90 protein-coding genes, 2 tRNA genes, 1 pseudogene and 1 riboswitch (1 of these 94 running past the window's edge) are annotated in these 103,753 nt (G+C 34.3%); of the genes and pseudogenes, 53 read left to right on the plus strand and 40 right to left on the minus strand.

Annotation, left to right across the window (positions count from 1 at the left end):
* The 13 genes from EG814_RS12045 to bglX form a co-directional block, all read left to right on the plus strand.
* A protein-coding gene (locus tag EG814_RS12045; protein WP_125722193.1) for a SusC/RagA family TonB-linked outer membrane protein crosses the window boundary here: on the plus strand, positions 1-1,232 show its 3' end. Its footprint begins 1,996 nt before the window's first position; only the last 1,232 of its 3,228 coding nucleotides appear in the window; the start codon falls outside the window, past its left edge; it ends in the stop codon at positions 1,230-1,232.
* A gap of 16 nt (positions 1,233-1,248) precedes the next feature.
* On the plus strand, positions 1,249-2,961 hold the full coding sequence (locus EG814_RS12050; protein ID WP_125722194.1) for a RagB/SusD family nutrient uptake outer membrane protein: 1,713 nt from the start codon (positions 1,249-1,251) through the stop codon (positions 2,959-2,961).
* A gap of 27 nt (positions 2,962-2,988) precedes the next feature.
* Complete coding sequence (locus EG814_RS12055) at positions 2,989-3,780, plus strand: hypothetical protein (protein ID WP_125722195.1); 792 nt, start codon at positions 2,989-2,991, stop codon at positions 3,778-3,780.
* A 1,004-nt stretch (positions 3,781-4,784) separates the two neighbouring features.
* The gene (locus EG814_RS12060) at positions 4,785-7,907 is read left to right on the plus strand and encodes a SusC/RagA family TonB-linked outer membrane protein (protein WP_125722196.1); all 3,123 of its coding nucleotides are present in this window, start codon (positions 4,785-4,787) and stop codon (positions 7,905-7,907) included.
* Between the two features lie 12 nt (positions 7,908-7,919).
* Positions 7,920-9,428, plus strand: a complete 1,509-nt coding sequence (locus EG814_RS12065) for a RagB/SusD family nutrient uptake outer membrane protein (RefSeq protein WP_125722197.1) — start codon at positions 7,920-7,922, stop codon at positions 9,426-9,428.
* A 19-nt stretch (positions 9,429-9,447) separates the two neighbouring features.
* Complete coding sequence (locus tag EG814_RS12070) at positions 9,448-10,332, plus strand: hypothetical protein (protein WP_125722198.1); 885 nt, start codon at positions 9,448-9,450, stop codon at positions 10,330-10,332.
* 148 nt (positions 10,333-10,480) lie between these two features.
* Entirely contained in the window at positions 10,481-11,935 is a 1,455-nt protein-coding gene (locus EG814_RS12075) for a glycoside hydrolase family 30 protein (protein WP_125722199.1), read from the plus strand.
* Positions 11,936-12,026: 91 nt separating this feature from the next.
* Entirely contained in the window at positions 12,027-13,454 is a 1,428-nt protein-coding gene (locus tag EG814_RS12080; protein WP_125722200.1) for a glycoside hydrolase family 30 protein, read from the plus strand.
* 27 nt (positions 13,455-13,481) lie between these two features.
* Positions 13,482-14,954, plus strand: coding sequence for a glycoside hydrolase family 30 protein (locus tag EG814_RS12085; protein WP_125722201.1), 1,473 nt, complete (start codon positions 13,482-13,484; stop codon positions 14,952-14,954).
* A gap of 119 nt (positions 14,955-15,073) precedes the next feature.
* Positions 15,074-16,147, plus strand: a complete 1,074-nt coding sequence (locus EG814_RS12090) for a glycoside hydrolase family 16 protein (RefSeq protein WP_125722202.1) — start codon at positions 15,074-15,076, stop codon at positions 16,145-16,147.
* 162 nt (positions 16,148-16,309) lie between these two features.
* Positions 16,310-17,149, plus strand: coding sequence for an endonuclease/exonuclease/phosphatase family protein (locus EG814_RS12095; RefSeq protein WP_125722203.1), 840 nt, complete (start codon positions 16,310-16,312; stop codon positions 17,147-17,149).
* Entirely contained in the window at positions 17,149-18,573 is a 1,425-nt protein-coding gene (locus EG814_RS12100; protein WP_125722204.1) for a glycoside hydrolase family 30 protein, read from the plus strand. The genes EG814_RS12095 and EG814_RS12100 overlap by 1 nt, the downstream gene beginning before the upstream one ends.
* A 12-nt stretch (positions 18,574-18,585) precedes the next feature.
* Positions 18,586-20,814, plus strand: a complete 2,229-nt coding sequence (gene bglX, locus EG814_RS12105; RefSeq protein WP_125722205.1) for a beta-glucosidase BglX — start codon at positions 18,586-18,588, stop codon at positions 20,812-20,814.
* 98 nt (positions 20,815-20,912) lie between these two features.
* Here the strand turns inward: bglX and EG814_RS12110 are convergent, their stop codons facing one another.
* The gene (locus EG814_RS12110; RefSeq protein ID WP_125722206.1) at positions 20,913-21,170 is read right to left on the minus strand and encodes a hypothetical protein; all 258 of its coding nucleotides are present in this window, start codon (positions 21,168-21,170) and stop codon (positions 20,913-20,915) included.
* 283 nt (positions 21,171-21,453) lie between these two features.
* Between EG814_RS12110 and EG814_RS12115 the strand changes: the two genes are divergently transcribed.
* Positions 21,454-22,209, plus strand: coding sequence for an NUDIX hydrolase (locus EG814_RS12115; protein ID WP_125722207.1), 756 nt, complete (start codon positions 21,454-21,456; stop codon positions 22,207-22,209).
* Between the two features lie 32 nt (positions 22,210-22,241).
* Entirely contained in the window at positions 22,242-22,559 is a 318-nt protein-coding gene (locus EG814_RS12120) for an MmcQ/YjbR family DNA-binding protein (protein WP_125722208.1), read from the plus strand.
* A gap of 121 nt (positions 22,560-22,680) precedes the next feature.
* On the opposite strand, the gene EG814_RS12125 is transcribed toward EG814_RS12120, so the two are convergent.
* From EG814_RS12125 to ahcY, 10 genes are all read right to left on the minus strand, one after another.
* Positions 22,681-23,289, minus strand: coding sequence for an alpha-ketoglutarate-dependent dioxygenase AlkB family protein (locus tag EG814_RS12125; protein ID WP_125722209.1), 609 nt, complete (start codon positions 23,287-23,289; stop codon positions 22,681-22,683).
* Positions 23,276-23,521: an Ada metal-binding domain-containing protein gene (locus tag EG814_RS12130; RefSeq protein WP_125722210.1), complete on the minus strand. Its 246-nt coding sequence runs from the start codon at positions 23,519-23,521 to the stop codon at positions 23,276-23,278. Before EG814_RS12130 ends, EG814_RS12125 begins: the two co-directional genes overlap by 14 nt.
* 205 nt (positions 23,522-23,726) lie before the next feature.
* Complete coding sequence (locus tag EG814_RS12135) at positions 23,727-24,440, minus strand: 2OG-Fe(II) oxygenase (protein ID WP_125722211.1); 714 nt, start codon at positions 24,438-24,440, stop codon at positions 23,727-23,729.
* A gap of 171 nt (positions 24,441-24,611) precedes the next feature.
* A complete protein-coding gene (locus tag EG814_RS12140; protein ID WP_125722212.1) occupies positions 24,612-25,454 on the minus strand; it encodes a bifunctional helix-turn-helix domain-containing protein/methylated-DNA--[protein]-cysteine S-methyltransferase in 843 nt (280 codons plus the stop codon).
* A gap of 167 nt (positions 25,455-25,621) precedes the next feature.
* On the minus strand, positions 25,622-26,083 hold the full coding sequence (locus EG814_RS12145; RefSeq protein ID WP_125722213.1) for a GNAT family N-acetyltransferase: 462 nt from the start codon (positions 26,081-26,083) through the stop codon (positions 25,622-25,624).
* A gap of 73 nt (positions 26,084-26,156) precedes the next feature.
* Positions 26,157-26,489 carry a DMT family transporter gene (locus tag EG814_RS12150; RefSeq protein WP_125722214.1) on the minus strand — a complete coding sequence of 111 codons (333 nt, stop codon included), beginning with the start codon at positions 26,487-26,489 and terminating at the stop codon, positions 26,157-26,159.
* Positions 26,490-26,528: 39 nt separating this feature from the next.
* Complete coding sequence (locus EG814_RS12155; protein WP_125722215.1) at positions 26,529-27,608, minus strand: WG repeat-containing protein; 1,080 nt, start codon at positions 27,606-27,608, stop codon at positions 26,529-26,531.
* 11 nt (positions 27,609-27,619) lie between these two features.
* On the minus strand, positions 27,620-27,904 hold the full coding sequence (locus tag EG814_RS12160; protein WP_125722216.1) for a hypothetical protein: 285 nt from the start codon (positions 27,902-27,904) through the stop codon (positions 27,620-27,622).
* 299 nt (positions 27,905-28,203) lie between these two features.
* Positions 28,204-30,522: a patatin-like phospholipase family protein gene (locus tag EG814_RS12165; RefSeq protein WP_125722217.1), complete on the minus strand. Its 2,319-nt coding sequence runs from the start codon at positions 30,520-30,522 to the stop codon at positions 28,204-28,206.
* Positions 30,523-30,725: 203 nt separating this feature from the next.
* Positions 30,726-32,042 carry an adenosylhomocysteinase gene (gene ahcY, locus EG814_RS12170; RefSeq protein ID WP_125722218.1) on the minus strand — a complete coding sequence of 439 codons (1,317 nt, stop codon included), beginning with the start codon at positions 32,040-32,042 and terminating at the stop codon, positions 30,726-30,728.
* A gap of 341 nt (positions 32,043-32,383) precedes the next feature.
* Between ahcY and EG814_RS12175 the strand changes: the two genes are divergently transcribed.
* Entirely contained in the window at positions 32,384-33,016 is a 633-nt protein-coding gene (locus EG814_RS12175; RefSeq protein ID WP_125722219.1) for a 4'-phosphopantetheinyl transferase family protein, read from the plus strand.
* 104 nt (positions 33,017-33,120) lie between these two features.
* Here EG814_RS12175 and EG814_RS12180 read toward each other — a convergent pair whose 3' ends face one another.
* The 3 genes from EG814_RS12180 to EG814_RS12190 all read right to left on the minus strand — a co-directional run bounded on the left by EG814_RS12180 (position 33,121) and on the right by EG814_RS12190 (position 34,481).
* Positions 33,121-33,519 (minus strand): group III truncated hemoglobin, encoded by a 399-nt coding sequence (locus tag EG814_RS12180; RefSeq protein ID WP_125722220.1) that lies wholly within the window; start codon positions 33,517-33,519, stop codon positions 33,121-33,123.
* The gene (locus EG814_RS12185) at positions 33,516-33,803 is read right to left on the minus strand and encodes a hypothetical protein (protein WP_125722221.1); all 288 of its coding nucleotides are present in this window, start codon (positions 33,801-33,803) and stop codon (positions 33,516-33,518) included. Before EG814_RS12185 ends, EG814_RS12180 begins: the two co-directional genes overlap by 4 nt.
* Positions 33,804-33,884: 81 nt before the next feature.
* A complete protein-coding gene (locus EG814_RS12190) occupies positions 33,885-34,481 on the minus strand; it encodes a Crp/Fnr family transcriptional regulator (RefSeq protein ID WP_125722222.1) in 597 nt (198 codons plus the stop codon).
* Positions 34,482-34,575: 94 nt separating this feature from the next.
* Here EG814_RS12190 and EG814_RS12195 point away from each other — a divergent pair, with 94 nt between their 5' ends.
* From EG814_RS12195 to EG814_RS21030, 5 genes are all read left to right on the plus strand, one after another.
* Entirely contained in the window at positions 34,576-35,304 is a 729-nt protein-coding gene (locus EG814_RS12195) for a geranylgeranylglyceryl/heptaprenylglyceryl phosphate synthase (protein ID WP_125722223.1), read from the plus strand.
* A gap of 20 nt (positions 35,305-35,324) precedes the next feature.
* Positions 35,325-35,948: a nicotinamide riboside transporter PnuC gene (pnuC, locus tag EG814_RS12200; protein WP_125722224.1), complete on the plus strand. Its 624-nt coding sequence runs from the start codon at positions 35,325-35,327 to the stop codon at positions 35,946-35,948.
* Entirely contained in the window at positions 35,909-38,023 is a 2,115-nt protein-coding gene (locus EG814_RS12205) for a DUF4301 family protein (RefSeq protein WP_125722225.1), read from the plus strand. Before pnuC ends, EG814_RS12205 begins: the two co-directional genes overlap by 40 nt.
* A 1-nt stretch (position 38,024) precedes the next feature.
* A complete protein-coding gene (gene arfB / locus EG814_RS12210; protein ID WP_125722226.1) occupies positions 38,025-38,429 on the plus strand; it encodes an alternative ribosome rescue aminoacyl-tRNA hydrolase ArfB in 405 nt (134 codons plus the stop codon).
* A 330-nt stretch (positions 38,430-38,759) separates the two neighbouring features.
* Entirely contained in the window at positions 38,760-41,450 is a 2,691-nt protein-coding gene (locus EG814_RS21030; RefSeq protein WP_164515320.1) for a TonB-dependent receptor, read from the plus strand.
* Between the two features lie 55 nt (positions 41,451-41,505).
* On the opposite strand, the gene EG814_RS12220 is transcribed toward EG814_RS21030, so the two are convergent.
* A complete protein-coding gene (locus tag EG814_RS12220; protein WP_125722227.1) occupies positions 41,506-41,922 on the minus strand; it encodes a Rieske (2Fe-2S) protein in 417 nt (138 codons plus the stop codon).
* Positions 41,923-42,079: 157 nt separating this feature from the next.
* On the opposite strand from EG814_RS12220, the gene greA reads away from it, so the two are divergent.
* Complete coding sequence (gene greA, locus EG814_RS12225; protein ID WP_111288069.1) at positions 42,080-42,556, plus strand: transcription elongation factor GreA; 477 nt, start codon at positions 42,080-42,082, stop codon at positions 42,554-42,556.
* 68 nt (positions 42,557-42,624) lie between these two features.
* Positions 42,625-43,014 (plus strand): HIT family protein, encoded by a 390-nt coding sequence (locus EG814_RS12230; RefSeq protein WP_125722228.1) that lies wholly within the window; start codon positions 42,625-42,627, stop codon positions 43,012-43,014.
* Between the two features lie 66 nt (positions 43,015-43,080).
* Here EG814_RS12230 and EG814_RS12235 read toward each other — a convergent pair whose 3' ends face one another.
* Positions 43,081-44,232: a sensor histidine kinase gene (locus tag EG814_RS12235; RefSeq protein WP_125722229.1), complete on the minus strand. Its 1,152-nt coding sequence runs from the start codon at positions 44,230-44,232 to the stop codon at positions 43,081-43,083.
* A gap of 159 nt (positions 44,233-44,391) precedes the next feature.
* On the opposite strand from EG814_RS12235, the gene EG814_RS12240 reads away from it, so the two are divergent.
* The 4 genes from EG814_RS12240 to EG814_RS12255 all read left to right on the plus strand — a co-directional run bounded on the left by EG814_RS12240 (position 44,392) and on the right by EG814_RS12255 (position 47,252).
* Entirely contained in the window at positions 44,392-45,267 is an 876-nt protein-coding gene (locus EG814_RS12240) for a flavin reductase family protein (RefSeq protein ID WP_125722230.1), read from the plus strand.
* A 33-nt stretch (positions 45,268-45,300) separates the two neighbouring features.
* Positions 45,301-45,672: a DUF3127 domain-containing protein gene (locus tag EG814_RS12245; RefSeq protein ID WP_125722231.1), complete on the plus strand. Its 372-nt coding sequence runs from the start codon at positions 45,301-45,303 to the stop codon at positions 45,670-45,672.
* A gap of 144 nt (positions 45,673-45,816) precedes the next feature.
* A complete protein-coding gene (aat, locus tag EG814_RS12250) occupies positions 45,817-46,455 on the plus strand; it encodes a leucyl/phenylalanyl-tRNA--protein transferase (RefSeq protein ID WP_125722232.1) in 639 nt (212 codons plus the stop codon).
* A 2-nt stretch (positions 46,456-46,457) separates the two neighbouring features.
* A complete protein-coding gene (locus tag EG814_RS12255) occupies positions 46,458-47,252 on the plus strand; it encodes an MOSC domain-containing protein (protein ID WP_125722233.1) in 795 nt (264 codons plus the stop codon).
* On the opposite strand, the gene EG814_RS12260 is transcribed toward EG814_RS12255, so the two are convergent.
* The 12 genes from EG814_RS12260 to EG814_RS12315 all read right to left on the minus strand — a co-directional run bounded on the left by EG814_RS12260 (position 47,249) and on the right by EG814_RS12315 (position 56,897).
* Positions 47,249-47,959 (minus strand): HesA/MoeB/ThiF family protein, encoded by a 711-nt coding sequence (locus EG814_RS12260; RefSeq protein ID WP_125722234.1) that lies wholly within the window; start codon positions 47,957-47,959, stop codon positions 47,249-47,251. The two genes, EG814_RS12255 and EG814_RS12260, sit on opposite strands and share 4 nt — an antisense overlap.
* Positions 47,960-48,043: 84 nt before the next feature.
* Positions 48,044-49,171: a 2-iminoacetate synthase ThiH gene (thiH, locus tag EG814_RS12265; RefSeq protein ID WP_125722235.1), complete on the minus strand. Its 1,128-nt coding sequence runs from the start codon at positions 49,169-49,171 to the stop codon at positions 48,044-48,046.
* Between the two features lie 42 nt (positions 49,172-49,213).
* Complete coding sequence (locus EG814_RS12270; RefSeq protein ID WP_125722236.1) at positions 49,214-49,591, minus strand: GxxExxY protein; 378 nt, start codon at positions 49,589-49,591, stop codon at positions 49,214-49,216.
* Positions 49,592-49,694: 103 nt separating this feature from the next.
* The gene (locus EG814_RS12275; RefSeq protein ID WP_125722237.1) at positions 49,695-50,471 is read right to left on the minus strand and encodes a thiazole synthase; all 777 of its coding nucleotides are present in this window, start codon (positions 50,469-50,471) and stop codon (positions 49,695-49,697) included.
* Positions 50,452-51,090 carry a thiamine phosphate synthase gene (locus tag EG814_RS12280; protein WP_125722238.1) on the minus strand — a complete coding sequence of 213 codons (639 nt, stop codon included), beginning with the start codon at positions 51,088-51,090 and terminating at the stop codon, positions 50,452-50,454. Before EG814_RS12280 ends, EG814_RS12275 begins: the two co-directional genes overlap by 20 nt.
* Positions 51,083-51,823, minus strand: a complete 741-nt coding sequence (locus tag EG814_RS12285; protein WP_125722239.1) for a hydroxymethylpyrimidine/phosphomethylpyrimidine kinase — start codon at positions 51,821-51,823, stop codon at positions 51,083-51,085. The genes EG814_RS12280 and EG814_RS12285 overlap by 8 nt, the downstream gene beginning before the upstream one ends.
* Positions 51,781-52,401 carry a thiamine phosphate synthase gene (locus EG814_RS12290; protein WP_125722240.1) on the minus strand — a complete coding sequence of 207 codons (621 nt, stop codon included), beginning with the start codon at positions 52,399-52,401 and terminating at the stop codon, positions 51,781-51,783. Before EG814_RS12290 ends, EG814_RS12285 begins: the two co-directional genes overlap by 43 nt.
* Positions 52,402-52,479: 78 nt before the next feature.
* On the minus strand, positions 52,480-54,300 hold the full coding sequence (gene thiC, locus EG814_RS12295) for a phosphomethylpyrimidine synthase ThiC (protein WP_125722241.1): 1,821 nt from the start codon (positions 54,298-54,300) through the stop codon (positions 52,480-52,482).
* A 168-nt stretch (positions 54,301-54,468) separates the two neighbouring features.
* On the minus strand, positions 54,469-54,675 hold the full coding sequence (gene thiS / locus EG814_RS12300; RefSeq protein ID WP_125722242.1) for a sulfur carrier protein ThiS: 207 nt from the start codon (positions 54,673-54,675) through the stop codon (positions 54,469-54,471).
* Positions 54,676-54,741: 66 nt separating this feature from the next.
* Positions 54,742-54,838, minus strand: a riboswitch (TPP riboswitch).
* Between the two features lie 183 nt (positions 54,839-55,021).
* Complete coding sequence (locus EG814_RS12305; protein WP_125722243.1) at positions 55,022-55,591, minus strand: DNA-3-methyladenine glycosylase I; 570 nt, start codon at positions 55,589-55,591, stop codon at positions 55,022-55,024.
* A complete protein-coding gene (locus tag EG814_RS12310) occupies positions 55,591-56,223 on the minus strand; it encodes a hypothetical protein (RefSeq protein WP_125722244.1) in 633 nt (210 codons plus the stop codon). Before EG814_RS12310 ends, EG814_RS12305 begins: the two co-directional genes overlap by 1 nt.
* Positions 56,224-56,234: 11 nt before the next feature.
* A complete protein-coding gene (locus EG814_RS12315; protein WP_125722245.1) occupies positions 56,235-56,897 on the minus strand; it encodes a queuosine precursor transporter in 663 nt (220 codons plus the stop codon).
* A gap of 171 nt (positions 56,898-57,068) precedes the next feature.
* On the opposite strand from EG814_RS12315, the gene EG814_RS12320 reads away from it, so the two are divergent.
* Complete coding sequence (locus tag EG814_RS12320; RefSeq protein ID WP_125722246.1) at positions 57,069-59,129, plus strand: M3 family metallopeptidase; 2,061 nt, start codon at positions 57,069-57,071, stop codon at positions 59,127-59,129.
* A gap of 64 nt (positions 59,130-59,193) precedes the next feature.
* On the opposite strand, the gene tsf is transcribed toward EG814_RS12320, so the two are convergent.
* The 6 genes from tsf to EG814_RS12350 all read right to left on the minus strand — a co-directional run bounded on the left by tsf (position 59,194) and on the right by EG814_RS12350 (position 63,855).
* Positions 59,194-60,156 (minus strand): translation elongation factor Ts, encoded by a 963-nt coding sequence (gene tsf / locus EG814_RS12325; RefSeq protein ID WP_125722247.1) that lies wholly within the window; start codon positions 60,154-60,156, stop codon positions 59,194-59,196.
* Between the two features lie 138 nt (positions 60,157-60,294).
* Positions 60,295-61,059 (minus strand): 30S ribosomal protein S2, encoded by a 765-nt coding sequence (gene rpsB, locus EG814_RS12330; protein WP_095927954.1) that lies wholly within the window; start codon positions 61,057-61,059, stop codon positions 60,295-60,297.
* Between the two features lie 176 nt (positions 61,060-61,235).
* Complete coding sequence (gene rpsI / locus EG814_RS12335) at positions 61,236-61,622, minus strand: 30S ribosomal protein S9 (RefSeq protein ID WP_008466792.1); 387 nt, start codon at positions 61,620-61,622, stop codon at positions 61,236-61,238.
* Entirely contained in the window at positions 61,622-62,077 is a 456-nt protein-coding gene (gene rplM, locus EG814_RS12340) for a 50S ribosomal protein L13 (protein WP_125722248.1), read from the minus strand. The genes rpsI and rplM overlap by 1 nt, the downstream gene beginning before the upstream one ends.
* A gap of 193 nt (positions 62,078-62,270) precedes the next feature.
* The gene (locus tag EG814_RS12345; protein WP_125722249.1) at positions 62,271-63,083 is read right to left on the minus strand and encodes a ferritin-like domain-containing protein; all 813 of its coding nucleotides are present in this window, start codon (positions 63,081-63,083) and stop codon (positions 62,271-62,273) included.
* Between the two features lie 25 nt (positions 63,084-63,108).
* A complete protein-coding gene (locus EG814_RS12350; protein WP_125722250.1) occupies positions 63,109-63,855 on the minus strand; it encodes a ferritin-like domain-containing protein in 747 nt (248 codons plus the stop codon).
* Between the two features lie 200 nt (positions 63,856-64,055).
* Here EG814_RS12350 and EG814_RS12355 point away from each other — a divergent pair, with 200 nt between their 5' ends.
* Positions 64,056-65,081 carry a LacI family DNA-binding transcriptional regulator gene (locus tag EG814_RS12355; RefSeq protein ID WP_125722251.1) on the plus strand — a complete coding sequence of 342 codons (1,026 nt, stop codon included), beginning with the start codon at positions 64,056-64,058 and terminating at the stop codon, positions 65,079-65,081.
* A gap of 40 nt (positions 65,082-65,121) precedes the next feature.
* Here the strand turns inward: EG814_RS12355 and EG814_RS12360 are convergent, their stop codons facing one another.
* Together EG814_RS12360 and polA are read right to left on the minus strand one after the other, a co-directional pair.
* Positions 65,122-65,496 (minus strand): hypothetical protein, encoded by a 375-nt coding sequence (locus tag EG814_RS12360; protein ID WP_125722252.1) that lies wholly within the window; start codon positions 65,494-65,496, stop codon positions 65,122-65,124.
* A gap of 76 nt (positions 65,497-65,572) precedes the next feature.
* The gene (gene polA, locus EG814_RS12365) at positions 65,573-68,422 is read right to left on the minus strand and encodes a DNA polymerase I (protein WP_125722253.1); all 2,850 of its coding nucleotides are present in this window, start codon (positions 68,420-68,422) and stop codon (positions 65,573-65,575) included.
* A 701-nt stretch (positions 68,423-69,123) separates the two neighbouring features.
* On the opposite strand from polA, the gene EG814_RS12370 reads away from it, so the two are divergent.
* The 6 genes from EG814_RS12370 to EG814_RS12395 all read left to right on the plus strand — a co-directional run bounded on the left by EG814_RS12370 (position 69,124) and on the right by EG814_RS12395 (position 73,597).
* The gene (locus tag EG814_RS12370) at positions 69,124-69,336 is read left to right on the plus strand and encodes a hypothetical protein (RefSeq protein ID WP_125722254.1); all 213 of its coding nucleotides are present in this window, start codon (positions 69,124-69,126) and stop codon (positions 69,334-69,336) included.
* 187 nt (positions 69,337-69,523) lie between these two features.
* Positions 69,524-70,198: a response regulator transcription factor gene (locus tag EG814_RS12375; protein WP_125722255.1), complete on the plus strand. Its 675-nt coding sequence runs from the start codon at positions 69,524-69,526 to the stop codon at positions 70,196-70,198.
* 10 nt (positions 70,199-70,208) lie between these two features.
* On the plus strand, positions 70,209-71,537 hold the full coding sequence (locus EG814_RS12380; protein WP_235830969.1) for a sensor histidine kinase: 1,329 nt from the start codon (positions 70,209-70,211) through the stop codon (positions 71,535-71,537).
* Between the two features lie 104 nt (positions 71,538-71,641).
* Positions 71,642-71,830 (plus strand): hypothetical protein, encoded by a 189-nt coding sequence (locus tag EG814_RS12385; protein WP_125722256.1) that lies wholly within the window; start codon positions 71,642-71,644, stop codon positions 71,828-71,830.
* A gap of 155 nt (positions 71,831-71,985) precedes the next feature.
* On the plus strand, positions 71,986-73,221 hold the full coding sequence (locus tag EG814_RS12390) for a metallophosphoesterase (RefSeq protein ID WP_125722257.1): 1,236 nt from the start codon (positions 71,986-71,988) through the stop codon (positions 73,219-73,221).
* Between the two features lie 73 nt (positions 73,222-73,294).
* The gene (locus EG814_RS12395; RefSeq protein ID WP_059117840.1) at positions 73,295-73,597 is read left to right on the plus strand and encodes a thioredoxin family protein; all 303 of its coding nucleotides are present in this window, start codon (positions 73,295-73,297) and stop codon (positions 73,595-73,597) included.
* A 24-nt stretch (positions 73,598-73,621) separates the two neighbouring features.
* On the opposite strand, the gene EG814_RS12400 is transcribed toward EG814_RS12395, so the two are convergent.
* Both EG814_RS12400 and EG814_RS12405 read right to left on the minus strand, forming a co-directional pair.
* Positions 73,622-74,263, minus strand: a complete 642-nt coding sequence (locus EG814_RS12400) for a polysaccharide deacetylase family protein (protein WP_125722258.1) — start codon at positions 74,261-74,263, stop codon at positions 73,622-73,624.
* 100 nt (positions 74,264-74,363) lie between these two features.
* On the minus strand, positions 74,364-77,645 hold the full coding sequence (locus tag EG814_RS12405; protein ID WP_125722259.1) for a glycosyltransferase family 117 protein: 3,282 nt from the start codon (positions 77,643-77,645) through the stop codon (positions 74,364-74,366).
* Between the two features lie 246 nt (positions 77,646-77,891).
* Here EG814_RS12405 and EG814_RS12410 point away from each other — a divergent pair.
* Positions 77,892-77,962: transfer RNA gene (locus EG814_RS12410), tRNA-Gln, on the plus strand.
* 109 nt (positions 77,963-78,071) lie between these two features.
* Positions 78,072-78,142 (plus strand) — tRNA-Gln (locus EG814_RS12415).
* 125 nt (positions 78,143-78,267) lie between these two features.
* Here the strand turns inward: EG814_RS12415 and EG814_RS12420 are convergent.
* Complete coding sequence (locus EG814_RS12420) at positions 78,268-79,092, minus strand: universal stress protein (RefSeq protein WP_125722260.1); 825 nt, start codon at positions 79,090-79,092, stop codon at positions 78,268-78,270.
* A gap of 174 nt (positions 79,093-79,266) precedes the next feature.
* Between EG814_RS12420 and rimP the strand changes: the two genes are divergently transcribed.
* From rimP to EG814_RS12440, 4 genes are all read left to right on the plus strand, one after another.
* Positions 79,267-79,731: a ribosome assembly cofactor RimP gene (gene rimP, locus EG814_RS12425; RefSeq protein ID WP_164515321.1), complete on the plus strand. Its 465-nt coding sequence runs from the start codon at positions 79,267-79,269 to the stop codon at positions 79,729-79,731.
* 19 nt (positions 79,732-79,750) lie between these two features.
* Positions 79,751-81,004: a transcription termination factor NusA gene (nusA, locus tag EG814_RS12430; protein WP_125722262.1), complete on the plus strand. Its 1,254-nt coding sequence runs from the start codon at positions 79,751-79,753 to the stop codon at positions 81,002-81,004.
* A gap of 59 nt (positions 81,005-81,063) precedes the next feature.
* Positions 81,064-83,940 carry a translation initiation factor IF-2 gene (gene infB, locus EG814_RS12435; protein ID WP_125722263.1) on the plus strand — a complete coding sequence of 959 codons (2,877 nt, stop codon included), beginning with the start codon at positions 81,064-81,066 and terminating at the stop codon, positions 83,938-83,940.
* Between the two features lie 145 nt (positions 83,941-84,085).
* On the plus strand, positions 84,086-84,595 hold the full coding sequence (locus EG814_RS12440) for a DUF4920 domain-containing protein (protein WP_125722264.1): 510 nt from the start codon (positions 84,086-84,088) through the stop codon (positions 84,593-84,595).
* Between the two features lie 112 nt (positions 84,596-84,707).
* Here the strand turns inward: EG814_RS12440 and EG814_RS12445 are convergent, their stop codons facing one another.
* Entirely contained in the window at positions 84,708-85,097 is a 390-nt protein-coding gene (locus EG814_RS12445) for an SPOR domain-containing protein (RefSeq protein ID WP_125722265.1), read from the minus strand.
* A 221-nt stretch (positions 85,098-85,318) separates the two neighbouring features.
* Between EG814_RS12445 and EG814_RS12450 the strand changes: the two genes are divergently transcribed.
* The 12 genes and pseudogenes from EG814_RS12450 to EG814_RS12505 form a co-directional block, all read left to right on the plus strand.
* Positions 85,319-86,650: a c-type cytochrome gene (locus EG814_RS12450; protein WP_125722278.1), complete on the plus strand. Its 1,332-nt coding sequence runs from the start codon at positions 85,319-85,321 to the stop codon at positions 86,648-86,650.
* A 32-nt stretch (positions 86,651-86,682) separates the two neighbouring features.
* Positions 86,683-89,739: a TAT-variant-translocated molybdopterin oxidoreductase gene (locus tag EG814_RS12455; protein WP_125722266.1), complete on the plus strand. Its 3,057-nt coding sequence runs from the start codon at positions 86,683-86,685 to the stop codon at positions 89,737-89,739.
* 32 nt (positions 89,740-89,771) lie between these two features.
* Positions 89,772-91,175, plus strand: coding sequence for an NrfD/PsrC family molybdoenzyme membrane anchor subunit (gene nrfD / locus EG814_RS12460; protein WP_008466839.1), 1,404 nt, complete (start codon positions 89,772-89,774; stop codon positions 91,173-91,175).
* On the plus strand, positions 91,168-91,692 hold the full coding sequence (locus EG814_RS12465; RefSeq protein WP_008466841.1) for a DUF3341 domain-containing protein: 525 nt from the start codon (positions 91,168-91,170) through the stop codon (positions 91,690-91,692). The genes nrfD and EG814_RS12465 overlap by 8 nt, the downstream gene beginning before the upstream one ends.
* A gap of 8 nt (positions 91,693-91,700) precedes the next feature.
* The gene (locus EG814_RS12470; protein ID WP_125722267.1) at positions 91,701-92,246 is read left to right on the plus strand and encodes a c-type cytochrome; all 546 of its coding nucleotides are present in this window, start codon (positions 91,701-91,703) and stop codon (positions 92,244-92,246) included.
* A gap of 27 nt (positions 92,247-92,273) precedes the next feature.
* A complete protein-coding gene (locus tag EG814_RS12475) occupies positions 92,274-93,668 on the plus strand; it encodes a quinol:cytochrome C oxidoreductase (protein ID WP_125722268.1) in 1,395 nt (464 codons plus the stop codon).
* A 19-nt stretch (positions 93,669-93,687) separates the two neighbouring features.
* Positions 93,688-94,878: a cytochrome c oxidase subunit II gene (locus EG814_RS12480; RefSeq protein ID WP_125722269.1), complete on the plus strand. Its 1,191-nt coding sequence runs from the start codon at positions 93,688-93,690 to the stop codon at positions 94,876-94,878.
* Between the two features lie 29 nt (positions 94,879-94,907).
* Complete coding sequence (locus EG814_RS12485; RefSeq protein ID WP_125722270.1) at positions 94,908-96,710, plus strand: cytochrome c oxidase subunit I; 1,803 nt, start codon at positions 94,908-94,910, stop codon at positions 96,708-96,710.
* A gap of 164 nt (positions 96,711-96,874) precedes the next feature.
* A complete protein-coding gene (gene ruvB / locus EG814_RS12490) occupies positions 96,875-97,900 on the plus strand; it encodes a Holliday junction branch migration DNA helicase RuvB (protein WP_125722271.1) in 1,026 nt (341 codons plus the stop codon).
* Positions 97,901-97,909: 9 nt separating this feature from the next.
* Entirely contained in the window at positions 97,910-99,256 is a 1,347-nt protein-coding gene (locus tag EG814_RS12495; RefSeq protein ID WP_125722272.1) for a cytochrome P450, read from the plus strand.
* A complete protein-coding gene (queG, locus tag EG814_RS12500) occupies positions 99,256-100,179 on the plus strand; it encodes a tRNA epoxyqueuosine(34) reductase QueG (protein WP_125722273.1) in 924 nt (307 codons plus the stop codon). The genes EG814_RS12495 and queG overlap by 1 nt, the downstream gene beginning before the upstream one ends.
* 485 nt (positions 100,180-100,664) lie before the next feature.
* Positions 100,665-103,753: pseudogene (locus EG814_RS12505) on the plus strand (DUF11 domain-containing protein); the annotation flags it as partial.

Genomic DNA, 103,753 nt, shown 5'->3' on the forward strand with positions numbered 1-103,753 from the left:
GTGTACTTAATTTCTTAAAACTAAGAGGAAGCTGGGGACAAAATGGAAACCAAGCTATTAATCCATTTTATTATTCTTCTACAATTGCATACGCATTTCCTGGATACTTTTTTGGAGATACAAAACCAGTTTCTGGACCAACGTCATATCCTGCGAGAGTACCAAATCCGTCTGTTAGCTGGGAGACATCAGAACAGTTAGATTTAGGATTTGATGCAAGTTTATTTAATTCAAGATTAGGTATTACATTCGACTGGTATAACAAAACCACAAGAGATTGGTTAGTAGAAGCTAAACCTCCAGGAACTTCTGGTGCAGCACCTCCTTTCATCAATGGTGGAGATATTGAAAATAAAGGTTTTGAAATCTCTGTAAGCTGGAAAGATAAAATAGGTGATTTTAAATACGGACTTACTCTGAGCGGTGCAGCAAATAAAAACAAAGTTACAAGAGTTGCAAATGCTGATGGTATAATTCACGGTCCAAGCCACGTATTATCGCAAGGAACTTCTGAAATTTCTAGAGCACAAATTGGTTATCCAATTGGATATTTTTATGGATTTAAAACTGCTGGGATTTTGCAGAATCAGCAAGAAGTTGATGCTTATGTAGGTCCAGGCGGACAGCCATATTTTGCAGATCAGCGCCCTGGAGACGTTCGTTTTGTAGATTTAAACAATGATGGTAAAATTGATGAAAATGACAAAACAATGTTAGGAGATCCAAATCCAGATTTTCAGTTAGGTATTCAATTAAATTTTGAGTATAAAAATGTTTATTTGAACACTACAATGGCTGGAAAATATGGAATGCAGATCATGCAGTCTTATAGATCATTTTCTGATATGCCAAAACAAAACTATACATCAGATGTCTTTGATCGTTGGCATGGTGAAGGCACTTCAAACAAAATGCCACGTTTAAGTGCAGTATCAAATAGAAACACAAACGAAATATCTGATATCTACATGCAAAATGCCGATTATTTGAGAATTAATAATTTGACTATAGGGTATAATTTTAATGAAATATTGAAAGATGTTAAGTTTATGAGTAATCTAAAATTTTATGTTGCAGTAAATAACTTATACACATTTACTAAATATGATGGTATGGATCCAGATGTTCGTTGGGGAGGAGATAGCAATAACTTTCAATGGGCTTCAGGAATTGACTTAGGTTTATATCCACAATCGAGAACAGTAATGTTTGGATTTAGTGCAGATTTTTAATATTAATACAATCGAAATGAAAAAACTTAAATATATTATAGCGGTCTCAGTAATTTTTATCGCATCGAGTTGTGATGATTATCTGGATCAGGATAATCTTGGAGAAAAAGATGTTAAGTCTTACTATAAGACTCCAACAGACATTGAAGAAGCAATGTCAGGTGTTTACAATGCTCTTTATACCGTAGGAATTCATAGTGAGGAGCAAGTTGCTGCAAACTTGATGGATAATATGATGCTGGGCGGTGGAGGTCCTGATGATAAAACTGCAAAATGGGTTGATAATTTTGAAGACCCGGTTGAAGACACTTATCACGACATGTGGAAACAATCGTATAATGGTATTTCAAGAGCAAATGCTATTATAGAAGCAGTTCCGGGAACAGATTTTTCTGCCTATTTTAAAACTGCTATCGAAGCAGAAAATTTTAAAAAGCAGGCATTAGGAGAAGCTTTATTTATGAGAGCGTTCTTCTACTTCAGACTGGCTAAGTTTTTTGGTGGAGTACCACTTATTATGACATACGATGCAGATAGATATGTAGCAAGATCAACCTATTCTGAAACTTTTGCTGTTATAGCTTCTGACTTAAAAGCTGCAATAGAGACAATGCCAGCTACACCTTTTACTAGTATTCCGACATCTAGATACGGACATGCTAACAAATGGGTTGCTGAAGCATATCTAGGGCGTGTGTACTTGTTTTATACAGGTTATATGACCAATATTGAAAAACAAGCAACTACAGATTTACCTCTAGTAGACGGAGGCAGTATAACTGCAACGCAAGTAGCTACTTATTTGGATGACTGTATTAATAATAGTGGACATAAATTAGCATCTGATTTTAGAAATCTTTGGCCTTATTCTTATGTAAATAAAAGTGCAGGGACAAATGTATTGCCTTGGGCAGCTACAGAAGGACTGGCATGGGTTGGACAAGACGGTGCTGCCCCAACCTTTGGGACAGGAAATTTAGAAACAATGTTTGTGCAAAGATTTTCTTTTGGAGATTGGAATTGGAGTAATGGTACTGGTAATATCTACACAAATAGACTTGCTTTGTTTAACTCTTTACGTGGAAATTCTTTAGTACCGTTTGGAGAAGGATGGGGTTGGTGTACCGTGAATCCCAAATTATACGCTGGATGGTCAGACCTTGATCCTAGAAAGAAAGGATCAATACTAGAAGTTGGAAGACCAGAACAGGGAACAGGAGGTTATGCGAAAGACAAAGGAGATCACGAAACAGGTTATTTTAATAAAAAATATACTTCGTTACAGCATAATGATGGTACGGGAACTAATAAGGGTATGTTTGTTCAGATGTACGCTTGGAATAATGCAGATATGCAGTTAATGCATGCTCAGGATTTTATATATATGCGTTTCGCCGATGTTTTATTAATGCATTCTGAAATTACTAAAACAGCAGACGGGATGAATTTAGTGCGTGCAAGGGCAAAATTAGGTCCAGTTGGATATTCGCTTGAAGCAATAAAAGAAGAGCGTTTGCATGAACTTGCTTTTGAGGCGTTACACTGGTTTGATTTAATTAGATGGGGTGATGTCGACGCAGCATTTAATGATGTAATACAAGTTAGAAATTCTGGTGTTGACGCTAATTACAGTGTAAAATACAGACCTGAAACTAAAGGTTTGGTTCCAATTCCGGAAACAGAAATGAGAATATTAAACGGAGTTTATACGCAAAATCCAGGTTGGTAATAGTAATAACCATTAATAATTATAAAGATGAAAATTCATAATATAAAATATTTACTAATTGCTGTGTTTGCGCTTGTCTTTTCAGCGTGCGACCCGATAGTAGATGAGCAGCATTTGACGAATTCTACAGACGTTGCTGGTGTTGATTTGAAAGTTACTCACAGTACACCTGGAGGTAATAAAATTACTTTGACTATGGATACGCCAGGAGTTGTAGGATATTGGAACTATAACTTAGGAAAAGCCCTAACCAATGAAACAACAATTGTATATCCAATACCAGGTAAGTCTACGTTTACATTTGTAGGATCTTTGGGAGGTGAATTTTTCACCAAAACTCTAGATGTGCAGATTGATCAATTGGATACTCGTTTAGAACAAGATTGGTACGATTTGGTAAGTGAGAATACTGCAGAAGGCAAAACTTGGGTTTTTGACGGTGCAGCTGGAACAGGTGCATTTTACTGGTTTATGTCGCCTCCTGACAACCCTGATTCTGCTATGAGTGCGTGGTGGAATGCTGGAGATTGCTGTCCACCGTTAGATGTTGCAGGAAAAATGCACTTCGATTTAAATGGAGCAGCAAATTATAATCATTATCAAACAGCTACGGCAGCAGCTGAAAAAGGAAGCTTTGTTTTGGATATTGCTAATAAAAAGCTATTCATTCAGAATTCAAAGATTTTAGGATATGAAGCAGGAAATACTGCTAATGAGTATAATGTTATTACACTTACAGAAGACAAGTTGGTATTATATGTGCCAAGAAGTTTAAAAGATCCAGGAACAGGTTGGACATTTGTGTACAAACCACAATAATAATATTTTGTGTTAGTTATTTCGAAAAAGGAAGACTAAAAAATTCCTTTTTCGAATTTCAAACAATTGTGCTTGACTTGTAGAAACAAGCATATAAGGTTTAAACTATGGTTAGTTTAAGTTAAGTTTATTGCCTGGGTAGCCCATAATTTTAATTATGGGCTATTTTTTTTGTCTTCATTTTTCCATTATTCAATTTTGCTAAAGAGTATCATTTACAAGGCATAAATAGCTTTGTAATGGCTTATAATGCCTTCCATGATTCATTTCTGAGCTGTATTCCGATAGGATGCCTTTTTATTTATATTTAAGAGCAGTATAAAGCAAATAAAAGAACACAAATAGATTGTTTTTACTTCCCTTTAGCCCTTTTATCTGGTTTCCTTTAGTATTATATAATCTTCAAAATTATCCTTGTAAGCAAAGAAAAACTATTAGCTTAGAATCTGCTCTAAAATTACACTTCCTTACTCTTCTGCATTAAAAAATGACATTTTTTCGACTTTTTCAAGGGCCAACTCTCAATAAAAGCACGTTATATTTTAGTTAAAAGTAAATAATTTCGTGTAAAATTTTATAAAATAAGTTTTTTCTTTCAATAAAAGATTTTATCAATAATGTAAAAAAAGTAGGGTAAAAATATCATATTCTCTGTTTTGTCATTTTTTCAAAATAAGATGATTTTATTGTTTTAATTACTTGATTAATAAGTGTTTAAATGTAGTTTAGAAGTACTACCACGTTGTAGTATAGATGATTTTAATACATTATTTATTAAAAATTGAAGTGTAGTGTTATTTTATAAAATTAACTTTTCTTTAGTACTATTATTGTTTTTTGTAAATATTTTAAAATCAAATATTTATGTTTTTTTTGATGTGTTTTTATAATATTATTTTTTTGTTTTTGATGTGTTTTTGTAATGACTTATGGATATGAAAAGTAAAAATTTAGTTTTAGTATTGCATCAAATTACTAATTAATTAACCAAAATTTTTAGAAAAATGAAATTAACAAAACTACTTGTTTTTTGTATTTCATCTTTGTTATTCTCGGTTATCGCTGTGGCTCAGGATGTCACAGTAAATGGAATAATAAATGATGAAAGTGGAATGCCTGTTCCAGGCGCAACTGTTTTATTAAAAGGTACTACGAAATCTACAGCGTCAGATTTTGACGGAAAATTTCAAATGCAAGTCCCATCAAATGGAACATTAACAGTTACATTTATAGGTTATACTACAGTAAATGAGGCTATAAATGGAAGAACGAAAATCTCAATTCAATTAAAACCAGAATCACAATCTTTAAATGAGGTTGTAGTGGTTGGATACGGTACTCAAAAGAAATCTGTTGTAACTGGAGCAATTTCTAGTGTAAAAGCATCAGATTTAGAAGATTTGCCAATAACAAGGGTAGAACAATCTCTTCAAGGTAGAGTTTCTGGGGTTACTATTGCAGCAAATGCAGGACAGCCAGGATCTTCTTCTACAATACGAGTAAGGGGTATTACTTCTTTTGGAAACAACGAGCCTTTATGGGTTGTTGATGGTGTAATTGTGGATTCTGGCGGTATTGGTTATTTAAACCAATCTGATATTGCTTCTATGGAGGTTTTAAAAGATGCTGCATCTCAAGCTATTTATGGTGCTAGAGCAGCAGCCGGAGTTATCCTTGTGACAACAAAAAAGGGAAGATCGGGTAAAATGAGTGTAAATTATAATGGATACACTGGATTTTCTGCAGCATCGAGAAAACTTGATCTTTTAAATGCTACTGAGTATGCAACAATAATGAATGAAAGATATGCAAATGGCTATACAGATACTACAAAACCTTACGATCTTCCGTACAAAAATGTTGCTTCTTATGGAGAAGGTACTGATTGGCAAAAGCAAATTTTTAATGATAATGCTCAAAGAACTGGTCATGAGTTAAGCTTATCTGGAGGAAATGATGTTTCTACATTCTATGTTTCTTTTGGTTTATTAGATCAAGAAGGTATTGTAGCTACTCCAATTTCTAACTACAATAGAAAAAACATCCGTTTAAACTCTACTCATAAAATTGTAAAAGGATTAACTTTTGGTCAAACTTTAGGTTACTCTCACGAAAAAACAGTGGGTATCGGTAATACAAATAATGAATATGGAGGGCCATTAAGCTCTGCAATCAATTTGGACCCAATTACTCCAGCAATTGTTACAGATCCAACTGTTGCAGCTGGCTATCCGTACAATCAAAACTATATTTTAAGAGATCCAAACGGAAATCCATATGGAATTTCTCAAGTAGTAACTCAAGAAATGAGTAATCCATTAGCATATATTCAGACAAGATTAGGAAACTACAACTGGGCAGATAATTTTGTTGGAAATGCTTACTTAGAATTAGAAGCTATTAAAGGATTAAAGATTAGAAGTACTTTAGGAGGTAAATTAGCCTATTGGGGTTCAGAAGGTTTTACACCAGTATATTATTTTAATTCTTCTACTATTAATGCCAAAAATAATTTGAGCAGAAGTTCAAATAGAGGTTTTGGATGGAATATAGAAAATACAATTTCATATACAAAACAAATCGACGATCATAACTTTTCTATTTTAGCTGGACAAGGTGCATACGTTGATAATATCACATCTGGGTCTACAGTAACTTATTTTAACATTCCGTATACTAATTTTGATGATGCAACTTTCCCGAACGACCATCCACAGGACAATATTACCGCTTCTGCTTACAATGGTTATGAACATAAAGTTACTTCATTATTTGCAAGAGCAAATTATGATTACAAAGAAAAATATTTGTTTACTGGTATTGTACGTCGTGATGGTTCTTCTCGTTTTGGTCAAAACTACAAATATGGTACTTTCCCTTCATTCTCATTAGGATGGGTTCCAACAAAAGAAAATTTTTGGCCAGAAAATAAAGTCGTAACTCAGTTAAAGTTTAGAGGAGGATACGGAATTACAGGTAGTGATGCTATTGGAGATTTTAAATATTTAGCAACTATTGGGGCAGGACGAAATTATACTATCGGAAATCAAGGTTCAGTAGTTGTGGGTAACAGCCCTAACGCTCCTGCAAATCCAGATTTGAAATGGGAAGAAACTAGCCAGGCAAACGTTGCTTTTGATATTACGTTCTTCAATGACTTATCATTAACAACAGATTTTTACATTAAAAAATCGTATGGTATTTTACAAGATATTGACCTTCCTGGTCACGTTGGTAGTACGGGTAGACCTTCTGCAAACATTGCAGATATGGAGAACAAAGGGGTTGACTTAGAACTTTCTTATCGTAAAAAAATTGGTAAGGTTGGTTTCGGCATCAGCGGAAATATTTCTTATCTAGAAAATGAAGTAACAAACTTAGGAAAAGATATCCAGTTTATTTCTGGAGATGCGTCGTTCCAAAACATGGGTGCAGTAACAAGAACACAAGTAGGACAAGCTTACAACTCTTTTTACGGCTATAGAACGCAAGGAATTTTTCAAAACCAAGCAGAAATTAATGCCTACACAAACGCTTCAGGTGGTTTAATTCAGCCAGGTGCAAGACCAGGAGATTTCAGATGGCAGGATCTTAATGGAGACGGACAAATTTCAGATGATGATAAAACTTTCCTAGGAAGTCCGCTTCCAAAATATACTTATGGTTTCACAATTAATTTGGACTATAAAAACTTTGATTTATTAATTTTTACTCAGGGAGCAATTGGAAACAAAATTTTCCAAGGACTTCGTCGTCTGGATATCACAGATGCAAATTACCAGACTTCTGCTTTAGGGCGTTGGACAGGTGAAGGATCAACTAATTCATATCCAATTTTATCTACAGTAGATAATAATAAAAACTTCTCAAACCCATCAGATTTTTATTTAGAAGATGGAGATTACTGGAGAATTAAAACAGTTCAAATTGGTTATAACCTTCCAAGTGATGTAGTTTCAAAAGCAGGTCTTTCTAAAACAAGACTTTATTTGACTGGAGAAAATTTATTGACATTTACAAAATACTCTGGATATGACCCAGAGATTGGAGGAGGAGTTTTTGGTATTGATAAAGGATATTATCCGCAAGCTAGAACTGTAATGCTAGGGGTTAATTTACAATTTTAAAAATTAAAGATTATGAAAATTAAAAATATAAGATATTCATTCATTGCCGCTGGATTGTTGCTTCTAGGCTCTTCTTGTGGTGAAGATTTTTTAACAGTTGAGCCAAAAGGGCTTCCGTTAGTAGACAATTATTATAGAGACGAATCAGAAGCATTTTCTGCACTAGTTTCTGTTTATGATATACTGGGTAAACAATCAAAAGGTTTTGAAAACATGATAACTATGCTAAATGCAGGTTCAGATGATTTTTATGCTGGAGGTGGAGGACCTGGTGATGGTGCTGGTATACATGCTTTTGATAATTATAAACTGGATAAAATAAATATTCCAAGAAGCTATTGGGGTGATTTTTTTCAGGGAATTGCTAGAGCCAATATTTTATTGGTAAAATTACCAGAGGTAGATATGCCTGAAGCTAAAAAAGTACGTTTTGCAGCAGAAGCGAAAGCATTGAGAGGATATTTCTATTTTGAATTGGTAAGAACATTTAAAAATTTACCATTAATTCTAACTCCAATTTCGCCAGCTGAAGGCTATAGTGTTACTCAAGTTAGTCCACAAGAAATTTATGCACAAATTGAAAAAGATTTAATAGAAGCAAAAGCTGTTCTTCCTAATAAAATTGATGTGCCAACAGAAGGTGGTCGTCTTTCAAAAGGAGCTGTGCAGGCATTATTAGGTAAAGTTTATTTGTATGAGGGTAAAAATTCATTAGCGGCTGCTGAATTTGAAACTGTAAATGGTACACCAGGAGGAACTAGCATTTATGGTTACAAATTATTAGATAAATTCTCTGATTTATGGGTAATTAGTAACAAATTTAACTCAGAAGCTATCATCGAAATTATGCATACAGATAAAAGTAATGCAGACTGGGGATTCTGGGGCGGCGGAGCTGACGAAGGAAACTCTGTTAATATCATGGTAGGACCAAGAGGATATGGTAGAGATGACCTAACGTTGCCAGATTATATTTCAGGATGGAGTTTTAATCCTGTAACGCAAAGTTTATATGATGCTTTAAAAGGAGATCCGCGTTTTAATTCTACAATTTTTGATTTGCGTGCCCTTAAAGCATCAGGAGCTGCAGATTATGCGCCTGGAGATCAAGATACAGGATATTTCTTAAAGAAATTTATGCCATTAAACTCAGATACTTCTACAGGCGGAGGAGCGACAGCTTTAAATTATAAACAAGATACTTATGCAATTCGTTTAGCAGATACTTACTTGATGGAAGCAGAAGCATTAGGCGGAACTGGTGCTAGAGCGCAAGCTTTATTAGATGCAGTAAGAGCTAGAGTTGGATTGACACCTGTACCAGTATCTTTAGATGCAATTGCCAACGAGAGAAGACTAGAGTTGGCTGGTGAAGGACACCGTTGGTTCGACTTAGTTAGAACTGGAAAAGCTGCAACTGTTCTTGCTTCTAGTGGATTTACTGCTGGTAAAAATGAAATTTGGCCTATTCCACAAAAAGATTTAGAAAATACTCAGCTAGTTCAAAATCCTAATTACTAATTAGTTAATACAATATCATATGAAAATAAATATAATAAAAAAACAAGCCTTTTTAGTATTGTTTTTTATGACAGCAGTATTAGGTTTAACTAGCTGTCAGCCAGAAGATTCTGTTGCTAATAATGGATTGACGAATGAGAATGTCGATGCTTCTTTTACCATTACACCTGTTGAAGGGAAAGTAAATACATATAAGTTAGCAGCGCAGCCAAATGGAGTTTTAAAGTCACTTTGGGATATAGGAGCAGGAACTTACTCTGGTAAAATGGAAGAAGAAATTTCTTTGCCAGATGCAGGAACTTATACAATTGTGCATACAGCAATTGGTGCTGGAGGAGCTACAGCTACTAAATCACAAGACGTGGTAGTTGCAACATCAGACCCTTTAAAAGGAAATTTAGTGCAAGGTGGTTCTTTTGCAACTGTAGAAGATCAAGCAAAATGGACTGTGTTAAATCTTAGCGCTACAGGTGCAGCATTTTGGTCATTTGCTAATAACAGTGCCACTATTCACTCTCCTGGAGGTTGGGCTCAAGAAGGAATCTATCAAGCTATTGATGTTGTAAAAGACAAAGAATATACAATAGATATGAAAGTTTCTTCTCCTAGTGGTTCCGATGAAACTTGGTTTGAAGTTTACGCAGGAAAATCAGCTCCACAATCTGGAGTAGAATACAAAGACAATAAAGTTATGGGATTAAGTACTTGGGATGGTTGTGCAAAATCTGGTTTCTCAGGAATGCTTTCTTTAGTAGGCTGTGTCAAAAACGAAAAAACAGGAACCGTTTCTAATGTAGTTAAATTTGCAGAAACAGGAAAAATCTATTTGCTTATACGTTCTGGCGGTAACACTTTTACAAAAGATGGAATCACAGTTACAAAAGTTGAGTTGAGAGGAAAATAAAAAGTTAAGTTAAGTTTAAGTTTAAGTTTGGTTGTAAATAGCCCATAATCATTATGAGTATGGGCTATTTTTTAAATCCTCAGAAGGGTAGAACTCGATTTTTGATTTCTTCTAAACTTCAATTTAAAATCATAATAATTGAAAGCGAATGAAAAAAAATAGCCTAAAAATTATATGCCTTTTGTTTTCTGCTGCAGCTTTTTCGCAACAGCCCAAAACAAAAAAAGAGTTTACAACCAACGGCAAAAAAATAACCGTTTACACAACAGCAGAAAACTCTAAGTTACGATTAACTACTACAGATAATCTGACTTTTTCTGCAGCAAAACAGCCTTTAGAAATTGAAAGTTCTATTTTTGTAGAACCAGCTAAAAGGTTCCAAACTTTTATGGGAATCGGAGGTGCGATTACAGATGCCAGCGCCGAAATATTTGCTACGCTTTCAAAAGAAAAACAAGCAGAATTTTTAAATGCTTACTACGATCAGCAAAAAGGTATTGGCTATTCTTTGCTAAGAACAACGATTCAAAGTTCTGATTTTAGCAGTGGAAGCTATTCTTATATCGAAGAAGGAGATAAGGATCTGAAGACTTTTTCTATTGATCACGACAGAAAATACCGTATTCCTTTAATCAAACAAGCCATTCAGAAAGCAGGCGGAAAACTAATGACTTATGTTGCGCCTTGGTCACCAAATGCTTTTATGAAAAGCAATAAAAATGTCTTAAAAGGAGGAACTCTTCTTCCTGAGTACTACCAGACTTGGGCTAATTTTTACGCAAAATTTATAAAAGCTTATGAGAAAGAAGGCATTCCGATTTGGGGAACTTCTACTCAAAATGAACCAATGGCGGTGCAAACTTGGGAATCTTGTATTTATACAGCTGAAGCCGAAAGGGATTTTATTAAAAATTATCTGGGGCCAACTTTGAAAAAGGAAAATCTTGGAGATAAAAAAATTGTGGTTTGGGATCATAACCGTGATTTGATGAATTATCGTGCCAACGTAATTTACTCCGACCCTGAAGCATCAAAATATGTTTGGGGAATGGGATTTCACTGGTACGAAACCTGGTCCGGAGGAGCACCGATGTTTGATAATGTCGGAAAAGTAAATGAAGCTTATCCAGATAAAAAATTAATGTTTACAGAAGGCTGTGTCGAAAAATTTGATGCTTCAAAATATCAATTTTGGGGTAATGCAGAACGTTACGGAATGAATATGATTCATGATTTTAATAACGGAACTGTGGCTTGGACAGACTGGAATATTCTCTTAGACCAAAACGGAGGTCCTAATCATGTTGGAAATTTCTGTTTTGCACCAATTCATGCAGATACAACAACAGGAGAATTAATTTATACTCCATCGTACTATTACATTGGGCACTTTTCAAAATTCATTCGCTTAAATGCTGTTCGAGTTAGTACAGCCGCAAGCAGAAGCGCTTTGCTAAGCACTTCTTTCTTAAATACCGACGGAACTATGGCAACTATTGTCATGAACCAATCGGCAAATGATCTTACGTACAATTTAATAATTGGTGATAAAAAGGCAGAAGTGAAAATTCCGCCGCATGCTATACAAACGCTTGTTTATTAATATTTTGTAGTAAAGCACAAGACGAAGACTAATTTGAATCATCCCTATTAGTCTTCTCTTTGCTTTTAATTCAAAAACTATTTTTTAAGAGATGAATGTTCAAATTAAAATATTTGTATCAGCCTTTATAATCTTCGTACAGCTGAGTTGTTTTTCTCAGCAAAAAACTAAAATAAAGGTATTTACTACTGCCGAAAACACCAATAAGAAATTATCATTATCCAATGATTTAATTTCAAACAACACTCAAAAAACAACAGTATCAATTACTGTAAATACTGAAAAAACAGATCAAACCTTTTTAGGAATTGGAGGTGCCATTACAGATGCCAGCGCAGAAGTTTTTGCAAAATTATCTCCTAAAAAACAGAAAGAATTCCTAAATGCTTATTACGATAAAAAAAGCGGAATCGGTTATTCTTTGGCTAGAACAAATATTCACAGTTGTGATTTTAGCAGTGACAGCTATACTTATATTGCTGAAGGAGACAAAGACCTGAATACTTTTAATATAGATCACGATCGAAAATATAGAATTCCTTTAATCAAAAAAGCAATTGAAACAGCCGGCGGGAAACTAACTTTATTTGTCAGCCCTTGGAGTCCCCCAGCTTTCATGAAAGACAATAATGATATTTTGCACGGCGGCGTTTTATTGCCTGAATTTGCTCCAGCTTGGGCATTGTATTATACTAAATTTATAAAAGAATACGAAAAAGAAGGAATTCCGATTTGGGGATTAACTATCCAGAACGAGCCAATGGCCAGACAAAGTTGGGAATCTTGTATTTATACTCCAGAAGCAGAAAGAGATTTTCTAAAAAATCATCTGGGACCAACTTTAGAAAAAGAAGGATTAGGTTCTAAAAATGTCATTATTTGGGATCACAATCGTGGAGATATGTTAGAAAAACGTGCAAATCTCGTTTTCTCAGATCCTGAAGTTTCAAAATATGCGTGGGGAATTGGATTTCACTGGTATGAAACTTGGAATGGTGGCCCGCCACAATTTGAATCTGTGGCAGAAGTTCACAAAGCATTTCCAAACAAAAATCTGATTTTTACAGAAGGTTGCATCGAAAAATTTGATGCCACAAAATATCAGTTTTGGGGAAATGCAGAACGTTACGGAATCAATATGATTAATGATTTTAACAACGGAACGGTAGCTTGGACAGATTGGAATATTCTTCTAGATCAAAAAGGCGGCCCTAATCATGTTGGGAATTTCTGTTTTGCACCCATTCATGCCGATACCTCAAAAGATGAATTAATCTATACGCCAATGTATTATTATATCGGACATTTCTCAAAATTCATTAGACCAAATGCAAAAAGAGTACTCGAAACAATAAGTGACAAATCTTTATTAAGTACTTCTTTTAAAAATACCGACGGACAATTGATTACTATCGTAATGAATCAATCTGAAAAAGAAATTGTTTATTCTTTAGAAAATCAAAAGCAAAAAACAACAATTACAATTCCAGCACATGCTATACAGACAATTGTTTACTAATTGTCAAGTTAACTAAAACCACAAAAAATGAAATTTAATTTGAAAAATACTATAAAAGCATTTTTTTTCATGGCAGCCGTTTTGGCTCAAGTAAAATGTTCTTCTTCAAGCGACCCAATAGAAAATCCACCTGTAGACCCACCAGTTGTAAATCCGCCGGTAGTAGTAACAAATGATGTAGATTTTTGGCTCACAAAAGGCGATCAAAGTGTGCTGCTGAAAAAACAGTCAGGAACATTAGGATTTGGTACAGCAGCAAATGCTTACTCTAATATTGAAGTTAACGCAGCTCAAAAATATCAGAATATTGATGGTTTTGGATATACCTTAACAGGAGGGAGTGTAGAGGTTATAAACCAGTTAAACCCAGCAAAAAGAACTGCTCTTTTGCAGGAATTGTTTGGTTCTGGCGAAAATTCAATTGGAGTAAGTTATATGAGAATCAGTATTGGAGCTTCAGATTTAAATGCTGCGCCTTTTACTTATAATGATCTTGCAGCCGGAGAAACAGATTTAAATTTAGATAAATTTAGTTTAGAAAAAGACAAAAATCTAATCGCGATGCTGAAAGAAATTCTGGCAATTAATCCGAAAATTTTAATCTTAGGAACTCCTTGGTCTGCACCTGTTTGGATGAAAGACAATGCAAGTTTTAAAGGAGGAAAACTGAAAACAGAATATTATGATGTTTATGCTAAATATTTTGTCAAATACATTCAGCAGATGAAAGCAGAAGGAATTACGATAGATGCTGTAACACCTCAAAACGAACCTTTGCATGACGGAAATAATCCAAGTATGTATATGTCTGCTGCAGATCAGGCAAACTTTATTAAAAAAAGTTTAGGGCCAGCATTTAAAGCTGCAAATCTGAGCGTGAAAATTATTGCTTACGATCACAATTGTGATAATCCAAATTATCCAAAGGCAATTTTGGCAGATGCAGAAGCATTTCCATTTGTGGACGGATCGGCTTTTCATTTATATGCAGGAGATATTAGTGCTCTGACAAATGTGTATAATTCGTATCCAAGTAAAAATGTGTATTTTACAGAGCAATGGACTTCTTCTGAAGGTCAATTTGCGGGCGATTTAAAATGGCATCTTCGAAATGTAATTATCGGATCAATGAGAAATTACAGTAAGAATGCATTAGAATGGAATGTCGCAAATAATGCAAATTTTGGACCCAATACAGATGGTGGCTGTACAATGTGCAAAGGCGCTATAACTATAAATTCAAGCGATAGTTTTCAGCGTAATGTAGCCTATTACATTATTGCTCACGCTTCAAAATTTGTTCCGATGGGATCTACCCGAATTGCAAGTAATTCTGGCGGAAGTTTGCAAAACGTTGCTTTCATTACACCTTCTGGCTCTAAAGTCTTGATTGTAGAAAATGATGGTGCTGCAACAGAAACTTTCAATATCAAGTTTAATGGCAAATGGGTAACCACTTCGCTTGAAGCAGGATCTGTTGGAACTTATACTTGGAAATAATAGTGAAATATTTTAATAGTATAATTTTTTTACTTTCTGATTAAAAAATAAAAAAGTAAAATAAAAAATATCTATATTGATACTCAATTTATTAACTAAACCACTTAAACAAATAAACCATGAAAATGATTAATATTATAAGTAAAGCAGGAATATTTACTTTAATCCTGCTGTTTGTATTTCAGTCTTGCAGCAGTAGCAACGATTCTAAGGATGATCCTGCGGTAGTTACACCCGATAAAATTTCTGTTCAAGTTGAGATAGTGGGTAAAACAGCCGAAATGCCAAACGGTGATGGAAGCGGAAAAATCAATTTAAAAATAGAAGCTGACAATGCAAAGTCATATAAAGTAGTGGTCAACAAAGAAACAAAAGAGATTACAACCAATACTTTTGCATATGAATTTACTGAGCCAGGAACCAAAACTTATACTATTGATGTTACAGCATTTAATGGCATAAAATACACTCATACTTCTACAACAGTAAATATTTTTGTTGCTAGAAAACTTATCTGGTCAGACGAATTTAATACAGACGGCGCTCCAGATGATGCAAAGTGGGGATACAATACCGGAACTGGCGGCGGCTGGGGAAACAACGAGTTGCAGTATTATACCAACAGAACTGAAAACGTTAGAATTGATAACGGAACTTTAAAAATCACGGCAATCAAAGAAGATTACATGGGAAGCAAGTATACTTCTACAAGAATGCTTACAAAAGGTAAATTTGCATTTAAATACGGAAGAGCAGAAGTTCGTGCAAAACTACCAGTAGGTGGCGGAACATGGCCTGCTTTCTGGCTTTTGGGGGATAATATTGATACTGTGCCTTGGCCTGGTTGTGGCGAAATAGATATTTTAGAATCGGTTGGAAATAATCCAGATGTAATCCATTCTTCTCTTCATTCTCCGGGACGTTCAGGAAACACTCCTGATACTAAAACTGTAAAAATTCCAAACACAGCAACAGAATTTCATGTTTATGCTGCAGAATGGAGCGTAGAAAGCATCAAATTTTTTGTAGACGATAATCTTTTTTACACTTACAAAAATTCGAGCACAACTCCTTTTAACGAAAAATTCTTCGTAATTCTGAATTTTGCAATGGGAGGAAACTTTGGAGGTGCAGTCGATCCAAACTTTAAAAGCGCAACATATGAAGTTGACTACGTAAGAGTTTATAATTAACACGTTGGGTGAAATTATTCCTAACACATAAAAACTATGTTTCTATGTGTTGAAATTTATATTTTGAATTTCACCAAAGGGGTATAATTAACATATTTTTTATGTTAAATGTTTTCTTCAAAGGCTTGGAAAACCTAGCTTTACGGGATTAAAATTTTTAACATGAAAAAGATAAACAAACTCGTTTTTGCAGTAATCCTGCTTTTAGCCGTGAACTCCTTTTATGGTCAGACTTTAAAAATTATGACCTATAATATTCGTCTCGATGTTGCATCAGATGGAGAAAATGCATGGCCAAACCGAAAGGATTATTTTAATGCTCAAATTGGCTTTTATAGTCCAGATATATTTGGAGTTCAGGAAGCAACGCCAAATCAGGTAATAGATATTGCAAATGCTCAAACCAATTATAACAAATTTGGAGTAGGAAGAGAAGAATGCGGTTTGGGAGAAGCCTGTACGATTTATTACAAAAAAGATCGTTTTAAGGTAGAGCAATCCAATACTTTTTGGCTTTCAGAAACTCCAAATGTAGTTTCAAGAGGTTGGGATGCTGCCTGTAACAGAGTTTGTACTTACGGACTTTTTAAAGATTTAAAAACTAAAAAAACATTTTGGGTTTTCAATCTTCATTTAGATCACATGGGAGAAGAAGCAAGAGTGAAAGGCGTGCAGCTAGTTCTTTCAAAAATTGCAGCGCTAAACACAAAAAAATATCCCGCTTTTTTAATGGGAGACTTTAACTCAGAACCAGAAACAAAACAGATTGCAGAAATCAAAAAAGTAATGGATGATACGAGAGATGTTTCAAAAGAAAAACCTTTCGGGCCTTCAGGAACTTTCAATGATTTTAAACACAATGAACCCGTAACATTATTATTAGACTACATTTTCATTTCAAAAAATAGTGGTTTTAAGATTCAAAAACATGCAGTGTTAAGTGATTCTAAAGATTTAAAATATCCGTCAGATCACTTGCCTGTTTTAATAGAAATAGATTAATGAAAAATTATACAAAAAAACTTCAAATCCTTGTTTTACTGCCCTTAATTGCCATGCAGATAAAATGCGGATCTTCAGCAAATACCGTAGCCAATTCAGGAAAGATAGAATCTTGGATTACTACAACAGATGAAACTTCAAAACTTAAAAAACAGCCAGATTTGGTTTTTGGTTCAGAGACAAATTCAAACCCAACTATCGAAGTAAATGCTGCAGAGAAATTTCAAACCATAGAAGGTTTCGGATTTTCGTTAACAGGCGGAAGCGCTCAAGCCATTAAAAAATTGGATAAACCAAAAAGAGAAGCTTTACTTCAGGAATTATTTTCTAGAAAAGACGACGCAATTGGTTTAAGTTATTTAAGATTAAGTATTGGAGCATCAGATTTGAATGAAAAAGTTTTTTCGTATGATGATATGCCAGCAGGGCAAACTGATTTAGAACTGAAACATTTCAATTTAGGGTCAGATTTAGACGATGTGATTCCGGTATTAAAAGAAATTTTAGCTATAAATCCTAAAATAAAAATAATGGGTTCTCCGTGGTCGCCTCCAGTTTGGATGAAAGATAACGGAAGCTCAAAAGGCGGAAGCTTACAGCCAAAATATTACGGTGTATATGCTCAGTATTTTGTGAAATACATTCAAGCAATGAAATCTCACGGAATTGTTATCGATGCCATTACGCCTCAAAACGAGCCATTGCATCCAGGAAATAATCCGAGTTTGCTAATGTTGGCAGAACAGCAAGCAGATTTTATCGGTAATCATTTGGGTCCTGCTTTCGCGAAAGCAAAAATCAAAACCAAAATTATAGTGTACGACCACAATTGCAATAAACCCGAATATCCTCTGACGATTTTAAAAGATCCAAAAGCAAATCCGTTTGTTACAGGATCAGCGTTTCACTTATACGAAGGAGATATTAGTGCTTTGACAACGGTGCACGATGCATTTCCGAATAAAGATTTGTATTTTACCGAACAATATACAGGATCTGGAAGCAATTTTGAAACCGACTTAAAATGGAATGTCAAAAATGTAGTAATTGGTTCGATGAGAAATTGGAGCAAAAATGCACTTTCATGGGGTTTGGCAAATGACGAATTCTACAAACCTTTTACGCCAGGCGGATGTTCAACCTGTAAAGGTGCTTTGATGATCGATCAGAATCAAAATATCAAGAGAGAAGTAGGATATTATATTATCGGACATGCTTCTAAATTTGTTCTGGAAGGTTCAGTACGAATTGGAAGTAATATTGTAGGAAATCTACACAATGTTTCTTTCAAAACTCCGTTAGGACAAACAGTTTTAATTGTAGAAAATGACGGAGCTTCAGCAGAAACTTTTAATATTAAATACAACCAAAAACAAACTTCAACCACACTAAACGCTGGGGCAGTAGCCACTTACGTTTGGTAAACAACTTAAAGAATGAAAAAAGTAACCACAATTACGCTGTTTATGCTCTCGCTTTTTGCGTCGGCACAACAGCAGTCGATAGATCAAAAAGTGAATGATCTATTGAAAAAAATGACGATCGAAGAGAAAATTGGTCAGTTAAATCAGTATACTGGCGACAATCAGGCAACTGGTCCAATTACAATCAACCCGAACAAACAAGCCGAAATAAAACAAGGTTTAATTGGTTCGATGCTGAATGTTATCGGAACAAAGTATACAAGAGGATATCAAGAATTGGCGATGCAGTCAAGACTTAAAATTCCGTTGTTGTTTGGTCAGGATGTAATTCACGGATACAAAACTACGTTTCCTCTTCCTTTAGCGGAAGCAGCAAGTTGGGACTTAGAAGCTATCGAATTGGGAGCAAGAGTCGCTGCGGTAGAAGCTGCAGCTAGTGGAATTCACTGGACATTTGCGCCAATGGTTGATATTGGGCGTGATCCGCGTTGGGGACGTGTAATGGAAGGTGCAGGAGAAGATACTTATTTAGGTTCTAAAATTGCTTATGCAAGAGTAAAAGGTTTTCAAGGAAATAAATTAGGAGATTTAAACTCTGTAATGGCTTGCGTAAAACACTTCGCTGCGTATGGAGCGGCAGTTGGTGGAAGAGATTACAACTCGGTCGATATGAGCGAAAGAATGCTTTTAGAAACGTATTTACCTCCATTTAAAGCAGCTTTGGACGCTGGTGCAGCAACATTCATGAATTCATTTAATGATATTAACGGAATTCCAGCAACTGGAAATGCACATTTACAAAGAGATATCTTAAAAGGAAAATGGAATTTTCAAGGATTCGTAGTTTCAGATTGGGGTTCAATCGGCGAAATGGTAGCGCATGGTTATTCTAAAGACCTTAAAGAAGCCGCTTATTCTGCCATTATAGCAGGAAGCGACATGGATATGGAAAGTAATGCTTACAGAGGAAACTTAGCGCAATTGGTAAAAGAAGGAAGAGTTTCTATTGATTTAGTTGATGATGCCGTTAGACGTATTCTTCGCAAGAAATTCGAAATGGGATTATTTGATGATCCATATAGATATTCTGATGCAAAACGCGAAGAGAAAGCGTTAAACAATCCAGAACATAGAAAAGCTGCACGTGAAATGGCAGAGAAAAGTATTGTTTTATTAAAGAATGAAAACCAGACTTTACCAATTTCTAAAAATGCCAAAACAATTGCTTTTATCGGACCGATGGTAAAAGAGTACAAAGAAAATATGGGATTCTGGGCAGTTGAACTTCCAGAAGTCGATTACAACAAATGGATTGTTTCGCAATGGGACGGTTTGCAAAATAAAGTAGGCAAAAACACAAAATTACTGTATGCAAAAGGATGCGAAATTGAAGGAACAAACAAAGATGGTTTTGCAGAAGCTGTTGAAACGGCAAAACAAGCAGATGTTGTCATTTTGAGTATTGGTGAAAGACGCGATATGAGCGGTGAGGCAAAAAGCCGAAGCGATCTGCATTTGCCAGGTGTTCAGGAAGATTTAGTAAAAGCAGTTATGGCAACAGGAAAACCAGTTGTAGTTTTAATAAATGCAGGAAGACCTTTGGTTTTTAACTGGACTGCAGATAATGTTCCTGCAATTTTATACACATGGTGGTTAGGTACTGAAGCTGGAAACGCAATTGCAAATGTATTATTTGGAGATTATAATCCGTCTGGAAAACTGCCTATGACTTTTCCTAGAGAAGTGGGGCAAGTGCCAATTTATTACAATCACTTTAGCACAGGAAGACCTGCTAAAGATGAAAATGCTACAAACTACGTATCAGCTTATATCGATTTGAAAAACTCTCCAAAATTTCCTTTTGGATATGGTCTAAGCTACACAACATTTGATTATTCTGGCTTGAAATTATCTTCAACCAAAATCAAAAGCAATGAAACTATCAAAGTTTCTTTCCAATTGAAAAACAGCGGAAAAATGGATGGAGAAGAAGTTGTTCAGTTATATTTAAAAGACAAATTTGGATCTGTAGTTCGTCCAGTTTTAGAATTAAAAGATTTCCAAAAAGTGAAATTAAACGCTGGAGAATCTAAAACAATCGAATTTACAATTGACAAAGAAAAGCTTTCTTTCTACAACAATAAATTAGAATGGGGGCCAGAACCAGGAGATTTTGAAGTGATGATCGGAGCTTCATCAGCAGATATTAAATTAAGATCTGATTTTGAGTTAGCAGATTAAAAAAAAGCGGGGTCTTTAAGAAGATCCCGCTTTTTTTTTAATAAAAAAACCTCACCGAAGTGAGGCGGCATTATAAATTATATAAATGTGTAAAGGACTTACTTTAAAACGGTATTTATAAAATCCATTGCGCCAATTCCCTTATAAGATGCGTACAAAGCTTTCTCATAAGCTTCTCTCTTCGCTTTCTTATCTTTTACATCAGTTTCAACAATCATTTCGTTGAAAATTCGTTCCTGTTCTTCACTATATTTCAGAGATGCTTCCAAAAGATAGGTTTTCGAAACAAAACCAAAAGACGACCATATCGAGGTCCTGATTTTTTTATTGATGTTTTTTAAAGAATTAGCAGTCATAGCTTCTGTATTTAAATTTCTACACTCACTTTGAGAAAAATGGAAACAGCTTGTATTATTTTTCTTTTATTTATTTGGATTTTAAAAACTAAAATCAATAATGTGTTATTATGACGCAATGTACTTATTTTTTTTATATTTGATTTTAAATTTTCGTTAAAATTGTAGTTCTAACACTTCTCTTTCGAATGAAAAATCATCCCTTTGTTTTGCAAAAAATATTTCAGTTTTATAAAAATGAAGTAAATTGCAGGGTTATTAAAAATAGGTTTAATAAAAGCTAATGTTAAAAGACATTGTAGATAATAACGAAAACTACCAGCCAGGACTTTCTATAGACTGTGTTATTTTTGGTTTTCATGATAACCAGTTAAAAGTTTTATTAATTAAAGTAGAACGTGCAAATAAATGGTCTTTACCCGGCGGATTTATTCCTGTTGATCAGGATATTGATACAGCCGCAATCACGGTTTTAAGCAGCAGAACAGGCGTTGACGGAGTATTTTTAAGGCAATTTGCAACGTTTGGGAAAGTAAATCGAAACCATCAGCATTTTGATAAAAAAATATTAGAATATCTGCAAATCGAAGAAGAAAAAGGAAAGTGGCTCCTACGTCGTTTTGTTACCATTGGATATTATGCGTTGGTCGATTTTTCTAAAATTCTCCCAAATCCAAGTGGTAGACATGAAATAGTAGAATGGATTGATCATAAAGAAGTTCCAGAATTAATCTTAGATCATAGAGAAATTTTGGATAAAGCTTTAGCCACTTTGCGAATAGAATTAAACTTAATGCCAATTGGTTACAATTTATTGCCAGAGAAATTTACGATTCCAGAACTGCAAAAGTTATATGAAACCATTTTGGATAAAAAACTGGATAGACGAAACTTTCTTAGAAAAATTACCAATATCGGAATCTTGACAAAACTCGACGAAAAGAAAAGCAACGTAGCCCATAAAGCTCCAAATTTATATTCTTTTGATAAAGAAAAATACGATGAGGTTCTTAAAAATGGACTGAATCAAGGCTGGTAAAAAGCAAATTTTTAATCTTAAAAATGCTGATTATGGTTTCAATAGAAGAATTTAGAAAATTAGCAATGTCATTTCCAGATGCAACCGAAGAACCTCATTTTGAGAAAACTTCTTTTCGAATCAAAAAGAAAATTTTTGCCACTTTTGACAAAAAAAACAATCACGCCGTTATAAAATTAAACGAAATAGATCAGTCGGTTTTTTGTGCGTCAAGCGAAAAGATTTTTTATGAAGTTCCAAACAAATGGGGAAAACAAGGCTGGACAATTGTCGAACTTTTAAGAGTTAGACCCGAAATGTTTGAAGATGCTTTGATACGTTCGTATGAAAATGTTGCCACAAAAAAATAAATAAGTATTGAATTAAGAATTAAGAATTAAGAATTAAGAATTAAGAATTAAGAATTAAGAATTATACTTTAGATTTCTTTTTAATTTTCTGAATCTCTTAACGGTGAAAATATTTTTTATTTTATCGAACAATAGTTCTAAAAGTCAAATTTACTCTAGGTTTTTGAGTGCTTTTTGTTGTTGGAAGTCTGTGTAGCCAATGCGTTTGCGTTTCATCTTTCATAACCAATAAACTTCCGTGTTCTAAGATTAAAGAAACCGTTTCTTTAGATTCTTTATGTTTGAAAGCAAATTTACGTTCGGCACCAAAACTTACTGAGCCGATTGCCCCGTTTTTCTTCAGATCTTTTTCGGCATCGCTGTGCCACGCCATTCCTTCTTCTCCGGAATGATATAAATTTAAAAGGCAGGAATTAAAAGTTTCTCCTGTTTTTTCTTCAATTGCTTTTTTTAAATCCAAAAGTTCCTTTGTCCAGGGGAGCGCTTTTTTTGTGGTATTCGAATATGTATATTCAAATTCTTGATCGCCATACCAAGCCACTTTTCTTTTGGTTAAAATTAATTTTCCAAAAATAACAGCTTCGTCATTTTTCCAATCAATTGTATTTAAAAGATTTTCACGATAAAAATCGGCTTCATTTCTAGAGAAAACTTTTCCGTAATAATTTACCGTTCCATCTTTTGGAAGCAAGTTTGTAGTTTCGTCTGTTTGGGGATTAAATAAGTCCATTTTTCCATTTTAAATATTCGGTTTTCATACAATGTCCGCAAGGCCTAAAACCGTTTTGTTTGGCTTCATTTTCAGATAAAAAGAAAACCCGATTTTCGCGTTTCATTCTTTTTCCCGAAGAACATTTCAGCGTTCCGTAAATTTTTAGCTTTTGATTGCCACCAAAGCAAATTTCGCCATTTTTAATTTTATTTCGTAGTTCAGAATCTGAAATTTTATTGTGATTAAACATAAAATATAAGTTTTGAATTGTAGAGACGCACTGCAGTGCGTCTAACGTTTGCAGTTTTTTCGCCACGAATTCACGAATTTCTTTTATATACGTTATCTAATATTATTCGAATTAATCCGAATAAATAATCGCAAAGATTTTAATGAAAATTCGTGAATTCGTGGCGAAAAAATCTATTTAATCTGTGAAATCTGTGGCAAAAAAACTAACTAAGGGCATCATGAAAAATAATCCCGAGCGTAAATCTTTCACCAGAATGAACTTCGCTTACGCCATGTTTCATATTTACTCTATAATAACCTTTTGTTCCTTTTACAGGTCTGAAATTAGTCGTAAAAACTAAAACATCACCTTTTTTAGGCTTCAAAACAATCGCTTTAGATTGCGCTCTGGGCGTCTGCTGTGTCAAAACAAATTCGCCGCCAGTAAAATCTTCGTCAGGTTCATTTAGAAATAAGACAATCTGAATTGGAAAATAAACATCTCCATACAAATCCTGATGCAAAGTATTAAATCCGCTTTTTCCATATTTTAGAATTAAAACGGTTGCTTTTAATTGATCATTTTCATGACATTGCTGTAATAATTCAGAATGAGTTTCTGGAAATAAAGTATTAATATTTAAGGCTTTCATCCACGCATTGGCAATTGGAGCCAATTTTGGATAAATCGAAGTTCGAATTTCCTGAATTAAATCAGGAAGCGGATAATTGAAATATTTGTATTCGCCCAAACCAAATCGATAGCGTTCCATTACGACTGTTTTACGATATAAATTTGGATTGTCATAATCAAATTTTAAATCTTCACATTGCTCGTTATCAAGAATATTTGGAATAATGGCAAAACCATTTTCGTGCATAGATTCGGTGATGTTTTCCCAGTTTTGGGATGCAATTTTGGATTGTATATTTTGCATAAGAAGTTTTTAGGTTGAGATTTTTTTTTCGCCACGAATTCACGAATTTTATTTTTAAATGCGTTACCTGATATTATTCGAATTAATTCGAAAAAATAATTTCAAAGATTTTAAAAATAATTCGTGAATTGCTTCGCCTGTTCGCTATCGCTCGAGTCGTGGCCAAAAAAATTAAAGATTTATCTGCGCGCCCTCCCAGCCAATAATGGCTGTTTTTCTGGTATTTCCCCACATGTAACCGCCAAATATTCCAGAAGACTGAATCACGCGATGACACGGAATCAAAAACGCAACAGGATTACTGCCAATCGCTGTTCCAACTGCTCTAGATGCATTTGGTTTCTGAATTTGATGTGCAATAGAACCGTAAGTAGAAAGCTGTCCCATTGGGATCTTTAACAAAGCTTCCCAAACTTTCAATTGAAAATCGGTTCCTTTTAAATGGAGTTTAATTTCGGATAATTTGCTCCAGTCGTTCTGGAAAATAAAAAGTGCATTTTGCTGTGCTAAATCCAGTTTTTTAGAAAATTGAGCATTCGGAAATTTATCTTTCAATGCAATAAATCCGATTGTTTCATTTTCGGCGAAAGCCATAAAACAAACGCCTTTTTGGGTAGAAGCCACAATGATATTTCCAAACGGACTTTCGGCAAAACTGTAATTGATGAAAAGGTTTTTTCCGCCGTTTTTGTATTCGGCTGGAGTCATTCCTTCGATATTTACAAACAAATCATGAAGACGGCTTGTTCCTGAAAGCCCAGTTTCGAAAGCAGTTTCAGAAATAGTTGCCTGATTTTCTTTCAGTAATTTTTTGGCGTGTTCGATACTGGTATATTGTAAAAATTTCTTCGGACTTGTTCCTGCCCATTCGCTAAAAAGCCTTTGAAAGTGAAACGGACTCAAATGTACTTTTTCGGCCACTTCATCAAGATTAGGCTGGTCTTTAAAATTTGCTTTGATATAATCTATAGCTTCGGCGATACGATTATAATTGATGGTTTCTTGTGTGTTCATCTTCATTCCATTTTATAATACAAATATCGATTGGATTTAGAAGGTATAAAATCCGAAACTTGCTGTTCTTTTGCCACAAAGGCGCGAAGGCACGAAGATTTAATTTTAATCTTTGTAATACCTAAAAAAACTTAGTGCCTTTGCGCCTTTGAGGCATTAAAAAAAAATCATAACTCCTTTTCCATTTTATAATTAATCAATTCAACGTTTTCGCGAATATTTTTTTGTTTAGCTTTGGCAACGAATCCTTTCTTTTCGAAGAATGGTTTTGCAGTGATGCTGATATCAGAAGTTAAAATTTTTGAGTTATGTTTTCTGGCTTCTAGTTCTAATTCGGCTAGGATTTTATCTGCAATTCCTTGTCGTTGAAAATCTTTGTGAATGTAGAAGAAATCTATATAATTTCCGTCTTTTAAAGTTCCGAAACCTGCAATTTGATTTTCTATTATTGCTAATAAAACAAATTGATTTTGAATTACATCAATCCAGCGCTCTTTATTATTTACGCTTGAACTCCAAACATTTCTTTGTTCTTCATTATAATCGTTTTTACAAACAGATTGAATGGTTTGGAGATACAATTGTTGCATTTCTTCAAGGTCTGAAATTGTAGCTTTTTTGAAAATCATTAAAATATTGATTTATAGTGTTATGTCGTTCGTGATAGTATCATTTGATAGTATCATACCGCAACGAAATGATCTAATGCGCCACAGTTTTAGAAAAAACATTAATTACAATCACGCCAATTACGATTAATGCTAAACCAATAATGGCGGGTAAATCTGGAATTTCTTTGAAGAAAACAGCTCCAATAATCGTTATTAAAACTATCCCAACACCAGACCAAATTGCATAAGCAAACCCAACAGGAATGGTTCTGATAGCAAAACTCAAACAATAAAAAGCACCGCAATATCCAATTATGGTAATAATACTCGGAAGCAGTTTGGTAAATTCTTCTGATTTTTTTAATGCAGAAGTTGCGATGATTTCGAATACTATCGCCAAGAATAAAAATAGAAAATTCTTCATAGTTTACTTTTTTACAAAGTTAAACTTTAATGTAGAATCTTATTTAAGAACTTCTTTTTTAAGCGAAACACTAATTAGTTTATAACCGTTTTCTGTTCGCAAAAATTCAAAGTGATCTTGCCCGAAATCGGTTTTGTTTTTTGAGTTAATTACAATATCCATAGTTGGATATTGCCAATCTTTTGATTCATTGCAATTGTTGAAATAAATATCGTATTCCTCAGATTCGTAAATGAATTGATTTAATCCATCAGAAGAAATAAAGTAATCTGTCTTTTTAGAATTTAACTGCTGCAATTTTAGTTTTAAAAGAGTATAATTCTGCTCAATAAATTTAGACTTAGATTTGCTAATCCAGCCGTCGGGCTCTTTCCAATACGTGATTTTATCGAAAGAATATTTTTCTAAACTGGCTTTGGATAAATCAGTAAGGAAAGTGTTTTTTAGCCAATTTTTAAATTCTTTATCATAATTAATAAATGAATAATAGAATCCGTCAATGCCTAGAAAATTGTCTCTTATTGCGTTTTTGCTTGGTTCTTTTGATTTTTCTAACGAATAAAAATTGAGATCGTTACTGTCTTTGAAGTTTTCAATCAAGATTTGATTATGGATATCTATAAGATATTCTTTTCCGCCTGTCCAGAAATAATGTTCTCCATCTTGTTTTTTTTCGGCATCTTTTAAAACTGCAATAATTCCATTATGAACTTTTGATACAACACTGTAATGAGCTGGAATTATAATTTTTCCTTCGCTGTTAAAAATTCCCATTTTATCTGTTTTGCGATCTGTGAATCTAATGAAACCTTCATTTTCACAATCAGGACCATTGTCAAAAACATACAAACTGTCACGGCCAATTATTTTTCCTTGTTTGGTTAGATAATAGCTTTTCCATTTTCCGTTTTCTTCTTCAGAAACCGCAATGATATTTTCGAATTTTCGAGCAATTGTAAAACCTGTAAATTTTGGTTCTATTTTTATTGTTCCATTTTTGTCTTTAAAACCAGTGAGGGTGGTGTCTTTGTTATAAAAAGAAGTCCAGATGTCATTGCTTTGAGCAAAGGCAGAAAAATTTAGAATAATAAGGATAGTAAGTATTACAGACTTTTTCATAAAATGGTGTTTTATCTGATATGGCTCTCTAATTCATTATTTTTTGCTTCATCAAAACAATCGGCGCAAAGCATTTTAAAATCGGCTAAGCGTTGAAATGCTTCGGTCCATTCTTCGCCATTATCTAAAAGATATTGTTCGCACGAACTGCACCAGGCAATTTGGGGAAGATCTTCTTCGGCTTCAGAATAGAAAAATCCAACTTGAGTTTTTGTATTTATTGCTGTTGCGATATGAATGCAGGAGAAAGACATTTCTTTTGAGCCGTGAATATCACATATAATTTCTTCAATCATTTTTTGAGTTTTAAAAAGCTTCTACTCCAAATTTAAAGTTATAAAGTAAAAAACCTGTAAATGTCTTGTTAAATTAAAGCGTTCTCGAAAATACGTATGCGTGAGGGATAGGAGGAAGCTACCGAAGTAGCCCGGATAGCCCGACCCCGATCTGATAAGTGGGCGAATAATCTTAAGGTATTTTGCCCACTTATCAGATTGGGGGCACGCCCTGATTAATTTTAGATTTTAGATTTTAGATTTTAGATTTTAGATTTTGGAATTTGGGTTTTGAAATTTTGGATTTTTAAAAATGATCTTTATGGATTAAACGATAATCCGACACTAAAAAACAATCTTACCTTTTCGATATTATTAATCCACGATGTATCAAAAATGATTGGGCCTAAGATGGATTGATAAGAGATTGAAGCTCCGCCTGATAATACAAGACTAGTGTCCATGTTTTCGTCCCATTTTCCTTTTGGATTAAAGGCATGATCCAGATATTCGTTAAAAGTGTCAAAGCCAACCGTTGCAATTTTAAAATGAGGTGTCAGATAAATTTTTCCTGTAATATTGATTTGAGACGCGAGTTTAACGCCCATGTATTGTGTGACATTGAGTTCGTCTTCGTGAAGGCCAGGAAATGAAAAACGATTACTGCCAGAGCTTGGTATAATGCCGCCTATGAAATATTTTGCAGCATAACCAAATCCTGAAAATGGAATATCATCTTCTTTGAGTTTATCCTGAAAAATAAAATAAGAATCAAACCCTACGATTCCTGTAATTTTCTTTTTTATAGGTAATCTCTTTTCAAAAGTAAAACCAAACTTGGTGTAACCGTTTGTTGAACCGGAAATGTTGGTTAAATCAGGATCAGAAAACGAGGTTTCGATATCGGTAAGGAATGATCGCGCTAGATTTGAATTTATAATGGTTCCTTCTGTAGCAAAGAAAACATTATCCATATCATTGTAGGAATAGTGCAAATTAAATTCGATATTGTTAAAACTGTAGTTGTTTATTGAAAGGGAGTTGGGATTATATTCTCGGTCATATTTTGGTTTTAGATTGGTGTAGCTGTAGTTTAACCCAAAACCGACATAGCTTTTCAGAGAGTTTAAATTCCTGTTTACTTCGTTATTGAATTCAAGAGTATTGTAAAGTATATTGTCTGATGCTTTACCATTGATGTAAATTTCTTGTTTTAGAAAAGCTCCGTAACCTTCTGTTGCCCACCACCATTCTCTGCGTCCTCCAAAGTTTTTCTGATAATTGATTCTCACTTTTGGCTGTTCTGCGATATCGGCAGTTATGAGAAGGCGTGAAGCATCTGCGAGAATGTTTCTTCCTGTATAATTAAAAATGATGCCGACTCCTCTGTAAGTGTCGTAATGTACAGAAGTACTAAGCTGGTTTTTGGCGCGTTCAAATCCAAATAAGTTGATTCCGAGTTTGTCTTTATCTTCTATGAAATAGCTGTACGTAATCTCTTCAAATAGATTAGTACCCATAGCACGGTTAATTCCTGCTATTAAATCTTTGGTGGTGTATTTTACATGTGTTTTAAGATTTGTTCTTCCTACAACCAAAGGCATGTTTTCTGGACTTATTTTTTTATAAATTATGGTGTCAAATACAAATTCTTTAGGCATTTGGGGTAATGCGTGAGTTCGTTGCGGAAATCCTTTTAGCTTTTCGGCTAAAGAGATTAAAGCCGGAAGATTTTGATTTGTGGCTATTTTACCGTCTTTGTAGATTTCATTGCTTTTTGCAAAATCAGCGGTTGAGAATCTTAAATTGGGGAAATGATCTACTAATATATTACAAAGATCGCGGTTTGCAGGATTTTTAATATTACTCGGAAACATACTGGTTTGCATTAACACTGTCATAATGTTATTCAGTTTGTCCAAAGGTTCCATTCCGCCTCCTACGTCACTTCCAATGATAATGTCGGCTCCCATTTGTTTGGCAACATCAGTCGGGAAATTATTTAACACTCCACCGTCTACCAATATTGATTTTCCGTAAGGCATTGGCTTGAAAATAGCAGGCAGTGACATACTGGCTCTCATTGCATAAGCTAAATTTCCTTTGCTTAAAATTACCTCTTTTCCCTCTACTAAGTCTGTGGCCATGGCTCTAAAAGGTATTGGAAGGCTGTCAAAATCTTTTACATTATAAACAGGGAAGGTTAATTCGGAAAGATATTCTCTTAGATTTTGATCATTTAAAAGGGAACCAATACTGTTCAGTTTTCCGTCTTTAACACCTATTCCGACTAAATATCTTTGAAATTCTCTTTTTTCTTCTACACTTACAGATCGTAAGGATTGACCTCCGCCCAAAAGTTTGTCCCAATAAATATTTTTGGTAATTTTCTCGATACTATCACCAGAATATCCCATTGCGTATAGACCGCCAATAATACTTCCCATACTATTTCCAACAATAAGATCGGGAACAATATGTAGTGAATCCAATTTTTGTAAAAGCGGAATGTGTGCAATTCCTTTTGCGCCGCCACCACTTAATACTAGTACGACTTTGGGCTTTTTTTCCTGAGAAAAAATTATATGCGGAAGACTTAGTAAAAAGAAGAAAACGAATAAATAAGATATTTTTTTCAAAGTATAGTGGTTATGTCGTTGAAAATTAGAGGCTTATTTTTTTGGGGTAATTAAAAGTATGGAGATATTTATAAACGTGCAATTTTTTGAAAGAAATCTTTATTAGATACCATTTGTATACAAAACAAAACCCGACAAGTTTTTAAAACTTGTCGGGTTTAAGATATATTTCTAAAAATCAGAAATCTACAATCTTAAATCTATTAATATCTGTAGTATTCTGGTTTGAATGGACCTTGAACTTCAACGCCAATATAAGCAGCTTGATCTTCACGTAAAGTTTCCAATTCAACGCCTAATTTTGCTAAGTGTAAAGCAGCAACTTTTTCATCTAAATGTTTTGGTAACATGTAAACTTCGTTTTTGTAAGCTGCGCTGTTATTCCATAATTCGATTTGAGCCAAAGTCTGGTTTGTAAATGAGTTACTCATTACGAAACTTGGGTGACCTGTAGCACAACCAAGGTTTACTAAACGACCTTCTGCCAAGATAATGATATCTTTTCCAGCGATAGTATATTTGTCAACTTGAGGTTTGATTTCGATTTTAGAAGCACCGTGGTTTTTGTTTAACCAAGCCATGTCGATTTCGTTATCAAAGTGTCCGATGTTACAAACAACAGTTTTGTCTTTCATTTTTTCGAAGTGGCTTCCCACAACGATATCTTTATTTCCTGTAGTTGTAATGATGATATCAGCATTAGCAATTACAGTATCTAATTTTTTAACTTCGTAACCGTCCATTGCAGCTTGTAAAGCACAGATTGGATCGATTTCAGTAACTGTTACGATAGAACCAGCACCTCTAAAAGAAGCGGCAGTTCCTTTTCCTACGTCACCGTATCCGCAAACAATAACTCTTTTTCCAGCTAACATTAAGTCAGTTGCACGACGAATTGCGTCTACAGCAGATTCTTTACATCCGTATTTGTTATCAAATTTAGATTTAGTAACAGAATCGTTAATGTTGATTGCAGGCATTGGAAGAGTTCCCGCTTTTACTCTTTCGTAAAGTCTGTGAACACCAGTTGTAGTTTCTTCAGAAAGACCTTTAATTCCAGGAACCAATTCTGGGAAACGATCGATAACCATGTTTGTTAAATCTCCACCGTCATCCAAAATCATGTTCAATGGTTTTCTGTCTTCACCAAAGAATAAAGTTTGCTCAATACACCAGTCAAATTCTTCTTCATTTAAACCTTTCCAAGCGTAAACTGAAATTCCAGCAGCAGCAATTGCAGCAGCAGCTTGATCCTGAGTAGAGAAAATGTTACAAGAAGACCAAGTAACCTCAGCACCAAGAGCAATTAAAGTTTCGATCAAAACAGCAGTTTGGATAGTCATGTGAAGACATCCAGCGATACGAGCTCCTTTAAGTGGCTGCTCATCTTTATATTCAGCGCGAAGTGCCATTAAACCTGGCATTTCAGCTTCAGCTAGTTCAATTTCTTTTCTTCCCCAAGCCGCTAGAGAAATATCTTTTACTTTGAAAGCCACATATGGCGTAGTTGTAGTACTCATTTATATTATATTTGTATATGTATAATTTTTTGCAAATTTACATAATACCTTTTTAATTTTGTAACTTTCCGTAAGATTTGTGAAATCTTTAATTTATTAATCTTTAGAATGTTAGTTTGAGAATCGTTTTTAACCATATAAGTGATATAAGTTCATTTAAAAAAGATTCTGGACTGTGTGTTTTAAACCATAAAGCGATATAAGTTCATTTAAAAAAAGATTCTTAACTATGCAGATTTATTAAGAATGCTTAAATTTACTTAACACATATTTTTAAACCCAAAGTAATATTTCCTTATATGACTTATATGGTTTAAAAAGACAATAATAAACAATTCAAAATGCCTTTATTTCAAACGATACAATTCAACGAAAACACTAAAATTTTAATTTGGAAGATTACAGAATCTTTTGACGAATTGTATAGTCAGGTAACTTTAAAAGAAAAGACCCAGCGAAGATTGGACGGAATGAAATCTGAAATGCATCAGCGTGCTTTTCTAAGTGTAAGAATGCTGATTCAGGAAATGGGTTTTACCGATAAAGATTTGCATTATGATGAATTCGGAAAACCGTATTTTGACTGTCATAATTATATTTCTATTACGCATTCATATAATTATGCTGCGATAATTATTAGTGAAGAAACGGTAGGAATTGACATGGAACTGCAGCGCGAAAAAATCATCAGAATTGCAGATAAATTTACCGATTACGAATGCAGTTATCTGCAACCTGATTTTACCGATGATTATATTAAGAAGTTAACCGTAATCTGGGGAGCGAAAGAGGCTATTTTTAAAATTAGAAACGAAAAAGGAATCAGTTTTAAAGATCACATTCGCGTTGAAGATTTTTCTCTAAACGAAAAACAGACTTCGGCGAGTCTGTATTTTGATGATTTAATTTTACATTTTGAAGTGCATTATCTCGAAATTGAGAATTTTACGTTGGTTTATGCGTTTCAGAAATAGTTTTAAATGATAAAATTTAATATAATATTTCAATTTAAAACTATTGCTAAAAATTATAAAGCCTTAGCACCTTAGAATCTCAGCATCTTAGAACCTTTAAAAAACTAAACCTCACTCTCTTTCTGACGATGCTTAAACATACTCATATATAAAAAAGTACTCATTTTTCTAGCACGTCTTTTTAGGGTATCGGCATTTTCGCCTTCAAAATATTCATCAATGGTTTGAAACCAATGATTGAGCCAAATTCCAAATTCGTTTGCTGTGATTTTTTCGTCAAAATGAGCGTCAACTTCATTGTGAACGGCATGCGGATTTCCTTTGTATTTGCGAACACCAAACAGATTGGTTTCCCAAAAATCTGTTAGTTTTTCGAGATGCGCTTCCCAATCAGAAATCATTTCATTAAAATAAAAGCCGATTTCTTCATCGGCTCTTATTTTATCATAGAAATGGTTAACTAGAAAATTTACGTCAGCTCTGTTTTCTATTTGTTTTTTCACAGAAAAATAGTGTTTAAAAGAATAAATAATACACTTAAAATTGAGCTTAGAATTAAAAGATTAAAAACCACTTTATGTTTCATTTGTGCTAAAATTGAAGTGTTTACAAAGATACAAGCTAAAACAATAATAGCCAGCTGAATCATTTGCAGAATAGAAGTTCCGTTTGATAAAACGTACATTGCAGCAGCGCCTCCTAAACAGCTTTGCCCAATAACTGCCATTGCAGCAGAACCCATATAATTTCTATTGAAAATGTCGAATGTTGTTTGGTATAGTGTCATGATATTCAGATTTTTATATGACAAATGTACGCCCACATTCGGTATGTGTTTTATGATTAAAATCATAAAACGAGAACTTTTTTATCTGTATACTTTTCGATTAATAATCTTTAATTCTCCTTTTTTTTCTAATGCTTTTATGGCTCTAATTACCGTTTCTACACGTAAACCGGTCAGATCTCCAATCTGTTGTCTGGTAAAATTAATGAGATAACCATTTTTGTCTTTTTGAAAATTGAAATAGACGATTCCGTGTTCTATTAATTTCAAAACACGATGTTCGGGTTCGTGTGTCGAAATTTCAGCCGCCATCACTGATTTATAATACAATCGCTGTGCAAGATTTTCGATTATTGTAATGCTCACTTTCGGATTTTCTTCCAAAAGCTTCATGAAGTTTTCTTTCGGAAGAATAAAAATTTCAGCATTTTCTACAGCAATCGCATTTGCAGGATATTTTTGGTTTAAAAATAAAGGAGGTTCTCCAAAAGATTGTCCATTATAGAATATTCCTTGTATAAACTCACGTCCGTCATCATTATAATTACTCATTTTCACTTCGCCAGATATAATCTGATAATAGTGTAATGGCAGATTTCCTTCTTCAAAAACGATATCATTTTTGTCAAAAGATTTTCTGGTTACGCCATATTTTTCTAATAATTGAACTGTAATCATAATGTGTTATTTACGTTATCAAAAGACGTTAGACAAATATAATTCATTCAAAATAGTTCTTCGACATTAAAAAACTTTTACTTTTACACCCGCAATGCGAGAACAAATACTTACTATTAGGCAACAGATTGTAGAGGCTAAAAGTAATGGTCAGAAACTATTGGCTGTGCTTTTGGATCCTGATAAAATTGTACTGGAAAATTTAAAGCATTTAATTGACAAAATTAATCAGTCTCCTGCTACTCATATTTTTGTGGGCGGAAGTATTGTTCAGAACAATATTTTGGAAGAATTGATTTCGCAGTTAAAACAGAAAACCAGTTTGCCAGTACTATTATTTCCGGGAGATCCTTCGCAGATTTCGCCAAAAGCTGATGGCATTTTATTTTTGTCGTTATTATCTGGCCGAAACCCAGATTATTTAATAGAATATCAGGTTCAAGCAGCGCCGATTCTTAAAAAGACAAATTTGGAAGTAATTTCTACAGGATATATTTTGATTGAAAGTGGCAATGAAACTGCTGTTGCGAGAGTAAGCAAAACGAAACCTTTAAGTCGAGAAAATCTTGATTTAGTTTTGGCGACCGCTCAGGCGGGAGAAATGTTAGGAAACCAATTAATTTATTTAGAAGCGGGAAGCGGTGCAAGACAGCCTGTACCAGCAGAAATGATTAAGCTGATTTCTCAAAATGTTGAAATTCCTATTATTGTTGGTGGAGGAATTGTAGATTTGTACGGAATTGAAAAAGCATATAGTGCTGGAGCAGATTTGGTTGTTATTGGAACAGCTTTTGAAAACGACAGCCATTTTTTTGAACAATAAATGCCAAATAACCCGTTTTCATGGTAGATTTTTTTTTAGAAAGTTATAAAAATGCACCGCTTTGGCATATTGCCTTAGAGTTTTTGGTTTTCGTTTGTGGAATTTTAAGTGTTTGGTTTGCAAAAAAAGAAAACATTTGGGTATACCCAACAGGATTAATTGCTACAGTTATATCTGTTTATCTTCTGTATGTGGCAGGTTATATAGGCGATATGATTATTAATGCTTATTTTTCGGTAATGAGCATTTATGGGTGGTATGTTTGGGCAAAAGGAGGAACGCTTGAAGATAATCTGCCAATTACCCGTACAAATTTCAATGAAAAAATAATCGGAATCCTACTGTTTATTGTGACCATTTTTGTAGTTTTCGGAATTTATAAATATTTTGACTACGAAATACATGCTGACAATTATGTTGATATGATTTCGTCTGGAATATTTTTTGCTGGAATGTGGTACATGGCCAGAAAAAAAATAGAAAACTGGACACTTTGGATTATTGGTGATATTATTGTTGTACCTCTTTATGCTTATCGTGGCTTAGGGATGCTGTCACTTCAATACATAATTTTTACAATTTTGGCTATTTCAGCTTATTTAGAATGGAGAAAAATCTTAGACAGCAAAAAACAACTATCATAAAAATTGCTTTGTTTGGTCCTGAAAGTACGGGTAAAACAACCTTAGCAAAACAGCTTGCAGAGTATTACGAAACCGAATGGGTTCCGGAATTTGCACGCGACTATTTACAAAAAAAATGGGAAGAAAATCAGCATATATGTGAGGCAGATGATATGATGCCTATTGCATATGGACAGACTGCATTGGAAAATGAAAAATTAGCTAGTGCAAATAAATATTTATTCTGCGATACCAACTTAATGGTAACTAAAGTATTTTCTGAAATGTATTACGGTTTTTGCGATCCGCTTTTAGATGATGCAGCGCTAAAACATGAATACGATTTGTTTTTCTTGACAGATATTGATGTTCCTTGGGAAAAAGACGATATTCGCGATACTCCTGAAGGGAGAGAAACCGTATTTTCTGCTTTTAAGCAAACGCTTATTAAGGCAAAAAAGCCGTTTATAACATTATCTGGAGATGAGGAATGTAGATTGGCAAAAGCGACTTCTATTATTAATAATCTCACATTAGCAAAGCAAAAGGGCTTTTCGTCACATGATTTTGTAGAAATATACAATCACGGAACTGACTTTGAGAATGTTTTCAAACAATTGGATATTTTTAAAAATGGAATTCCAAAAAGTAATCTGGTAAGTCCAGCTACAATAAACAATGGAATTTTGAGTCTTTCTGAAACTGAATTTCAAGAAAAAGCTTCCTTTTATGATAGTCAAAAGTCGAAATTTAAGCTTAAAAAATTTGTTCCAGCATCTGGTGCAGCAAGTAGAATGTTTAAATTTTTGACTGCTTTTCTAAATGATTTTGATATTGATAAAGAAACAATCAATGCTTATATCAATAGAACTAAAGATCGTGAGCTTCCTATTTTTATTGTGGGAATGGAGAAGTTTCCGTTTTTTAAAGAGGTCGATAAAAAGCTAAGAGAAATTTATCCAGATTTTGAATCTTTAGAAAGAGATTATAAGAATTATTATTTCATAAAAACAGTATTGTCTCCAGAGTATTTTGATTTTGCAAATAAACCAAAAGCGGTTCTGCCTTTTCATGAATATAAAACGCATATTGCGATTCCGATCGAAGAACATTTAAACGAATGTGTGCATTATGCAACTTCTGGAGAAATTTCAAATCTTCATTTTACTGTTTCTGAAGCCCATCAGAATTTATTTGAAGAATCTATATCATTACTCAAACAGAAAATTGAAAATGAATCTGACATTCAAATCAATGTAAGTTATTCTTACCAGAATAAAACAACAGATTCTGTAACTGTCGATTTAAAAAATAAATTAGTTAGAGATAAAAACAACAAATTGGTTTTTAGACCTGGCGGACATGGAGCTTTGATTGATAATTTGAATCAGCTTGACGCAGACATTATTTTTGTTAAGAATATAGATAATGTAATTCAGAACCATATTGACGAGATTACCTTATACAAAAAAGCTCTTGCAGGTGTATTGTTAAAAGTTCAGGAAAAGGTTTTTGGCTATTTAAAAGCGATAGAAAATAAGGAAATTCAGAAAGATAAGATTGCTGAGATTGCGAGCTTCTTAAAAGAAAAACTCAACACTAATTTATCTAGTGATTTTGATAAGATTACATTAGAGAATCAAATTGAGAAAATAAAAGAGCTTTTGGATAAACCTATACGCGTATGCGGAATGGTAAAAAATGAAGGAGAACCTGGCGGTGGGCCATTTTGGGTCATGAATGATGAGGGTATAACTTCTCTTCAAATTGTAGAAACTTCACAAGTTGATTTGTCAAATACAAAGCAACAGGAAATCTTAGCTGAAGCCACACATTTTAATCCAGTAGATTTAGTGTGCGGTATTAAAAATTACAAAGGAGAAAGATTTGATCTTCAGAAATTTGTAGACGAAAAAGCGGGCTTTATTGTAGAAAAAAGCGTAGGTGGTAAAATAGTAAAAAGCTATGAATTACCAGGCTTATGGAATGGCTCGATGGCAAATTGGCTTACTATCTTTGTCGCTGTTCCGTTGATCACTTTTAATCCAGTAAAAACAGTTAATGATTTATTGAAAGCAGCACATCAGCCACAATAATATGGAGATAGAAAAAATCATATCAGAATTAAACTTTAAGGCCGTTCGCAGTAGCGGTTCGGGTGGACAAAACGTGAATAAAGTTTCTTCAAAAGTAGTTTTGAACTTTGATTTGAATGCTTCTCAAGCTTTATCTGATGAAGAAAAACTGCTTTTACAAGAAAACATATCGGCTAGATTGACCTCAGAAAATATTCTGATTTTAAATTGTGACGAAGATAGAAGTCAGCTTAAAAATAAAGAGATTGTAACTAAGCGGTTTTTAGAAATCATCAAAAAAGGGTTATATGTTCCGAAAGTCAGAAAAGCTACAAAAATTCCGAAAGCGGTAATTAAGAAGAGAATTAAGGATAAAAAGAATGTTTCGGATTTGAAGCAATCTCGTAGAAAACCAAATATTGATTAAATTCAAAGAAGAAATTCCAAATTTTTAAATTCCAAATTCCAAAACTGATTCAAGATTTGTTTTTGGAATTTGGAATTTATTTTTTTAGATTTTATCTATAAACGTTTTTGGAATTTGGGATTTGATTTTTGGAATTTTTAACATTACATTTGCACTGTCTCAAAGGGGTGCTCTAAATAACGAGCTGAGATCATACCCAAAGAACCTGAGCAAGTAATGTTGCTAAGGGAAAAAACGACACTATCAAGCGTGCACACTTATTTTGTCGTGAAACACATTTATTAATTTAACAAAAGAATAATTCCCCCTTTTATTCGTAATTCTTTACGAATGAAAAAGTTTTTTTTAGGTACTAAGGTACTAAGCTGCAAAGGTTCTAAGGTTGAAAAACTTGATGCAACCAAATTATTTTTATTTACTCTATTCTCTATTTTCTTTACTCTTTCTGCATTTTCGCAGGAAAAAGATTCTACAAAAGTCAATTCTCTTGATGAGGTTTTAGTTTCGGCAGTTCGTGTTACTTCAAAAACTCCGGTGAGTTTTAGCAATATGGATAAAAAAGAAATTAAGTATAGAAATCTAGGACAGGATATTCCTGTTTTGATGAATTATCTTCCTTCGGTTGTGACTACTTCCGATGCTGGAAACGGTTTTGGATATACCGGAATTCGCGTCCGCGGAAGCGATGCAACGCGCGTTAACGTAACCATAAACGGAATTCCGTACAATGATGCCGAAAGTCAAGGAACATTTTGGGTAAACATGCCCGATTTTGCTTCTTCTGTAGAAAGTCTTCAATTGCAACGCGGTGTGGGAACATCTACAAATGGTGCAGGTGCTTTTGGAGCCAGCTTAAATATGCTTACGGACAGTTATGCAAATAAAGCGACAGGCGAAATTTCAAGCTCTGCTGGTTCATTCAACAGTTTAAAGAATACGGTAAAATTTAGTACAGGATTGTTAAACGATCATTTTGAAATTGCGGGTCGTTTGTCTGCCATGAAATCTGATGGTTATGTAGACCGCGCAAGTTCAGATTTGAAATCGTATTTCTTGCAAGGAACTTATGTTGGAAAAACGACATTGATTAAAGCTTTGGTTTTTGGAGGAAATCAAACTACTTATCAATCTTGGAATGGTATTGACGGAGAAACTTTAAATGCCAATCGTCGTTATAATTCTGCTGGAAAATATACAGATGAATTTGGAAATACTCGCTTTTATGATAATGAAACCGATAATTACAAACAAGATCATTATCAATTACATTGGAGCGAATCTATTTCTGATAAATGGAGCACAAATTTAGCTTTTCATTACACAAAAGGATTGGGCTATTTTGAAAATTACAAAGATGATGAACCAGTTGAAGGTTATGGTGGAATTGAGCCAACTAAGGAGGTTGAAAACGATATGGGAGAATTAGTTCCAGGTACAGATTTAATTCGTCAAAAATGGTTAGATAATGATTTTTACGGAACCACTTTTTCTGTAAAATATAAAGAAGAAAAACTAGATGCTATTTTTGGAGGAGGATGGAATAAATATGAAGGAGATCATTACGGAAAAGTAATCTGGGCAAGAAATGTTGGACAGACAGAATTAGGAGATCATTATTATGATGATTATTCGGCAAAAACAGATGGAAATATTTTTGCGAAAGCGAACTATCAATTTAATGAAAAATTGAGTTTTTATGGTGATTTGCAATACAGAAGAGTTACTTACAAAGCCAATAGCATAGAAACTGGATTGGTTGATGATGAATTTAATTTCTTTAATCCAAAAGCTGGTTTAAATTATGCTTTTACTCAAAACAGCACTTTATACCTTTCTTATTTTGAAAATTACAAAGATGATGAACCAGTTGAAGGTTATGGTGGAATTGAGCCAACTAAGGAGGTTGAAAACGATATGGGAGAATTAGTTCCAGGTACAGATTTAATTCGTCAAAAATGGTTAGATAATGATTTTTACGGAACCACTTTTTCTGTAAAATATAAAGAAGAAAAACTAGATGCTATTTTTGGAGGAGGATGGAATAAATATGAAGGAGATCATTACGGAAAAGTAATCTGGGCAAGAAATGTTGGACAGACAGAATTAGGAGATCATTATTATGATGATTATTCGGCAAAAACAGATGGAAATATTTTTGCGAAAGCGAACTATCAATTTAATGAAAAATTGAGTTTTTATGGTGATTTGCAATACAGAAGAGTTACTTACAAAGCCAATAGCATAGAAACTGGATTGGTTGATGATGAATTTAATTTCTTTAATCCAAAAGCTGGTTTAAATTATGCTTTTACTCAAAACAGCACTTTATACCTTTCTTATGCAAGAGCCAATCGCGAACCAAATAGAACCGATTATGAAGGCGGAAATGTTAAGCCTGAAAAACTAAATGATTTTGAGTTAGGATGGAGATTCAATTCAGAAAAATTTCAACTAAATTCTAACGTCTATTACATGGCTTACAAAGATCAATTGATTTTGACCGGAAGACTTGACGAAGTTGGTGCGCCAATTCGAGCTAACACCGAAAAAAGCTATCGTTTAGGTTTAGAATTTGATGCAACAATTGCACTTTCAGAGAAGTTTACTCTTAGACCAAACTTTACTGTAAGCAGTAACAAGAATGTTGATTTGGCCGTTGATGGCGAATATTACGGTACAACCAAAATAGCTTATTCTCCAGAAGTTATTGCTGGAAATATTATTGTTTATAAACCTATTTCAGGATTGTATCTTTCATTACTGCAGAAATATGTTGGCGAACAATACATGAATAATATTGAACTTCCGGCAGCAAAATTGGCAGATTATTTTGTAAACGATTTTAATGCTTCTTACGAAATAAAACCAAACACCATTTTTAAATCGATAACCATTACGGCTTTGGTAAATAATATTTTCGATAAAAAATATGTTTCAAACGGATACATGTGGGATATTTACCCTTATTACTATCCGCAAGCGGGAACAAACTTCTTAATTGGTTTGAATTTGAAATTCTAAAAAGCTAAGACACAAAAAAAGCCTGAAAATAATAAACTTTCAGGCTTTTCTGTTTTTAGTTATATACATGGATAACAGTTCCAGAAGATTCTACACGATATTGTTTCATCGGAAATTCTTTTCCGCCCAGTCCTGTAAATAAGTTATATTGGGTTTTATCGCAAGGACATACAGCATAAATTCCGTCAATTGTCATTGCGGTACAAGAAGCCAAAGCTTGGTTTGGGCACGCAGCGTCAAAAGCAGTATAAGTTCCTTCACCAGTTTTCATCACAATTATCCCTTTTGCTCCATAATTGGCAACATAAACAGGATTACTCGGATATATCAATTTGTTATAAGTGGGCAAATTGGTGTCGAGATAGGCGTTTATAGAATAATTAGGAATATTAGGGTTGTTATTGCTTCTGTTGTTGTCACTGCAAGAAAATAAAATAGCAGTAAATGCTAAAAAGAACCAGATTTTTTTCATTATTTGAATAAGAATTAGTTAAAACAAAAATAATTTATTTAGATTTGAAATCTATATGATTAACATATAATTATGTACTATTAAAAATAATAGTATATTTGTGGTAAGAAAATCCCGTCGCGATGGGATTTTTTGTATTTATATAAACGATGAAGTTATGAGTAAAGTATCTTATTATACAGCAGAAGGATTAAAAAAATTAAAAGATGAATTGGAGCACTTAAAAAGTGTAATGCGTCCAAAAGCATCTCAAGATATTGCAGATGCAAGAGATAAAGGAGATTTGTCTGAAAATGCAGAATATGATGCAGCAAAAGAAGCACAAGGTTTATTAGAAATGAGAATTTCTAAACTAGAAGAAGTATATGCAAACGCAAGATTAATTGACGAATCTCAATTGGATGTTTCTAAGGTTTTGGTTTTATCTAATGTAAAAATCAAAAATCAAAGTAACGGAATGGAGATGAAATATACTCTTGTAGCCGAAAGTGAAGCTGACTTGAAAACAGGAAAAATCTCTGTAACATCTCCAATTGGAAAAGGTTTACTAGGAAAATCTGTTGGAGAAGTAGCTGAAATTACAGTTCCAAATGGAGTTTTGAAATTTGAAATTCTTGAGATTTCAAGAGACTAAATTTTTTTATTGTTTAATCGGTTAATTGTTTAATCGGTTAAACGTATAAACGATTAAACAAATAAACAATGAGTTCAATATTCACAAAAATAGTAAACGGAGAAATTCCATGTTACAAAATTGCTGAAGACGAGAATTATTTAGCTTTTTTAGATGTAAATCCAAACGCAAAAGGACACACGCTTTGTATTCCAAAACAAGAAATCGATAAAATTTTTGATATGGAAGAAGAACTATATTTGGGTTTAATGAAGTTTTCTAAAAAAGTGGCTGCAGCATTAGAAAAAACAGTTCCATGCAAAAGAGTCGGAATTGCGGTTGTTGGACTTGAAGTACCTCACGCGCACGTACATTTGATTCCGTTAAACGAAATGGACGAAATGCGTTTCATTAACAAAGTTTCGCTTTCTAAAGAAGAATTCGAAGCTTTAGCAAAAGATATTCAATCGAATTTATAAGATTTAAATAAAATAAGGCTTCGACTTTGCTTAGCCTGACAAAAGCAAAAAGTGCAGTAAAACTATTTACTGCACTTTTTTATTTAACGAAATCTGAAATGTAGTTCCTTTTCCAATTTCAGAATGAAGTACTTTAATTTTTCCGTTGTGGTAATCTTCTACAATCCTTTTGGTTAAAGAAAGACCAAGTCCCCATCCTCGTTTTTTGGTTGTAAAACCAGTTTCAAATATGGTTTTAAATTGTTTTTTAGAAATACCAGTTCCCGAATCTTTTACATTTATTTTGACATGATGCAGATCTTGTTCAATCTGAAGATCCAAAGTTCCTTTCCCTTTCATGGCATCAATTGCATTTTTAACCAGATTTTCAATAGTCCAGCTGTGCAATGTTGGATTTATCATCACTAATACAGGAGAATCTGGAGCCTTAAACGAAAAGGCAACTTGTTTAGAAAAACGAGATTGTAAATATTCGTATGCGTTTTGAGTTTCTTTTACAATATCATGAAGTTCCAAAACAGGAATGGAACCAATTTTAGAGAAACGATCGGTTATAGTTTGCAGGCGTTCTATATCTTTTTCAATTTCAACACTAATAGATTGATCGATTTCTTCTGTTTTTAAAATCTCAACCCAACCGATTAAAGAAGATAGAGGCGTTCCAATTTGATGTGCTGTTTCCTTTGCCATTCCCGCCCAAAGTTTGTTTTGAGTCGCCATTTTTGTGCTTTTGTAAAAATTATAGATTAAAGCCACACACAAGAAAATGATTAAAAGAAGTGCAATCGGATAATATTTGAGCTTATTAAGAAGTTCAGAATTTCCATAATACAGCGTTTGATATTTTCCTGGAGCATATTCAAAAGTAATAGGTTCGTTTTCATTTTTCAACCTATTCAAAAGCGTTTTTCTTTTTTTTTTGTCATTCAAAATATCGTCGGAAACATTTTTAGCGCTGACAACTTTATCGTAAAGCATTATTACACCCGGAATCGAGGTATTGTTGTTAATGATTTGAAGAGGCAAATCTAAATCGGTGTATTCGTCGGCATTTACTAGAGTAATTTGGGCATTTACAAAAAGATTCATTTTTAAGCGCTCCTCATTTTTAAAAATTTGGAAGAAAGTATACGTATTCCAAAGAATTAGAGAAATGATTATAAAACAAACAGAAATAATAATCCAGCGGGTAGTATTTGTTCTTTCAGAAAAAGACATATCAGTTTTTTTGTGGTATAAATATAACGAAATATACACATTTTATATTTTGCGAATGTCGAAAGATTTTTGGTATTATCTGCAAAACTATTTCTTCTAATTAAACCATTTCTATACTTTTGTATGTACCAAAATGAGGTTTGGTTTAAATTAAAAAATATGATTAGCATTAACCCAAAAGAGATTCCGACGGCCAAATTGCAAGGCTATCTACAGAGTTCAGTTGGTCCAAGGCCTATCGCGTTTGCGAGTACCATAAGCGAGAGAGGAATTCCTAATTTATCTCCGTTTAGTTTCTTTAATGTATTTAGTGCCAATCCGCCAATTTTGGTTTTTTCGCCGTCAAGGCGTGTTCGAGATAATACCATAAAACACACTTTGATAAATGCAGAAGCTACTCGCGAAGTAGTAATAAATGTTGTAAATTACGATATCGTCCAACAGACTTCTTTAGCAAGTACAGAATATGGAGGTGGCGTAAATGAATTCATTAAAGCTGGATTAACGCAGATTCCTTCAGATTTGGTAAAACCATTTCGTGTCAAAGAATCTCCAGTTCAGTTTGAGTGTAAAGTCACTCAGATTATTCCGCTTGGAACAGAAGGCGGAGCAGGAAATTTAATTTTATGCGAAGTGGTAAAAATTCATATCGCTGAATCTATTTTGGATGAAAACGGAGCAATCGACCAGCATAAAATTGATTTGGTTTCGAGACTTGGAAATAATTGGTATTCAAGATCAAACCAAGGACTTTTTGAAGTGGCAAAACCCTTGACAACATTAGGAGTAGGAGTAGATGCAATTCCTGATTTTGTAAAAGAAAGCACTGTTTTTGACGGAAATGATTTAGGAAAATTAGGCAACATTGAAGCCTTGCCTACAAAAGAAGAAGTTAGTATATTTGTGAAAGGAAATTTTGCAGTCAAAGGAGTTTTAAGCTCAGACGATCAGAAAAAAGTACATTTAGAAGCCAAAAAGTATCTGGATAATAACGATGTAGAATCGGCTTGGAAAGTGCTTTTAGCTAAAAAATAAAAAGAAATAGAAACAATAATTAAATAGACGAAGATGGAAGTTACAGGAAAAGTAAAAGTGGTTAACCCAGAGCAGCAAGTTAGTGCCTCATTTAAAAAAAGAGAATTAGTTGTTACAACTGAGGAGCAATATCCACAACATATTTTAATCGAATTTACACAAGATAAATGCGATTTATTGAGTAGCTATAAGCAAGGAGAGGCAGTAAAAGTTTCTATCAATTTAAGAGGAAGAGAATGGGTTAATCCACAAGGAGAAACGCGTTATTTTAATAGTATTCAAGGTTGGAGAATTGAAAGATTAGCGCCAGAAGGTCCAGGACAATCGGCTCCAATGCCAGCAGCAGAAACTTTTGCTCCAGCAACAAACATAAACGAAGACGAACCAGACGATTTACCGTTCTAAGAAAGTTTAAATCTCAAATTATAAATTCCAAATTCCAAAACTTTGCTGTGTTTGGAATTTGGAATTTTTGTATTCAATATAACTTTGAGAAAGTTTTTTTTGAAGTTTGGGATTTGGATTTTTTATTTTGGAATTTTTTAAAAGATGTACTACTTATTCAACGATTTATTTTTTCCGCCAGTTACAGAAGCTGATGAAGAAGGTGTTTTGGCAATTGGAGGCGATCTAAGTTCAGAGCGCTTACATTTGGCCTATAAAAGCGGTATTTTTCCTTGGTTTAATGAAGGAGAACCAATTCTTTGGTGGGCTCCAGATCCGAGAATGGTATTGTTTTTTGATGAATTGGTAATATCCAAAAGCATGAAAAAGATTCTCAATAAGAAAATATTTAAGGTAACTTATAATAAAAATTTTAGAGAAGTAATTTCCAATTGTCAGCAAATAAAGCGTGAAGGCCAGAACGGAACGTGGATTTCTGATGAAATGATAGATGCTTACTGTAAATTGAATGAAGAAGGAATTGCAAAATCTGTTGAGGTTTGGCAAGACGATGTATTGGTTGGCGGTTTGTACGGAATAGATTTAGGAAATATTTTTTGTGGAGAAAGCATGTTTTCTAAAGTTTCAAATGCGTCAAAAACGGCTTTTATTGCATTGGCATTATATTTAAAAAAAGAAAATTACAAATTGTTGGATTGTCAGGTTTATAATTCACATTTGGAGAGTTTAGGATGCCGAGAAATCGATCGAGAAGAATTTATGTCCATTTTAAAAAGTAAATAAAAATGAGTGCAAATTATAGTGTAAAGGAAATTTATATTTATCCGATTAAAAGCTTGGCAGGAATTAGCGTAAAAAGTGCCAAAGCTGAAGAAATGGGCTTTGAAAACGATCGCCGATGGATGCTGATAAATTCTGAAAATGTGCATGTTACGCAAAGAGAATATCCTATAATGAGCCAATTTTATCCTGAAGTTTCAAATGGAAAAATTATAATATCATTTGCTGAAGATGAACATGAATTTTCTATTGATGAACATTTAGATGAAAAAATTGAATCAAATGTATGGGATGATAAAACCCAAGTTTTTGAAGTAAACAAAAAATCTTCTCAATGGTTTAGTGAAAAGCTAGGTTTTCAATGTACTTTGGTTAAAATCGTAAAGAAAGGCGATCGTAAACACGAAAGTTCTAAAACAAAAGAAACGTACAATGTGAGTCTTGCAGATGGTTATCCGTATTTATTGGTGGGAACAGAAAGTATGGATCTTTTAAATAGCAAATTAGAAGAAAAAATTACCGTAAAAAGGTTTCGTCCAAATATTGTCATTGGCACTAAAAAAGCGCACGAAGAGGATCAGTATGGTGCTTTTAAAATTGGAGATGTACAATTTAAAAATATAAAACCTTGCGAAAGATGCATAATGATCAATAATGATCCGAAGAAAGGAATTGTAAAAAAAGAGCCATTGAAAACTTTAAGCAAATACAGAAATGTAGATAATTCAGTTTTATTCGGAACCAATATTGTGAGTTTGAATTCGGGAATTATTAGTGTGGGTGATGAGGTTGTTTTTTAAAAACTCAATTTTGTAAAACTCCAGTTTAAAGTATTAAAAAGTATCAATTCGTTGTTTAATGAAGGCAATTCTAATACTAATTTCAGTGTTTCATGTGCCATCATATTGCCAATAATTCCTGGCAGCGTTCCTAAAACTCCATTCAAATTACAATTCGGAACATCTTTTGGATCTGGCATTTCGGGAAATAAATCACGAAGATTTTTACTTCTGTTATGATTGAAAACAGCAATTTGTCCTTCGAATTTTAAGATACTTCCGTAAACCAAAGGTTTGTAAAGCTGAACGCAAGTATCATTAACTAAATAACGAGTCGAGAAATTATCAGAACCGTCTACAATAATATCATATTGTTGAATAATTTTTGAAGCATTTTCTACAGTTAATTTTTCTTGAATCGCTTCTGCCTGAATTAGCGGATTTAGTTTTGAAACGACTTTTTGAGCAACAATGGCTTTATATTGTCCAATTTCATTCTCGGTATATAAAATCTGTCGATGTAGATTGTGAATTTCGATCGTATCAAAATCCATAATTCCGATAAAGCCAACTCCCGCTGTAGCAATATATTGTAAAATTGGGCAACCTAAGCCGCCAGCTCCAATTACTAAAACTCTAGCTTTTTTTAATTTTTCCTGACCTTCATCTCCAATTTCAGGAAGAATAGTTTGTCTGTTGTAACGAAGAAATTCTTGGATAATGCTCATGTTTATATTTTAGATTTCTGATTTTAGATTTTAGATTGAAGTAGGAGTTTAAATATTTGAATTTTTAGATTTTTAATCTGAAGTCTAAAATCTAAAATCTGAAATAAAATTTTTGTCCCAATCTTTCCAAACCGGTTCGTAGCCTTTATTTTTTATGATTTTTGAAATTTCGGCAGCAGATCTTTCGTCGCTAATTTCGAATTGCTCCAAAGATTGCGGATCTACCACATAACCGCCAGGATTGGTTTTTGAACCTGCGCTCATACTCGTAACACCAATCGGAATTATGTTATTTCTGAATTTTTCGTTTTCACGAGTTGAAATTGAAATTTCCAAATCTTCATTCCATAATCTGTAAGCGCAAATTAATTGTGTCAGATCTCTATCATCCATAATAAAATTGGGTTCAATAATTCCCTCTGCGGGACGAAGACGCGGAAATGAAACCGAATATTTAGTTTGCCAGTATTTCTTCTGCAAATAATCCAGATGCAAAGCATTAAAAAAGCTATCCGTTCGCCAATCTTCCAAACCTAATAAAACACCTAAACCAATTTTATGAATTCCCGCGGTTCCAATTCTATCGGGAGTTTCTAGTCGATAATCAAAATTGGATTTTTTACCTTTAGTATGATATTTTTTGTAAACTTCTTGATGATACGTTTCTTGATAAACCAAAACCGAATAAACTCCAGAATCGTGCAAACGCTCGTAATCTTCAGTGGAAAGTGGCTGAACTTCAACCGAAATAATTGAAAAATCTTCTTTTATTAGATTAATCGCATTCAGAAAATAATTGATGTTAACGGTATAATTCGCTTCGCCAGTAACCAATAAAACATGATCGAAACCTGTTTTTTTTAATGCTTCAACTTCCAATTTTATTTCGGAATCAGTTAAGGTTTTGCGTTTAATTTTATTATCTAAGCTGAATCCGCAATAAGTACAGATATTTTGGCATTCGTTGCTCAAATACAGCGGCGCATACATTTGAATGGTTTTTCCAAAACGTTTTTTGGTAAGTTCGTGGCATTTCTGTGCCATTTGTTCCAGATAATTTTGAGCAACTGGAGAGATTAAAATCAAAAAATCATCGAGATTGTATTTGGTTTTAGCCAAAGTGCGCTCGACCTCTTTTGAAGTTGTTTTGTATATTCTCGATTGGATTTCATCCCAATTATATTGCTCAAAAATAGATTTGAATGTTTTCATTTTTTTTGTTTTGTTTCCCGCAGATTTGGCAGATTGTGCAGATTACATTTTATGAACTACACGATGAATATTTTCTAAGATATTGCTACAATTAAAATTGACTAACAAGCCCAACTTTTTGTTAGTTAATTTTAAGTAAGTATTAAGTTGTTTAAAATGAATAGGTTTTATTTCTTCTACAGATTTTAATTCAATTATCACCTGATCTTCTACAATTAAGTCCAGTCGAAAAGTAAGGTCTAAACTAATATTGTCATAGTGAACAGGTATATCAATTTGTTTCATTACATTCAAACCATCTTTTCTTAATTGATAACATAAAGCACTTTCATAGACTGATTCTAATAGGCCAGGTCCCATTGTATTATAAACTTTAAAAATTGCTCCTCTTACTTTATATGAAATTTCATTTTCTAACATACAGTCAAATTTTTTTACAGAAATCAAAAATAATGAAATTTCTTACTTTTAAGATATGCTTCTTAATAAATCTCCCTAATCTGCAAAATCTGCGTGAAATCTTTTAATCGTATAAAAAAGAAGTCAAAGGACTAGAAGCCGAAGCGTAATTTTGCTGATTAGCGACTTTCGCTTCAAATGCCTTTCTTCCCGCAATCACAGCTTCCTTAAAAGCCTCAGCCATCAATTTCGGATTTCCTGCAACTGCAATTGCAGTATTCACCAAAACAGCATCGGCACCAATTTCCATTGCTTTTGCAGCATCAGAAGGCGCTCCGATTCCGGCATCGATGATAACAGGAACATTACTTTGTTCAATTATAATTTCTAAGAAATCGATCGTTTTTAACCCTTTATTGCTTCCAATTGGTGAACCTAAAGGCATTACGGCCGACGTTCCAGCGTTTTCCAAATGTTTGCATAAAACAGGATCGGCGTGAATGTACGGAAGAACGATAAAACCAAGTTTAGCAAGTTCTTCTGTTGCTTTTAATGTTTCAATTGGATCGGGCATTAAATATTTTGGATCAGGATGAATTTCTAGTTTTACCCAATTCGTTTCTAAAGCTTCGCGCGCTAATTGTGCGGCAAAAACAGCTTCTTTGGCATTTCTTGCGCCTGAAGTATTCGGTAATAAATTAATATTCGGATGTTTCAAATGTGATAAAATTACATCAGTATCCGTTTCCAAATCGATACGTTTTAATGCCACGGTTACCAATTCACTTTCAGAAGCAAGAACGGCCTGTTCCATTTCCTCGTTCGAACCAAATTTTCCCGTTCCTAAAAACAAACGGGATTTAAAAGCTTTATCTCCTATATTAAACAATGATTTTTGCATATAATTTTTCGTTTAATTGTTGAATTAGTTTTTCCTTTTCATCACTTTCTTTAATGATTCCTGAAACGGCAATTCCATGAATTCCAGTTTCCATTAACGGACTCACATCACGCAAAGTAATGCCTCCAATGGCGTAAATAGGAATTTCGATTTTATTTTTTTTCAGTTTTTGCAGGATGTCAAAGTAACCCGACAATCCCAAAATCGGACTTAATTTTTCTTTTGTATTTGTAAATCTAAAAGGCCCTAACCCAATATAATCACAACCATTTTTGACATGATTTTGAATGTTTTCCAAAGTATTGGCTGTTCCTCCAATAACTTTTGAAGTTCCTAATAAAGCTCTAGCTTCGTCGATTTTAGTATCGTTTAAACCTAAATGAATACCGTCTGCATCAATTTCTTTGGCGAGATACAGATCATCATTTATAATGAAATTGGCAGTGTATTTTTCGCATAAAGGCTTTACCGCTTCCGCTAATAGAAAAGTATCTTTTTGCGTTTGGTTTTTAAAACGCATCTGCACCCAATTACATCCTGCATCGAGTGCCTGATTAATATTGCATAATTGTTTTTCGATAGTTTCGCCTTGCGAGATATATTGAAGTTTGCTATACATAATGATATCCGATTAAAGTTGATGTTGAGCTCAGGTAATTTTCGATGTAGATTTTAGCATTTTTACAAGCTTCGATTAAGGTTTGTTCTAAAGCTAAATTCGAAGCAATTGCTGACGAAAGCACACAGCCTGAACCATGTTTCTCAAAACATTTTTTATCTGATGGAAGTAATTCTAAAACTTCATTTTTTAGAAATAATCGATCAGTTCCAACTGCTTTTTGGTTATGTCCGCCTTTTAATAGAACGTTCGTAGGAAATTGATTTTCGGCTAAAATAAATTCAGGAAAAAGAATTTTTATTTCATTATAATTGGGCGTGATCAAGTCAATTTTTGAAAGTATTTGATTTAATTCCAAATGATCTTTAACAGTCATAAATTCAAATTTTGTAGTCGATTTTAAAACTGGATCCCAAACGATTTTTGTCGATGGAGAAAGCTGTTTTATTGTCGAGATAATTCGGTTTAAATCATGTAAAGAAGACACAATCCCGATTTTTACAACCCTGATTTTATAGTTTAAAAACAACGTTTCAATTGATCTGATTACAAAACTCAAATCTGTCCACTGAATTTCATAAAATTGATTTTCAGTCTGAATGGTGTTTGCCGTCGAAATAGCATAACCAGTTACTTTATGCTGTTCAAATGTTTTGATATCAGCCAAAATTCCTGCGCCTCCCGAAGGATCTAAACCGGCGATTGTGAGTGCGAATGGGCGATCTTTTGACATAGTTTAAATTGTTTTAAAGGATTTTTATTCTTCCAAATACTTCCTAAAAGCGCAAAATCATCAAAACCTTTTTCTAATACTTCTCTAATGTTTTTTGAATCGATTCCGCCTAAAGCGATGACTTTTGTTTTCTGATTTGTTCTTGATTTCAGTTCTTCAAAAAGGTCTTTTTCAGGAGAATAATTTTCTTTAGAAATACTTTTAAAAACGGGACTCAGAAAAGCATAATCAAAATGTTTAAGAGAATTAAAATCTTCTATAGAATGTGTTGATGTTGATTTAGATTTGTATTCGTACCTACAAGGTTTCCAAAACCTTGCAGGAGAATCAACAAGATCGTTTCTTTCTTTTTCAGAAAAATGTAATCTCTCAATACCAAAATCTTTTGCCAATTCATGATGATTATGCAAAACCAAATTATCCCGAAATTCTAGTTTTATATCATGAAGAAATTCCGCCATTTCAATCTTCGAAAAATCAGGTTTCCTAACATGAAGCAAAGACAATCCTTCTTCAAAAAATGAATGGATTAAATTAATTTCATTTCTTACCGCCATTGGATTTGAGATTAAAATCATTCGATTTGTTTTTTCTTCTCCCGCAGATTTCACAGATTTAGGAGATCTTTGCTCTTTACTCTATTTTCTATCTTCTTCTTAAATATAAATCTCTTTCCCTTGCTCAATAAACTCTTCCGATTTCTCCTGCATTCCTTTTTCAGCGGCAGCGACATCTCGTATTTCCTGAGATATTTTCATCGAACAGAATTTCGGTCCACACATCGAGCAGAAATGCGCCACTTTTGCACCATCGGCAGGAAGCGTTTCATCATGAAATTCTCGAGCAGTATCTGGATCTAAAGCCAAATTGAATTGATCTTCCCAGCGGAATTCAAATCGGGCTTTGCTCAAGGCATTATCGCGATATTGTGCGCCCGGATGACCTTTAGCCAAATCGGCGGCGTGTGCAGAAATTTTGTATGTAATCACGCCATCTTTTACGTCTTTTTTATTCGGTAAACCTAAATGTTCTTTTGGTGTTACATAGCATAACATCGCGCAACCGTACCAGCCAATCATTGCCGCACCAATTGCAGAAGTAATATGATCGTAACCTGGTGCAATGTCTGTAGTTAAAGGGCCTAACGTATAAAATGGAGCCTCATGACAATGTTCCAATTGTTTGTCCATGTTTTCTTTAATCATGTGCATAGGAACGTGTCCTGGGCCTTCAATAAACACCTGAACATCGTGTTTCCACGCGATTTTGGTCAATTCGCCCAAAGTTTCCAGTTCAGCAAATTGTGCGGCATCATTCGCATCGGCAATCGAACCCGGGCGTAAGCCATCTCCCAAAGAAAAAGCTACATCGTATTGTTTCATAATTTCGCAGATTTCCTCAAAATGCGTGTACAAAAAGTTCTCCTTATGATGAAACAAACACCATTTTGCCATAATCGATCCACCACGCGAAACGATTCCGGTAACGCGATTGGCGGTTAAATGAATGTAACGAAGTAAAACTCCAGCATGAATCGTGAAATACGAAACGCCTTGTTCTGCTTGTTCGATCAATGTGTCACGGAAAATCTCCCAAGTTAAATCTTCGGCAATTCCTTTTACTTTTTCTAATGCTTGATAAATAGGAACGGTTCCAATTGGAACAGGAGAGTTGCGGATAATCCATTCTCTGGTTTCGTGAATGTTTTTTCCTGTCGAAAGATCCATAATCGTGTCAGCTCCCCAACGACAAGCCCAAACGGCTTTTTCTACTTCTTCTTCAATACTTGAAGTCACCGCGCTGTTTCCAATGTTGGCATTTATTTTTACCAAGAAATTTCGACCTACAATCATCGGTTCACTTTCTGGATGATTGATGTTGTTTGGAATTATAGCTCTTCCGCAAGCAACTTCAGAACGGACAAATTCTGGAGTAATTTTGCTTTTTGGAGTGTTAGCACCGAAACTATGACCATGATGCTGGCAGCGCATAGCATCGGTCTGTTCATTTAAAAGTTCGATACGTTGGTTCTCGCGAATCGCGATATATTCCATTTCGGGAGTAATAATGCCTTGTTTAGCGTAATACAATTGAGTTACATTTGCTCCTTTTTTGGCACGTTTTGGCTGATGTAAATATTCAAAACGAAGGTGATTTAAGCTTTCATCTTTCAGTCGGCTTAAACCGTAATCTGAAGTGATTTCACTTAGAATTTCGACATCATTACGGTCAAGAATCCAGCTTTCGCGTAAGCGTGGCAATCCTTTTCTAATATCAATTTCTACATTTGGATCCGTATAAGCGCCCGAAGTATCGTAAACAGTCACTGGAGGATTTTTCTCAATTCCGCCGTTGGAAAGTTTAGTGTCGCTCAAAGTAATTTCGCGCATCGCTACTTTTATGGGATGAATTTCTCCGTCGATATATACTTTGTTAGAATTCGGAAACGGGGTTCTGGATATTTGTTCTTCTTTCATAGTTTTTTGTTTCAAGTTTGAAGTTTCAGGTTTCAAGTTTCAGGTTTCAAGTTTCAAGTTGCTCCTGATTGTGTTTATTCACAATGTTTTCTGTAGAGATGCACCGCAGTGCGTCTAACGCACAGTACGAAAATTGGAATTTGGAATTTCTTTTTTTGGAATTAAAATTTAACCTCCTTGCGTAGCAGAAATAATCAAAATATCGTCAGTTTCTTGTAGGAGGAATTCGTTCCATTTGGTTTTTGGAACAACAGTATTGTTAACAGCAACGGCGATTCCGTTTTGTTTGAGCGGAATTTCGAGATCGAGCAATGATTGAACGCTTAGCGATTCAGCATTGAATTTTTTTGTTTGTTGATTGATTTTTAGTTCCATTCCTTTTTAGTTTAGTGTATAGATACACAATAGGAATGGCTACAAAATGCACGCAGGCGCGCGCATAGAAGTCATCTTACTTTTCCCTACGCTAGTATGAACTAGATCAGGTTCAGAGGGTAAAATCTCAGCCTGCATGTTGCAGACACCCCTAAAGTGTGAAGCAAATATAGTAAATTTTGTTTTGGTTGTATGAAAAAGTTTCAAGTTTCAAGTTTCAGGTTTTGAAAATCGCTGCTATTGCGTCGCGGAAAACTTGAAACTTGAAACTTGAAACTTGAAACTTGAAACTTGAAACTTGAAACTTGAAACTTGAAACTTGAAACTTGAAACTTGAAACTTGAAACTATTTTATTCTGGTCCAGCAATCTTCCACGTGATCATTGACCATTCCGGTTGCCTGCATGTGAGCGTAAATCACAGTTGAACCAACAAATTTAAATCCGCGTTTCTTTAAATCTTTACTGATAGCATCAGAAATTGGAGTTGTTGCGGGAACATCTATTAAAGTCTTTGGCTTATTGTCAATTGGTTTTCCGTCAACAAATTCCCAGATGTATTTTGAGAAAGTTCCAAATTCTTCCTGAACTTTCATGAATGCCTGTGCATTTGAAACAGCAGATTTAATTTTTAATCCGTTTCTGATAATGCCCGTGTTTTGCATTAATTCTTCGATTTTATCTTCAGAATAATTGGCTATTTTTTTATAATCGAAATTATCAAAAGCAACTTTGAAGTTCTCCCTTTTGTTTAAAATCGTAATCCAACTTAAACCAGCCTGAAATGTTTCTAAAATTAAAAACTCAAAAATGGTTGGATCATCATAGACTGGAGTTCCCCATTCTTCGTCGTGGTATTTTTTATATAAATCGCTGGCAGAACACCAGCCGCATCGAATTTTATTTTCTTGTTCCATTATTTCCCTATTTTCCAGTGATAACCCTTTACGCTTGGTATATAAGCTTTTGTTCCAACTATTATTAAATCATTATAGATTTTTTTGTTGTATTTAATTCCAATTGCTTTTCCCGAAGTGTACATTTTATTGGCTTGAAATTTAATTTTCATTTTCGCATCGGTAAATTTTGCGTCCGAAACTTTTTCTATAAACCAAGTTGATTTCCATTTTATTTCAATTTCATCTTCGCTTGTTTTTGTAATGCTTTTTATAAGTTTTATAGCATCTTTAGGGATTTCTAAATTTTGAGAAAGTTCTTTCTGCGTAAATGTTTCTCCGATTTTGCAATTTGCAAGAATTTTTCTAATGGCAAAAAAATTATGAAGCATATCGCTAGACTTAGCACCATGATTTGTTTTTACAATGCTATCATGATTTTTTTCGGGTTGATTCAAACTTTTCTTTGACGAAATTTTTACTGGCAGGTTATGTATTTTGACATTTTTATGTGGAGTAGTTTTTATTTCATCAACAGGTTTAATGTGATTAACAGGGGTAGCTTTTGGAGTGAGCTCCTTTTTTTGATCATTGCCACAACTAAAAATAAAAAAGAAAGTAGAGAATAATATGGAGGTATTTATGTTTTTCATACAGATAGTCGCTACACTTTATGATTGGGATCTGAGTCTAAATATTTTTTGATCAAATGATGCCCTAAATAAATTGCTGGAGTTAATAAAATAGCTATTGCCAATTTAAAAGTATAGCCAATTAAACCAGAAGATATAAAAGTATCGAAATCTATTTTTCCAGGAAGCCAAAAAGCAATTCCTAAAACAATAAAAGAATCAAATAATTGGGAAATTACTGTAGAACCCGTTGCTCTCAACCATATTTTCTTTTCGCCTGTTCTGTTTTTGAAAAACCAAAAAATCCAAACATCAATAAGCTGAGAAGCCATAAAGGCTATTAAACTTCCAACAATAATCCACATACTTTGTCCAAAGACGGCCTGAAATTGTTCGTCATTTACAGGACTTATTCCTTTTGCAGCCGGAATTGTCATTGCCATAAACAATATAATAAAAGCATAAGCAATGAGACATGCAGTTATGAAAGAAAGTTTTTTTACGCCTTTCTCTCCAAAATATTCATTAATTAAATCGGTTGTGAGAAATACAATTGGCCAAGGAAGAATTCCGATACTCATTACAAAAGGGCCAACTTGAATTAATTTTCCTCCAATCAGTTCTGCAACAACAGCATTGGTTATAAATATTCCTGCTAGAATTACAAAAACAATTTCTTTTCTGGTTTTAAACATGTGGTTTTGGATATTGATGTTTCAAAATTAAACTATTTCTGTGAAATCTTAGAAACGGATCGGTTTTATAATCTGCCGAGATTTGAAGTTTGATTTGGTTTGGTTAATTTTGGAATTCTTCTGGAATATTTTCAGCTAAAATTTCAGGCACTATAATTAACAATATTTATTATGAAAGAACAGGTAAACTTAGAAAATCCGTTGCTTCAAGAATGGTCAGGGCCATACGGAGGCGTTCCGGATTTTGCAAAATATAAAATTTCAGATTTTAAACCAGCAATAGAAATTGCTATTCAGGAAAAATTGGATGAAATCGACGCAGTTGCAAATAATCCAGAAAACCCGACATTCGAAAATACAATAACTGCATTGGAGCTTTCGGGAGAAAAACTGAATAAAATTTATGCGGTTTATGGAATCTACCGTTCAAATTTAAGCAGTCCAGAGTTTAATGTTGTTGACACCGAAATGTCTCCAAAACTGGCTGAAATCAGCGATAAATTATATCAAAATGAAAAACTTTTCGAGAGAATTGATGTTTTGTATAAATCGGAAAATAAAAATTTAAACAACGAACAAAAGCGTTTACTTTGGGTTTATTATTCTGATTTTGTGAAAGAAGGAGCTAAGTTAAATAAAGAAGATAAATCTAAAATTGCCAAGATTAATCAGGAATTAGCAGGGCTTTTTACCTTGTTCAGCCAAAAATTATTAGCAGAAGAAAATGATCAGTATTTGGAATTAAAAACTGAAACTGATTTTGATGGTTTGCCAGAAGAGTTTAAAAATGCCGCAATTGCCGAAGCAAAAGAAAGAAAATTGAACATTTTGGGCTGTATCGGAAATACAAGATCTTCAATCGAACCGTTTTTGACTTTTTCTAACCAAAGAAATTTAAGAGAAAAAGCTTTTGACATCTTTATAAAAAGAGGTGATAATAAGAACGAAAACGATACCAATGAAACTCTCGTGTCGATTTTGAAATTAAGAGCTGAAAAAGCGAAGATTTTAGGCTTTAACAACTTCGCAGAATGGAGTTTGTCAGACAAAATGGCTAAAGATCCGCAGAAAACTTTAGATTTAATGCATTCTGTTTGGAAACCAGCTGTCGATAAAGTAAAAAATGATGTTGCAGCCATGCAGCAAATGGTCGATAGAGAAGGAGGGAACTTTAAAATTCAGCCTTGGGATTATCGTTTTTATGCCGAAAAAGTGCGTAAAGAAAAATATGATCTAGATCAAAACGAAATCAAACAATATTTACAGCTGGAGAATCTTCGTGAATCGATGTTCTGGACAGCAGGAGAATTGTTTGATTTAGGATTCAAACAATTATTTGATGTTCCGATTTATCACGAAGATGTACGCGTTTGGGAAGTGAATAACAAAAATACAGGAGAACCGATAGGATTATGGTATTTTGATCCATATGCTCGTATCGGAAAACGTTCTGGAGCGTGGATGAATTCGCATCGCGATCAGCAGAAAATAAATGGAAAAACACTTCCAATTGTGTCAAACAACTGCAATTTTATAAAAGGAAATAGTGATGAGCCAACTCTTATTTCGTGGGATGATGCGACGACTTTGTTTCATGAATTTGGTCATGCTTTACACGGTTTGTGTTCGAATGTGACTTATCCAAGTCTTTCGGGAACTTCGGTAGCAAGAGATTACGTGGAGTTTCCATCGCAGTTATTAGAACATTGGTTAGCTACTCCAGAAGTGTTAAATAGATTTGCACTTCATTACAAAACAAACGAACCTTTGTCTCAATCATTGGTAGAAAGAATTGGAAAAGCAGCGAATTTTAACGAAGGGTTTGCAACTGTAGAAACAATTTCAAGTTCGTTTGTTGATATGAAACTGCATCTTACAACCGAGACAATTGACCCTCATAATTTTGAGAAAAAGGTTTTGGCAGAAATTAATATGCCGACTGAAATTGTAATGCGACACAGAATTCCGCAATTTGCACATATATTCTCTAGTGACGGATATGCGGCAGGATATTATAGTTATTTATGGGCAGATGTAATCAATGCAGATGCTTACGAAGCTTTTTTAGAAGCAAACGGACCTTTTGATAAAGTGATTTCTAAACATCTTTATGATACTGTTTTAAGCGTTGGAAACACGATCGATAATGAAACAATGTACGAGAATTTCAGAGGACATGCTCCACAGTCAGATGCGCTGATGAGAGCCCGAAATTTTCCAGTTGAAAGTTAGTAGCAAAATAAAAAAGCCCGAATAATTAAATATTCGGGCTTTTTAATATTGAAAAAATAATATATTAACCTAAAGTAACTCTTTTGAAACCAGTGATTTCAACGTTGTATCCTTTAACGTAATCACCTACTTTTTTACTATCATCTTTGATGAAGTTTTGATCCAATAACGCTTTTTCTTGATCTAACGTAGTGTTGTCAGAGATGAAACGTTGAACTTTTCCTGGAAGAATTTTGTCCCAAATTTGCTCTGGTTTACCTTCAGCTTTTAATTCAGCTTTAGCATCTTCTTCAGCTTGTTTGATAACTTCTGGAGTTAATTGAGAGAAAGAGATGTATTTAGGAACATTTTTTAAAGTTTTTCCTAAACGTGCAGCTTCTTCATTATCTTTTTCGATTACAGCAATACGAGCAGCAAGTTCAGATTCAACGAAAGCAGGATCAAAATCTTTGTAAGATAATGTGTCAGCTCCCATAGAAGCAACTTGCATAGAGATGTCTTTAGTTAAAGTCTCAGCGTTGTCAACTTTAGCAGAAATAGCTGTTAAAGCAGCAATTTTGTTAACGTGAACGTAAGATCCAACGAAAGCACCTTCTAAAATTTCGAAACCACCGATTTCGATTTTCTCACCGATAACACCAGTTTGCTCGATTAATTTTTCAGCAACAGTAATTCCGTTGAAATCAGAAGCTAAAAATTCTTCTTTAGTAGAGAAGTTGATCGCTTTTTCAACTAAATCTTTAGCTAAAGTTACGAAAGCTTCATTTTTACCTACGAAGTCAGTTTCGCAGTTCAAAGTGATGATAGCTCCTTTAGTGTTGTCAGCATTGATAAAAGAAACAGCAGCTCCTTCAGAAGACTCACGGTCAGAACGGTTAGCAGCAACTTTTTGTCCTTTTTCTCTAAGGATTTGTATAGCTTTATCGAAATCTCCTTCAGCTTCAACTAAAGCTTTTTTACAGTCCATCATTCCGGCACCTGTAGATTGTCTTAATTTATTTACGTCTGCAGCAGTAATTGTTGCCATAATATTTTGAGTTTTAATGTTAAAAGTAAAAATTCCATCTTCTAAATCCCAAACTCCAATTTTATTAAATTATCAACATAACGTTTTTAATTTTGTATTTGGAATTTGGAATTTAAAATTTGGAATTTAAAATTTGATTTATTCTTCAGTTGCAGGAGCAGCTTCAGCCTCAACAGCAGGAGCTTCTTCAGCAGCTTCAACTTCTTTTTCTGCACCTCTGTCAGAAAGACCTTCGATTACAGCAGTAGTTACTAAAGATAAAATTTTGTCAATTGATTTAGAAGCGTCATCATTTGCAGGAATCACGTAATCAACCTCTCTTGGGTCAGAATTCGTATCAACCATTGCGAAAACTGGAATGTTTAATTTTTGAGCTTCTTTTATTGCGATGTGTTCAGCTTTGATATCTACTACGAACAATGCTGCAGGTAGTCTAGACATATCAGCAATTGAACCTAAGTTTTTCTCTAATTTAGCACGTAGACGATCAACTTGTAAACGCTCTTTCTTAGAAAGTGTGTTGAAAGTACCATCTTTCTTCATTTTATCGATAGAAGACATTTTTTTAACTGCCTTTCTGATTGTTACGAAGTTAGTTAGCATTCCACCTGGCCATCTTTCAGTGATGTAAGGCATGTTTGCTGCTTTTGCTTTATCAGCAACGATGTCTTTTGCTTGTTTTTTGGTAGCTACGAATAAAATTTTTCTACCTGATGCAGCGATTTTTTTCAAAGCTTCATTAGCTTCTTCAATTTTAGCTGCAGTTTTATATAGATTGATAATGTGAATACCATTGCGCTCCATATAAATGTAAGGAGCCATGTTTGGATCCCATTTTCTAGTCATGTGTCCGAAGTGAACACCTGCTTCTAGTAATTCTTTTACTTCTATTTTGTTTGCCATTTTTGTACTAGTTTACGTTCTGTTGATTAGCAATGTATAAATGGCGATTTCTCTGGCTTTATACATTTAGATGCTAAACTATATCCTACCTCGATAGGAGAGCAACAATAACTGTGTTTTTTAATTTCAATAAATAATTGATAATGTCTTGTCCCATCCGAACAAGACAGGTAATATTAACGTTTAGAGAACTGGAATCTCTTACGAGCTTTCTTCTGACCGAATTTCTTACGTTCAACCATTCTTGGGTCTCTTGTTAATAAACCTTCTGGTTTAAGGATAGCTCTGTTTTCAGCGTTAACTTCACACATTACGCGTGCTAATGCCATTCTTACAGCTTCTGCCTGACCAGTTGTACCACCTCCGTAAACGTTTACTTTTACGTCAAAGTTACTAGCGTTTTCTGTCATAGAAAGCGGTTGTAAAACTTTGTACTGTAAAGTTGCAGTTGGAAAGTAAGTTGCGAATTCTTTTTTGTTTACAGTGATGTTTCCAGTTCCTTCAGAAACGTATACACGTGCAACAGCGGTTTTTCTTCTACCGATTTTGTGAATAACTCCCATTACTTAAGATCATTTAGGTTAACAGTTCTAGGTTTTTGAGCTCCGTGAGTGTGCTCAGCTCCTACAACAACATTTAGATTTCTGAAAAGTTCTGCTCCTAATTTGTTTTTAGGTAACATACCTTTTACCGCTTTTTCTACTAATAATGCAGGGTTTTTAGCTTGCAATACTTTAGCAGTTAAAGTTCTTTGTCCTCCTGGGTAACCTGTATGACGCATGTAAATTTTGTCATTCAATTTTGTACCTGTAAGGTTAATTTTTTCTGAGTTGATAACAATTACGTTATCTCCACAGTCAACGTGCGGTGTGTAACTTGGCTTGTACTTACCTCTTAAGATCATAGCAACCTTAGATGCAAGACGTCCTAAGTTATGACCTTCAGCGTCAACAACAATCCACTCTTTAGTTACAGTGCCTTTGTTTGCCGAAACTGTTTTGTAGCTTAATGCGTCCATAATATTATTTTAATTAAACATTCCATCCCCAATAAAGGGGATGCAAAAGTACAATTAATTATTTTAAAACCAAATACCTTAAAGAATATTTTATTGGCTGAAAATCAGGCATTCAGTTTTTGAAATAAATGGACATAAAAAAAACCGTCTCTTTTGAAGTAAAAAGACGGTTCAATAATACAAAAAATATGGCTTATACAATAAATATATTGGCAATATCTACCACCTGTTGTGTTGTAAGTGGTTCATCATAAGCTTCTGAGCCTGCTGCTGCACCAAATGCGGTTGCGGTGTTAAAACCTGCTTGCATCGTTACGCCTTCGCCATCATATACAGCTTGTGTTGCTGCTGGCATTCCTGCGCCTCTTTCACTATTTGAAATCCATCCTTTTAAGCCTCGAAGTCTTCGCACTTCAGATGCATGGCGCGCTTCTACAGAATGGATTTGTAGTGCAGCTTGTAACAAATCGGGAGTCGTAATTAGATTTCCAGCCTGTCCTTTATAAGCTCTTACGCCTGTGTCTTCAAAAGCTTGAGCAAGAGCTAAAAATGTCGGATAATCTCCAAAAGGGTCAAATGCACCTCCTACAGTAAAATCAAAGGTTGGTTTAGGGACAAAGTTCGCACTTGCCGAACCACCCAGACCTGCAATTAAAAATTTAACATGATCAGACTCATGTGCAGCAATCTGTTGGAAAACTTTCAAATCGCGTCCGCCATTTTCAGATGCTGGAATTACTCCAGAATCTAACGCCATAGCATAAAATTCATCTTCAAGGTATTCTAGTGTCAAGGCAAACTGTAGTGCTCCAATCGGTGTAGCGGGAGTTGCTGTAATGTCTTTAGCGAATGCTTTATTGGTTAAAGCCGATAGCCCAAAAGGAATTGAAGCTAGAGCTAAATTTTTTCCGATATTCCCAAACTGAGAAAAACTATCTCTTCTTGAGCCAGTGCTCTTCATTAAATTGTCATCAGTAAAGGATTCTATAAATTTTAAAATGTTCATAATTTCTAAGTTTTAGCTGGTTAGATTAAGGTAAATATTTGGCTGTAAATTTTGTAGTGATAAAATTTGCAGCAATAGGAAGAATTTTAGACGGATCTTTAGCATCATCTAAACCTGTTGACATGTTTACAATATCATCTCCAGCAAAATCTTTCGAATTTGGATTGATCAAACTTCTTATTGCGGCTGCGTGGCGTGCTTCTACAGAAACAATTTTTCCTGCTAACAATAAATAATCGGCAGTTTTAATTAATTTTCCAGCACCGTTGTACGCGGCAACTCCCGTATCTTCTAATGCTTTTGCGGTAGCAAGTACTTCTGTGCGGCTATTAAAATTTAGAGAGCCATAATTAAAGGCTAAAGAAGGAAGCAATTGAGAGCTTGGATCTGGAAGTGCTCCAGTCAAAGCGGCTTTAAAGAAATCTCTGTGCACTACTTCGTGGTGGTACAAATCTGTTAAGACTTCTCTTTCTAAAGAACTAAAAACAGAATTGAAACTGCTTGAATTTACAACCTTAGTGTAAAAATCAGCTTCTAATTGTTCAAGAGCGTATGCATAAGTAAGAACTCCAAAATCGCCAGAGCCTAAATCAAAAATACCATTTCGAACTCCAGGTAAGGAGGTGTCGTCCATGTTATCATCATTATCATTGTCGCTGCAACCAGCTAAAATCAAACCTGTGGTTGCTAATGTTAACCCACTGAGCTTAAGAAAGCTCCTTCTGCTATTCAATGAAGGATCAACTTCATGAATTTTAACTTCGTTTTTCATAATTAAAGGTTTTTTAATAAGGTTAATAACATTGGTCTTTACTTATTAACGAAATTTTTAGAGATACGGTTTTAAACTTTAACATTTATTGTTTTTCTTTTAAAAAAATTTCAGTGTTTTGAAGATGAACTGCTTGTTTTTTATTTTATTTTCGGTAATTCTACTATATTTGTATCAATTACGTTAAAAACTATTTTTAAATGAAAGCTAAAGCAACTCTCAAACAAATTGCAAAAGAACTTGGTGTCTCTGTATCGACAGTTTCTAAGGCGTTAAATGACAGCCCGGAAATTAGTGAGCAAACGAAAGTGAAGATTAAGGAGTATGCCAAACTCAAAAATTACAAGCCTAATGTTATTGGTTTAAATTTAAAAAATCGTAAAACCAAAACCATCGGGGTAATTATTCCGAATATTCTAAATTCTTTCTTTGCGAAAGTTTTTAGCGGTATTGAGAAAGTGGCCGACAAAAAGGGATATAATGTAATCACCTGTATTTCTAATGAATCTTTAGAAAAAGAAATTCATACGCTTGAAATGCTAAGTAATGGAACGATTGACGGATTTATCCTTTCGGTTTCTGAAGAAGCACAAAAACTTCAAGATTACAATCATTTCTCTGAAATCATTAATGATGGAACGCCAATTGTGATGTTCGACCGAATTGCTGATGAAGTTGAATGTGATAAAGTGGTAGTAGATGATTTTGATTCGGCTTTAAATTCGACACAGCATTTAATCGATTTAGGATGCAAAAATATTGCCTTGATTTCTTCAGTTGATAATTTAAGTATCGGGAAATTAAGAGCTGATGGTTATTTAAAAGCCTTAAAAGACAACAATATTCCAATTAACGAAAAAATAATTCTTCGTACCGATTCAGAAGAAGATATGAAAAGCAAAATCGAAGGAATATTGGATCAAAAAGTAGACGGAATTTTTGCTTTAGATGAAAATGATTCTGTTGCAGCTTTAAGAGTAAGTTTGAAAAAAGGATACAGAGTTCCAGAAGATATTTCAATTATTGGTTTTGCAGACGGAATTCTAGCATCAAGACGTTTATCGCCGAGTTTGACAACAGTTAGTCAGCACGGTGTTGAAATTGGAGAAGTGGCTGCAAAAAGATTAATCGAAAGATTAGAAGAACCGGAAGGAACGGTTTCAGAATACGAAACCATCGTAATTAAGACGAAACTGAAAGAAAGAGAGTCTACGAGAAAGAAATAAAAAGAAAACCATTCGCCGCGGCGAATGGTTTTCTTTTTATTTAAATGAGAAGTAAGACAGATGCAATTAGAAAAAATAATACTATTCTAAATTTCTTTTGCTGTTCAGCTTTACGAAGATATCCCTCTTCTTCTAAATTCCAAGAGAATATAAGTTCAATAAGTGTTCCTCCTAAATTGAATACAAAGTCAGAAATGCTGTAACTTTCTTTGGCTCTTTTTAGTGCCTCAAAATTTTCCTTTTTCTTTTCTATATATTTAGCTTGGTCTATTAATTTAAAATCGACTTTCCGACTATAAAGCTCAGCGACTGCTAGTTGATATGCGCGCTCATTCCATTTTTTTGGAGCACCAGTTATTGCTAGTAATTCTTTTGTTGTTCGGGTTTTAATAGGAGGCTTAAAATCGTCTGTCATATAAGTCGAATTCAAAATCTAAAATCAACAATCTAAAATCAACAATCTAAAATCAACAATCTGAAATCTAAAATTATCAATGCGCTTCTAACCAATCCTTTCCTAAACCAAGTTCAACTTCCAAAGGAACAGACATTTTAAAAGCATTTTCCATTTCGTGTTTAATCATCGGCTGGATTTTTTCGATTTCATCGTTGTGAACATCGAACACAAGCTCATCATGAACCTGAAGCAGCATTCTTGATTTCCAGTTTTCTTCTTTTAATTTTTTATGAATGTTGATCATCGCAATTTTAATCACGTCGGCAGCACTTCCCTGAATTGGGGCGTTTACCGCATTTCGTTCGGCGGCGCCTCTAACAACAGCGTTTGCAGAGTTGATGTCTTTAAGATAACGACGACGACCTAAAATCGTTTGAACATAACCGTTTTCGCGTGCAAATTCAACTTGTTCATTAATATAAGAACGCAATCTTGGATACGTTTTGTAATAAGCGTCGATCAAAGCAGCACTTTCGCTTCTTGAAAGTGAAGTCTGGTTACTCAAACCAAAAGCGGAAACACCATATATAATTCCGAAGTTTACTGTTTTGGCGTTGCTTCTTTGTTCGCGCGATACTTCTTCCAACGCAACATCAAAAACTTTTGCAGCAGTTGCTCTGTGAATGTCTTCTCCATTTTGGAAAGCGGCAATCATATTTTCTTCTCCGCTTAAAGCGGCAATAATTCTAAGTTCAATCTGCGAATAATCGGCAGAGATTAAAGTGTGGTTTTCATCGCGCGCCACAAAAGCTTTACGAATCTGACGTCCTCTTTCGGTACGAATCGGAATATTCTGCAAGTTGGGATTATTAGAACTCAAACGTCCCGTTGCGGCAACAGTCTGCATATAATCGGTATGAACACGTAAAGTCTTTTTGTCAACCTGTTCTGGTAAAGCCAAAATATAAGTGCTTTGAAGCTTTACCATTTGTCGCCAATCTAAAATATCTTTTACAATTGGGTTTTCGTTTGCTAAATAAGTCAAAACTTCTTCGCCAGTTGCATATTGCCCCGTTTTGGTTTTCTTTTGTTTGGCACCGCCTATTTTTAGTTTGTCAAATAAAATATCTCCTAATTGTTTTGGAGAAGCCAGATTGAAAGTTTCTCCAGCAGTTTCGTAGATTTTTTGTTCCAAAGATTTAATTTCAACGTCCATTTCGCCAGACATTGCTTTTAAGAACTCCACATCCAAACGAATTCCTTCCGTTTCCATATCGGCCAAAACGCTTACTAAAGGAATTTCGATTTCATCAAAAAGCTTTTTAGTTTCGGTTTTATCTAATTCTGTTGTAAAGATTTCTTTTAATTGTAACGTAATATCAGCGTCTTCTGCAGCATATTCTTTAATATCTTCTAGAGGGACATCACGCATAGAAAGCTGATTTTTTCCTTTTTTACCAATTAAAGTTTCGATAGATTTTGGTGAATATTTTAAATAGGTTTCTGCCAAAATATCCATATTATGACGCATATCTGGGTTAATCAGATAATGTGCGATCATCGTATCAAAAAGTTTTCCTTTTACGGTAACGCCATAATTAGAAAGGATTTTTAAGTCGTATTTTAAATTTTGTCCAATTTTCTCAATATTTTCATTTTCAAAAAATGGAACAAATTTTTCAACTAAAGCTTTTGCTTCTTCCTGATTTTCTGGAAAAGGAACGTAAAATGCTTTTCCTTTTTCGTAAGAAAAAGACATTCCGACCAATTCTGCATGCAGGGCATCAATTCCTGTTGTTTCGGTATCAAAACAAACTGACGGCTGTTTTTGTAAATTTTGCAAAAGCAATTTAATTCCTAAATCGCCTTGAATAGTCTGGTACGAATGTTCTGTGTTTTCTAAAGTATTGTAAAACGAATTTCTTGCCGCTTCGGCACTTTCGTCAAGAGTTGTTCCTCCGCCTCCGAAAAGATCAAATTGATCTTCGTTTTTTGGCTGCTGTTTCTTGTATAGTTTAGGATCAGAAGGTGGAGTGCCGGCTAGTTCGTTGCTGCCTCCAACTTTAAATAAATTATCAAACTGTTCAGCCATTCTTCTAAATTCTAATTCTTGAAAAATTGCATCTGTTTTTTCGATGTCTGGGCGTGAAAGTTCGTAATCTTCTTCATTAAAAGTAACATCACAATCACACATGATAGCTGCCAGTTTTTTAGATAAAATGCCTTTTTCTTTATTGGCTTCAATGTTTTCCTTCATTTTACCTTTTAGCTTATCGGTATTAGCCAAAAGGTTTTCCATTGAACCAAATTCTTTCAGGAATTTTTTAGCGGTAACTTCTCCAACTCCCGGCAATCCTGGAATATTGTCTACAGCATCGCCCATCATACCAAGAAAATCAATTACCTGTTCTGGTCTTTCGACTTCAAATTTTGCCAAGACTTCTGGAACGCCCCAAATTTCGATTCCGTTGCCCATACGCGCAGGTTTGTACATAAAGATGTTTTCAGAAACCAACTGTGCAAAATCCTTATCTGGGGTTACCATGTAGACTTTGTAGTTTTGTTTTTCTGCCTGTTTTGCTATAGTTCCAATTAAGTCATCGGCCTCGCAGCCAGCAAGTTCAATAATCGGAATATGCATCGCTCTTAATAATTCTTGAATATAGGGAACCGCAATTTTGATCGCTTCTGGAGTTTCGTCACGATTGGCTTTATAATCAGAATACATTTCTGTTCTTGCGTGGCTTCCTTCTTTGTCGAAAGCAACTGCCAAATGATCTGGTTTTTCTCTTTTAATAACATCCAAAAGTGAGTTCATAAAACCCATAATTGCAGATGTATCCATTCCTTTTGAGTTGATTCTCGGGTTTTTAATAAAAGCATAATAACCACGGAATATTAGTGCATAAGCATCTAAAAGAAAAAGACGTTTTTGAGTTGACATATTAAAAAATTTAGTCTGTAAAAATAAACAATTGAGGCTCAAAAAATAACTAAAAAAATTTTTTTTACCATATAAGTGATATAAGTTCATTTTAGTAGAGGCGCACTGCTGTGCGTTTAAATTTTTAAACCATATAAGTCATGTAGAGGCGGACCGTAGTGCGTCTACATTTTTTTTACCATATAAGTGATATAAGTTCATTTTAGTAGAGGCGCACTGCTGTGCATTTAAATTTTAAACCATATAAGTCATGTAGAGGCGGACCGTAGTGCGTCTACATTTTTTTTACCATATAAGTGATATAAGTTCATTTTAGTAGAGGCGCACTGCTGTACGTTTAAATTTTTAAACCATATAAGTCATGTAGAGGCGGACCGCAGTGCGTCTAAATTGTGAAAACGAATATTTTATCGAACCATATAAGTCATATAAGTTCATTTTAATTTTTATTATGATGAATGTTCTCGTAAATGCGCCAAGTCGCAAAGAGAATTAATAAAACTTTGCGGCTTGGCGTCTTTGCGCGATTAAATTATTCCGCTAATCTCAATGAACTTACATGACTTATATGGTTCAGAAACACAAAGCGTTAATATCAAGTTAATTTTTTTTATTCACTGATTTCTTCATTTTGGCTTCATTTTCTGAGGGTAATTTTGATCTGTAAAATAAAAGGTATTAATTCTTAAATCTTAGAAATCATGAGAAATTTATTAATGTTACTAGTAGCAGTTTTAGGAACAAGTGCAATGGTTCACGCATTTCCTGCAAAAGACGGAAAAGAAGCTCCGGCAAAAGAAGTAAAAGCAACCAAAAATTCTAAACACAAAGCTGATAAAAAAACAAAATCAGTAAAAAGTAAAGCTCCAAAAACTGAAGGATCAAAATCAGAAACTGCAAAAATGAAAAAATAATAATTGCTCTCGTTTTGTTTTCGAAGCATTGTAACGAAGGCAAAACAGGAATAATGATTATGAGAATGCGATTGAAGAAAGCCGATGGAGAAATTCATCGGCTTTTTACATTCGTTAAAATTTTAATAATTTGCGACTGCATTTTTGATAATTAACTAATTTTAGTTGCGCTTAAAAGCCTTTGTTTATGAATGTTTTAATTGTTGAAGATAATAAAGAACTTGCCCTAGAAGTTTCAGATTTTTTATGCAATGCAGGTTATATTTGTAAAATTGCAAATAGCTGTGCAAATGCTTTAGAAGAATTGGGAAGCAATGATTATGATGTTATGCTGCTAGATCTTGGTTTGCCTGATGGCGACGGTTTTGATGTTTTGCAGAGTATTCGAAAAACAAAATCAAAAATTGCGGTAATTGTGCTCACTGCCCGCGGAGAATTAAACGACAGAATTAATGGGCTGCATTTAGGAGCCGATGATTACTTGACAAAACCTTTTGCTTTGACAGAATTGGCAGCCAGAATATTTGCTGTAATTCGTCGGATTCATGGTTTTACGTTGAACAATTTAAGCATTCATGGTTTTTTACTGCAGCTTCAGGATTATAAAGTAAGTTTTAATGAACTTCCTTTAAATCTTACTAAAAAAGAATTTGATATTTTTCAATATTTAGTTTTGAATAAAAACCGCGTTATAACAAGATTACAACTCACAGAACATATTTGGGGAGACATACTGGAAGTAAATTCAGATTCTAATTTTATTGATGTACATGTTCGTAATCTCCGAAAAAAACTAGACAAGCATACTGCTATAGATTGGTTTGAAACGGTTCGAAATGTAGGTTATCGTATAAACGAATAAATCTGTTCTTGTGAAAATAAAACATCAATTAGCCATTTTTAATGCCTTGACCAGATTGCTGGTTATTTTGATTGTATGGCTAATGCTCCCTATTTTGGTAGAAAATGTGGTGTATCATCATATTAATACCACGCTGATGGAGAAGAAGAAAAAATTCATCGAACATCTGAATCAAGAAGAAATAAATGATTTTATTGAGAATCCAGATGACAAGAATGAGACTTTTTCTGACTTTACGACACTTCACAGCGAGTTTCTAGTGCTGTCGCGAGTTCCAATAAAGCCGCGTCAGAAAAAGACAACTTTTAGTAATGAATACCGAAAAATTGAAGGCGAAGAAAACGAATATCGAATTCTGGAACATCATTTTACTTACCAAGGAGAAGATTATCAGCTTGAAATTGGCAGCAGTTTGAGCGAGGTCAAAGATTTAACATTCGTAATCAAATTTTTTATTATTATCGTTTTCGGTGTGATTCTCTTGATTACCTTTTTGGCCGATACTTTTTATATTGAATATCTTTTAAAACCATTTTATAAAATTATTGATACAAAAATAAGGCGTGTTAACGAACCAGAAGCATTTGATCGCACTCCCATAAAAGCAGTTTCAAGAGATTTTAGAGAACTAGACTTTGTTTTGAACCAAATGATGGATCGAATTGCCGAAGTTTTTAAAAAAGAAAAACAATTTATTTCGAATGTATCTCATGAGCTTCTAACGCCAATTGCACTTCTTAAAAATAAGCTTGAAAACTTATTGCAGAATGAATCTTTGGATGATAATGCAATGGATAAAATAGCAGGTTCTTTAAAGACGCTTGACATGCTCAAAAAAATCATTAATAATTTACTGCTGATTTCCAGAATAGATAATAATCAATACGAAGCGAATGAACAAATTAACCTTTGCGAAATTGTTTCAGATTTGTATGAAGATCTCCAAGATCGTATTGAGGATAGAGGTATTCAATTTGAAAATAAAATGAAAAATAGCTTTGTTTTTACTGGAAACAAAACTTTAACTCATATTCTAATCTATAACCTCGTGACCAATGCCATAAAATACAATAAGCCAAAGGGAAAAATTCTGGTCGAAGATGGTTTTGCTGATAACCGCTATTTTATTTCAGTAAAAGATTCTGGTATCGGAATGGACGAGTCGCAATTGGATAAAATATTCAGTCGTTTTGCACGAATTAGTTCAGATCTGGAAGGGCAGGGGTTAGGCCTTGCAATTGCAAAAAGTATTGCCACTTTTCATCATATAGAAATCACTGTAGAATCTGTATTAAATGAGGGTTCTTCTTTTAAATTATGGTTCCAAAAACACAATTAAAAGTTAAACTTTTTTGTAAGACTTTTTCTTCATTTTGTCTTAATCTGCTGATTGTAATTTTGACTTATAAATAATGAAATACTAAATCTAAAAATTTAAAAGTCATGAAAAAATTAGCAATTTTAGCAGTAGCAGTTTTGGGAACTTTTGCAATGGTAAATGCACAAACAGCGCCAGCTCCAGCAAAATCCAAAGAAGTGAAAACAGAAAAACACGATAAAAAAGCTCATAAAAAAGCAAAAGGAGAGAAAAAAGCAAAAACTGCAAAACCTGAAGCTTCAAAAGCAAAATAAAACGAGTTTTTAAAACTTATAGTTTTAAAGGTTGGATAGGTTTAAGCTGAAAGAGGGATCTTTCAGCTTTTTTATATTTATAGCGTTAAATTTTTTATAATAAAAAGCGATAGCATTTTCATTCTTTGTTACTTTTGTTTAAAACTATAAATTAAATGATCCTTCGTTTTGTAATTCTATGCGCTCTTTTATTATTTATTGAGTTCTATTCTTATCAGGCTTTTCGAACTTTAATCAAAGCACGCTGGGTTTTGGTTGGTTATCAAATTATAAGTTTACTGGCTTTAATCTTTATTATATATTCTTTTTCTCAGGTAGATCGTTCTGTCGGTCAAACCAGACAGTTTATGTTTACTACAGGTTTGATGTTGGTAATATACGTTCCAAAAATTGTACTTACTTTAATAATGTTTGGTGAGGATATTTTTAGAATAGGATCGAGTATCGTAAATTATTTTGTTTACAATACGCCACGTAAAGAAATGATGCCCGATCGAAGAAAATTTGTTAGCCAGATCGCTTTAGGTTTGGCCGCTATTCCGTTTCTTTCTATTATTTACGGAATTTTTGAAGGGAGATATAATTTCAAAGTTATTAAACAAACGGTATTTTTCCCTGATCTTCCAGATGCATTTGACGGTTTTAAAATCACTCAGATTTCTGATGTTCATAGCGGAAGTTTTGACAATCCAGAGAAGATTAATTACGCAATTGATCTGATTAATGAACAAGAGTCTGATTTGATTTTATTTACAGGAGATATTGTAAATACGCATGCTAAAGAGATGCATCCTTGGCTAGAAACTTTTAATCGTATAAAGAACTATAAATATGGTAAGTTTTCGGTTTTAGGAAATCATGATTATGGCGAGTATGTAACATGGCCTTCTGAAAAGGATAAAAATGAAAATTTCCAGGAAATAAAAAAACTATACGACCAGATTGGATTTAAGCTTTTACTGAATGAGCATACTTATATTCAGAAAGGCGATGATAAAGTAGCTTTAATTGGGGTAGAAAACTGGGGGGTGAATTTCAAGAAAGCAGGCGATTTAAACAAAGCTTCAGAGAATGTGCATAAAGACGATTTTAAAATTTTAATGAGCCATGATCCGAGTCACTGGGAAGCCGAAATTAAAGATCATCCAAAGAATTTTCATCTGACATTTGCGGGTCATACGCACGGTATGCAGTTCGGGATTGAGATTCCTGGATATTTTAAATGGAGTTTGGCTCAGTACATTTATAAACAATGGGCTGGATTGTACGAAAACGTCGGAAGATACGTTTATGTTAACCGTGGGTTTGGTTTTCATGCCTATCCAGGACGAGTTGGAATTATGCCTGAAATAACAGTAATTGAACTAAAAAGAGGCCGTAATGTCGCTTAATTCGTTAAAAATGCTACATTTGTATAATATATATTTCTTTTAAGAGATTTAAAAAACTTAAATTTTTGGTTTTATGTCAAAATTTGGAGAATTAATAAATGCTCAAGTTCCAGTGTTAATTGACTTTTACACAGATTGGAATGAATCTTCGGTATCTATGCATCCTGTTATTAAGGACGTAGCTGCTGCGCTTGGCGATAAAGCCAAAGTAATCAAAATTGATGTAGATAAAAATCAGGAACTAGCAGAAGCACTACGTATTAAAGGGCTTCCGACTTTAATGATTTACAAAGAAGGACAAATGATCTGGAGACAATCTGGGGAGCTTGATGCCAATACTATAATAGGAATTGTTCAAGAGCAATTCAGTGTCTAAAAACTTCTTTTCTATTGATGTTATTTAGTGAATAATATCAAACTTATATCCGTTTTCTTTTAAAAAATGCAGTGTTCGAGGCAAGGCAAATCTTAAATTTGAAGAAGCTTTAATACTGTCATGAAAAACAATTACACTTCCTGATTTTACATTCTTTGTTACGTTTTCAAGACATTTCTCAGGAGTAATGTTTTGATCAAAATCAGCGCTTAAAACATCCCACATTACAATTTTATAGCCTAAACCTCTAAGGATTTTAGATTGTGCCTTTTTTATTTTTCCGTAAGGAGGGCGGAATAATAAACAGTTAGAAGCTTTTTCTTGTTCGTCTAAAATTGCAGCGCAGTTTTTTACATTTTCGATATATTCATTTGTATGGCTTTTCCATCCATTAATATGATTCATGGTGTGGTTTCCAATAGAATGGCCATCGATAATTAACTTTTCAAATAAAGCTAGATTGGCTTTTATATTTTTTCCAATGCAGAAAAAAGTAGCTTTTGCATCAAATCTTTTTAATTCGGATAAAACCCAGTCTGTGATCTCTGGAGTTGGGCCATCGTCAAAAGTGAGGTATATTTTCTTTTCATTGTTAGGAATATCCCAGCAATACTTAGAAAACACCTTTTTGATAAAAGCATTAGTTTTTACCCAATAAAAGCTCATTTTGAATTAAAATTATATTGTATGTATAAAATTAAAAAATGCAGCGCTATTTATCAAATAACGCTGCATTTTTTTAATAGATTAGATTTGTGTATATTGTTTATTCTTTTTCACGACCAAAGCGTTCAAAAATATTTACATAAGTATTAAATGTAGCTTTGTGTTTTTCATAAAAAGCGGTATCATTATGAAGCTGCATTACTTGTAGCAAACTTCTGTAACGCTCGATATCTGTAATAATATCCATTGCCAAGTCAGTCTGATCTGAAGGTGTTAAAGTTTTATAATAATCCAAATTGTCTCTATACTTCTGAACTAATTTGTTTAAAAGATCTTGTGCTTTTGCTTTTTCACCAACTTTATAATAACCATCGCCAAAAGCTTCAACTAAAGAATAATACCCGAATTTGTCCAAAGGCATTTTAGTCATTGCTAAATTTATTACGTTTTTAGCTTTGTCAATTTTACCTTCAGCAATAAGCTGATTCATTAATCTCGAAAGGTTAGTACGGTAAGTAATACTATTTCTTCTTGTTTCTGGATCGTGATAGATTTTTTCGCTTTCGCTGTTACCCCAATCCCATTTCATTACAATATTGTACATTTTGTCTGCATCGATTTGTCCCATATCTAATGGTCCGCCATCTTTAGAACGAGTATTTTTTACTGGAACTAATTTATAAACCATTCCGTCTAACTGCAGATAGTCTTTTAACCATAAATAATCCTCATCATCAAAAGCACCGCCGCTAAAGTAAATTGGTCTTTTCCAATTGTTGTTTGCCAAGATATCAAGCATCATTAAACGATTTTTGTATAATGCACTTCCTTTGATATCAATATCTAAATAAGGAACGATAGAATCGTAATATTTAGGATTAACAACTTTATTTTGAATGATAGTATTTTTATCAACATTTACTCTAATCTTGTTTGTTGGGTAGAAATGGATGGTTTGTCCGTTTTGTAAACCAACAGTCGATTTAGGATTTTTGATGAAATCGATAAAATCTTTAATATTCCAACGCGTATCAATTTTTTGAATGTAAGCTGTATAATCTAAATTATCTCCCACATATTGACTGTGATTGAAAGAAATAGGTAACGGATTAGATTCGTAAGACTTCGCTTTCATTTGATCGATGTACCAATCTGTCATAAACAAACTCGTATTTACAATCTTGACATCTGTTCTAAAATGTTCAATTTCCTGAGCATACCAAAGAGGGAAGGTGTCGTTATCTCCAATAGTGAATAAAATAGCATCTTTATCACAAGAACTTAAATACGCTTTTGCCATTGCAACTGCTGTGTATCTTCCAGATCTATCGTGATCATCCCAGTTTTGAGCAGCCATTAAAACAGGCGCTGCCAATAAACTTCCAGCAATAAGTACTGGTCCGGCAATTTTTGGAGCGAGATATTTCTGGAGACTTTCATAAAGCGAATAAACACCAAATCCGATCCAGATGGCAAAGACGTAGAAGGAGCCTACAAGCGCGTAATCTCTTTCACGAGGTTCAAAAGGTCTTTCGTTCAAATATATTTTTAATGCAATTCCGGTGAATAAAAATAAAGCCAAAAGCACATAAAAGCTCTTTAAATCTTTATTAGCATGGTACATTATACCAATTAATCCTAAAATAAACGGAATGAAGTAATAAGCATTACGTCCTTTATTGTTTAAAACATCAGACGGTAAGTTGTCTTGAGAGCCTAAATGAACAGAATCTAAAGGTTTGATTCCGCTTATCCAGTTTCCGTCCAAATTGTCATATTTACCTTGAACATCATTTTGACGTCCAACAAAATTCCACATTAAATATCTCCAATACATGTATCCGAATTGATATTCGAACATAAAACTAAAATTATCTCCTGTAGATGGTTTTTCGATAAGAAGATATTCTCCGTAGCTTCTTAAGAATTTTACATAACCTTCGTTGTCAATTTGTTTTTGAGCATACGCTCTTCTGAATTCAGAAACTGTTTTTTCAACTTCATTACGCAATTGAGCAATAGCTTTGTTGTATTCTTCCTCAGTTAATTGACTAGCGTCAATTCCGTATTTTGCCAAATCTTCTTCGTAATTATAATTAGGATTGATTCGGAACTTTGGAGGATTTGTAAAGTTGATATAGTTTTGAATATGAGCAGTTTCTGTGCTCCACATTCTAGGCAGAATCGCTTTTTGGTTGTCGTCAGAATTTTGTTCTGCGTTCTTATAATTGTTGGTAATAATATATTTACCTGTTTTGTAATCTCTTTCGTAGTTAGGTTTTTTGTCTAAATAAGGCGTTTTAGCATCAAGACCAGCAAAAAGTTCTGTGTATTGAGGTCCATAAAACAATGGGTTTACACCATATTGTTCACGATTGTAATAAGCCAAAACCTCTGTAGCATCTGATGGTTTGTTTTCGTTAATAACTGTATTGGCATTTGCACGAACAGGAAGCATTATCCAAGTTGAGAAACCAATCAGAATGAATAAAATACACAAGATAATAGTGTTATAGAATATTAAACCTTTTTGTTTGGTGTATTTTAATCCGAAATAGAAAAAAGCAATAAATAATAAAGCTACAAAGATAGTTCCCGAGTTAAATGGAAGTCCCATGCTGTTTACCATGAAAATTTCGGTTTTTCCGAAAAATGCCATTGTTAGAGGAAGAAGTAACTTGAAAATGAATAATAAGATCCCGATAACTACTATGTTAGCAATAATGAAATTTTTGATTGTAACTTTTTCGTAATGTTTAAAATAGTATAAGAATCCAATTGATGGAATAGTTAAAAGAGCCATAAAGTGAACTCCAAACGAAAGACCAATTACTAACGAAATAATTAATAGCCATTTGTTTCCTTTTGGTTTGTCCATGTCTTGTTCCCAGCGTAAACCAAGCCAGAAAAGCAAAGCGATTAATAGAGAAGCCATTGCATAAACTTCGGCTTCTACGGCGTTAAACCAAAAACTATCAGAAAATGTATAAGCCAAAGCCCCTACAAAAGAGCTTCCTAAAATAACAATCGAATTGTTTTGGTCAATTTCTGCAAAACGTGCTACGATTTTTTTCAAAATCATAGACGATGACCAGAACATAAACAATATGGTAAATGCACTAGAAAAAACAGACATCATGTTAACCATTAGAGCCACATGCTGAGCATCTATTGCAAACATTGCAAAAAATGCACCCATCATTTGGAAAAGCGGAGCTCCCGGCGGGTGTCCTACTTCAAGTTTGGCTGCGGTAGCAATATATTCTCCGCAATCCCAAAAGCTCATGGTAGGTTCAACAGTTAATGTATAAGTTATTAAAGCGATTGCAAATGCAAACCAACCAATAATTGTATTCCATTTATTGAAATTGAATTGTGCCATATTTAGGTGTTAAAAATTTGAATGTTTTTCTATCCTACAAAGAAAATGTTTTTTTACTTAAAGAAACGAGCATTAACAAAAAATTCTACAAAACTATAAGGATAAACTAATATGTTGTCTATGAGGAGTTTTTAATGCTGAAGCAGATTTGGACATGAAAAAAAATAAAAAAAATGATTTTTTTTGCTCAAAAAGTTTGCACAAACTAAATAAAGACTTAAATTTGCACTCGCTTTACAGCACTGCTGGTCTATGGTGTAATGGTAACACTACGGTTTTTGGTGCCGTCTTTCTAGGTTCGAGTCCTAGTAGACCAACAGAAAAGCCTCTCAGAAACGAGAGGCTTTTTTTAATTTAAAAAAGTTTCTTTTAAAATTTGCATAAATTAAATAAAGTTTTAATTTTGCACCCGCTTAACCGCACTGCTGGTCTATGGTGTAATGGTAACACTACGGTTTTTGGTGCCGTCTTTCTAGGTTCGAGTCCTAGTAGACCAACAAAAAGCCTCTCAGAAATGAGAGGCTTTTTTTATGCTATAAAGTTTTTTAAAATCTCAATATTAAAATTCCAAATTCCAAAGCTTTACAGAATGGAATTTAGAATTTTTTATGATTATTATACGTTAGATCTTTAAAGTTATAACGGGTTTAACGGCGTGATTAACCAAGCCTTCGCTAATACTTCCGTTAAAGAAGTGAGCGAAACCTGTTCTGCCGTGTGTGCACATTCCGATTATATCAGCATTTATTCTATTCGAAAAATTGATGATTCCTTTTTCAATATTGGTATCATTGTAAATTTGAGTTGTATAATTGCTAATGTTGAATTCTGACACAAAATCACTCATTGTTTTCTCGCTCACATGAGTTGGTTTAAAACTATTAGGTGTACATATAGTAACTAAGTGTAATTTAGAATCAAATAACTTGGTGAAGTTTAAAAGTTTTTCAAATGGTTTTTTTGCTTCTTCTGAAAAGTCAGATGCGAAAACAATATCAGCTGCGTTAAAGCTTGGAATGTTTTTTTTGATGACTAAAACGGGAATTTCAGAGTTTCGAACTACTTTTTCGGTGTTAGAACCTATTAATAATTCTTCAACGCCAGAAGAGCCATGAGATCCCATGACAATTAAGTCAATATCATAATCTTTGCTTATTTGTGTAATTCCATGAATAGGCTTGTCCATTTTTACAATTTCAGTTACCGAAATTCCTTCCAAATATTCTCTAGAGGCAACTTCGTCTAGAGTTTCATTTGCTTTTTTTACAAAAAGCATTGCTTCGGGAATGCTTGCTCCGCCCATTATGGCGTCATTTGACTGGTGAGGCAATTCGAGCATGTGAAGAAGAATGAGTTCGGAATTGTTCTTTTTTGCAATTTGTGCGGCAACTTTTAATGCGTCTTCTGCATGTTCTGAGAAGTCGGTAGGGACTAAAATTCGTTTCATGATTTGAGGGTTAAAAATGATGAATAATTCTGTGTTTTAATGCTATTATAAAGATAAGAAATTATTTTAGAGCAATCAATTTATTTGATTTATAAAAAAAACACTATATTTGCACTGTTATTTATTAAAATCTAAATAATGAGGGGACTAAGTGTCCCCTCTTTTTATAAAATTATGACATTCAAAGAAAAAGTAAACGGATTAATTACAGAAGCTCTTCTGGAAAAACCATCAATCTTTTTGGTTGACTTGGCTGTTTCAGATTCTTTTAAAATTAGTATCGGTTTAGACGGGGATAATGGAGTGGCGCTACAAGATTGTATAGATATAAGTCGTGCAGTTGAGAATAATCTGGATCGTGAAGAACAGGATTTTTCGCTAGAAGTAGCATCAGTTGGAGTAGGAACGCCTCTGAAAATGGTAAGACAATACAAAAAAAATGTTGGTAGAACGTTGATTGTTACCACAAATACAGAAAAAATAGAGGCAGAATTGGTAGAAGCTAATGATGTTTTTATAATTTTGTCTTGGAAAGCAAGAGAACCGAAAAAAGTAGGAAAAGGAAAAGAAACAGTTCAGAAAGAACAACAAATACCTTATACAGAAATTAAAGAGGCAGTTGTTACGGTAACATTTTAATTTTAATTAAAAAATTCGCATGGAAAATTTAGCATTAATCGATTCATTCTCAGAGTTTAAAGATAATAAACTTATTGATCGTGTAACGCTTATGGCAATTTTAGAGGACGTATTTAGAAATGCATTAAAGAAAAAATACGGTTCAGATGAAAATTTCGATATCATTATAAATCCTGATAAAGGAGATATGGAAATCTGGAGAAGAAGAGTAATTGTTGCCGATGAAGATCTTGATTTTGAAAATGAGGAAATTACATTGACTGAAGCAAGAAAAATTGAAGCGGATTTTGAAATTGGTGAAGAGGTTTCTGAAGAAGTAAAATTGATTGATTTAGGAAGAAGAGCTATCTTAGCGCTTCGTCAGAATCTAATATCTAAAATTCACGAACACGATAATACAAATCTTTACAAACAATTTAAAGATATTATCGGTGATATTTATACAGCTGAAGTGCATCACGTGCGTCCAAGAGTAGTAATCTTGGTAGATGATGAAGGAAATGAAATTGTGCTTCCAAAAGAAAAACAAATTCCGTCAGATTTCTTCCGTAAAGGAGATAATGTTCGCGGTATTATTGAAAGTGTTGAATTGAAAGGAAATAAACCTCAAATTATTATGTCTAGAACTTCAGAAAAGTTCTTAGAAAAATTATTTGAGCAAGAAATTCCAGAAGTTTTCGACGGATTAATTACAGTGAAAAATGTAGTTCGTATTCCTGGAGAAAAAGCAAAAGTAGCTGTTGATTCTTATGATGATAGAATTGATCCAGTTGGAGCTTGCGTTGGAATGAAAGGTTCTCGTATTCACGGAATTGTTCGTGAGCTTGGAAATGAAAATATTGATGTAATCAATTATACAAACAATATTCAATTATTTATTACAAGAGCATTAAGCCCTGCAAAAGTTTCTTCAATTAAAATTGATGAAGAAAGTAAAAGAGCTGAAGTTTTCTTGAAATTAGAAGAGGTTTCTAAGGCAATTGGTAGAGGCGGTCATAACATTAAATTAGCGGGTCAGCTAACAGGTTATGAATTAGACGTTATCCGTGAAGGAGATGTTGCTGGAACTGTTGCAGATGAAGACGATGTTGAATTAACAGAGTTTTCAGATGAAATCGAAGAGTGGGTAATTGAAGAGTTTGCAAAAATAGGTTTGGATACTGCAAAAAGTATCTTGAAACATGACGTAGAAGATTTAGTACGAAGAACAGACTTAGAAGAGGAAACGATTCTAGATGTTATGAAGATACTAAAAGAAGAGTTCGATAGTTAAGCAATAGCTGAGTATCTGCTCTAACAACACAACGAAAAAGGTAATAATAAAAAGGTTATATGTCTGAAGAGAGAGTAATAAGAATAAACAAGGTTTTAAGGGAATTAAATATTTCGTTAGAAAGAGCTGTAGATTATCTAAAAGATAAGGGAATTGCTATTGATGCAAATCCAAATGCAAAAATTTCTGACAGTGAATTTAATATCCTTCAAAGCCAATTTGCGGGCGATAAGGGGAATAAGGAGGCTTCTAAAGAGGTTGGAGAAGAAAAAAGAAAAGAAAAAGAAGCATTACGTGTAGAACGTGAGAAAGAAATTGAAGACAAACGCAGACAAGAAGAGGAGCGTCAAAAACAACAAGAAATAATCAAAGCAAGAGCTGTTGTTTCGGGCCCTGTACAAGTTGGTAAAATTGACTTGAATCCAAAAAAACCTGCGATTACTCCTTCTGAGGAAACGGCTAAGGTTGAAGAACCAAAAGCTGTTACTGCGCCTGTGCAGTCAGAAAAACCGGTTCAAAATGAAACAGTAAAATCTGAACCAGTTGTTTCAACTCCTGTTTCTGAAACAAAAAAAGAAGAACCTATTATTACGGAGAAAAAAGAAGTTAAAGCAGAATCTAAAGTTGCTCAGGAGCCAATAGTGTCTACTGATCCAACAACTTCAGAGGAAACTATTACAACTCAATATCAAAAGCTTACAGGAACAACTCTTACTGGGCAAACAATTGATTTATCTCAATTTAATAAACCTAAGAAAAAGAAAGAAGATCCTAAAGCGGCTCAAAATAAGCCTGGAACTCCTGGAGTTGGAAATAATAATAACGCAAATAAAAACAAGCGTAAGAGAATTGGTCCTAAACCAGGTGTGCCTGGTGCGCCAAAACCTGCTACAGGTAATGCGCCTGGAACGCCAAATCAAAATAAACCGGGACAAAATAACAATGGTGGCGGAGGTTTTAATGCTAATAGAAGTCAGAGACCTGGTTTTGTAAAAGGAAACCGTCCTGCAATTGTAGCTAAAGTTGAGCCAACTGAAGAAGAAGTAAAAAACCAAATTAGAGAAACTCTTGAAAAACTTCAAGGTAAAGGAGGGAAATCTAAAGCGGCTAAATATAGAAGAGATAAAAGAGAAACGCACCGTCAGAAATCTGATGATGAGCAAAGAGCTCTTGATGAAGGAAGTAAAACTATTAAGGTTACTGAATTCGTTACAGTGGGTGAAATCGCTATCATGATGGATGTGCCGATTACTAAAGTAATAGGAACTTGTATGTCTCTAGGAATCATGGTAACCATGAATCAGCGTCTTGATGCTGAAACCTTAACTATTGTGGCTGACGAATTTGGTTACGATGTTGAGTTTATTACAGTAGATATCGAAGAAGCGATTGAAGTTGTAGAAGACAGAGAAGAAGATTTAGTAACTAGAGCGCCAATTGTAACGGTAATGGGTCACGTTGACCACGGTAAAACATCTTTACTGGATTATATTCGTAAAGAAAATGTTATCGCTGGTGAGTCTGGAGGTATTACACAGCACATTGGAGCGTACGGAGTTACTTTAGATAATGGGCAAAAAATCGCATTCTTAGATACTCCTGGTCACGAGGCGTTTACCGCGATGCGTGCACGTGGAGCTCAAGTTACAGATATCGCAATTATTGTGGTAGCTGCCGATGATGATATCATGCCGCAAACCAAAGAGGCAATTTCTCACGCACAAGCGGCAGGAGTTCCAATTATTTTTGCAATCAATAAAATTGATAAACCAAACGCTAATGTTGATAAGATCAAAGAACGTTTGGCTGGTATGAATTTACTTGTTGAAGATTGGGGTGGAAAAATTCAATCGCATGATATTTCTGCAAAAGTAGGAACAGGTGTAAAAGAATTACTTGAAAAAGTTTTATTAGAAGCTGAAATCTTAGATTTAAAAGCAAATCCAAATAAAGCAGCGCAAGGAACTGTTGTTGAGGCTTTCTTAGATAAAGGAAAAGGGTATGTTTCTACAATTTTAGTACAGCAAGGTACTTTGAAAATTGGAGATTACATGTTAGCAGGTAAGCATCATGGAAAAGTGAAAGCAATGCATGATGAAAGAGGACATATTGTTCTTCAAGCTGGGCCTTCGACTCCAGTATCTGTTTTAGGTTTAGACGGAGCTGCTACTGCGGGTGATAAGTTCAATGTATTTGAAGATGAAAAAGAAGCAAAACAAATTGCATCTAAACGTTCTCAATTAATGCGTGAACAATCTGTGCGTACACAAAGACATATTACGCTTGATGAAATCGGACGTCGTATTGCTCTTGGTCAGTTTAAAGAATTAAACGTGATCCTTAAAGGAGACGTGGATGGTTCTGTTGAAGCATTGTCTGATTCGTTCTCTAAACTTTCTACAGAAGAAGTTCAAATCAATATCATTCATAAAGGTGTTGGTGCGATTACAGAGACCGATGTTAACTTAGCTTCTGCATCAGATGCAATCATTATCGGATTTAATGTTCGTCCAGCAGGTAATGCTAGACAGCTTGCAGATAAAGAAGAAATCGATATCCGTTACTATTCTATTATCTATGCTGCTATCGATGACTTGAAAGATGCGATGGAAGGAATGCTTGCTCCAGAAATGAAAGAAGAGATTTTAGGAACAGCTGAAATTCGTGAGATTTTCAAAATTTCTAAAGTTGGTTCAATCGCAGGATGTATGGTAACAGATGGTAAAATTCTTAGAGCCGCTAAAATTAGAGTTATTAGAGATGGCGTTGTAGTGCATTCTGGCGAGTTAGTTGCTCTGAAACGTTTCAAAGATGATGTTAAAGAGGTTTCTAAAGGGTATGATTGTGGTATTCAGATTAAAGGATTTAATGATATCGAAATAAATGATGTTATCGAAGCTTATCATGAAGTAGCAATCAAAAAGAAATTGAAATAATATTTTAATTATATATAAAAAAAGTCCCAATTTACTTGGGACTTTTTTTTGGTTAGATTCTATTTTTATTTAACAAAAAACAATGAGGATAAATTTGTAATTTAGCTTATTAAAATTTTTAATATCTTAAATAAAATAAGGAAATATGAAAAAAGGATTTTACCTGATGGTTTTATTTATATGTTTTTCTGCTTCATCTTTTGCTCAAGAAGCAGTTGAAAAAGCAACTCCGCCGGCTGGTAATGCTTTAGTTGGGGATTACTATGGAGAAAATATTTCGAATGCTATAGTAGACAAGGCAATTTCAGTTGAAGATTTGGAAAGGGATTTAAAAACTGCAAACAAAATAGAAAGTGTTGCTGTAAAAGGAGAAGTGACGGATGTGTGTCCGAAAAGAGGATGCTGGGTAAGTGTAAAGACTGAAAACGGAGCTTCTTTCTTTGTTAAAATGAAAGATTATGCTTTTTTTGTTCCGACTGCATTAAAAGGTAAGAATGTGGTTTTAGAGGGAGATGTAGAAAGAAAAGTCACATCTGTAGAAGATTTGAAGCACTATGCAAAAGACGCTAAAAAAACGAAGGCAGAAATAGATGCTATTACAATGCCAAAAGAAGAAATTCGTTTTTTAGCGAACGGAATTAAAGTTGTAAAATAACTTAAAAAATAAGATGATTTTAACAGACAATCTGGAGTAATAGATTTTAAGATGTCTTGAATTAAAACAAAAAAAGCGAGATTTTTATCTCGCTTTTTTTGTTTTGGAATTATTATCTTCCTGGTTTAAGTAAAAAAACACTTTTGTATCTTTTTTTAATCTCTACCAAATTTCTTTCGGCTTCAATACGGGTTTTAAAATTTCCAACAATTACTTTGTAATTAGGAGTGCTAAAAATGATAGTTCCGTCAATATTTGAATTTTCTCTTTTGAAATCCGATAACGTTTTTTTTGCCTCTTCGCTTTTGCCGCTAAAGATTTGAATTCTATAAGTATCGTTTGTATTTATTGACGTGTTAATTTTACGCTTCTCGTTTAATAATTGCTCAAATTTAGGATCTTGATTCAATGTTAAATTTTGGTCTTGAGCGTTAATATTGTGTGCCAAAGCAATCGTTGTAATTGTTAAGAAAAGATTTTTTGAAGGACTTAAAATTCTCATAATGTGATGGTTTTTATGCAAAAATACTATTTAAAGTTTGAGAGTAAAATTTTAATATTATTTAGAATTGATATAAATTGATAATTAAGACTATTTTAAGGTTTTGAGAATAGCTCATAAGTCGTATTTTTGTGGCAAGTTTTAAAAAAGGGTATAGATTTATACTGGATTTAGTACAGAAAAAATCATACCAAAAATTAGTAGACAATTATTTATACTATATGAAAAAGGTGGGTAACCATAATTCGATCTCAAGAAAATTACTGCTTGGCTTATCGCTAACGTTAATTTTCTCCCTAACTTCATTTGCTCAAGAAGCTGCTGCTCCGGCGGCGCCTGAAGCTGCCGCTGCTCCAGCTGCAGGAGGCGGTGATCCAGTAAAAGGGAAAGAACTTTTTAATGCAAATTGCGCTGCATGTCACAAATTAGATGCTAAATCAACCGGTCCAGCTTTAAGAGGGGTCGCAGATAAGCATGATAGAGCTTGGCTTTACAAATGGGTGCATAACAGTTCTGACATGATTAAGTCAGGTGATGCTGTTGCTGTTAAACTTTTTGAGGAAAATAACAAAGCTGTTATGACTTCGTTTCCTCAATTGTCTGAAGGAGATATTGATAACATTTTAGCTTATACTTCTGAACCAAAAGCTGAGCCTGCTGCGGCTGCGGCTGGTGGTGCAACTCCTCCAGGGACAAATGTTCAGGATGGAGCTATATCAAATAATATTATTTTAGGAGCTCTTGCTCTTGTAATGGCTATCTTAGTAGTTATGTTGTTCATGGTGAACAAAGTGTTAACGAAAGTAGCAAATAAAAACGGCATTGAAGTTGCTCCAAAAGAAGCTAGAACTCCAATTTGGAAAGCTTTCGCTAAAAACCAATTCTTGGTTTTGGTAACTGCAATTTTCTTGCTTTTGGCGAGTGGTTATTTTGTTTATGGATACTTAATGCAAGTAGGTGTAGATCAGAATTATGAGCCAATTCAGCCAATTCACTATTCTCACAAAATTCATGCTGGTGATAACGAGATCAATTGTAAATATTGCCACTCTGCTGCTCGTGTAAGTAAAACGGCTGGTATTCCTTCTTTGAATGTTTGTATGAACTGCCATAAAAATATTTCTGAGGTTGCAGAAACGACTGCTACAGCTGAGTACAGCAAAGCTTTTTATGATGGTGAAATCCAAAAATTATACGATGCTGTTGGATGGGATAAAACTAAACAAGCTTATACTGGAAAAACAAAACCTGTAAAATGGGTTCGTATTCATAACTTGCCTGACTTTGTTTACTTCAATCACTCTCAACACGTTTCTGTTGCTGGTATCGAATGTCAAACTTGTCACGGACCAGTACAAGAATTTGAAATCATGAAGCAGTACTCTAAATTAACAATGGGATGGTGTGTTGATTGCCATAGAAAAACTGATGTTAAGATGGAAGGTAATGCTTACTATGACAAAATTCATGCTGAACTTTCTAAAAAATACGGTGTAGAGAAATTAACTGCAGCGCAAATGGGAGGTTTAGAGTGTGGTAAATGCCACTATTAATCGATTTATTAAGATTTTAATATATATATACAATGTCATCAAACAAAAAATACTGGAAAAGTGTTGAAGAGCTAGAAAATAGCTCTATTGTTGAGGCGCTTAGAAATAACGAGTTTGTTGAAGAAATTCCTACTGATGAGTTTTTGGGTAACGCTGATGCTTTATCTACATCAGGAACTTCACGTCGTGACTTTTTAAAGTACGTAGGGTTTAGTACGGCGGCTGTAACATTAGCTGCTTGCGAAGGTCCTGTTCACAAGTCTATCCCTTATGTATTACAACCAGAACAAATCATTCCTGGTGTTGCAGATTATTATGCAACTACAGTTTTTGATGGATTTGATTTTGCTAATCTTTTGGTGAAAACTCGTGAGGGTCGTCCAATTAAAATTGAAAACAATACAATTGCTGGAGCTAAATTTGCAGCTAATGCAAGAATTCATGCATCTATTTTAGGATTGTATGATAGCGCTCGTTTGAAAGAACCAAAAGTAGACGGAAAAGATTCTTCTTGGTATGCAGTTGATTTAAAAATCAAATCAAGCTTAGCTGATGCAAAAGCAAAAGGTGGACAAGTGGTATTATTAACTAATACTTTAGCAAGTCCATCTACTGAAAAATTAATTGCAGAGTTTATTGCAAAAAATCCAAACGCTAAGCATGTAGTATATGATGCGGTTTCATCATCTGAAGCTTTAGATGCTTTTGAAGCTGCGTATGGTCAAAGAGCTTTAGTTGATTACGATTTCTCAAAAGCTTCTTTAATTGTATCTGTTGGTGCTGATTTCTTAGGAGACTGGCAAGGAGGTGGATACGATTCTGGATATGCAAAAGGACGTATTCCTCAAAATGGAAAAATGTCTCGTCACTTCCAGTTTGAATCAAATATGACATTATCTGGAGCAGCTGCTGATAAGCGTGTTCCAATGACTACAGCTGCTCAAAAACAAGCTTTAGTTCAAATTTATAATATCGTTGTAGGTGCTTCTGTTCCTGTTTCTTTGGAAGGTGCATTTAAGACTGAAGTAGTAAAAGCTGCTCAGCAACTTAAAGCTGCTGGTTCAAAAGGAGTTTTAGTATCTGGAATTGAAGATAAAAATGCTCAATTATTAGTTTTAGCTATCAATCAAGCATTGGCTAGTGAAGCTTTTAATACTGCTGGAGCAAGACAAATTAGAAAAGGTTCTAATGCTGTAGTTGCACAGTTAATTAAAGATTTGAACGCAGGAAGTGTTCATACTTTAATTATGAGTGGAGTTAATCCTGTTTACACTTTGGCTGATTCAGCTTCTTTTGTATCTGGATTGAAAAAAGTTAAAACATCAGTTGCTTTTTCATTAAAAGAAGATGAAACTGCATCAATCGTTTCAATTGCTGCGCCAGCTCCTCACTATTTAGAGTCTTGGGGGGATCTTGAGCTTACAAGTGGAACATACAGCTTAACTCAGCCTACAATCCGTCCGATCTTTAATACAAAACAATTTCAAGATGTTTTATTGTCAGTAAATGGTACAGCAGGTACTTTTTATGACTATTTAAAAACAAATTCTGGAGCTTATACTACAGGAGCTTCTTGGAATAAAGTATTACATGATGGTGTAGCTATTCTTGGATCTTCAGTATTGACTGGAGGTGCTATTGATGCTGCTTCTGCTGCAAATGCTGTTGCAAAATCTAAATCTGCTGGTGAGTTTGAATTAGTATTATATACTAAAACTGGATTAGGAGATGGTCAGCACGCTAACAACCCTTGGTTACAAGAGTTCCCAGATCCAATTACAAGAGTTTCTTGGGATAACTATGTTACAGTTTCTAATGCAGATGCTAAAAAACTTGGATTATCAAACGAAATTGTTGCTAATGGAGGTTTAGATGGTAGTTATGCTACTCTTACTGTTGATGGAGTTAAATTGGAAAATGTTCCAGTTATCGTTCAGCCAGGACAAGCAGTTGGAACTTTAGGTCTAGCTCTTGGTTACGGTCGTAAAGCGGCTCTAAAAGAAGAAATGCAAGTAGGTTTAAATGCTTACGCTTTATATAAAGGTTTCAATAGTGTTCAATCTGTTTCTATTGCAAAGGCTGCTGGAGTACATGAGTTTGCTTGTGTTCAAGGTCAGAAAACTTTGATGGGAAGAGGAGATATTATTAAAGAAACTTCTTTAGAAATATTCAATACTAAAGATGCTGAACATTGGAATGAAAAACCAATGGTATCTTTAGATCACCAAGAAGTTGAAGCTACAACTGTAGATTTATGGGAATCATTTGATCGTACAACTGGTCACCACTTCAACCTTTCAATCGACTTAAATGCTTGTACTGGTTGTGGAGCTTGTGTTATCGCTTGTCACGCTGAAAACAACGTTCCAGTTGTAGGTAAAGCAGAGGTAAGAAGAAGCCGTGATATGCACTGGTTGCGTATTGATAGATACTATTCTTCTGAAAGCACTTTTGAAGGTGATAACGAAAGAAAAGAAGGAATTGCAGGTTTATCTAGTTCATTATCTACATTTAATGAAATGGAAAATCCAGGAGATAATCCACAAGTAGCATTCCAACCAGTAATGTGTCAGCACTGTAACCATGCACCTTGTGAAACAGTTTGTCCTGTTGCTGCAACTTCTCACGGTCGTCAAGGTCAAAACCACATGGCTTATAACAGATGTGTTGGTACTCGTTACTGTGCAAACAACTGTCCTTATAAAGTTCGTCGTTTCAACTGGTTCTTGTACAACAAAAACAGTGAATTCGATTATCATATGAATGACGATTTAGGTCGTATGGTATTAAACCCAGACGTAAACGTTCGTTCTCGTGGAGTTATGGAAAAATGTTCTTTCTGTATCCAAAGTACTCAGGCTGTAATTCTTCAAGCAAAACGTGAAGGTAGAGTAGTAGCGAAAGATGAGTTCAACAATGCTTGTGCTTGTTCTGCAGCTTGTTCTTCTGGAGCTATGGTCTTTGGAGACGTAAATGATAAAGAAAGTGAAGTTGCTAAATTAGCTGAAAGCGAAAGAGCTTATCACTTATTAGAGCATGTTGGTACAAAACCAAACGTTTTCTATCATGTAAAAGTTAGAAACACTTAGTAAATTATTAATAAGAAACAATATAAAGGATTATGTCGTCTCACTACGAAGCACCCATTAGAAAACCTTTAGTTATAGGTGATAAATCATATCATGATGTAACTGTAGATGTGGCAGCGCCTGTTGAAGGACCTGCAAATAAACAATGGTGGATTGTATTTTCAATCGCATTAATAGCCTTCCTTTGGGGGTTAGGTTGTATAATTTACACCGTATCTACCGGTATCGGAACATGGGGATTAAATAAAACAGTTGGCTGGGCTTGGGATATTACTAACTTCGTTTGGTGGGTTGGTATTGGTCACGCTGGAACATTAATTTCTGCGGTATTATTACTTTTCCGTCAGCGTTGGAGAATGGCGATTAACCGTTCTGCAGAAGCAATGACCATTTTCTCTGTTGTACAAGCAGGTTTATTTCCAATTATTCACATGGGACGTCCATGGTTAGCATACTGGGTATTACCTATTCCAAACCAATTTGGATCTTTATGGGTAAACTTTAACTCACCATTACTTTGGGACGTATTCGCGATTTCAACGTATCTTTCAGTATCATTAGTTTTCTGGTGGACTGGTTTATTGCCTGACTTTGCAATGCTACGTGATAGAGCTATAACTCCATTTAACAAAAGAGTTTATTCTATCTTAAGTTTTGGATGGAGCGGTAGAGCAAAAGATTGGCAACGTTTTGAAGAAGTATCTTTAGTACTTGCTGGTTTAGCTACTCCTCTTGTACTTTCTGTACACACCATTGTATCTATGGACTTTGCTACTTCGGTAATTCCAGGATGGCATACAACAATTTTCCCTCCATACTTCGTTGCTGGAGCGGTATTCTCAGGATTCGCAATGGTAAACACATTGTTGATTGTTATGAGAAAAGTTTCTAACCTTGAAGCATACATCACATTACAGCATATCGAGTTAATGAATATCATTATCATGATTACTGGATCTATTGTAGGTGTGGCTTACATCACTGAGTTATTCGTAGCTTGGTATTCAGGTGTAGAATATGAGCAATACGCATTCTTAAACAGAGCTACAGGACCTTACTGGTGGGCATATTGGTCAATGATGACTTGTAACGTATTCTCTCCTCAGTTTATGTGGTTCAAAAAATTAAGAACAAGTATCATGTTCTCATTTATCATCTCGATTGTAGTAAACATCGGTATGTGGTTTGAAAGATTCGTAATTATTGTTACTTCTTTACATAGAGATTACCTTCCATCTTCTTGGACAATGTTCTCACCAACATTTGTTGATATTGGAATTTTCATTGGAACAATTGGTTTCTTCTTTGTATTGTTTTTATTATACTCTAGAACATTCCCTGTAATTGCTCAGGCAGAGGTTAAAACAATTTTGAAAGGAACTGGAGATAATTACATTAGAGAAAGAGCAAACAGTAAAGATTCACATCATGAGTAATAAAGTAATATACGCCATTTATAATGACGATGACGTTTTGATGAATGCAGTAAAGAAAACTAGAGCTGCTCATCATCATATTGAAGAGGTTTTTACTCCATTCCCAGTTCACGGATTGGATAAAGCCATGGGATTAGCACCAACAAGATTAGCAATATGTGCTTTTTTATATGGATGTGTTGGTATTTCTGTTGCAACAACTATGATGGGATACATCATGATTCATGACTGGCCACAGGATATTGGAGGTAAACCAAGTTTTAGTTTTATCCAAAATATGCCATCTTTTGTGCCAATTATGTTTGAGATGACAGTATTTTTTGCGGCTCACTTAATGGTAATTACTTTTTACATGAGAAGTAGATTATGGCCATTTAAAGAAGCTGAAAACCCTGATGTAAGAACAACAGATGACCACTTTTTAATGGAGGTTGCTGTAAATGATAACGAGGCTGAATTGGTTTCTTTCTTTGAAGGAACTGGAGCTGTTGAAGTTAAAGTAATAGAAAAGAATTAATTGTAGCTATGAAAAGGATATATAAAATAACACTTTTAGTTGGTATAACTATTTTAGTTTCATCTTGCCACAATAATTCGGCACCGAACTATCAGTATTTCCCAAATATGTATGAGTCTGTTGCTTACGAGCCGTATACAGAAGCTAAAATATTTAAGGGAGGAAAAGAAGGACAGCTTCCTGTTGCAGGAACTATTAATAGAGGTTTTGAACCTTATGAATACGAAAATTCAACTGCTGGTTATGAATTAGCAAAAGCTAATTTAAAATCTCCTTTGGATTCTATCGAAAAAAATTCTGGAAAAGGTAAAGAGCTTTTCGAGATTTACTGTATGAGTTGCCATGGTGCAACTGGTAACGGTAAAGGTAAATTGGTTGAAAGAGAGAAATTTCTTGGAGTACCTAGCTATAAAGACAGAGAAATCACAGAAGGAAGTATCTTTCATGTTGAGACTTATGGTTTAAATGCAATGGGTTCACATGCAAATCAATTAAGTGCTCACGAACGTTGGTTAGTTGCTGACTATGTTCTGAAACTAAAAAGCCAATTATAATTGTTGAACAAACTGATCGTAATAGATATGTATACATTTTCAAGTAAATTAAAAACTTTTTCTATCATCTTAATGGCCGTTGGTCTATTAGGAATTGGGTATGGTTTTTTAAGTGCACCAAAAGATATTCAAGAAGTTGAAAAAATACTAGCTGCAGATGAACATGGTTCACATGGTGCTGCACATGAAGAAAAAGCGGAGGCATCTCACAAAGAAGCAGGTCATCATGAGGCTGCTGAAGCATCACATGATGCTCATAAAGGAGCAGCGCATGCAGAAGTTTCTGGTGCAAATGAACACGAAAAACATTTAGAGCACGTATTACACCAATTGCAAAATAAGCCTTGGTCTGCTGTATATGTAGCCTGTATTTTCTTTTTACTGCTTTCAATGGGAGTTTTAGCTTTCTACGCTATTCAACAAGTTGCTCAAGCAGGTTGGTCTCCAGTTTTATTTAGAGTAATGCAGGGTATAACGGCTTACTTACCAGCTGGTTCTATCATCTTCTTTATACTTTTAGTATTATGTGGATTACACTTTAATCATATTTTTGTATGGTTAGGTGATGGAGTTACTGATCCTAAAAACCCAAATTATGATGCTATCATTGCTGGAAAATCAGGTTACTTAAATTTTCCTTTCTGGATCGTAAGAGCAGCTATTTTCTTAGCAGGATGGAATTTATACCGTTATATTTCTAGAAAAAACTGTTTAGCTCAAGACGAAGCTAATGATGATCTTTACTACAAAAAGAACTTCAAAGCTTCTGCAGGATTTTTAGTATTCTTCATTGTTTCTGAGTCTATCATGTCTTGGGATTGGATTATGTCATTTGATCCACACTGGTTTAGTACATTATTTGGATGGTATGTATTTGCATCATTTTTTGTAAGTGGAATTACTGCTATTGCATTAGTAACTATTTACTTAAAATCAAAAGGATATTTAGAGTATGTAAATACAAGTCATATCCATGATTTAGCTAAGTTCATGTTTGGTATTAGTGTATTCTGGACTTATTTATGGTTCTCTCAATTTATGTTGATTTGGTACGCTAACATTCCAGAAGAGGTAACTTATTTTGTAACAAGAATTCAATTATATAACCTTCCTTTCTTTGGAGCGGTTGTTATGAACTTTGTTTTCCCATTATTAATATTAATCAATACTGACTTTAAACGTCTTAACTGGGTTGTTGTTATGGCTGGTATTGTGATATTATTAGGTCATTATGTTGATTTCTTTAATATGATTATGCCTGGTACAGTAGGAGACAAATGGTTTATTGGAGTTCCTGAAATTGCATCGATTCTTTTCTTCTTAGGTTTATTTATATTTGTTGTGTTTAATGCATTAACTAAATCTCCTTTGCTTGCAAAAAGAAATCCTTTCATCGAAGAAAGTAAACATTTTCATTATTAATATTTAAAGAAGTAAACAGATGACAAGTTTGTTGGTAATTATAGTTTTAGTTTTATTAGCGGTTGCATTATGGCAATTGACGAAGATATTTGATCTTACTCAGGTAGGAACTTCTTCGGATGATTCTCAGGTTGCATCGGATAATGATAATAACATTCAAGGATATATCATGTTTGGCTTTTTAGCTTTCATTTATATATTTACGATTTATGGTTTACTAAAATGGGGTAATTTGGCACTTCATACCCCTGCTTCTGAGCACGGTGGTTTAGTAGATAATTTAATGAATATTACTTGGGTTTTAATTTTTACAGTTCAAGTAATTACACAAGGTTTATTATATTGGTTCTCTTTTAAATATAAAGGTAACAAAGATAAAAAAGCATTGTTCTTTGCTGATAGTAATAAATTAGAAGCAATTTGGAGTATTATCCCTTCTGTTGTTTTAGCTTGTTTAATTCTTTATGGATTATATGCTTGGAATAACATTATGTTCGTTGATAAAGATGAAGATGTAATCGAGATTGAATTATATGCTCAGCAATTTAAATGGACTGCAAGATATGCTGGACAAGATAACGTATTAGGTAAAGCGAACGTACGTTTGATCGAAGGAATAAATACATTAGGAGTTGATATGTCTGATCCTAATGCTCAAGATGATATCGTAGTTTCTGAATTGCATATTCCTAAAGGAAAAAAAGTTCACTTTAAAATGCGTTCTCAGGATGTATTGCACTCTGCTTACTTCCCTCACTTTAGAGCACAAATGAACTGTGTTCCTGGTATGGTTACTGAATTTGCTTTCGTACCAACTTATACTACTTCAGAATATAGAGAGTTACCATTTATGGTAGAAAAAGTTGCAAATATCAACAAACTTAGAGCTGAAAGAAGTACTGAGTTAGTTGCAAAAGGTGGTACAGCTTTAGATCCTTATACATTTGATTACCTATTATTATGTAATAAAATTTGTGGAGCTTCTCACTACAATATGCAAATGAAAGTTGTAGTTGATACTCCAGAAGATTACAAAAAATGGTTAAGCGAGAAAACTACTTTAGCTCAAGATATTAAAGCAGCAGCAGCTGCAGAGAAACCAGCTGAAGGAGCTGCACCAACTGCAGACTCTACTGCAAAAGTAATCGATACTGTAAAAGCAGTAGTTGATACGGTAAAAGCGGCTGTAGCTAAAGTTGCGATGAAATAATTAATTTAGAAAATTTAAAGTACACATATATGTCAGCAGAAGCGCACGATCACGATCACGGACACGATCACGAGCACGAACATCATCATAAAGACACGTTTATTACTAAATATATTTTTAGTATAGACCACAAAATGATTGCTAAACAATACTTGATTACTGGTATTATTATGGGAATCATTGGTATTGCAATGTCTTTATTATTTAGAATGCAGTTAGCGTGGCCAGAAGAGTCTTTCAAGATATTTAATGTTTTATTAGGAGATAAATTTGCACCTGATGGTGTAATGGCAAATGATATTTATCTGGCTTTAGTTACAATTCACGGTACCATCATGGTATTCTTTGTACTGACGGCAGGCTTAAGTGGAACTTTCAGTAACTTATTGATTCCGCTTCAAATTGGAGCTAGAGATATGGCGTCTGGATTCATGAATATGATTTCATACTGGTTATTTTTCTTATCAGCTGTTATAATGTTATGTTCTTTATTTGTTGAAGCTGGACCAGCATCTGCAGGATGGACAATCTATCCTCCTTTGAGTGCATTGCCACAAGCAATTCCAGGATCAGGAACAGGTATGACATTATGGTTAGTATCTATGGCTATTTTCATCGCATCTTCTTTGATGGGATCTTTAAATTACATTGTTACTGTACTTAACTTAAGAACTAAAGGAATGTCTATGACTAGACTTCCGCTTACAATCTGGACTTTTTTCGTAACAGCTATCATTGGTGTTATTTCATTTCCAGTTTTATTATCTGCAGCTTTATTGTTGATCTTTGATAGAAGTTTTGGTACTTCATTCTTCTTATCTGATATCTATATTGCTGGAGAAGTTTTACACTACCAAGGTGGTTCACCTGTATTGTTCGAGCACTTATTCTGGTTCTTAGGTCACCCTGAGGTTTACATCGTAATCTTACCAGCGATGGGTCTTGTTTCTGAAATTATGGCAACAAATGCTCGTAAACCTATCTTTGGTTACAGAGCGATGATCATGTCAGTTCTTGCAATTGCATTCTTATCAACAATCGTTTGGGGTCACCACATGTTTATTTCAGGTATGAATCCTTTCTTAGGATCTGTATTTACTTTTACAACTTTATTGATTGCAATTCCATCTGCTGTAAAAGCATTTAACTGGATTACAACTTTATGGAAAGGTAACTTACAATTTAACCCTGCAATGTTGTTCTCTATTGGAATGGTTTCTACTTTCATTACTGGAGGTTTAACAGGTATCATTTTAGGAGATAGTACTTTAGATATTAACGTTCACGATACATATTTCGTAATTGCTCACTTTCACTTAGTAATGGGTATCTCTGCACTTTACGGAATGTTTGCTGGTATTTACCATTGGTTCCCTAAAATGTACGGAAGAATGTTAAATAAAAACTTAGGTTATATCCACTTCTGGGTAACAGCAGTTTGTGCTTATGGAGTTTTCTTCCCAATGCACTTTATCGGATTAGCAGGTTTGCCAAGACGTTATTATACTAACACAAACTTCCCATTATTTGATGACTTGCAAAATGTTAATGTTTTAATTACAACATTTGCTCTTGTAGGAGGTGCGTTCCAGTTAGTATTCTTATACAACTTCTTTAGCAGTATTTTCTACGGTAAGAAAGCAGTTCAAAACCCATGGAAATCTACTACATTAGAATGGACTACACCAGTTGAGCATATTCACGGAAACTGGCCAGGAGAAATTCCTCACGTATACCGTTGGCCGTATGACTACAGTAACCCAAATCATGATGTAGATTTTGTTCCTCAAAATGTACCAATGAAAGAAGGTGAAGAAGTTTTACACCACTAAAAATAAAAAAGAAAGACCATCTGTAAAGATGGTCTTTCTTTTTTATAAAAATTCCACTTCCAAATTCCAATAAGGCTTATAAACTATTGGAATTTGGAATTTCTTATTTGGAATTTGAATTTTATTGTGTTTTACAAACTGATTAGTTTATATATCTTTGTAGGATGAATGAAAATCTCGATCCTACTACTAAAGGATATAACTCAGAAGAGTTAGATCTTGAAAAAAGATTGCGTCCGCTGTCATTTGATGATTTTGCCGGACAAGATCAAGTTTTGGAAAATTTAAAAGTATTTGTTGCTGCCGCAAATCAGCGTGGTGAAGCACTTGATCATGCACTTTTTCATGGCCCTCCAGGTCTTGGAAAAACGACTTTGGCAAATATTTTAGCTAATGAATTGCAGGTTGGGATTAAAATTACTTCTGGTCCCGTTTTAGATAAGCCTGGTGATTTAGCTGGTTTGCTAACTAACTTAGATGAAAGAGATGTTTTATTCATTGATGAGATTCACCGATTGAGCCCCGTTGTAGAAGAATATTTGTACTCGGCAATGGAGGATTTTAAGATTGATATTATGATTGAATCGGGTCCAAATGCCAGAACTGTCCAAATCAATTTAAATCCCTTTACTTTGATTGGAGCGACTACACGTTCAGGATTATTAACTGCTCCAATGCGTGCCCGTTTCGGAATATCATCACGATTACAATATTATACCACTGAACTTTTAACGACTATCGTTGAAAGAAGTGCTTCTATATTAAAAATGCCAATAGACTTGGAAGCTGCTATAGAAATTGCAGGTAGAAGTCGTGGCACTCCTCGTATCGCAAATGCGTTGCTAAGACGTGTTCGAGATTTTGCCCAGATTAAAGGCAATGGAAGAATTGATATTGAAATTTCAAGATATGCCTTAAAAGCACTAAATGTAGATGCTCATGGTCTTGATGAAATGGATAACAAAATATTGCTTACCATTATCAATAAATTTAAAGGAGGACCTGTTGGACTTTCTACGTTGGCAACAGCAGTTAGCGAAAGCAGTGAAACAATCGAAGAGGTTTATGAACCTTTTTTAATTCAAGAAGGATTTATCATGAGAACACCTCGTGGAAGAGAAGTTACGGATAAAGCATATAAACATCTTGGGAAGATAAACACCAATATTCAAGGAGGTTTATTTGAATAATTAGTAGAAATGTCTCTAACTAAAAAATATAATTACCCGCCAAAACTATCTATTTTTAGATTTTTTAAGGATGCAGAAGGAGTTCGTAGAAATCCTATACCATATCATAAAAAATATTTTGAACGTTTTGGTGATTCTTTTTCTATTAAAATAGGAAAATCAAAGCACATCATTCTGTCAAGGGATAATGATGTTGCGCAATATATACTGCAGAAAAATCATAAGAATTATCATAAATCTAAGTTTCAGTCTGTTTATCTGTCTAAATATTTAGGGAAAGGATTGCTTACTGTTGATGGAGAATTTTGGTTAAAGCAAAGAAGACTTATTCAGCCAGCATTTCATAAACAGAAAATGAATCAGTTGGTTGAAAATATGAAAACAACAATTGTTTCTGAGTTGGAAGGGATAATTCCAAATGATAAAGTGGATCTTTTTCCTGTCATGAGTGAATTGGCTTTTAATGTTGTTGCCAAATCGTTATTTCAGTTTTCTATTGCGGATGAAAAGCTAAATAGAATTAAATATATTATTGAGACAGTTCAGAATTTTCTAATTAAAGAAATAAGACTGCCTCATAAAGCATGGTGGTTTTCTGTTACAGGCCAGGTAAAGAAACATCTTCAATTGGCTGAAGAAAACAATGAAATCATTAGAGGGATAATTGAAGATAGAACTGCTTCTAAAATAGAAGTAAATGATTTACTCAATATGCTACTGGAAACTCGCTATGAAGATACTGGTGAAGGAATGTCTATTGAGCAGTTAATAGATGAAATTAAGATTCTTTTCATTGCAGGACATGAAACTACTGCTAACGCCCTAACTTTTACATTGTATTTATTAGGAAATCATCCAGATATACAACAAAAAATACTTGAAGAAATTCTTGAAGTTGAATCTGAAAGCGATGATATTGTAGAGCAGTTGCAAAAAATGATTTATATAAATGCTGTTTTGAATGAATCAATGCGTTTGTATCCTCCTGCGTGGATCACAGACAGACAAAATGTAGAAGATGATATTTTAGGAGATTTCAATATTAAAAAAGATACTCTGATTGGTGTTTCTTTTTATGAGCTGCATCGAAATCCTAAATATTGGGAAAACCCAGATGATTTTAATCCGAACCGTTTTTTAGGAGAACAGAAAAAACATTCTATGCAATATTTTTATCCCTTTGGAGCAGGACCAAGAATGTGTATTGGTGCTGGTTTTGCTATTTATGAAATGTGTTTGGCAATTTCACACATTGTAAAAAAATATAAAATTGTTTCAGTAGGAGATACTGTCAATTTTAATCCGTTGATTACCTTAAAACCTGTTGGTATTGAAGTTGTTTTTTCTAAAAGATAATGATTAATTCTAAAGAAAAATATTCGAAGTTTATAAAAGAACAAGCAAAAAGGCTTGGGTTCCTTTCTTGCGGTATATCGAAAGCAGGATTTTTAGAACAAGAAGCTCCTCGGCTTGAAAACTGGTTAAAGAACAATCGAAATGGTCAGATGGCTTATATGGAAAACCATTTTGATAAACGTTTAGATCCAACTTTATTGGTAGATGATGGTAAAAGTGTCGTATCGCTTTTGCTTAATTATTATCCCGATTCGATACAAAACGACGAAAGTTTTAAGATTTCAAAATATGCCTACGGACAAGATTATCATTTTGTAATAAAAGACAAATTGAAGGAATTGCTACATTCAATTCAAGAAAATATTGGAGATGTGTCGGGACGTGCCTTTGTTGATTCGGCACCTGTTTTAGATAAAGCGTGGGCTGCCAAAAGCGGTTTGGGATGGATTGGAAAAAACAGTAATCTGATTACTCAAAAAGTCGGCTCTTTTTACTTCATTGCCGAACTTATTATTGATTTAGATTTAGAATATGATCATGCAGTTACAGATCACTGTGGGTCTTGTACGGCTTGTATAGACGCGTGTCCCACGCAAGCAATTGTAGCTCCCTATATTGTCGATGGCAGTAAATGTATTTCTTACTACACCATCGAACTCAAAGAAAACCTTCCCGAAGAAATGAAAGGAAAGTTTGACGAATGGATGTTTGGATGTGATACCTGTCAAGACGTTTGTCCGTGGAATCGATTTTCTAAACCCCATTCAGAACCTTTGTTCAATCCTAATCCAGATTTGCTTTCCTTCACTAAAAAAGACTGGATCGAAATTACCGAAGAAACCTTTAAACTGGTTTTTAAAAACTCTCCTATTAAAAGAACTAAATTTGATGGACTTAAACGAAATATTAAATTTTTACAATAAAATTTTAATTATTTGTTTTTCAGTTAATTATGTGTTTTGTTATAAATAAAATCCTATATTAATTTATTTGTGATTTTGACATTTTGTTTGATTTTTCTGTCATATTGTGTTTTATTCGCAATTCTTTAAGAAAATAATAACCCTTCATTGTCAATTCTTTACGTTTTTCAGACTTCTGACGCGATTCATATTTGTTAAATTGTGTTGTTTGACGATTTTCTGTGCAGTTTATCGAGTAATATCTTAGGAATTTCAGGGTTTATCTACTTTCGTCGCTCCAAAACTACTAATTTAATCTTAAGACGACTATTATATGTGTCTCGCGTTGATGCTTATGGTAAAACTTTACTATTTCAGTGTTGAAAAAATCTTTTTCAATCACTCAAAATCCAATCCCTACAATTTTTCGTATTTCACCTATATGCCAAGAACGATCATCCGTTCTTTAGCATTTCAATTTTCTGTTCCACAAACTCAAGTTGTCTATGCGTAACTTTACTTTTCCAAAGTTTAATTTATTTAAACTAAATTTTCTTATTTTATTTCTTTTACTAATTAGCTATAGTGCATCAGCTCAGTTTTTTGCAAAACATTACATTGCACCAGCACCTTGGCAATACACTAGTAGAGCAAATGAAATTATAATTGCTACTAATTCATTAACTCCGGTAAATTTTACAATAACCAAAAGTGATGGTACTGCTATTGCCATGACCAAACCTGATGGTTCTGTAACCGGTACACTATCCACTGTAAAAGGAGCGCCAGCTGTTTACAGATTTGTGGGAAATCCAAATGGTATACCATTTAATGATGCTAATACAGTTTATAATGATAGAGGTCTTATAATTACAGCCACTACTCCCGGAGGAGCTGTTTCAGTTAACTTAAGAAATGTTGCGTCTGATGCTATAGGAGAGGGAGGAGATAATTATATTAAAGGAAATGCCTCCTTAACTAGTTTTGGAGATGCAGGTATTGGTGTAGAATTCAGAGTGGGGTACTACCGTCTTATGGGAACGGCTAATAGAGAACGACCTTTTTATAGTGTTATGGCGATTAATAATAACACGCAATTGAAAGTAAACGGAAGCGTGGTAACAACCTTAGGAGCCGGGCAAAGTTATTTATTTAATGTTGCAATGGGATCTTTAGTAGAGTCATCTGGGCCTGTTGTAATGAATATGGGAGTGCGAATAGATGCTCCAGAAGCATGTGGAGACGGAACTTTTGATCAATTGCCTCCAATATCTGTTTTGGGAACAGAATATTTTTTGGAAAGGGGAAAAGGTAATAATACCGCTGAGCAGAGTACTGTTGTAGCCACGAAAGATAATACAACAGTGACAATAACAACTTTCACTAATACAGGAACTGTATCTGGTACAACGACACAAGTATTAAATGCTGGTCAAGTTCATACATTTCAAAATGGTGTTACCGGCCAGCAGCTTTCAGCTTCAAGAGTTTTTGCAACCAGCAATGTTGCGGTTTATTCTGGTACAGCTGATAATTGCGAAGTTGATGTGTCGACAATTGCCCCTGTTTCAGCTTGTGGAGGATCTAATTTTGTGGAAACTTCGGCTTTTAAAGGATACAATAATGAAACATTAGATTATTTTGGCTATGTATTGTTAAGAAGCAGAACTGATGCGGTTATGCTAAATGGCGAGAATTTAGAAACAAAAACGGGTACTGCTAGACGTCAATTAGGCTCAACAGGCTGGTATATCATTGATTTTAACAGGACTCAGATAAATAGTCCTAACACTATTTCTATTAATAGTAATTCAAAGCTTACGGTTTCTATTGCTCAACAAGGTAATGGTTACTCTATGGCTGCTTTTTTCTCCAATTTTGCACAACAGCCAACAGCACCAAGAGAAACCTATATTGGGGTAGGTAGTTGTTTAAAACAATCAGCAGTATTAACAACAGATCCTGGATTTTCTCCATATGTATGGCGATATAATGGTGACGTTATTTCTGGGCAAACTTCAAATACAATTACAGTAACCAAAACAGGAACCTATACGGTAACATCGACATTATCTTGTGGAGTAAGTTCACAATCTTCTCCTATCACAGTTACACTTTGTAGTGATGTTGCAGTAGAAAAAAAGGTTAATGTTTCGAGTCAATGTATAGGCTCTGATGTTGTTTTTACAGTAACGGCTAAAAACTTGGGGCCATCTAATGCAGAAGGTGTTTCGGTAACGGATAAACTTCCTTCAGGATATACTTATGTTTCTTCTACACCTCCAACAGGAACTTCTTATGATAGTAATACTGGAGTTTGGACAATTTCGGGATTAAATAGTGGTGCAAGTCTAGATTTGACTATAACAGCTAAAGTTTCGGCTTCAGGAAATTATACTAATACAGCAACCATTACATCTTCTAATGCAGATGATGCAACAGGAAATAATAGTGCTTCAGTTTCAGTGACACCGAATGCTTTACCTACAGCAGCATCATTTAGCGGTACAAATGCTCCTATTTGTTCAGGATCAAATGCAGTTTTTACAATATCAGGAACATCGGGAAATGTTGTTACTTATTCGGGAGCAGCTTCAGGGACTGTAACAATAACTGGCGGAACAGCAACAGTTACAATACCAAACGTCACGTCAAATACGATTTTAAACTTAACTAATGTTAGTAACGGTACTTGTAATCGTGCGTTGATAGATACTCGTACAATAACAGTGAATGCTTTGCCTGGGGCGCCTTCAATCACTACAACTACTTCAAGAACTTTCTGTTCAGGCGGAAATGTGGTTCTTACTTCATCGGCTTCATCAGGAAACCAGTGGTTCAGAGACGGTTTAGCCATTTCAGGGGCAACCAATTCGACATATATCGCAGCTTCAAGCGGCTCATACACTGTCACATTTAATAACGGAACATGTACGAGCGGAGCTTCGTCAGCAGTGGTGGTAACAGTAAACGCTCTTCCTGCTACCCCTACAATCACTCCAAGCGGATCTACAACTTTCTGCTCTGGAGGTAGCGTGACCCTCACTTCAAGCTCTGCAACTGGCAACGTATGGTCGACAGGGGCAACAACACAGGCGATCACAGTTTCGGTTTCAGGAAGTTATACAGTCCGTGTAACAGATGGGAATGGATGTCAGAGCGCAGCTTCTGCACCGGCTTCGGTAACAGTGAACCCTCTTCCTGCGGCTCCAAGCATCAGCGCTGGAGGCGCGACGACTTTCTGCTCTGGCGGAAATGTGGTTCTTACGTCATCGGCTTCATCAGGAAACCAGTGGTTCAGAGACGGTTCAGCCATTTCAGGGGCAACCAATTCGACATATACTGCAGCTTCATCAGGCTCATATACGGTTACGTTCAATAACGGAACATGCACAAGCGCAGCTTCTGCACCGGCTTCGGTAACGGTGAACCCTCTTCCTGCGGCTCCGAGCATCAGCGCTGGAGGCGCGACGACTTTCTGCTCTGGCGGAAATGTGGTTCTTACGTCATCGGCTTCATCAGGAAACCAGTGGTTCAGAGACGGTTCAGCCATTTCAGGGGCAACCAATTCGACATATACTGCAGCTTCATCAGG

Origin of the sequence: Flavobacterium ustbae, from assembly GCF_003946915.1 — a bacterium.
GTDB lineage: Bacteria > Bacteroidota > Bacteroidia > Flavobacteriales > Flavobacteriaceae > Flavobacterium > Flavobacterium ustbae.

Bases quoted from the DNA above. Each gene is read 5' to 3' on its own strand.
- EG814_RS12050 (WP_125722194.1), top strand. From the start codon at position 1,249: ATGAAAAAACTTAAATATATTATAGCGGTCTCAGTAATTTTTATCGCA.
- EG814_RS12055 (WP_125722195.1), top strand. From the start codon at position 2,989: ATGAAAATTCATAATATAAAATATTTACTAATTGCTGTGTTTGCGCTT.
- EG814_RS12060 (WP_125722196.1), top strand. From the start codon at position 4,785: ATGAAATTAACAAAACTACTTGTTTTTTGTATTTCATCTTTGTTATTC.
- EG814_RS12065 (WP_125722197.1), top strand. From the start codon at position 7,920: ATGAAAATTAAAAATATAAGATATTCATTCATTGCCGCTGGATTGTTG.
- EG814_RS12070 (WP_125722198.1), top strand. From the start codon at position 9,448: ATGAAAATAAATATAATAAAAAAACAAGCCTTTTTAGTATTGTTTTTT.
- EG814_RS12075 (WP_125722199.1), top strand. From the start codon at position 10,481: ATGAAAAAAAATAGCCTAAAAATTATATGCCTTTTGTTTTCTGCTGCA.
- EG814_RS12080 (WP_125722200.1), top strand. From the start codon at position 12,027: ATGAATGTTCAAATTAAAATATTTGTATCAGCCTTTATAATCTTCGTA.
- EG814_RS12085 (WP_125722201.1), top strand. From the start codon at position 13,482: ATGAAATTTAATTTGAAAAATACTATAAAAGCATTTTTTTTCATGGCA.
- EG814_RS12090 (WP_125722202.1), top strand. From the start codon at position 15,074: ATGAAAATGATTAATATTATAAGTAAAGCAGGAATATTTACTTTAATC.
- EG814_RS12095 (WP_125722203.1), top strand. From the start codon at position 16,310: ATGAAAAAGATAAACAAACTCGTTTTTGCAGTAATCCTGCTTTTAGCC.
- EG814_RS12100 (WP_125722204.1), top strand. From the start codon at position 17,149: ATGAAAAATTATACAAAAAAACTTCAAATCCTTGTTTTACTGCCCTTA.
- bglX (WP_125722205.1), top strand. From the start codon at position 18,586: ATGAAAAAAGTAACCACAATTACGCTGTTTATGCTCTCGCTTTTTGCG.
- EG814_RS12110 (WP_125722206.1), bottom strand. From the start codon at position 21,170: ATGACTGCTAATTCTTTAAAAAACATCAATAAAAAAATCAGGACCTCG.
- EG814_RS12115 (WP_125722207.1), top strand. From the start codon at position 21,454: ATGTTAAAAGACATTGTAGATAATAACGAAAACTACCAGCCAGGACTT.
- EG814_RS12120 (WP_125722208.1), top strand. From the start codon at position 22,242: ATGGTTTCAATAGAAGAATTTAGAAAATTAGCAATGTCATTTCCAGAT.
- EG814_RS12125 (WP_125722209.1), bottom strand. From the start codon at position 23,289: ATGGACTTATTTAATCCCCAAACAGACGAAACTACAAACTTGCTTCCA.
- EG814_RS12130 (WP_125722210.1), bottom strand. From the start codon at position 23,521: ATGTTTAATCACAATAAAATTTCAGATTCTGAACTACGAAATAAAATT.
- EG814_RS12135 (WP_125722211.1), bottom strand. From the start codon at position 24,440: ATGCAAAATATACAATCCAAAATTGCATCCCAAAACTGGGAAAACATC.
- EG814_RS12140 (WP_125722212.1), bottom strand. From the start codon at position 25,454: ATGAACACACAAGAAACCATCAATTATAATCGTATCGCCGAAGCTATA.
- EG814_RS12145 (WP_125722213.1), bottom strand. From the start codon at position 26,083: ATGATTTTCAAAAAAGCTACAATTTCAGACCTTGAAGAAATGCAACAA.
- EG814_RS12150 (WP_125722214.1), bottom strand. From the start codon at position 26,489: ATGAAGAATTTTCTATTTTTATTCTTGGCGATAGTATTCGAAATCATC.
- EG814_RS12155 (WP_125722215.1), bottom strand. From the start codon at position 27,608: ATGAAAAAGTCTGTAATACTTACTATCCTTATTATTCTAAATTTTTCT.
- EG814_RS12160 (WP_125722216.1), bottom strand. From the start codon at position 27,904: ATGATTGAAGAAATTATATGTGATATTCACGGCTCAAAAGAAATGTCT.
- ahcY (WP_125722218.1), bottom strand. From the start codon at position 32,042: ATGAGTACTACAACTACGCCATATGTGGCTTTCAAAGTAAAAGATATT.
- EG814_RS12175 (WP_125722219.1), top strand. From the start codon at position 32,384: ATGCCTTTATTTCAAACGATACAATTCAACGAAAACACTAAAATTTTA.
- EG814_RS12185 (WP_125722221.1), bottom strand. From the start codon at position 33,803: ATGACACTATACCAAACAACATTCGACATTTTCAATAGAAATTATATG.
- EG814_RS12190 (WP_125722222.1), bottom strand. From the start codon at position 34,481: ATGATTACAGTTCAATTATTAGAAAAATATGGCGTAACCAGAAAATCT.
- EG814_RS12195 (WP_125722223.1), top strand. From the start codon at position 34,576: ATGCGAGAACAAATACTTACTATTAGGCAACAGATTGTAGAGGCTAAA.
- pnuC (WP_125722224.1), top strand. From the start codon at position 35,325: ATGGTAGATTTTTTTTTAGAAAGTTATAAAAATGCACCGCTTTGGCAT.
- EG814_RS12205 (WP_125722225.1), top strand. From the start codon at position 35,909: ATGGAGAAAAATCTTAGACAGCAAAAAACAACTATCATAAAAATTGCT.
- arfB (WP_125722226.1), top strand. From the start codon at position 38,025: ATGGAGATAGAAAAAATCATATCAGAATTAAACTTTAAGGCCGTTCGC.
- EG814_RS21030 (WP_164515320.1), top strand. From the start codon at position 38,760: ATGAAAAAGTTTTTTTTAGGTACTAAGGTACTAAGCTGCAAAGGTTCT.
- EG814_RS12220 (WP_125722227.1), bottom strand. From the start codon at position 41,922: ATGAAAAAAATCTGGTTCTTTTTAGCATTTACTGCTATTTTATTTTCT.
- greA (WP_111288069.1), top strand. From the start codon at position 42,080: ATGAGTAAAGTATCTTATTATACAGCAGAAGGATTAAAAAAATTAAAA.
- EG814_RS12230 (WP_125722228.1), top strand. From the start codon at position 42,625: ATGAGTTCAATATTCACAAAAATAGTAAACGGAGAAATTCCATGTTAC.
- EG814_RS12235 (WP_125722229.1), bottom strand. From the start codon at position 44,232: ATGTCTTTTTCTGAAAGAACAAATACTACCCGCTGGATTATTATTTCT.
- EG814_RS12240 (WP_125722230.1), top strand. From the start codon at position 44,392: ATGATTAGCATTAACCCAAAAGAGATTCCGACGGCCAAATTGCAAGGC.
- EG814_RS12245 (WP_125722231.1), top strand. From the start codon at position 45,301: ATGGAAGTTACAGGAAAAGTAAAAGTGGTTAACCCAGAGCAGCAAGTT.
- aat (WP_125722232.1), top strand. From the start codon at position 45,817: ATGTACTACTTATTCAACGATTTATTTTTTCCGCCAGTTACAGAAGCT.
- EG814_RS12255 (WP_125722233.1), top strand. From the start codon at position 46,458: ATGAGTGCAAATTATAGTGTAAAGGAAATTTATATTTATCCGATTAAA.
- EG814_RS12260 (WP_125722234.1), bottom strand. From the start codon at position 47,959: ATGAGCATTATCCAAGAATTTCTTCGTTACAACAGACAAACTATTCTT.
- thiH (WP_125722235.1), bottom strand. From the start codon at position 49,171: ATGAAAACATTCAAATCTATTTTTGAGCAATATAATTGGGATGAAATC.
- EG814_RS12270 (WP_125722236.1), bottom strand. From the start codon at position 49,591: ATGTTAGAAAATGAAATTTCATATAAAGTAAGAGGAGCAATTTTTAAA.
- EG814_RS12275 (WP_125722237.1), bottom strand. From the start codon at position 50,471: ATGCAAAAATCATTGTTTAATATAGGAGATAAAGCTTTTAAATCCCGT.
- EG814_RS12280 (WP_125722238.1), bottom strand. From the start codon at position 51,090: ATGTATAGCAAACTTCAATATATCTCGCAAGGCGAAACTATCGAAAAA.
- EG814_RS12285 (WP_125722239.1), bottom strand. From the start codon at position 51,823: ATGTCAAAAGATCGCCCATTCGCACTCACAATCGCCGGTTTAGATCCT.
- EG814_RS12290 (WP_125722240.1), bottom strand. From the start codon at position 52,401: ATGATTTTAATCTCAAATCCAATGGCGGTAAGAAATGAAATTAATTTA.
- thiC (WP_125722241.1), bottom strand. From the start codon at position 54,300: ATGAAAGAAGAACAAATATCCAGAACCCCGTTTCCGAATTCTAACAAA.
- thiS (WP_125722242.1), bottom strand. From the start codon at position 54,675: ATGGAACTAAAAATCAATCAACAAACAAAAAAATTCAATGCTGAATCG.
- EG814_RS12305 (WP_125722243.1), bottom strand. From the start codon at position 55,591: ATGGAACAAGAAAATAAAATTCGATGCGGCTGGTGTTCTGCCAGCGAT.
- EG814_RS12310 (WP_125722244.1), bottom strand. From the start codon at position 56,223: ATGAAAAACATAAATACCTCCATATTATTCTCTACTTTCTTTTTTATT.
- EG814_RS12315 (WP_125722245.1), bottom strand. From the start codon at position 56,897: ATGTTTAAAACCAGAAAAGAAATTGTTTTTGTAATTCTAGCAGGAATA.
- EG814_RS12320 (WP_125722246.1), top strand. From the start codon at position 57,069: ATGAAAGAACAGGTAAACTTAGAAAATCCGTTGCTTCAAGAATGGTCA.
- tsf (WP_125722247.1), bottom strand. From the start codon at position 60,156: ATGGCAACAATTACTGCTGCAGACGTAAATAAATTAAGACAATCTACA.
- rpsB (WP_095927954.1), bottom strand. From the start codon at position 61,059: ATGGCAAACAAAATAGAAGTAAAAGAATTACTAGAAGCAGGTGTTCAC.
- rpsI (WP_008466792.1), bottom strand. From the start codon at position 61,622: ATGGGAGTTATTCACAAAATCGGTAGAAGAAAAACCGCTGTTGCACGT.
- rplM (WP_125722248.1), bottom strand. From the start codon at position 62,077: ATGGACGCATTAAGCTACAAAACAGTTTCGGCAAACAAAGGCACTGTA.
- EG814_RS12345 (WP_125722249.1), bottom strand. From the start codon at position 63,083: ATGAACATTTTAAAATTTATAGAATCCTTTACTGATGACAATTTAATG.
- EG814_RS12350 (WP_125722250.1), bottom strand. From the start codon at position 63,855: ATGAAAAACGAAGTTAAAATTCATGAAGTTGATCCTTCATTGAATAGC.
- EG814_RS12355 (WP_125722251.1), top strand. From the start codon at position 64,056: ATGAAAGCTAAAGCAACTCTCAAACAAATTGCAAAAGAACTTGGTGTC.
- EG814_RS12360 (WP_125722252.1), bottom strand. From the start codon at position 65,496: ATGACAGACGATTTTAAGCCTCCTATTAAAACCCGAACAACAAAAGAA.
- polA (WP_125722253.1), bottom strand. From the start codon at position 68,422: ATGTCAACTCAAAAACGTCTTTTTCTTTTAGATGCTTATGCACTAATA.
- EG814_RS12370 (WP_125722254.1), top strand. From the start codon at position 69,124: ATGAGAAATTTATTAATGTTACTAGTAGCAGTTTTAGGAACAAGTGCA.
- EG814_RS12375 (WP_125722255.1), top strand. From the start codon at position 69,524: ATGAATGTTTTAATTGTTGAAGATAATAAAGAACTTGCCCTAGAAGTT.
- EG814_RS12385 (WP_125722256.1), top strand. From the start codon at position 71,642: ATGAAAAAATTAGCAATTTTAGCAGTAGCAGTTTTGGGAACTTTTGCA.
- EG814_RS12390 (WP_125722257.1), top strand. From the start codon at position 71,986: ATGATCCTTCGTTTTGTAATTCTATGCGCTCTTTTATTATTTATTGAG.
- EG814_RS12395 (WP_059117840.1), top strand. From the start codon at position 73,295: ATGTCAAAATTTGGAGAATTAATAAATGCTCAAGTTCCAGTGTTAATT.
- EG814_RS12400 (WP_125722258.1), bottom strand. From the start codon at position 74,263: ATGAGCTTTTATTGGGTAAAAACTAATGCTTTTATCAAAAAGGTGTTT.
- EG814_RS12405 (WP_125722259.1), bottom strand. From the start codon at position 77,645: ATGGCACAATTCAATTTCAATAAATGGAATACAATTATTGGTTGGTTT.
- EG814_RS12420 (WP_125722260.1), bottom strand. From the start codon at position 79,092: ATGAAACGAATTTTAGTCCCTACCGACTTCTCAGAACATGCAGAAGAC.
- rimP (WP_164515321.1), top strand. From the start codon at position 79,267: ATGACATTCAAAGAAAAAGTAAACGGATTAATTACAGAAGCTCTTCTG.
- nusA (WP_125722262.1), top strand. From the start codon at position 79,751: ATGGAAAATTTAGCATTAATCGATTCATTCTCAGAGTTTAAAGATAAT.
- infB (WP_125722263.1), top strand. From the start codon at position 81,064: ATGTCTGAAGAGAGAGTAATAAGAATAAACAAGGTTTTAAGGGAATTA.
- EG814_RS12440 (WP_125722264.1), top strand. From the start codon at position 84,086: ATGAAAAAAGGATTTTACCTGATGGTTTTATTTATATGTTTTTCTGCT.
- EG814_RS12445 (WP_125722265.1), bottom strand. From the start codon at position 85,097: ATGAGAATTTTAAGTCCTTCAAAAAATCTTTTCTTAACAATTACAACG.
- EG814_RS12450 (WP_125722278.1), top strand. From the start codon at position 85,319: ATGAAAAAGGTGGGTAACCATAATTCGATCTCAAGAAAATTACTGCTT.
- EG814_RS12455 (WP_125722266.1), top strand. From the start codon at position 86,683: ATGTCATCAAACAAAAAATACTGGAAAAGTGTTGAAGAGCTAGAAAAT.
- nrfD (WP_008466839.1), top strand. From the start codon at position 89,772: ATGTCGTCTCACTACGAAGCACCCATTAGAAAACCTTTAGTTATAGGT.
- EG814_RS12465 (WP_008466841.1), top strand. From the start codon at position 91,168: ATGAGTAATAAAGTAATATACGCCATTTATAATGACGATGACGTTTTG.
- EG814_RS12470 (WP_125722267.1), top strand. From the start codon at position 91,701: ATGAAAAGGATATATAAAATAACACTTTTAGTTGGTATAACTATTTTA.
- EG814_RS12475 (WP_125722268.1), top strand. From the start codon at position 92,274: ATGTATACATTTTCAAGTAAATTAAAAACTTTTTCTATCATCTTAATG.
- EG814_RS12480 (WP_125722269.1), top strand. From the start codon at position 93,688: ATGACAAGTTTGTTGGTAATTATAGTTTTAGTTTTATTAGCGGTTGCA.
- EG814_RS12485 (WP_125722270.1), top strand. From the start codon at position 94,908: ATGTCAGCAGAAGCGCACGATCACGATCACGGACACGATCACGAGCAC.
- ruvB (WP_125722271.1), top strand. From the start codon at position 96,875: ATGAATGAAAATCTCGATCCTACTACTAAAGGATATAACTCAGAAGAG.
- EG814_RS12495 (WP_125722272.1), top strand. From the start codon at position 97,910: ATGTCTCTAACTAAAAAATATAATTACCCGCCAAAACTATCTATTTTT.
- queG (WP_125722273.1), top strand. From the start codon at position 99,256: ATGATTAATTCTAAAGAAAAATATTCGAAGTTTATAAAAGAACAAGCA.